This window comes from Vibrio sp. VGrn 2, assembly GCF_009361695.1.
Lineage (GTDB): Bacteria > Pseudomonadota > Gammaproteobacteria > Enterobacterales > Vibrionaceae > Vibrio > Vibrio diabolicus.
The window spans coordinates 115343-230685 of the sequence record NZ_RBWD01000002.1 but is presented as its reverse complement, the minus strand read 5'-3'; the positions used below and the strand labels follow the sequence as shown (position 1 = coordinate 230685).

The window sequence follows — 115343 nt, the reverse complement described above, 5'->3', positions numbered from 1 at the left end:
GTCACAATAGTGCCAATAGGACCACCCGTATCTAACACGATTGCTTCCGTTGAAGCGACGTGTGACATATCGAAGTATTGTGAACCGAATAAACCGCCTTCTTCATACACGGTGAAAGCAAGTTCTAACGTTTTGTGCTCACGGTTTTCCGCTTGAATACAACGAACGGCTTCCATGATGGCAGCAATACCAGATTTATCATCGCCACCAAGAATCGTATTGCCTTCTGAACGGATAACGCCGTCTTCGATGATTGGCTCAATGCCAATACCTGGAGTGACCGTATCCATATGACAGCTCATTAGGATAGAGCCGTCTTTTTTGCCGTCTAAACGGGCGTACACGTTAAAACCGTTAGAAATATGCTCAGGCACTGGAAGCTTGTGCACGGTAAAGCCTAGCTCGCCTAGCTGTTCTGTCAGTGTTTCTGCAATTTGTTTTTCGTTTTTTGATTCGCTGTCGATACGTACTAGTTGGCAAAAGTGTTCAACTAGGCGTTCTTGATTGATGTGTGTCATTAGATGTCTCTTTTTCTGATCGAGCGTGAAGCACTGTGGCTAGGGCTCGATAGGGAACAGAGCACCACTTATGGCACAGTTACTTTTGAATAAAACTGAGGTGAATCAATAAAGGAGTATCCATGACACGATTCTGACCGATGAGCCTTTCGAACTGTATGAAGCGTCACGAAACATTACTTTTGATGTTTTGCAGGATCAAATGAATAAATCGGATAGAGATAGGGTGCAATAGACTTTCCATCCCCTTTTACTTTTTGAGCTACGTTGCCAAGATAAAATGCCAAGGTAACAACTTGTTTACATTTTATGTGTTGGCGTAAAGCCGAAAATATCAATCTAATATATTGAAAATAAGCAGTTTGTTTGATGTTTACGAAAGTGGGTTCGACGCGCCTCCTGTGTGTAACATATATTTTACAATTATGCGTAAAAATCGCCAAGGTAAAGATTTCTCCCCACGTATTCCAATTTCTCAAGACCTGCGCCAAGTTAGAAAAATAAGTCCAAACAAAAGCTACTGAGACAAGGAGAAAGTCATGGTTGATGCATATAACCCACTAGGAACAGACGGATTTGAGTTTGTTGAATATACCGCTGCTGACAACAAAGGCATTCAACAGCTTAAAGATCTGTTTATATCGTTAGGTTTTGCGGAAATTGCAAAGCATCGCTCAAAAGAAGCGTGGTTATATCGACAAGGTGACATTAGCTTTATTGTGAATGCGCAGCCGCATAGCCAAGCTGAGGGATTCGCCAAAGTTCACGGTCCGTCGGTTTGTGGCATGGCATTTCGTGTGAAAGACGCCACCGTTGCTCTGGCGCATGCGTTAGAGAATGGCGGTAAAGAATATAAAACGGAAATTGGGCCGATGGAGCTAAGCATTCCTGCTATTTATGGCATCGGTGAAAGCTTGCTTTATTTTGTCGATCGTTATGGAAAGCAGAGCATTTATGATGTCGATTTTCGTTTTTATGATGATGCTGATGAGCGTTTATCAAAAGCGAATGTTGGTCTTTACGAAATCGACCACTTAACGCACAACGTCAAGCAAGGCAACATGGATGTCTGGTCTGGTTTCTATGAGCGCATTGGTAACTTCCGCGAAATTCGTTATTTCGATATCGAAGGTAAGCTGACTGGTCTTGTCAGCCGTGCGATGACCGCACCTTGCGGCAAAATCCGAATTCCTATCAATGAGTCGTCAGATGATAAATCACAGATTGAAGAGTTTATCCGTGAATACAATGGCGAAGGCATTCAACACATCGCATTGACCACAGACGACATCTACGAAACGGTCAAAACATTGCGTGAGCGAGGCATGGACTTTATGCCAACGCCAGATACTTATTACGAGAAAGTCGATCAGCGTGTTGAAGGCCATGGTGAAGATGTAAGCAAGCTTCGTGATTTGCAGATTCTTATTGATGGTGCGCCAACGAAAGATGGCATCTTGCTACAAATCTTTACTCAAACCGTTATCGGCCCTGTGTTCTTCGAAATCATCCAACGTAAAGGCAATGAAGGCTTTGGCGAGGGTAACTTCAAAGCGTTGTTTGAATCGATAGAAGAAGACCAAATTCGCCGAGGAGTATTGAGCGATGCATAAATGGATCACATTCCCTCACCGGGAGGGAGTGTGCTCTAAACAAGCGCATGCTGACTTCCCGGAAGAGGCAATTTATGAACGTGAGGCAGGTCGAAGTGGTTTCTTTGGCCCCGCAACACATTTTCATCATCAACATGCCCCGACGGGATGGTCTGAGTGGGAGGGCGAGTTACGTCCACGAGCGTTCGATTTTAATCTAGTCGAGAAAGCCAGCCATATTACCCCATGGGCAGTCCCGCATCTATTACACAACGCGAATTGTAAAGTTCGTGTTTGGCGTATGGATGAAAAAATGGACTTCTTGGTGAGAAATGCGGATGGCGACGAACTGCTATTCATCCACCAAGGTACGGCAGATCTGTATTGTGATTATGGTCATTTGAAAGTGAGTGAAGGGGATTATGTCATGATCCCACGCTCGACGAGCTGGCGTTTAGAGCCAAGCGAGCCGATGTTCATTTTGATGATCGAAAACACCGATGCGGCCTATACATTGCCCGAAAAAGGCATGGTTGGAAACCACGCGGTGTTTGATCCAGCGGTTTTGGAAACGCCGTCGATCAACGATCATTTCCGTGCTCAATATTCTGAGAATCAAACACAGGTTCAGGTGAAACGCCACGATAAAGTCAGTGTTATCACTTACCCATTCAACCCGTTGGATGCGATTGGCTGGCATGGTGATTTGGCGGTAGTAAAAGTGAACTGGCGTGATATTCGTCCACTTATGTCACATCGTTACCACTTACCACCTTCTGCACATACTACATTTGTAGGAGCAGGATTTGTGGTGTGTACCTTTGTTCCTCGTCCAATTGAAAGTGATCCTGGAGCGCTCAAAGTACCGTTCTACCACAACAATGACGATTATGACGAAGTCTTGTTCTACCATGCAGGTGACTTCTTTAGTCGTGACAACATTGAAGCGGGTATGGTGACATTCCATCCAGCAGGATTTACACATGGCCCTCACCCGAAAGCTTTCAAAGCAGGGCGAGAGCATAAGAAGACTTTTACCGACGAAGTCGCGGTCATGATTGATACGCGTCACGCACTTCAGTTTTCGGATGAGCTGGAAAAAGTAGAAAACAAAGAATACGTCTATAGCTGGCAAGAGAAGTAAGAGGCAAGGATGAAATTAGCAACCAAGAAAAATGGCACTCGTGACGGTTTGTTGATGGTCGTGAGCAAAGACTTAACGCGCTGCGTACCAGCGACAGAAATTTTCCACCCCATGAACTTAGCACCGACGATGCAGGTGGCGCTTGATAACTGGGATACGCTAGCACCACAACTGGAAGAGCTATACGTTGCACTGAACAATGGCACGGTTGCAGGGTATGAAGAGTTTGAAGCGCACTACTGTGAGTCGCCGCTTCCTCGCGCTTATCAGTGGGCTGATGGCAGTGCTTACGTAAACCACGTTGAGTTGGTTCGAAAAGCTCGCGGCGCTGAAATGCCAGAGAGTTTTTGGACGGACCCGTTGATGTACCAAGGAGGCTCTGATGCCTTTATTGGACCTTGTGACAATATCGAGTTTGCCAGTGATGAATGGGGTATTGATTTCGAAGGTGAAGTTGCTGTGGTAACTGGTGACGTACCAATGGGCGCAAGTGTTGCAGAGGCTCAGGAGTCGATTCGTTTGATCATGCTGGTGAATGATGTGTCGCTGCGTGGCCTAATTCCTGCAGAGTTAGCTAAAGGGTTTGGTTTTTTCCAATCTAAACCTTCTTCTGCGTTTTCTCCTGTGGCAGTAACACCTGACGAACTAGGCGATGCGTGGTACGAAAACAAAGTGCATTTACCACTGGTCTCGACCTACAACCACAAGCCGTTTGGTTGCCCAAATGCGGGTATCGATATGACGTTTGATTTTGCAGACTTAATTGTTCATGCGACTAAAACGCGCCCGCTATCTGCTGGGGCAATTATAGGCTCTGGCACGGTATCTAATAAGCAAGGCACCGAACATGGCACTTCGATTGAGGAGGGTGGTGTTGGTTATTCATGTATCGCGGAAGTTCGCATGATTGAAACCATTCGTGATGGTAAGCCGTCTACTAACTTCATGTCGTTTGGAGATTCAATCAGATTGGAAATGTTCGATGCGGATGGCAACAACATATTCGGTTCGATTGACCAACAAGTTAGCCAATATCTCAAGCATTAAGAGCGCCAGTTGGGAGATGATATGAGCGATGGCATGATTTTATACGGATACTGGCGATCATCGGCGGCGTATCGTGTGCGTATTTGTTTGAATCTTAAAGAGTTATCGTATGATTCAAAATCGGTACACTTGGTGCGCAATGGTGGCGAACAACACAGTGACGAGTACCATGAGTTAAACGCTTCTGAACTGGTTCCTGTGCTGGTGGATGGGGAGGTTCAGTTAACCCAGTCACTGGCCATCATTCAATACTTAGAAGAACACTATCCGGATGTCACTGTGATCCCCGAGCAAACGCCACTTCGATATCAAGCACTGGCTTTGGCTCAGGATATTGCAGTGGAGATTCATCCCCTGAATAACTTAAGAGTTCTGCAGTATTTAGAGGGGGAGTTAGCTTGCGAGCCAGAGCGCAAAGTCGCTTGGATTCATCACTGGATCCACAAAGGTTTTGCAGCATTAGAAGAGAAACTTCAGAAGCATCGTAAACTAAATGGTGATTGTAAGTTTAGCCTGACAAGCTCGCCATCTATTGTCGATATTTGTCTGGTACCACAATTTTATAACGCACAACGCTTTGGTGTAGATACTTCTCTTTATCCAACCATTAACGCGGTTGTGCAGTCATGCAATCAACTGCCTGCTTTTATTGATGCGATGCCAGAGAATCAGCCAGACGCTAATAGTTGATTCTTAGCATCATAATGTATTAACAAAATTTAAACGAGCCAATCCGAGTGTGTGATTGGCTCGTTTTTATTGGGGATCCAAATTTTCTGTTTCTCGCTATCGTCGTGGCTCCTCAAAATTGCGAGGTTTTGTTGCTCTGCATAGCATTTCCATTTACGCTTTGAGCAACGAGTTGTTTTGGATGCACTTTATTTATGACCAACATTTTTATCATTGTTGTTCTTCTGGTTTTATTCTTCTTTGTTATTCAAAAGTACGTGATTAAGCACGACGACACGCGTGATTATCCTTATCGCTCGAAAGGACCGTTACTCAGGGGGCAAGAGAGCGCATTCTATAATGCGTTGAGGGCAGCGGTAGGTGAACATGCGGTGGTATTCGCGAAAGTAAACATGTCCAGTTTGGTTACGCCAAAAGAAATCAAAAATAAGAAGCAGTTTTTTGTCGCGAACAATCGCATATCTCGAAGTTATTTTGATTACGTTATTTGTGATCCTAGGACGCTAGAGCCGCGTGTGATCGTTGAATTGGATAACGGGCAAGAGTTAAGCAAGGGCAAGGTAGAAAGACAAAAGTTACTGATCCATGTTTGTAAGACGGCAAACCTACCTTTAATCGGCGCTTCGATAAAGCACAGTTATCAAGTTGGGCGATTACGTCGTTTGCTTGCAGCACACATTGATTTGATTGAGCCCGATAAAGAAGTGCGCTTTTGTAAAAAATGTGGCAGTCCGATGATCATTAAAACCGCAAGCCAAGGTGAATTCAAAGGTCGACGCTTCTTTACTTGCAGCCGCCAACCAAATTGTACTTACACCGAGAATTACAATGTGGTGTTTGAGTCGGACGACTAAAGACGACAGTTGAACAGCAAAACTGATGAGGCTTTGATTCGAGACAATCAAAGCCTTTTTTGTATCAGTCCTCAAGGCAAGACCTATACTTTGAAAAAGAGTGCAGAATAGGGAAGCCATATGCGATACGGATGGATTTTGTCAGCGTTGTTCATCGCATCTAATGTTAGTGCGATACCTAATTTGAAACCACTGGAGTGTGAGTTAACGGAGACACCCCAAGATCATTTCTTGTTTTACCGAGAGCAAATGGTTTACCACAGTGAGCAGTTTGTCATATTTCAAAACTTCAAAGGCAGGGTGAGCACTCAAGTGGATGTTAAAACAGGAGAGTTGATCCGTACAACCTATATCGGCGAACCATTTAAACCTAAATATCAGATTTTGTTTGGTACTTGCCCCAATGTATCGCAAACCTTACAGATTTGGATGCTCAGTGAAGTGCCTTACGACAATTAAGTGAGATAATAAAAGTTATATAGATCACACTTTTAAACCCTACAGGCCCAGTTCTTGTCGATAAAATCATCTGAAAACGCGTGTTGAGTTTACATTTTCGCCAAACGGTTCAAAGTTGGCAAATTTGTGCTTGCACCGTCGTTCGCTTATAGCTAATATCCTCGTCGTTCCAGAGAAATGCGTCCGTAGCTCAGCTGGTTAGAGTATCGCCTTGACATGGCGGGGGTCGGTGGTTCGAGTCCACTCGGACGCACCATTCTGAATTGAATGGTTAGGAACATAAAATTTGGGTCCGTAGCTCAGTTGGTTAGAGTACTACCTTGACATGGTAGGGGTCGGCGATTCGAGTTCGCCCGGACCCACCAAATTTTAGAAAAAGCCCACCAAACGGTGGGCTTTTTTGTATCCATAATTTGTTGATACTCAGATTTAAACACCTTACTTTTCCTTTGCACACTTTCTACAAATACTCCGCATTGCCATCAGTGTAAATTTGAGTGGTTTTACAAGAATTTAACTCGTTCATCTAAACATTCATTGGAGCCCATTTCGAATTCGCGGCAAATCCAAGGCCTATTTTCGTAAATCGTACACATTAATGTGTCTCTGTCTAAAGCTGCACACCAACCATCATTTAGCCGCATCATGGTTTCGCCTCCATATTGGTCACGCGCAATAAACTCTTCAGGTACGCCAGTATCTGAAATAATCATAACCTCGAGACGGCAACAACAAGCCTTACAGTTAGAGCAAGATACATCAGAGGGCAGGGGAGAGGGAGTCTTAGTTGGTATAATCATGAATAACTACAATTTGGTCAATTGTGCATGGTACCGTAAATTTAGCACGAATGAACTTTATTTCTGAAATAGAACACCCTATGAACGATAAACCTAGTGAACGCATTTTATGCGTTCACTTGCATTTCTTTCCGAGTAAGTCGGTAGAACTGACAGTGATTCACACCAATTAACCTTATAGTCAGTGTAAATTTGAACGCCGATTCTTTGGCATACGTGTACTTTACACAAGATCTGCTTCTGTAAAGTTTGTTTTAAATGTGAAAGCAAATGGCGTATCTCCGTTTTCGCGCAAATGCTGAAGGCGTAACAAGGCTTCTTGTGGTGTTGGTATATAACCGTCTTCTACCCACCACAGAACATAGCTATCCTCCGCTAGACGATGAAACCATTCGCTTTTTTGGCGCATAAAATCTCTATGACCGGTACGAAACATAAAGTTTTTAAGTGAGTCAGTACTTTCCCAAATAGACATGTTTACAATCATGTTCGGGTCATCAAATAATTTAATACTTGTTGCATCACCGGAGTCGTCTTTTAGACGCCAGATAAAGCCTTCACTTTCTTCAGCTATACCATTAATTAAGTCCAAATTGTCTACGAAATCTTTAATTTCTGGTGCATCCAAAGGATATTTAGCAAGCGCAATATTTAATTGAGCTAATTTCATTTCATGACCCTCCCTGGTCGATAAGCCTGTAATGCTGGTAAAAGCTCTAAGTAGCTTTTCCTATTTTATCATGCAGTGTGTTGCTAGTGCCTTCAAAGGTCAATTGGAAAGTTAGTGACTGTGGCGAGTCATTGGATGGCAAAAAAGTCGTTTTATACATTGGTTATGTTGAGCATAAGCCCCTCTTTTCTCGCGATTATCGTCGGTAAGTCTCACTCAAGAGAGTTGCTATCTTGGATATGCAGCAGTACTCTCATTTTCTGTGGCAAGCCTTGCGCTTCTATACTTCTTATTGAGATTCGATCCTCACTTTTTGGTGTGTGAACGTGAGATAGTGTTCATGTCACTCTTTAATTTAAGTTGTTTGGCTGAACGTTAGGAGGAACTTTGATTACAAAGATAACAAGAAATGCCATTTTGCTTGGCCTAGTTCCCATTGCAGTTTTTGTTGTGGCTTTTAATTCAATAGCCAATTTTTACATCAGCTATATCAAAGAGACTAAAATAGACACCTATGTCGATTATTTACACCAACGATCCATGTATTTGGATGAGGCGATTGTAAAGCAGGTTTCGCAGTTAGATTTCACGTGCAGTAATAGTGATGTTAGAACATTACGCGACCCACGTTTTTATAACCATTACATCCGTTTCATTGCGATGGAAACGAGTGACGGTAAAACATGCTCCACGATTGGTCGTGAAGTATCTCATTTATCCAATGCGCAACGATTTCAGCTTGGCGAAAACTTTTTTGCATCACTTATTTTACCGGAACACCAAGATCAAGTTGAGTGGATGGTCATTTATGAAAATGAACATGTTGAAGTTGTCTGGGTTCTCGATAATAGTTGGGTTAAAGAAGTGATAAAAACGCCTTGTGAAGACTGTTTGTTCGTCGAGTTTATATATGATGAGCCTGTATTTGGAGATTTAACAATAAGTCGAGGAAAACCAGCCATTGCAGCAGAAGAAGCGGCAGTTTCAAAGGAGTTATTCTTCTCGGCTGATTCTCAAGCCAATATGCTCATCAAAATACACAGTGGCGAGAAACTGAAGAGCTATGCTCAGGAAAGAGTCTTTCTATGGGGAGGCCTAGTCAGTGTGCTTATGGGGCTGGCTTTTGCGTTTGTATATGTGTCCAGTAAGAGCTTGAGAAAGTCTATCAAAGGCTTGATCCAGAATGGGATTAATAATGCGGAATTTGTCCCTTATTACCAAGCGATTGTCGATAGCCGTGATGGTGCGACAGTGGGGTATGAAGCACTGACTCGGTGGTCTCGTCGTGAGGGTATGGTGTCGCCAAACATGTTCATTGGCGCTGCAGAAGAAAGTGGTCTGATTGTCCCAATGACGAATCAGCTTATTCGTAAAATCATACAAGATCTTAGTGTATTACCTGAGCATGTGTGGGTCAGCATCAATATTGTTTCTTCCCATTTAGAATCAGGTGAACTCACTAAGTTACTGTCAGAACTGAATTGGCCATGTCCGAAGAGAGTGCATTTTGAGTTGACCGAGCGAATTCCTGTAAAAGATACAGAGGCAGCGAAAAAAGAGATTTTGTATCTGGCGAATAAAGGCTACAAGTTCAAAATTGACGATTTTGGGACTGGGTATGGCGGCTTTTCTTATTTGCAAGATCTGGGTATCCGATGCTTAAAAGTGGATAAGATGTTCATCGATCCAATAGGCTCTGATGACCAAAAATTGAAAGTGTTAGATTCTATTGTCTCGGCAGCAAAGAAAGCGGAATGTGAGATGATTGCAGAAGGTGTAGAGAGCGAGGCTCAAGTCGCGTATTTGGCTCAGCATTCTATTTACCTTATTCAAGGGTATGTCTACGCTAAACCAGAGCCTATTAACAACCTTGCGATGACTTAAAGTAAGGCATAATGGGGCGTATTCATTATTAAAGGTGTCTTTCGGCACCTTTTTTATTGCTGAACCTTTTTGGGTTCACTGTTCGATAAAAAACCTGTTGAAGTCTTAGAATTCAAACGGAGTTTACAGAGAATATGAACGCCCGATTTTAGCATCGGGCGTTAGGATTTTACTTAGGAAGAAAGGGCGGCTTTTTTAGTTTTTAATGAAGCGATCAATTGAGGGAGCAATGACATAACAATCATCCCTAGCATCAAGCTGTATTGGAGAGGGGTGAAAGTCTCACCTAATAGCAGCAAACCTGACACAATGCCCGCAACGGGGTTGGCAATGCCACCAAAAGTAAAGTCAACGACCGACATACGCTGCAATAGCCAAACATACATGCCGTAGCCTAATGCAGTGTTCAGAATGATCACCCACAGCAGCCCAAGGGTGTTCGTCATTGATAAGTTTTGAATGGCTGTAACGTATGGCTCTGGATTGTTTATCGCCAGCACGCTTGTTGCGACAGACATAATCACACCACCCAAAATGAGCTGCCATGTTAATACTGTCCACCAATGCATTTTCGTTCCTAGTGATTTCGTTACGCTACTGCCTACCACAATACACATGATGGCGGAGATCATCGCCAGCAAGCCCATAGGGTTGAGCGAAATAGAACTAGGATCAAATAAGAACCAAGCCAAAGCAATCAAAGTCGCTCCACTTATTGCCTGTATTGCGCTTGGCTGGCGCTTATAGACTGCCCAGCCAAACAGCATCGCAAAAACGGGTACTGATACCATACCGACACCTGAGATCGCAGAAGGAAGCGTCAACGCCATGACAAAAATGAGACCAAAGAAGCAAGCGATGTTGATAGTTCCTAAAACAAGCAGCACTTTCCATTCACTCTTTTTCGGGAAAGATGGCTTTATTGCGAGGAGCAAAAGACCCGCAGGCAATGCTCTTAGCGCACCAAGTAAAACGGGAGGCCAGTCCGGAAGCGTAAACTGAGTAACAGCATAAGTTGTCCCCCAAAAAAAAGCCGGGATCATTGCAAGCAAAATATTCATGTTAAATATCTTTACGTTGAGATAATTAATTGTAAAGATATCGGTAAGGTTACTTTTTGTAAAGTATCTTTATGTTAAAATAAAAATTAAATGACGTTTGGAGAGAAACCATGGACGCAATTGATAGAGTGGTAGAGCAGTGGGCTAAGGAGAAACCAGAGCTCGACACTGAACCGATGGCAATTATGGGTCGGCTAATGCGAATTGCTAAGCACATGGAGTGTCGGGTCGCTGACCTACATAAGAAGTACGATCTTAAGATGGGTGAATTTGATGTGTTGGCGACACTTCGCCGAGCAGGTTCACCATACTGCCTTACTCCCTCGGTGCTAATTGATTCGATGATGCTCACTTCGGGCGCGATGACGAACCGATTAGATAAACTCGAGAAGAAAGGCTTTATTACCAGAACACACAGTAAAGAAGATAGACGCAGTGTCACCGTTGAGTTAACTGAAAAGGGCTTAACCTTAATTGACAAGTTGATCTTAGAGCATGTGGACGTTCAGCAATCGCTGCTACATGGTTTAGAAGGCAATGAGAAAGCGCAGGTTAACCAGGCGTTAAGACTACTATTGCCTTTGTTTGAGTAAAAGATACAGGAAGGGTGGGACGGAATGAGAAGCAAAGAGTTAGAAGGTTATTTAAGTACCTTCATGTGTGCAGAGAGTGATTTCCCATTTGGGCCAGAAGCGCTTGTATACAAAATCAAAGGTAAAATGTTTGCGATTATTGCAGAGAGAAACGGTCGGGAGTATGTCAGCGTAAAAGTAAAACCAGAAGATGGAGAAGTCTTAACATCGCAGTTTACGGACATCACTCCTGGTTATCACCTAAATAAGCGTCACTGGATAACGGTTTATTTTAATGGTGATGTGGAAGATGGATTGATTCAGGATTTATGTGAACGCTCTTATACTCTCGTCGTTGCCAAACTACCAAAAGTGCAACGAGCATTGCTTGGTCAGTAATAGCTATTACAGAAAAATTCGCACCTTTTCCATCCTCAAGCTATATAAGAATAAGTAGGCGGAAAAGTAGGAATGATATGCGAGCATTATCTGAATGGCTAAAAGAATATGGGGAGAGCCATCAAAATCCCATCAACCAAAAGATTCACACAATCGCAGTTCCGGGTATTTACCTATCTGTGGTCGGTCTAATTTGGTCAATTCCTCAAATCTCCATCTTGGGTTTCGAGTTTAACTGGGTCTGGATTGCTGTCATACCGGTATGGGTTTTCTATTTTCGTTTGTCTCTCAGCGTCTTTATGATGATGTTAGGGTATACATTAGCGTGCATCGGCCTGATATGGTCTTTGGAGGTATTGGCGCTGCCCGTACTGCATATTTCGATGCTCCTATTCGGTGTCCTGTGGATCTTGCAGTTCATTGGTCACAAAATAGAAGGGAAGAAACCGTCTTTTTTCGAAGATTTGCAGTTTCTTCTGATTGGTCCAATTTGGGTGTTCCGAAAGCATTAACTCACTCCGTAATTAACAAGCTGATATCTCCCTGTATTGCGCGATCATGCTAGTGTTCATAAAGTCGTAAAATGCGCAGCATGATGTGCAGCTTTCTCATTGCCATGACAAGCATTCGCTTCTAATTCACACTATCATTAGAGTGCAGCTAAAGCCTGTTACTTTGCCTGAATGCTTGTGGCTAGTGACATTGTCACTTGGGGGATGAATGTACGACCGACAACATAAATATGCCTATTGGCGAGAAGAGCGTAAAAAAGGCAAATGGCATTACATCATGAAGTCTTTTTTTATGATTTGTTGCGCACTATTGCTTGGTAAAGTCATTGGTTTATTCATTTTTGGTGAGCTGCACTCCCTGAGTGATATTTTGGAGCAGCTGCCCGCGGATCTTTTTATCATGATGCTAGTGGGCTTCCCGGTTAGTGTTATCGGCTGGTATCACGAGGAGTCGAAGTTTTTCCGAGCGTTACGACGTAAAGAAAAGCGCTTGAAAATGAATCGAGATAAACAAAGCTAACTCTGCATCGATCTTTGTGTTATTTAATCGTCTGATTCACATATTTCTTTCAAGTTATTCGGTATTTTGCGTTAGGCCTCGCAAGCATGTCATTAAACTTATTGTAAAAAGCGACATCATGCATTCTGTTAGCCAATCTTGACAGGAACTCGTATTGCGAGGTGTTCCAGCAGCCTGAAGCTACTGGGCAGATAGAACGGAGGATATTATGGATAGTGAATCAATGCTTCATAGTCAGAAAATATATTTTTGTAATGATGAAGCGTTAGTCGAGCAGCAAACACAGTGTTTAGAAGTTCTTTACGATTACAATCAAACTCGGCCTTCTGAATCTGAAAAGCGTACAGAAATATTACGACGCTTGCTCGGCGCCGTTGGTGACAACTGCTATTTTGAGCCGCCGCTTCGGGCGAATTGGGGGAGGCATACATACGTTGGTGATAACGTGTATACAAACTTTAACTTAACCCTAGTCGATGATACGTATATCTACATTGGCAATAGTGTCATGATTGGGCCCAATGTGACACTAGCAACGGCAGGCCATCCGGTTGAACCGGAGCTCAGAAGAGAAGTTGTGCAATTCAATATCCCTATTCATATTGGTGATAATGTATGGATCGGCGCTAACTCAGTGGTATTGCCTGGCGTCAAGATTGGAGAAAACAGCGTAATTGGTGCTGGTAGCGTGGTAACGAAAGATATACCAAGTAATGTTGTTGCGGTAGGGAACCCGTGTCGTGTATTGCGAGAGATAGGCGAACATGACAAAGAATTCTATTACAAAGAGCGTCAAATCACGCACAACATGTATCAACGATAACAAAGGTAAATGCCCACGGTTTATACGGTGTCAGTATAGAAAAGTTAAAAAACGAAATTTAATATCAGGGTGTAAAGGTTGGCGCTGTTATCTTCTGGTATTGATGAAAACGCGCCAGTATCGTTATTGTGGGCGTTAAACTTTTGCCATTCAGCATTCAGTGACACGTTATAATCTAGGTCGTATCTCACTCCAAACAGATAGCTGTCCCCATTCTTTGTATCACTGCTATTAAACTGCTGGCCGTAAACTATGTAGGGGGTCAATTTATTCACGTTGTAACTCGTTGTTGCGTACCAAGAGGAGGAAATGTTGCTGTTTTGTCCTTCAGCCATTATCACAAGGTTATCAAGCTCATACCTTACTCCTAGAGAAAACTGGTCAATCGTGTTGCCTTTTTCTTTTAGAACCAAGCGGTCAATTAACATGGCTCCCCCTTCAGGTGTGGATTGCTTGGTATTGGAGAGAACCGTAGTTTGGTCATAATCGCCATGTAGATAAGAAAAGTTCAAACGGTAGGCATTTCCGCTGAGTGTTAAGTTTATTCCGGCTGTGTTGTCTGATTCGATCTTCAGTTCAGTATCTTCGTTGAGGGTGACATCACTGCTGTCTTTAAACCCTATAAACGGCATTGCAGTAAGCATGATTTGCTCATTGAGGTCGTGATTCCAGCGAATGGATAAACCATTGTAAGCGGTGATGCCTAATATGCTGTCATACACTTCATTTGGTGGTCGAGCTTGGGTAAAAGCGTGACCGACATAATTATACTCAGACATCAAAAACAGCGGCAGCCTCAATCGTCCCCCACGTATCTCTATATTTTTATAGGTATAAGCTAAATATGCCCACTCTAATTGGGGCGAGCTCCAATGATCTTGCGGACGCTTGACTATCTGTGCGGATGCTCGAAATGCCTTGTAAAAGTAATCAAGCTGCAAGCCGAAGGTTGTGTCACAATCGTAGCAGGCTTCATCATGAATAAAGCGGTTGACGAGAACCGTTGTGGAGTTATCCGACTTAGACCAAGATGTCGAACCAAAACCACTCAAAGACAGGTGATCTGATAACTCAATGGTGGCTAAGCTCGGAAAGGCGACAACACTCAGTGATAACATGGTCAAATATTTTTTCATATTAATCCTCCGAGCTCACCACACACAAAATACGAGCATTTCCAGGCACGCTCGAAGCAGGGGCATAACCAATCCGATTGGGCTTTTCTTGCATCCACGTGATCAGCGCATCAATGCTAGAGTTTGCAATCACTTTGGGTGGCCTCGCTTTGCCTGAAAAAGACAAGCTCGCCCAGTGCGCGTTCATTTGCGCCAAGTTTTTATTGAGAAGGTAGCGATAGAACTCCGCTCTCTCCGCTGATGTTGCTGGCCAGTCAGATAGCTCAATTCTCTGCCCTTGTAAGAGTTGCGTTTTTCCTCTGTACAACTTTCGCGCTTTATTGATGGTTAGGGGCGAGAACTCACTATTAAACGAGAAAACGGCGTAGCTCTCTGCAGCAAGTACTTGACTATCTATGGGTAGAAGGAAAACAACAATGAATAGGTAGCGTTTTATGCAGCGCAAAAGAAAACAGAGGAGAGAAATGTCGCCGCTCATCATCGCTACCTATATCGCATTTTCAATCTGGTACAACAGCTTTTCTCTACGAACAGGCTTGGGTACATAAGCGTCCATGCCTGAATCGAAGCAGCGTTGAATGTCATCATCCACAACACTTGCCGTTAGTGCGATGATGGGAGTCTTAGGAAGACCTTTACTTGCTTCATAGGCGCGTATTTGTCGTGAGGCTTCGAACCCATCCATGATCGGCATCATGCAGTCCATCAAAATGATGTCAAACCCACCATCTTTTTGGAACATTTCGACCGCAACCTGTCCGTTTTCGGCCACTTCAAATTGATAACCTGCTTTGGATAAAAGCAGAGAAGCGACTTTTTGATTTACTCTGTTATCTTCGACGAGCAAAATCCGTTCTGAGCGAATAGGCGTCACGGTCGCTTCTGATTGTTCAGCATGCGAGGTTTTTTCAGGAGTGTGAGTGGTGTTTGTTGCCAGTCGCTTTTCATCAGAAACAATATTGGAAATGCGTAGTCCAATGGCTTTATCTAATTTCTCTTTCAACAAACCCGCTTTAAAAGGTTTGGGCACATAATCATCCATTCCAACATCAAAACACTTTTGAATGTCATCATCGACTACACTTGCTGTTAGCGCGATAATTGGGATTCTGATCGTCCGTTTTTCTTTTGCTTCAATTTGACGGATCATTTTGGTTGCTTCAAACCCATCCATCACCGGCATCATGCAATCCATTAAGATTAAGCAGTATTGATTCTGTTGAAACATATCTACGGCTTCTTCTCCGTTTACGGCGATATCAAAGTCGAAGCCCGCTTTTGTGACGTGTAATCCAGCGATTTTTTGATTGACGGTGTTGTCGTCGACCACCAAGATTTTTGGGAAAGTCTTAGCATTGGGTGTGGTCGTGTTCTCTTTGTTTACTTGAGGGAAGTTTGCAGCACAAGTTTCAAGTGCTTTTACTAAGCGCTGTCCTAAGAGGGGTTGAGTGACCAATGCACTAATGCTGTTACCAAAATCACGTTGGGCGCTATGAAGGTGTTTAATAAGACAAACTCGAACATTTTGCATGCAAAGTCTTTTCATTTCACCTAGATGTTTGGCTGTGGTATTTGGAGAAGTTTCTACGTTGATAACAACGATGCGCTCGTTATCAATCCACGTTGGCAGAGCATCCAGTGTATTTACTGATTGCTGAACATTGATGTGGAAAAAGCTCAACTCGTCACGCAGCTTTTGCTCCAAAGTAGGGTTGTTGCAAACTATCCATATATCGTTGTGATTAAGGGAGTGATAGCCATTGAACTCTTGAGTCACAATTGGAGCCGTAAGTTCGAAGAAAAATCGGCTACCTTTGCCTTTCTCGGATTCAAGCTGAATCTCACCGCCCATCAACTCTACCAGCTGCGTGCTAATTGCAAGCCCGAGCCCTGTCCCTCCAAACTGTCGGGTGGTGGAGTTATCTTCTTGGGCGAAAGGAGCAAATATCTTTTTTTGTTGCTGCTCATCAATACCGATCCCTGAGTCTTTGACTGAAAACTCGATGCTCGCTTCACCATTTTTGATTTCTCTAGTGATGACAGAGAGTTCAACGCTACCTTGTTCGGTGAACTTTACGGCATTGGACATGAAGTTCATGATAATTTGGCGTATACGGTGATCATCCAACATAACGTGATAGGGCGTATTGCGGCTGATGCTGACTTGAACGTCGATGCCTTTTTCTTTCGCTTTCGGGGAAATAATAGAAGCAATATCGTAGATGGATTCACGAACACAGGTTGAATGAGGGCTGAGAAGCAACATACCAGATTCAATTTTAGAGAAGTCCAGAACGTCATTTATTAAACTCAACAGTAATTGCGAGGAGGTTTCTATCGTGTCGACATAATCACGCTGTGTCGCCGTTAGCGGCGTGTCTGACAAAACTTCTGAAATGCCAATAACGCCGTTTAAAGGGGTTCGAATCTCATGAGACATATTCGCCAGAAAGCTACTTTTGGCTTTGCTTGCCTCGATGGCATCATCTTTCGCCTTTTCAGCATCTTCTTTGGCTTGGGTTAACTTTTGTCTTGACTGCTCACGTTCATAACTCAGTTTTTTTACCTCTTTAGCAAACTTACTGAGCTCATCTTTCCCTTTGGTCAACTCTGTCAGTGGTGAGTTTTCATTGTTGTCCTCTTCGTAAGTGTCTCGACTTAGGAATTCGAGTACTAAATTCAAGTTGCCAGTGACCTTACGCACTAACCTCAGTGTCAAACTCACAACCAGCAATGTCACGAGGCTCATTAGCGCAATGAAGCCAATGCGGTGCTGTGTTGTTTCACTGATCGTCTTGGATATATCCTTAATAAGTTGCTGTTCCATCTGGTCATCAACGTTACGTAATAAACTTAAGCGTTTATAAAGCGCAGATAACCCGTCATCTACTTGAGTGGGTGTCAATACTCTAAGGTTTGATGGCTGCAACAAATTGGCTCGAAATGCTTGGCTTTTAGCAAAGACATTATCGGTAAAGGTTTCGATGAGGAGGTTGACTTGCTGCTTATTCGCATTAAGTGTGACAAAGCGTTCGAACAGCAGTTGTTGGTTCTGGATTAATGATTGGATACTGGCTTGGATAGCTGGATCGTAAATCTGCCCCTGCTCTGTAGATTCCACTAAGTATTTGCTGAGTCTATGCTCTTCTGTTGACCAAAACATTAACCACTCAAGCTGCATCAATGAGGAGAGGTGAGTATTGGTTTCATAACTTACATGGCTGAAATAGACTCTATCCAAACTCAAAAGAATCTCTTTGAATGTGTCGGCACGCCACTCAGCAGCATCTAACTTATCTTCTGTATTATTGGACGAGAGCATTGACAGTGTTGCTTCTTCGAAATTCGTGAGCTGATTTAATATATCGGCATTGTCGCCAAAAACAGGTGAAGCTGTATCTTGTAAAGTTTGAACGAGCTGGCGGGTTTCTTGAGCGTTATTCGCGACCCTTGGATCGCTCGTCAAATAATACAGTGAGGAAACACGATCTATATATTGGGAGAAGAGTTGTGCTTTTTGAAGTTCTTGAGCTTGGATAGAGAGGTTTTGTACATGTTTACCTGCAAGAAGCAATAACAATAAGATTGGTAGTAGGACCAATCCAAAAAGTTTCTGCTTTACAGACAGGTTGTTCCAAGCAAATATCCCGACCACACGCGTTTCCATATCCAAAGAGTTGATATGAAAAGTGTAGTTTACCTATCTCAAATGTTAGATTTTAAGAGGAAATTCATACTTGTGAGATGGCGAAGTGTGACCAATATTGCAGAACGAATCCCCTTTAATTCAATGAACGCGATAAATTATTCAGTTAAGCGTAGTTGCTGGCGGTTGAATCATCTATTGCTTGACGTTGTTGCTCAAACTCTATGATTTCTTCTGCCGGCACCGGTCTACCCAAGAAAAAGCCTTGAACAACGTCGCAGTGAAGTGATTCCATTCTTGTTAGTTGGGTCTGGGTTTCTATGCCTTCAGCTACCACTCTCATTCTTAGGTTATGAGCCATGGATATAATCGCACGGATTAATGAATCATCTTGTTCATTGTTTTGGATTTGAGCGATAAATGAACGGTCAATTTTAAGCCCATCAAACGACATTTGTTGTAGGTAGGCGAGGGCAGAGTACCCAGTTCCAAAATCATCTAGCCACACTTCTACGCCGTTATCTTTTAGTTTTTTGAGCACGTACTGCGCTTTCTCAATATCATCAATAAACAGAGACTCTGTCACTTCAACATGAATGGTTTGAGGAGGGACTTGATATTGTTGTAAATATTTCGAAAAGAGCTGACTTAAATCTTGGCGGTAGATCTGCCTAGGAGACAAATTTAATGCGATATGAAAATCAGCAGCGAAATGATCCGCCCATTGTGCTCGCTGGCTAATTGCTGTCTCGATGAGGTATTCACCAAGCTCTAAAATTAAGTCACTTTGTTCTGCAATCGGGATAAATAATTCTGGGCTAATATAACCCTTCTCCGGATGATTCCACCTAACCAATGCTTCAACACCAATCAACTGGTAGGTGTTGAGGTCGAACTGGGGTTGATACCAAAGCTCGAACTGAGACAAATCACGTATTGAGCGGCGCAGTTCTTTTTCTATGTATAAGCGCTGCTTCACGGTCTCATCAAACGCGGAATCGTATATCGTCATGATATCTTTGCCGCGTCGTTTAGATTCTTGCGCCGCCAGTGAGGAGAGTTGTAAAAGAGACTCTGCGTTTGAGCCAAATTCCGGATACACCGCGACTCCAAGGCTTGCCGTAATTTGAATATCGTTCTCTTCCAAGTTAAAAGGAGAAAGCAGTTGGCGATGAATATCGTCCGCTTTTTCTCTAGCGTCGAGACTGTCTTTGCATGGAAAGACCAGCACAAATTCGTCAGCGCCGACTCGGCTTACGATGGTTGAAAGACGGTAAAGAGGCTGGAAGTAACTCGGCAAACGACCTTGAAGTTCTGAGGCGAGATGACCTAGCAATTTATCCCCGATGCTATGCCCGTAGTTATCGTTAATATGTTTAAAGTCATCCAGATCAATAAAAACAACCGCGAGTGAGGGTGACTTGCGGTTCGTTATTTGCTTTTGGATATCAATGAGCAACTTTTCTCGGTTAGGCAGGGAGGTAAGAATGTCGTGATACGCCATGAACTCCACCCGGCTTGTGTATCTGTTCACTTTGTTCGACATTTTGTTATACGCCGAAATAAGATCACCCACTTCATCTTTACTTTTTATATCAGTGATTGGCAGTGCTTGAGTATTTGACTCTGTAAATTGTTCTTTAAGTTGTTTGAGTGGTTTTATTAATGAGCGACCCAAAGCATACGCGATGGCACTTCCGAGCAGAACGGATATCGCACTGATCGTGAGCAGCAAGTTAAACATCTTTTGCTTATCGTTTGAGGTAAGCGCTTGTACTTGAGCAATGTTTTGTTCTTTCTCTTCTAATAGATGTGCTAGGTTGAGTTCAAGATACACCGCGCCCAGTGTGATATTCGATTGCTGAATCGGTGCCGCAATTTCTAATTGATGTTTAGAAAAAGAAATGAGAATTCTAGACTCTTCTATTGCTTTCAAAATAAAGCGAGAACGGTAATGACGCTGGGCAAACATACTTAGCTGAGTCGTACCGTCGTGAAAGATTAGTCCTTCATTATCAACAACGTGTATCTTCGAGACATCTGGTTGGCTTAATGTCGCTTTAATTTGCTCGTACGCTTGGCTGATATTATCCGTATAGAGTGGGTCAAAAAGTTGTTTTGATAATAACTCTGCGTAAACCAATCCTTTTTGCTTGACGTAAGACTCTGTTTTTTCTTGTGAGTTCTCGGTGATTTGGCGGGTTAAGTTATTTGAGTACGTATCGTAACCATGCATATATAGTGCGAGGTTTATCACTACGACAAACAGGACAACAAAAATGGTCGAGCAAATGTATTTAGTTTCGAGTGAGAGTTTGTGGAACATCAATCCACCTTCGGTAACAAGTGAATAGATGTTCGAACGGTATTTAAGGACGCGGACATTTCTGGCGTTAGAGCGGTGATCTTTTTCGTGTTTTGGAACTGTTTAAGTGCTAGAGCACCTTGCTGAGATGTCTCCATACCGAGCAATATTGACGTGATTTTATGTTGCTGATCTTGGCTTAAGGTCGGAGAGGCGAGAATTAAGTCTCTAGGTATTTCTACCGAGCGAGCGAAAATCGTTAGTTTGTCTTTCATGCTTTCTGGAAGATCTTTAGGGTTGCTCCAATTGAAATTGCTGAACGCTCCTGCTGCGACTCTCTGCTTATACACCCATACTGAAAGGTTGATTTCATTTGATTGAGCCAAGTGCTCGTCAAGGAATAAATATCCAATACTGTCTTTGGCTGGTTTGTCATCGGAGGAGGGGAGGTATTCTAATTTCTCCCCTTGATTAAGCAGTGTAATAGCAGGTAAGTAATAGCTGCTGGTGGATGTACGCTTTTCAAAAACAAGTGTTTTTCCGCGCAGATCAGAAATCGACTCGATACCGCTCTCTTTGTGGGTAAAGAATACCGTATGATATTTTTGTAAACCTTTTTTCCAGCGTATGGCAATGACTTGGCTGCCAGATTCTGCCTCGAGGGTCATTGCATTGAAGGGGGTGGCTGTTGCAATTTGAACGGTGCCATTTTCAAGTGCCACCGCGAGCTGGCGATAATTTTTAAATACTTTTACAGCCCCCTTGGTGTATCCGTATCCGGCCAAACCATTGGTCACGTGCTGCGTAAAAGGCGTCGACTTTTTGATTTTGCTTTGAGCTTTATTGGAAACAATGCCAAACGTGAATGTTTTTTCAATATTTTCTTGTGCACTGACGACAAAAGGCGAACTCAGCAAAGTGAGTGATAACAGAGTGCAGGCAGGTTTCATCCGGCTTCAACTTCCTTCTGGTGCATGTCAGTAATATTTAGCATTTATCAATGCGCCCCAATCAATAGTAGAAACAGTATGATGTACAAATTTCGTTTTACTAGCGCACTTTTATAATGTGACTTGGTCACTTATTCCGTTCAAATAGTACCGAATTTGAAGTTTATGTACAGGATGAATGTTTCACCGTGGGTTTTAATTCACTGGATTCTTAGTCAAGTTCAGTAGTGTCTGTGAGCGAGTACACCTTCTTTATCATGACGTCGTGTTAAGAAAATCTCTCCAATTGCTTTTGATATTTTTTCTCGAGTGCTTCATTACCTGCTGCACGTTCAAGTTGAATCATGAGCTGTAAAGAGGGTTTCTTAACGCCATACATTTGATTAAATCTCATTAATCGAATTCTGGCTTCAGTGTAATTGCCGCTATCAATTTCTAGCTTGGCTAGCTGCAAAATAGATTTTGGCCTATGAGGGTCATGATCAATAGCTCGGGCGAAGTAGTATTTCGCTTTGTCTTTATCTTGTGACTTCAACGCGCAAAATGCGGCGTTTTCATAACTGGCCGGAATGAGATAGTAATAAGGCTGCTCAATGGCTCGATTAAACATTTGATCGGCTTTCTCGAAGTCACCCCGCTTGCAAAGAAAGGTGCCGTAGTTATTGAGCACGTTACCATTTTTGGTGTGTTGGCGTAGAGAGCGTTTATACATTTGCTCGGCTTTAGCATCTTCGCCAACCGTTTCATAGTAGTGAGCCATCGATAACTGAGCACGATAGTATTGAGGTGCGTGGGTTAAGGCTTGTTGCAAGTTATCATGCGCGCGAATCATATTGCCGCCTTCTAAATAACCTAGGCCAAGTGCGATACGTGATTCTGCCATTGCTACAGGATCGGCTTTAACGACAGGGCTACCATCTTCTTTCACCGTCACGCAGCCCACAAGTGCAAACTGAGAGATTAATAGTAGTGCACCGAGCTTTGTTGTTTTCATTCTTTGTCCCTACATCCCTGAATCTCCCAGCATGATATGAATTACGTAGCAAAAGCCTATTGAGGAAAAAACACTATGCGATCAGGTTTGCAAACTGGTATGAAAAAGCCGCCATATGGCGGCTTGGTTCACATATTACATTTAGGCATCATAAGCGCTTTGTTTACGTGCTTTGAGGTTAATCGTCTTTAGTAAAAGCGTCTTCACTGAAGTGATCAAGATCATAAGGTGTTTGCTGGTAAACGCAGTAGTTCAGCCAGTTTAAAAAGAGGAGATGTCCATGACTTCTCCAACTGGCAATTGGTGGATTATCAGGATTGTTGTTTGGATAGTAGTTGACGGGAATGGCTGGTTCCATGCCTTCGCTTAAATCGCGGATATATTCGTTATGTAAGGTATGCGAATCGTATTCAGGATGCCCAGTAACAAACACATTTCTCTTGTCTTTTGTTGTAGCTAAGTAAACACCTGCAACATCCGACGTGGCTAGGATGTCTAAGTCGGTATGTTCTTCTAAAAAGTGAGGTGAAAAGTCGGCATAGCGTGAATGAGGCGCTAAAAATGTGTCATCAAACCCACGTAACATAGGATGGAATTGATGATGAATCTGGTGATGGTACACGCCTGAAAGTTTTTCTTTACGCGTTTTTTTAGGTAGATCGTAGAGCAACTTCAGCCCTGCTTGTGCTGCCCAGCAGACATAAAGAGTCGATGTCACATGATCTTTTGCCCATTCCATGATGGTTTTTAGGTGGTCCCAATAAATGACATCTTCAAATTGAACCAAACCTAGTGGCGCACCAGTAATGATCATGCCATCGAAATTTTTATCTCTCACCATTTCAAATTGACGATAAAAAGTATCCAAATGTTCGGTTGGCGTATTTTTGCTTGGGCGGTTATCAATGCGCAATAACTCGACATTGACTTGTAATGGGCTGTTTGAGAGTAGACGCAAAAACTGAGTTTCAGTTTCTATTTTTTTGGGCATCAGATTCAGGATCAGCACTCGTAAAGGACGTATTTCCTGACTCGCAGCACGCGTTTCACTCATTACGAAGATGTTCTCTGTCCTTAGCACATCGGTAGCTGGTAATTGATCTGGAATTCTAATTGGCACGACTTTCTCTCCCTAAGTATAGTCAATCTAGACGTCTATACTTCTAAAGCTAACTTAATTAAGTTTAGATGTCGATACGAAATATGACTTTTCAATCTACTCTTTACATTATGGTAAACCGAGCTCGAAGCTGTCACACAATTGTGACTAGAGCGGAGTTTCTGATGAGATATGTTTGAAACGCTGGTCGTACTATTTGCTGGTAATTATGTGATCACGTTAATATGCGAAAGTGACTTCGTTGTAAGGAAGTCTCAGATTAATGAGCCATACTAAAAACAATCAGCTCACCAATATGCATTAAAGTGTGTATTTGGAAACATCGTCAGTGGAGGACATTATGTTCGGTATTTTTAAAAGAAAGACAAAAATTCAGAGCATCGCTCAAGAGGTTCCTAGCGTACTATTGCGCTTGTTTGGCGATAAAGATACTTATACGCCGAAAGAAATTGATCAAGCCCTTCAAGAGCTTGGTCATGATAAGAGCAAGGATCTAAGTCATTATCAGTATGCCTATGGAATGTTTGCCAATGAAGCTTCTTACGAGCAGCTAGGGCTGACGGATGAGTTAGGTAATTATGGTCACTTTCAACGAGAAGTGGGCAAGATGCTACTCAATACACCAGAGCCAATTGATATGCACATCTACTTTGAAATTGCTCGGCAGCACCAAAAAGCAGGCCTGTCGCTTACTCATCAAGAAGTGAGTGAAAGCGATGGCGTGTGAATGTCTCTATATTCAAGTGATCACGCTGTGAATCCTGCATTTTGAAGCTGCTTGAGTAAGAGGTATTCCATCGAGAGATGAGTTGGGTATAATGCGCGACCTAATTATCCGGACGTGTTGTCGGTTACATTTCTGTTGAGCGTTAATGCCTTATGTTCAAAATGCTTGTCTCTATGCCGCCAATGTTGGCGCTGTCGATCGCGATTGTATGTGAAGTGATTGCCACTTCCTATATTCCCAAAACAGAGCAATTTACGAAAATGATGCCGAGTACAGTCGTTCTGATTGGTTACGGCATTGCTTTCTTCTTGCTTTCCGTCACGGTAAAAACGATGCCTGTTGGGGTTGTTTACGCCATATGGAGTGGGGCGGGTATTGTTTTAGTTGCGACGGTTGGCTACTTTGTTTATGGACAGCGACTAGATTTGCCGGCGCTTGTTGGCATTGGGTTTATCCTCACTGGTGTGATGATTGTTAACCTGTTATCCAAGACTGTAGGACACGGATAACTAACACCACTTGTGATGCCAAATAAAAAGCCGTAGCGAGAAATTGCTGCGGCTTTTTAATGTCAATCCAATAGTTAACTTACTAGTACCTCAAGCATTTTGCTTTGTTGACGATGTTTTCGATTGCGATACATCACGGCGGCGAACGCTGGGAGGCTAAATGTGATAAACCCTAATATCAGTGCATATGCCCCAGTTTTTGCGCTAATTCCTGCTGGCACGTCAAAAGATACAACAATCGTCACCAAGCAACTTATCAAGCCTAACCCTGCCACTAAACACATTCCTATTTTTCCGCCCGCAACTCGAAATGGGCGCTCAATATCTGCGTGTTTGTATCGTGAGACCAAAAAGCTAACAAAAATACAGATGTACATCACCATATAGAGCTGAGTCATCAGGATATTCAATAGCCACATGCCTTGATTGACGTTTGGAACAAAAATGAAAACCAAAGAGAGCACGCTAACAATCGCGCCTTGCAAGAGCAATAATGAGACGGGGGCTTGGTTGCGGTTTTCTTTGGCGAGCGACATCGGCATGAAACTATCTTTTGCGGCAACATGTAGACTTTTAGTTGGGGCGATTATCCAGTTATTCAGGCTTGCAAGCGTGCCAAAAACAATAGCAAGGGCAATGACAGGCAGCAGGAATGAGAGGTGCAGATCATCAAAAAAAGCTTTGAAGGCAAGTATCACTCCTTCACTCAAACTAGAATGATCACTTGAGACGACCGAAGAAATAGACAGTGAGCACGCCGTCAGAGAAACCAAGATTAAGGTTGTGGAGATCAGCAGAGCTTTGGGATAGGCTTTTTGCGGATTTTCTACTTCGCTTGCATAAGAGGTCGTGATTTCAAGGCCTGTAAGTGACAGAACTACCGCAGTAAAACCCGCTCCGATCCCATCTTGAGAAAGGTCCGGCAACCAGTCAGATACGTGGCGAAGCGAGATATGAGACTCACCAGGATGGGTATACGCCCAGTACCCGCCTAATCCGATAATCAATAGAATCGGAAATATCAAACCTAGGGTGCCGAATACATTTGTAATCAGGGAAGAGAGGCGCAAGCCAAAGATATTAACTAAAGTTAACGCCCAAAAAATCACATTAATCATCACCAACATAAACATGTTGTTTTGCGCCAGGTCTGGGAAAAAAGGGTAGGCCCCCGTTGCAACAATGAATGAAATTAACGGTGGATAGTAAACAATATTTTCAGCGTATTGATACCACACGGTGGCAAAGCCAAAGTTTGGCCCTAGTGTTTCTTTGCCCCAAAGATATACACCACCTTGCTTTGGATAAGTGGTACTTAGCTCAGCACACACTAGCGCTGTAGGGACAAAAAAACAGAGTCCAGCAAGTAAGAAGAAAGAAATGGCATGGCTACCAAACAAAGCCGCCCCAGGAATGTTCCTTATGCTGTCGACCGAAGTTATGGTGATCATGATGATAGAGAAAACACTCAATTTAACGGCGGATTTAACGATATTGCTCATTCGATACCTTTAATGGATGAGCGCACAACTTCTAGGCTGTAAAAGTAGCGTGCTACAAGTAAGACTCGCGTATTGTAGATTCCTCATAAATAGTGGGTATATAGCGAAAAACGGTATGTATTTATCCGAAAATGAGCTGAAAACAACGCGCTTTATTTCCATGGGATATAAACGAGTGATATGTCGGATAAATAAACACTTATAGCGATAAATTAGAACCTTTAGGTAAAGGTTTGACTTTCCCCTAAGGTCAAGGAGTACATTAACGCCATATCGAAATGAAACGATGGAGAAACATAATGGGATGCTGTAACCAAGCGCCAAAAGGTGGCACCGGAAAGTTGTCTTACTTGTTCAGGGTAATGGTTATCATGTTTATTGTTATTTTCATGATAGCTGCATTATGGGGTTAAAAAAACACCATTATCTAGCGCATTGAAAACACAAAGTTATGTTTGTCCAAACTTTATGAAAGTGCGGTAGATTAATCACTCCAATCGATGTTAACGTGGTGATTCATCTTTGCTGCTTTTTCATCCCCCTACATATTTCTGCAAAGTTCTTATTGTGTAGTGTGTCGAAGAACCATAGAATCCGCGCGCTTTAATTTATGTTATTAGCGCTATCAATGATAAAAGTGCAGTCCATTATCATTGTTTTTATCACTTATAGATGGGCACATCTGACAATACTCACATGAATAAATACCAAAAGCCTGAATTCAAGGCTGAATTTCTTTTGCCTCGTTACTGGGGAACCTTAATTATCATCAGCGTAATGTACTTACTCAGTCTCCTTCCTTTCAAAGTTCAGTTAGCATTAGGACGTGGCATTGGCCGTTTAGCCATGCGAATCATGAAAAAACGTCAAGTTACGATTAGACGCAATCTTGAGCTTTGCTTTCCTCAGATGGAAGAATGCCAACGCGAAGCAATTTTAAAAGACAATATCGACAATACAGGTATTGCGCTATTTGAGACCGCGATGGCATGGTTTTGGTCTGATAAACGGGTAAACAAACACGTTACGATAAAAGGAATGGAGCACCTCGAGGCTTTAGAAAAATCAGGCAAAGGGGCATTAATGTTGGCCGTACACTCGATGAACTTAGAGTTAGGTGCTCGTGCTTTTGGCATTAAAAAGTCTGGAACTGGTGTTTATCGCCCAAACAACAATCCGTGTTTTGATTACTTTCAATACAAGGGGCGTTCTCGCTCTAATCGTACGCTTATTGATCGCAAGAACGTTAAAGCCATGCTTGAAGCGCTTAGAACGGGTGAGCGGGTCTGGTATGCACCGGATCATGATTATGGAAACCGACGCTCAACGTTTGCGCCATTATTTGCCGTTAAAAATGCTTGCACGACGACAGGTACAAGTCTGCTGGTTGATTCGACAGATTGTGCCATCGTGCCTTTTACGATGGTAAGAGGAAAAGACGGACACTATACTTTGACGATTAGTGCGCCAGTTGACGGTTTCCCGAAAGAAGATCCTCAAGGTGCGGCAGTTTTCGTGAATAAGATAGTTGAAACGTCAATCATGGCAAGTCCGAGCCAATATATGTGGCTTCACCGTCGGTTTAAAACCAGACCTGAAGGCGAGGATTGTTTGTACAAGCCCAGACTTATCCCTAGCTTGGCATAGCATAGAAAGAGCTTAAAAAAGCCCAAGGAACATACGAACCTTGGGCTTTTACGTTCTATTCTTTTTCTATTTACAGGTAGCGGCCTTTTAGGTGCGCTTGGAAGTGCTTAGCATTTAGTGTTTCACCCGTTGCTTCTCTTACGAGATCATCCGTTGTTAATAAGCTGCCTTTACTCCAGATGTTCTTCGACAGCCAATCGAATATCGGCGTCAGATCGCCAGAGCGAATAACCGCGTCCACATCTACCGTTTGCTTCATTGCGGCCATGAACTGGGCTGCATACATCGCACCGAGAGTGTAGGACGGGAAATATCCAAAACTTCCATCCGTCCAATGAATGTCCTGCATACAACCGTTTTTGAAATTCCCTTCCGTTGAGAGTCCCAAATACGCTTTCATTTTTTCGTTCCAGAGCTCTGGTACGTCTGTATGCTTGATGGCACCGTTCATAAGATCACGTTCAATCTCATATCGAAGAATAACGTGGGCAGGGTATGTTAATTCGTCCGCATCTACGCGAATAAAGCCTTTCTCTACGCGAGTGTAGATTTTGGCTAGATTGTCTTTTTCAAATTCATCCCCAGAAAAATGCTTGGAAGCCATGTGAGCAAGGTGGTCGATAAATGCGTTGTTTCGTCCTATTTGCATTTCAAAGAAGAGCGACTGTGACTCATGAATTCCCATAGAGCGGGCTTGACCAGCTGGTGTTCCTGCTAAATCTTTTGGTAGCCCTTGCTCGTATCGGGCATGGCCAGTTTCGTGGACGATCCCCATCAATGATTGGACAAACTCGCTTTCATCATAACGTGTTGTAATACGCACATCTGTTGGCACACCGCCACAAAATGGGTGGACACTTTCATCAAGCCGACCGTGTTCAAAATCGAATTGAAGTAGCTTCATGACTTCCAGTCCCAGCGCTTTTTGTTTTTCCGCAGGGTAGTGCGCAGTTGGCAATAAGATGTTGTCTGATTGCTGTTTTTCAAGCGCTTCGTCTATCAAGGAAGGTAGCCACGTTTTTACGTCAGCAAAAAGCGCGTCTAACGATGCAGACGTTGTGCCTGGTTCATAAATATCAAGCATGGCATCGTAAGGCGTTGTGCCGTTTGCTTCGGCTCTAATTTGCGCTTCTTCTTGCGATAGCTTGACGACTTCTGCCCAGTTTTTTTCAAAGCCAGACCAGTCATTTTCTCCTCGTTGCGTACGCCATGCATGTTCACATTTGGAGCCAGCAAGAGATTGAGCTTGAACTAATGATTCTGGTAGCAAGTTAGCTTGTTGCCATTCACGTTTCATTTCTCGTAGGATGGACTTTTCACTCGCAGATAGCGTCTCTTCTTCTGCCTGAGCGAAAAGCTCGCCCAAGTGTGGCTGAGTCATCAATGAGTGGATGTGTACATCAAGCTCTGCCATAGCATTGGAGCGTGCTTCAGCGCCACCAGATGGCATGACCGCTGCTTGGTCCCAACCTATGATGGCAGAGAGGTGCTCAAAGTTTGCCACTTTTTTGGAATGTTCAATGAGTTTTGTAAATGCTTTCATGTGACTACTCTTATTCTTTTGTTCTTTCCCTAAACACCCGATAACGGGTCCTTTACGTCGAGTTGCACGAAACAACCTGCGTTAATTTACTAATAATTAACAATTAATCGTCACTCATTGTCCATAAATTCACCCAGTTGTATAGCTCTCTTAAAAAAGAAGCTTGCGAATCTCGTGGATTGACGGTATTGATGACGGATTAACAATTAATTATCACGATAATATGGATATCTTGAATTTTGAGGCATTTATTATTGCCATCACTATTTTAACGCTAACGCCGGGTTTAGATACGGCCCTTGTTATCCGTAATACCAGTCGCGCGGGTTTAAAAGACGGATGTACAACCAGTTTAGGGATTTGCTTTGGCTTATTTGTGCATGCTTTCTTTTCAGCGGTTGGAATTTCGGCCATTCTGGCGCAATCTGCAGAGTTGTTCCAAATCGTAAAAATGATTGGTGCAGCTTATCTTATTTGGCTTGGTTTGAGCAGTTTAAAAGCCCTGATGTCGTCGAAGAATGGTTTGTCAGTGACTGAGCAGGTTCATGAAGTGTTTAATGGCAAACGCTCTTTTAGAGAGGGCTTTCTTTCTAACGTCTTGAACCCAAAAACGGCAGTTTTTTACTTGGCGTTCTTGCCACAGTTTGTGAATCCAGAAGGTTCTCCTTTGCTTCAATCAATGATGATGGCATCCGTGCACTTTATTATTGCGATGGTTTGGCAGTGTGGTTTGGCTGGCGCACTTAACTCAGCTAAGAGCCTGTTAAAGAATGCAAGCTTTATGAAGTGGATGGAAGGGGCGACGGGCGCTGTCTTAGTCGCACTTGGCGTAAAGTTATTGATTGAAAAGCCCGTGTAATGCGCAATATTTACCACCTTTTGATATTGCTCGTTGTGTTTATTACTGGCGTGGTTGGTGCCATTGTTTGGCAGACATGGCCACAGGTACAGTTTGCGCAACGTGGCATGACCTGGTCTTGGCACTGGGGCTATTTCGAGCCATTTTCCAATGGAATACAACAGACGCGAACTCAAGATACGAAACAGCTATTACTTCGACGTGTGTATATGAATGACGGTATTGTCGTTTTTGTCTCGACAACAATGGACAATAAATTTGAAGTTGATGTTGTAAAAGAGCAAAGTTGCGAACCTAAAACGACAACTTGGGCTTCAGTATCCGTCAACCATCAACGCATGAGACATGTGCCGATGGTTTGTGATGCACTGGGGCAGAGCTACTTTTATCGCTACATCGGGAAGCATCTTGAATCGATTGAAGTTGGGGTTGGAGATTCGTTCGTAACAGAGGCGTTTTCAGACTGGCCGCTATCAGAGCTGAAGTCGGATCAATTCAAGCAAAAAAATGCGAAGTTTTTTCAAGAACGTGGAGAAAAGGTTGAGCATCAATGGTTGAGAGATTAACCGCTTAACTTAAGATAAAATAAAGCCCGCTGAATACCAGCGGGCTTTATGTTTTTACCATTTCCAATTTACTTTCAGCGATTGACGGTTCATTACTGAACACTTGTCATGTCACTAAGCTTTTACTGCTTCAATTTGATCAGATTGCGATGCTGAGCTAAAGAACAGCTTGGTTTCTGCCAGCACGACGTGACGCAGTGCGATCAAACCGATTAGGTTAGGAATCGCCATCAGACCATTTACGATATCGGCGAGTAGCCAAATCATGTCTAGATGGAGGAACGCGCCTGATGCCACCAAAGCAACGAAAATCAGCTTATAAGGAAGCACCGCTTTTGTACCAAAGAGGAACACAACGCAACGCTCACCGTAGTAGTTCCATCCAAGAATGGTTGTGAATGCAAAAAACATCAAACCAATTGAAACCAGCATTGGGCCAAATGTATCCGCATTTAAACCTACCGCAAAGGCATGAGTCGTCATTGCTGCACCAGAAAAGTCGCTTTGCCATGCGCCAGTAAGGATCAAGGCTAGGCCCGTCATGGTACAAATAATGATGGTATCAAAGAAGGTACCTGTCATTGAAATCAGGCCTTGTTTCACACAAGAGTCTGTTTTCGCTGCCGCTGCTGCCATAGGCGCGCTACCCAAACCAGATTCGTTTGAGAATACGCCACGAGCGATACCTGATTGGATTGCCAGCATGATACTTGCACCTAAGAAACCGCCAGTCGCTGCTGTTGATGTAAATGCTGATACCAACACTAATTCAACGGCATTGAACAATTGGTCTGCATTCATGATGATCACGCTTAAACACGCCAACACGTAAAATACAGCCATGGTAGGAACCACTTTTCCTGCAACGTTAGCAATGGATTTGATACCACCTAAAGTCACGAAAGCAACCAAAAGAGTCAGTACAAAGGCAGAGAGCTCACGGTCAACACCGAGAGATATCTCACTTGCATCCAGAATCGCGTTTACTTGTGGAAACGTACCAATACCAAAACAAGCAACACCCAAAGCAAACACTGCAAACATGATCGCGAGGGCTTTTGAGCCAACACCGTATTGCAGATAGTACATCGGGCCACCAATCATTTGGCCTTTATCATCTACTCTTCGGTATTTAACCGCTAACAAACATTCGGCGTATTTAGTCGCCATTCCGAAAAGGGCGGCGAGCCACATCCAGAATAGGGCACCTGGTCCACCAAGTTTGATCGCGGTGGCAACACCAACAATGTTACCAGTACCAATCGTTGCTGAGAGCGCAGTACAAAGTGCTGCAAAGCTAGAAACGTCACCTTGTTTATCAGATGACTTATCTTTACTGAATACCATCGCTAGCGCTGTTGGGAGATGTTTAAACTGGATCAAGCCGAGGCTAAAAGTGAAGTAAACACCGGTACCCACTAGCAAAATAAGCAGTGGTGGACCCCAGACAAAATTATCGATGGTTTGTAGTAAAGATTGTAGGTCGTTCATGATTTCCCCTTAATAAAACAACTAATAAGGAGAAGAGGGAAAGGACGAGATCAACGATCTCTAAAAGAACTAAGCTATTGGTTGTAGGCGGGAAGGCCAAGCAAAATAGTTAGGTTGTAACTTTCCACTCCTCTGTCCTTTTGCCTGAGAGTTTCACCTTGCGTGAGTGCAAGACTTGCTCCTTCGGCGACCGATTTAACGGTTCTCTCCAGAGGTTCCTCCAACGACAGTCCCCGCTACCTAGGTAGCACCTGAAATAGTTAATTCTTCGGCGAGTTATGCTAATCAAATGTTACAATTTGATTAATAACCACTCTCCTGCAGTCTTCATCGGAACAATTACTCAATTAAATGAGTAAAGGTTAGTTAATGATGCTGGTCATCATTAACGTGTGAACTCTATCATGTTTTTGGTCCATTTCAACACCCTATATCAATTTATTTTCAACGAAATAACCCCACTTATTTTCACGAAGCTATGTTTACCAAGTTTTTTGTGTGAGCAACTGCATAAACAAAACTCATTGGGCTAGGGAATAGAACCAAGAACACACTTCAGAACGATAAATATGTTTCGATTATTACGGTATAAGTTATTCAATTGAGAACACAAGTTTGATTAAAATCGAAGCACTTATTTTAAAATCTACGCTAAGTTGACCTTATGGGGCGTATAAATGAGTTACAATAAATCTTTGTGAAACCGTCTATGGACCTAGGCAGTTTTTCATGAGTGGACAAGGAGGCGGTATGACCAGATTATTAGCCATTGCGGTGTTGATTGCAGTAGCATTTGTGCTGTTTCGTTATCGAACCAATGAAAAAGTCCAAAAAGCGACCGTTATAACATTAATTGGCGCCTTTCTGATTTATACAGCATCGATTATGTTTGCGGAATTGATCCGCTAGCAAAGTAAAAGAGTCCTTGGAGTAGTATACGGTGAGTTCTCAGAACAAGATGGAAGAACAAGACGACGTTGTTGTCATTGAAGAGCGTGACAAACGTACTCATATCTATATCGCGATTGCTGCGGTATTAGGCTTGGCATTTGGTGGCCTTGTTGGATCGATTGTCACTGCGAACAAGTGGGAATCGACTTATCATGTGCTAGAAGAAAAATACCAAGCGTTGACGCAAGATAAAACGCAGTTGGTGTCTCAAGTAAAAGTGCGCGAAGAAGCGCTCGACCAAGAAATACAAGATAAAGTCACTGAACTGCTCGTTGCGAAAGATGAAGCGCACGAGAAAGCGCTTAAGAAGTTACAAAAGCAATTGACTGAGGTCGAGAAAGTTAACTTGTCGCTAGAGTCTCAATTGAAACAACAGGCAGATAAGATCAATACGACGAAGTCGGAAAATGAGAAGTTGAGTCGTCAAGCGGATATGCAAGCGACTATCTTTGAACGATCGCGCGAGGTGTTTCAAAAAGAGCTGAAAATTTCGCAAGAATTGGAGTCTCTAGAGAAAGAAAGGGCGAAATTATTGCCTAAGATCGAGAAACTCAAAAAAGAGTGTGATGTATTTTTGGAAGGTAAATCTTGGGACGTGAAATCGGACGCGTGTGATAAACACGATGAAGCCAATTCACGACTAAGTCAGGTCGATCAAATGATTGAAGTTTATAAAATGGATCTCAAGCAAATCAAAGCAATAACTGAAGATATCGGCCTCTAGATCTTTTATACCTGATTTGGGAAAGTAAAAGGAGCTCTTTAAGAGCTCCTTTTTCGTTGCTAGCTTTAAACTCGGGAGCTAGCGTTTATTCTTAGATACGCGAGGCGTCATAGCCTGAAGCAAGCAGCAATTCTTGCTCATGTTTAATCAGTTGGGCGCGATCTTCAATCAGTTCATTGAGAGCTAGTGAGGGCTTGCCTGCTAAAGCCTTGAACGACTCAAAAGATTCCGCGGTGTCGATTTTTTCAATCATCTGACTGATGACATTACGAGCCGCACACGGGTTACTCGTAGTGGTAAAGTATTCCACTTGCTTTGCTGCCGATTTCATCTCTATCAACAGCTCAAGTGGGCTGCTCTCTTTTGCTACCGCCATGTAGTTATCCAGCACGCGCTTTGCATAAAGCAGTTCTTTGAGGGGGATATCTCTTCCACTCTCGATTAGAGATTCGCTAAGGATCATACTTGAGCTCATGGGCATTCCTTCTTATATACTACGAAGCTTTTGATGTTTCCCTGAGTCTAATTTATTGAAGTCACATTGGGAATGGGTAAAAAGCATTTTTAACGCATTTTTATTCACTAATAAAAACGCGAATGCGATGTTTATCCGGATCGGTAGCCACAAAATTTAAGCCATACACCGAAGTCATTGGTGGTTGAGCAAACTCAACGCCCATGTTTTTCCAACTGTTGTAAACGTGCTCTAACGTATGGCGGTTGCGCACTGCAAATGATAACTCGGTGCCACCACCTTTGATGTCGCTGGAAGGGGAAAGAACATCACTTTGCTTGAGTGTCAGTTTTAAGCCATTTGCGAGTGGCATAGAAGCAAATGTTGGAGACAAAAACGTGACCTCACAATCAAACAGTTTCGAGTAAAAAGCTTGGCTTACGTGGATGTCCTCAACATAGAGGACGAATGAATTGATAGTTAGCATGGTCTGTTTCTCAATTTACTAGAAGTATGAGGTTGAATCTAACGGAAGGGTAAGACAGGCTTTGTCAGTAGACCAAGTTAAAGTACCTTGTTTGAAATAGTGAGAAGTATCACTTTCAATTTTATTGGCTCAGGATCGAGCATATGAACATATCGTTTGCTTTGTATTTGATTCCATTTATCTTCTCGACATTTCCTTGTCAAAAGCAATCCCGTTCATATGTGTAAAACGATTAGTTCACTGTTAATTATTATTTTTTGTGTTACATGTTCATTAAGTATTTCAGCAAAAAATATAGAAAAGAAAGAAAGTCAAATTTTAACTATCAATGAAATTAATAATAAAGAAAAAATTCGTGATCTTACAGAAATAGAAAGAGTGAGCCTTTCAACTATCTATCTTCTTTACAAAAATGGAGTGATAACGGAGAGTGAAGCAAACCAAGAGTTTGGACACTTTCTCGAAAATGAAGACAGAAAAAATGCCTTATTGAAACTCGCTCACATTGATGACGCTCAAAAAGAGCTGCAGCAAGCCGAAGAAAGCAGTGACTGGGTGAAACTATTTAACTTAGTTAACCTGATGAAACTATGTGGAGTGTTGCTTCTTATCGCTGCTGTTGCTTATTTTATCGCTCAAACCTACGAACTTCTTCAAGATATCGGTAGGGTATTTTGGCGACTTATTTGCACATTACCCGCGATTTGTTACCAGATTCTATTTGTTATCATTGGCTTAACCCTAGCCTTAGTTCCAATGATTATCAGTATCTCAGAAGCGCAATATGTTGTCATTTTTGGTGTGTTGCTCGCTTATGTCGCACTAGTATGGTGGACTATTCATTACGAAGAGCAGTCAGAAATTCTCCTAGAAAAACTCTCCTTGGGTTTACCAATTGGTATGGTTTGGTCTTTTTATCATGCTATTTACTTTGGCTTTTTTGCCATCCGCGAAGAGATCGCATTTTTACAGCTAGTGACATTTGCATGGGTTGTTCTTGGTATTGCAGTGGGAATTTTTAAGTTATTTAACTTTGAAGACAAACCTTACAAAGGGACAAAGTGTTTTTCTTTAGCGTTATCATCGACCATTGTTACTTGCATAATACTATTCTTAAACCAGAGTTCAGATTGGATTACGCCATATTACAAATTTACTTATTATGGGTTAGTGCCATTGCTGTTGTTGTCCTTTTCTATTTCGGGTTTTTATCTACAAAAACCAAGTTGGGTTAAAAAAATTTCAAATATTATGATGTTTTCACTCCTATTTATTAGCGCACCCTTACCAAGTTTTGGTCTGGATAATTTGTACGCTATGATTAATAGTGGTGTATTTGCCTATGGTTTTATCACGATAACAACGATGGTATTTCGGGTCAGTTTTTTGTTTGGCTTGATATCAACAAGCCTCGTTGTTTACGTGTTGGCCTTAGTTATCGAACACAATCCTGAAAAGTTCATTCTCTACATATGAACTATGATTTTCTAGATACAAAGTGTGCGTTCCTCCATGTACTCTAAGAGTGAAGAGCCTTACAGAATAAAGAAAAGGAGCCAGTTGGCTCCCTTTTAACTGAATCAGCGGATATTAGTTGGTACGTTTCGAAGCGTACCAGTTGTTTTGATACGCCTTAGATGCAAACAATGCGTTTGCTTTTGCGCGTTCAATAACGGATTCATCGACTTCTAGCGGTTTCATGGTTTGGCTTTCAAAGTCGTACGCCAGGGTCGATACTTTTTCACCAGGAGAAAGCACAACTAGGTTGTCACGCGTTAAATAACCAAAGTTTTTGTCGTATTGCATCATTGCGCGTTCATCTTCGCGAGCCAGTGGTTTCGTTAAATCACGACCAATCATCGGCGTTTTGGCGTCTACGCCAATAAGAGACAACAGCGTAGGCGGCATATCTATGTTGTTTGCGATACGGTCATCTTTACGTGGTTGAATGTCTTTACCAATGATCAATGCAGGAATGTGGAAGTGCTTAACTGGAACCAAGTTAGCGCCAGACACGCGGGCATCGTGGTCTGCAATGACAATGAAAATAGTATCATCCCAGTAGGATGAGTTTTTCGCCTTTTCAAAGAACGTACCCAAAGCGTAATCTGAATATTTTACCGCGTTATTACGCGTCATGTGTTCGGAATCGTATGGCTCAATTTTACCTTTCGGATACTCATAAGGACTGTGATTGCTTGACGTAAAAACTAAGCTGAAAAAAGGTTTGTCGCTTTTTGAAAGACGTTCAAACTCTTCGTCTGCTTTGTTGTATAAGTCTTCATCACTGACCCCCCAAGAGCCAACAAAGCTTGGGTTATTGTAATTATCTTCTTCGACGATTTTATCAAAACCATTACCGTAGAAGAAGGTTTTCATGTTATCGAAGTTTGCTTCACCGCCATAAATAAATTGCGTGTGATAGCCTTGTGCTTTGAGTAAGTCTGCGATGGTAAAGAAGCCTGTTTGGCTTTTGCTTAGTTTCACCACTGCGCGAGAAGGGGATGGTGGAAAACCCGTGGTTACGGCTTCGATACCACGAACAGAACGAGTACCCGTTGCGTACATTTGTGTGAACTGCCAGCCTTCTTGCATCAGTTCATCAAGGTTTGGTGTAAGAGGCAGACCACCCAAAGAGCCCACAAACTGTGCGCCCAAGCTCTCTTGTAACAAGATAACCAAGTTTTTACGCTTTCCTTGGTACGTCGCTGGGTTGCTGTTCATGGTTGGTAGCAATGTAGGATCAAAGTCGATCTTCGTTGATGAAGCGCGAACGAGATCCAACATCTTTTGATTGTCCATCTTGCCGTAGAACTGCTCAGCGCTCTTTTCTGACTTCATATTGTTGACAGCAAATAGCAATGAGTAAGACGAATTCAGTGCTAAGTCGTTAAGCAGTGGATCGTTCGAAAACGCCACCATAGCAGGGTTGAGCGGACGGTGACCCAAAGACGAACGAGCGCCTGCAACACAAAGAAGCACAACGAAAATCGCCAAAAGAGGGCGCCATTTCCAATTGATTTGTTGCGCGCTATCGGTCAGTTTTTTGCTCCATTTCCAGCCTAAAACTAGCGTCAAAGCTGTGCCGATTGCACCAATAAACAGTTCTAGTTTGTAGCCAGTCCAAAGCATGCTCATCACTTCTTTCGGGTAGATGAGGTATTCAACAAACAGGCGGTTTGGACGTAGGTCATATTCTTGAATGAATGGCGCCGTTGCCAGTTCCATGTACACGAGAATCCAAAGCCCTAAAACCATCCATATGCGCAATATCCATTTCCAGCATTGCCCAATCTTGCCGTTTAATGGCATTAGGGCTGAAAGCAGTGCAGGGAGGATGAATAACCAGCACAGTGTTGCAATGTCTACGCGTAAGCCTTGGCCTAGGATGTAAATTAAGTCGTTGAAAGAGTCAATTCGATCAAGTTGCCAAAAGGCGAGCAAAACGCGTGAGATAGACAAAAATATAAGTGAAAACAAAGAAAAAGCAGCAATTGGCTGCAAAGGCCCCCACACAGAGCCCTTAGATAAGTTTTTCATATTTATTCGAATAGTTTAATTGTTATGTTGTGTTGTTTTTAACAAAGCAAGCGTGAAATAAACGTGAATTATAATGTGGGTTTATGGTCGAGTATTGTAAGTGTTGGTATGTCTATGTAAGTGTGGAATGAAGCTCATGTTCGGCTGGAACATAAATTAAACAGGTTATGGCCTGTATCGCTTTTGTTAGCACTTTGGGAAAGTGACGACAAACGTATTCCTACTATTTTCTCTGGGAATGAGCTCCAGTGTTGCACGGTGTAGTGCTGTAATGTCTTTGCAAATTGACATCCCTAAACCCGCACCGTCGCCATGTTCGGAATGACCCCGATAAAACTGTTCGAAGATTCTTTCACGAGTTTCTTTCGGGATTTCTGGACCAGTATCGGAAATTAAGACTTTGATTGTATTATTGTTCTCTGTGACGCTGACTTGTATGTCACTGTGCTCGCCGGAGTAACGAATCGCATTATCGACGAGGTTACGAAATAACACCTCTAACAACATTCGATCACCGGATATAGCGATGTTGGAAGATGATAAACTGATGTCTTGCTTATGCTTCAATGCTAACGGTGCCAAATCAGCAACAACGGTTTGCAACAAAGGGGTTAGCTCAACGGTGTCGAATATCCGTTCTGATAAGCTATCTACTTTAGCTAAAGTCAGTAGCTGATGGATAAGGCGGTCAGTGCGTTCAATGCCTTGCAGAATGTTGTGTAAATCTCCTCTCAGTTGCTCCGGATCATTACTTTCAAGTGCATTTTCTACGTTAAGACGAAGGATTGTTAGTGGGGTTTTTAGTTCATGCGCTGCAGCACGTGTAAAGCGTCTCTCTCTTTGCCAGGCTAACTCTAGTTCAGAGAGGAGAGAGTTGAGCGAATCGACAAGTGGTGCGAGTTCAACGGTGTTGTCTTTTACATGAATGCGATCTAATCGGTGTACGTTTCTTTGTGTGATGGCGGTGCGCAGGTCGTTAATCGGTCGGAAATGTTTATCGATCAACCAAAACAGCAAAAGCAACAAAGTTGGTAGTATCAGCAATTGTTCTATTGATGTGGATAGGGCAATTTCGTGGATGATCTCTTTACGTATCTTGTATTTTTCTGCAACCACGACGTATTCATTATCATGTTTTGTTTGTGGCAGTGAAATCTGAAATGTACGCCATTGTGTCCCGTCTTTTACGATATCAGCGTAGCCGTTATTATCAAAGGACGTAGAGAGTGCGTGCAAGGTTTGATCAGAGCTCCAGAGCAGTGTGTTGTCTCGATAGAATTGAAAAACCAAGTTTTGTTCATAAGGGTGGCCGAACGTTGTGACATTGTCGTCGTCAGACTTTGACATTGACTCAATGTTTTCCATCCACTCATTAAATAATTCTCGATGGTTAGCGAGAGTCCTCTCTTCCGTTGAAATTGAGAGCGTCAGCAACATTAATTTTGCGGATTGTCCAAGCCTAGCGTCATAAACTTCTTCGACCTCGTGCTTCGCAGATTGGAAACTGAAATAAAGTGAGATGAGTAAGAGAACACTTACCAACACGCCTACTGATAGAGTTAACTGACGTTTGATCGAGTACGATTTCTTATCTTTCAAGAATGTACCCCACACCGCGAATATTTTTAATGACCACTTTGGGCGCTTTTTTACGCAAATTGTGAATATGAACTTCGATAGCGTTGTCGCTTGAACCTTCATCCCAGCCGTGTAGTGATTGTTGCAATTGCTCCTTACTTTGCACGCGTCCGGCGTTCGTCATCAAGCTGGTGAGGATTTTAAATTCATTGCGTGTGAGTTTAAGCGGAGCGTCATCGTAGCGAATGCTTTGTTCCGATAAGGATAAAGATAACTGCCCAACTTGAATGATTTCTTCTGCACTACCGGATTGACGGCGAATCAACACACGCAAGCGAGCGAGCAACTCTTCGAGTGCAAACGGTTTTCCGAGGTAATCATCTGCGCCGCCATCAAGGCCTTGAACGCGATCGCGAATGTCGTCTCGTGCGGTAAGTATCATCACTGGGAGCTTAAATCCGCCTTTGCGAATATTACGCAGAACTTCCAATCCATCGATATCGGGGAGAGTGAGATCCAATATTACGGCGGTGAACGCTTCTGTTTTGAGTGCGCTAGTCACGCCAGAGCCTTTTTCCACCCAATCCACGGTGTACCCATGGCGACTTAATGAAGTCACCATGGATTGACCGAGTAGTTTGTCATCTTCTACGAGTAATAAGCGCATGGATTATTTCAAACTCCCAAGAGTCGCTTCAATTTCCAGTTTTCGACCTTTATCAGCCAAAGGTCGGTCAGGGCGAGGTGACGCCTGCATTGCGCGAGTCAAATACACTTTCGCTTCCTTGTCTCGACCTTCTTCTGCAAGGAAGTCTCCATAAAAATAGTTCGGATCGATGCCTTTTGGATTGATCTCTAACGCTTTTTTCAACATTTCTTCGGCTTTATCGTCATCACCAAAGCCAATTGGCCAGCCCGGAACTTTGTAATACAGAGAACCTAAACTGGTGTATGCAGATCCATCAAGCGCTTGCGGTGACGTTGCGATTACCCCTTCGAGTAAAGATTTGGCTTCTTTGGCGAGTGATAGTGCACCCAAGCCACCTTGAGCACCAGCCAGCGATGCTTTATTGATTGCCAGCCAAACAGTGAGTTCGGGATTGCCCGGTTCTCTGTCGAGATAAATACTGGTTTTGGCAATCGCGCGATGGAAGCATTGTTCCTTTTCGTCTCCATCGGGTGTGCTGTACTGACATTCCGCCCATTTCTTTTGAACCTGTTGCAGTGGAGTATTACTTGCCAACGCAGCGGTCGAAGCTAACGTTGAACAAACCGTCAAAGCGCAAAATAGTTGTTTGGTATTCATCGTCTATGTCCTCTTCAGTGACTGACTCGGTTTACGTATTGGTGAATGGTTTCTTGCTGCTTACGAATCGCAGAAGAAACCACGCTTGGAAGCAGTTGATTGATGCGCGCAAAAAGCTTTTCTGGCCAACCAATCCATTTCGCGGAAATTTCTTTTTCCAACATGGTGACAACGTGATCGGCTACAACTTGCGGCGAGTCCGTTTTGTTACCCAGTTGTCGATTCATTTCATTGACGGCATCGCTATTGAGCGAGGTTTCTGTCGCTCTTGGTGCCAAATACAGCGCACGGATTCCGGTTGCGAACAGCTCTCTGTCGAGCGATTCGGTAAAACGGTGCAACCCCGCTTTTGCCGCGCAATAGGAGGTATAGCCTGGGTAGCCAATTGAGCCGAATGTGGAACCTATATTGAGAATCACCCCAGGCTGCTTTAACCACGTTAACGCCGATTGGCACAGCAGCATCGGCGCAACGAGATTGAGTTGGATTTCGTCTGCAATCTGCGTTGGTCGTTTGTGACTTAACAACGAGAAATCGTTGCTGCCCGCATTGTTAATCAGTGCGTCCACTTTTTGATGTTGACGCGCTCGATCTTTTATCGCAGTTAATCCTTCTGGTGAGGCGATGTCTGCAACGACTACGTCATGACGTTCTGGATTCGACAGTTCACGCTGTAGTGTTTGCAAGCTCTCTTCGTTTCGCCCAACAAGAATGAGGCTGGCACCGCGTTTGGCTAACTCTTGCGCGATGGCTTGCCCAATTCCGCCCGTTGCGCCTGTCAGGAGAATGGTGCTGTTGTTAATGATCATGCTTCACCTCACGCCGCTTGTTGGGTTGAGAAAGAAGGCAAAGAGCGCAGCATTTGTCCGTAAAGGTCAAACACCATGTTTGCTGAGTCGATGATGATTTGTTGATCTTCCGCTTTGGTGATCTTGTTCATCAATGATTCAAAAAATTGCAGATGATCTTGGTCTAACACGCTATGTGAAACTAGGTAAGTCATTGCTGAAGAGGGCAGGTTGAGGGTTGACTGAATTTTTTCTGCCATTTGGCCACCAATGCCGACGCTGGTGCCTTCTAATACCCACACCATGCCAAACAGCGCGAGTGGGTTGTGGCGGTCAATGTTGTGGTAAAGGTAGGAAACCATCAGTTCAATCGGTGCACCTACTTGACCTACATCTTTGTTATTGCGCACTGCTTCGGCATCGCCGCCGCACGCTTTGATGTCATTTAAAATCCATTTTTGATGGCCTTTCTCTTCCTCGATGTACTCGGCAATGGCATCTCGTACCCATTCGTATTCGCCAGATAGGCGGCCTCCACACGCCATCAGCAAGGGAACAGTGTGCTTAACGTGATGGTAAGCTTGGGTTAGAAAGGCGATATACATATCTTTGGAAATGTTGCCTTGTTGAACGTCTGCGATGACTGGCGCAGTTAACATTGCTTGTTGAGCAGCGGTAGTGCTTTGTTTGAGTTGTTCGAAAAATAAAGTCATAACCTTCTCCTTAAGAAGCCGTTAACTAAGATGCAGTTTGGAAAGACGTAATGTGTTGCTGGAAGGGCAAATCGATGCGTTGGATCTTTTGCGCTTGCAGCGTTAATTCAGGCGTTGTGCTCGCTAATAACTGAGCCACATCATGTTCGATTTGATTTCGTTTGAGCTTGCCGTTATCCGTGTACCAACCAGAGATGGCTGGTGGGTTGTCCAGCAGCAATAAGGTTCGGATCTGAGCGTAATCGGGTAGGGTTCGGTTTAATGCATGAACCTTTGCTTCGACGTCTTCGCTATTGGCAATGACAGCGCATAATGTTTGTTGGCTATCGCCTGTAACGATCAGTGGCGTCATCGGCAAAAACGCCAACGCTTCTGATTCAATCCATTCCGGTGAGACATTTCTGCCGTATGCGGTGACGATAAGGTTCTTCTTGCGCCCCGAGAGAGTGACAAAGCCTTGCGCGTCAATTTGGGCTAAGTCGCCAGTCGCTAACCATTCTTGAGTAAACGGCTCATTCAAATAACCAAGAGCAACGTTGCCTTTGACGAGCAGTTCACCATCTTCCGCGATACGAATCTGAGTGTGCGGAAGCGGTTTGCCACACGTTCCTGCTTTAAATGCGGCTGGTGTATTCAAACAAACAACAGAGCCACATTCAGACAAGCCATAGCCTTCAAACGCAGGGATGTTCAGCGCATGCGCGGTGTTAATCAGTTGCGACGACACTCTTGCGCCGCCAACGGCGACAAATTTTAGAGAATCCACAAGAGAGGGCTGCTGTTTCGCGATGTGAATGAGCGCAAGCAATAAAGCTGGTGTTAGCACTAAGCTTTCTGGTTTGATGGTCACTAATGCTTGTGCAAACAAACGCGGTTCGAATTGGCTTGAACCGAGTAGGCCGGTTTGCTCTCCGGGTAAAATATATGACGTCACGCCCAACATGAGTGGTACATAAACACCGGTTATGTTTTCGAGAAGCGTCGATAACGGAAGCAGCACTAAGTGCGAGTGCGCCGCGCTGTTTACTGCATCGGCGAGCGACTTCGCCACCAAACACAAATGATCATTGCTTAAACACACGCCTTTAGGCTGACCAGTCGAGCCAGACGTAAATGTGATTTTTCCGGTTTCTGGTAGATAAGCTACCTGTGTACCTTCATCTCCCAACTGGTTACGACGCAGCAAAGGCAAATTTGCAATGGAAAACGGATGGTCTTGCTGGTTAAAGCTTTGCTTAGGATGAGAAGCCAACCATGCTTGCCAATCGCCAACTAAAGCATCGACGCCTGATTGCTCTAACGTATGTTCAACTTGTGCATCAGAGAAAAAAGTCGGAATAGGTACGACGACTATGTCTGCCGCCATCGCCGCCAAATCAACAATGGCCCAATCGATGCTGTTTTCTGCGCGTAGCGCGAGTGCTTTGATGTTCTGTGCAATAAGCTCGGCGGCAACGAGTTCGATCTTGTTTAACAATTCAGAGTAAGTCAGTTCAACCGTTTGATTCGCTTCGTAGCCGACAAGTGCTACTCGATCTGGTGTCGTTTTTGCCCATTTTGTAATGGCATCGAGGAGAATATTCATACATCACCTATATTCTGGCGTGGTGTTTAATCAAGTTGTTCTGGTTGTGTTTGCGGTTTTAACGACGTTTACTTTTCTATCTAGGCTTGTTTACGTTTTTTTTCTTGGACTAATCGAAGGCGCTCTAGTCCTTTTTGCAAATTGCCAGCTAACACACGCGGTTGATGTTCGTAGTACGAACCCCAAGTGGACTTGGCATAGGGGACTTTATTTTGATCGGCCTGCGCGATGATATGAGGCTCCAATCCTAGACGCGCCATCATTGCGTGAAGAGGGTCTGTCGCGGTGAAGATGCACCATTCAAAACCGAGATTGACCAGCATTTCTGCGATCAGGTAGAAGTGCAGAGATGACATGCCCTTAGCGAAAGATGCCAAGTGACCAAACTCCACTAAGTTCGAACGTTTTACGTCGCAGCTAAATACGTTAGAAACCAGCTTTTGGGCGTCGTCTTCTAAATACTGTTCAAGGAACAAAGGTTCATCTTCGGCGATGCGAAAGCCGCATACGGAAATAATTTGACCGCCGTCAATGAGGGTTAAATACGCCGGCATAAACTGTTTGAGCTCGGCAAAGAATGCTTCTTGATAACGCTGAGAAACATGCTCGATAACTTGGCTCCAAAGCGGATGCATTGGATAGACAATGTCTAAAGTAAAGCCATCTACAGAAATTTGTGCATGGTGTTTCATGAGCGCTTCCTTTGTTTGATTGGTTATCAACAAAATAAAACGCGAAACTTAAGAAACTCTTAAGGAATGAAATTAAGTAGAAACTTTAAGAAAATACTGAGGAGCAAGGCTCAGTATTGTTGCAATCCTTTTTACTAATGTGAATAAAATAAGAGCCAACCGATGTGATCGGTTGGCTCTAAAGTTAGGTGTCACGTATTTTAATGGTCGTGCCGGTTACATGGCTGCTTTTTTAGCTTCGTCTACCCATGCGTCGAACTTTTTCTGGTTCGCTTTAATCCAGCCATTTACATGAGACTCGATGTCTGCTGAGCTGTTCTTACCTTGGCTCATCATCATATTCTGCGCACTAACATCATTGATGTTTAGCTTGATGATTTCAAACAGCTTCGCTGCTGCTGGGTTCTTTTCAGTAAACTCTTTGTTCGCAACGATGCGCATAGAGTTCATCTCGAAGCCGTAGTTCTTACCGTTCTCTAGTGTGGTGTCGATGTCCTTACGCTCACCAGGAAGTGAAGAGAATGGCACTTCTAACCAAACAACATCTTTACCCGGAACTAAGACGCCGCTTACCCAGTAAGGTGTCCAAGTGTAGTAAAGAATCGGATCGCCTTTTTTGTAACGAGAAATCGTGTCAGCGATAATCGCAGCGTAGTTACCTTGGTTGTGCGTTACTGTGTCACGAAGCTTGAATGCATCCAACTGATGCTCAACGACCATTTCACAACCCCAACCTGGGTTACAACCTGTTAAGTCCGCTTTACCGTCACCGTTGGCATCGAAAAGCTTGGCCAGTTTTGGATCTTTTAATTGACCAATATTTGTGATGCCATATTTTTCAGCGGTTTTTTTATCGATCAAGTAACCTTGTGCAGCACCACTTACATATTGACCTTTGCGGAAAAACTTATCATCACCGCCAGACATTGTGTACTTATCGGCGTGAAGAGGGAACCAACCTACTGCTAAGAAAGTAGCGTCGCCTTTAGCAATAGAGGTATAGCCTACGTTGTAATCCACTTCTTTAGTTGGTTTTACATCGTAACCAAGCTCTTCAAGTGCACGGTTTACGATCAATGTTTGAAACGTTTCCTCTGCAACGGTTGATTGAACTGGTTGAACAGTCACACCTTCACCCGGTAGTTCGCTTGCCACACCATAAGTTGAAAATGCGATAGTACTTAGAGCTCCAACAGAGAGCGCTTTCTTCCATGAATTATTCATTGATGTTTCTCCTAAGTTTTAGATCGTCTTGGTTCGTCTTTGTTTTCAGTTTTAATAGGTATGAAACAGGACCTGTGTGATACCAGCGAAGCTTGGTGTTACCCGCATTAACCCCTAATACTTGGGTAATACGGTCTAATAAAATGGCAAGAATTACGATGCCTAAGCCACCGACGGCAGCAAGACCCATATCAAGTCGGCCGATACCACGAAGTACCATTTGGCCCAAGCCGCCAACCGCAATCATTGAAGCGATCACGACCATAGAAAGTGAAAGCATCAAGGTTTGGTTTACCCCTGCCATAATCGTTGGTAACGCCAATGGCAATTGGATGCGGTAAAGCATCTGTTTTTTGTTTGCCCCGAAAGAGTGGCCCGCTTCGATCAGCTCTTCAGGTACTTGCTGAATCCCTAAAATAGTTAGGCGCACAACGGGAGGCAGTGCGAAAATGATGGTTACTACAACGCCAGGAACGTTACCAATACCGAATAGCATAACGATTGGCACTAGATAAACGAACGCGGGAGTCGTTTGCATTGCATCGAGTACTGGTCTAACAAATTTGGCTGCGGTTTGGCTTCTCGCCAACCATATCCCCATCGGTAGCCCGATAAGCAAACAGAAGAAGACGGCGGTTAAAACTAGTGCGAGCGTTGTCATCGCCTGTGACCACGCACCAATTAGGCCGATAAAAACAAGGGATACAAGCGTTGAAAAACCGAGTTTTACATTGGAAAACTGCCACGCCAGCAAAAATAAAATGAGTACCATGATGGGCGCAGGTGTGGACACCAAAGCAGTTTCAAACGAGGTAAGAATAAAGTCGATTGGAACTCGAATTGCTTGGAAAACAGGGCGACCATGTTCCACCAACCAGTTCAACCCCGATTCTACCCAGCTATCAAGTGGTAGAACCGCATCTTGGAATGGGTTCATAATATCGAATGGCGCTTGCTCTACAGTTTCTGAGCTTAACCAGTCATTACTTGGAGCAGCGTCAGTACCTGCACCTTGTGACCAAGGATCATCTTGTGCAGGAGCGGGATTCGACCAGGGATCATTGTTAGTTTGCTCTGAAGACATCGTGTTAATCCTTATCTAGTGTTTGTAGAAGACGTGATTTAGTCACGACACCAAAGTAAGTACCTTGCTCATCAACGACAGGTACGGCATAAGGAACGCCTGCAACTAGCCCCAAAATGTCATTGATTGACTGCTCTGGCTGAAGAGTGACTTCATCCGTCAATTGAGCACTGGCTAGAGAGCGGTTTTCTTTGTGAGCCAAACGTAGTGAGTCAAGAGACACGATGCCGGAATATCGGCTAGATTTATCGACGACAATGCCGTAATCACGGTCATGATCCATCAGAATCTGCATCGCAGAGCCCGGGCCATCATTTTCCGATTTCTTAAAGACGGCGGCTGGCTTCTTGCGAGCGATATCTTTTGCTGTCAAGACACTTGCGATGTTTACGCCGCGGAAAAATGCTTCAACATAATCATTTGCTGGGCTGTGCAATATTTCATCAGGTGTGCCAACCTGAACAACCTCACCGTTTTGCATGATGGCGATACGATCACCAATACGCATTGCTTCGTCCAAATCATGAGATATGAAGACAATTGTGCGTTTATCATCGTTTTGTAGACGAATAAGCTCATCCTGCATCTCAGAACGGATTAATGGGTCTAAAGCGGAAAACGCCTCGTCCATTAATAGAATGTCTGGGTCACAAGCCAATGCCCTTGCTAAACCCACGCGCTGTTTCATACCACCGGATAATTCGTCAGGGAAAGATTCTGCATAAGGGTCTAAGCCAACTCTTTCCAAGGCGGAAAGGGCACTTTTCTGACGTTCATTAACATCAATGCCAGCAAGTTCTAAACCGAATGCAGCGTTTTCGATCACCGTCATGTGAGGCATAAGCGCGAAACTTTGAAAAACCATTGAGATATTGTTGCGACGAACTTCTCGAAGTTCGTCTTCAGAGATATGGGCAATATCTTTCCCTTTGAGATAAACACTGCCTTTCGTTGGCTCAATGAGTCGGTTTAGGAGTCGAACGAGAGTAGATTTTCCCGAACCAGAAAGCCCCATGATTACGAAAATTTCACCTTCGTTAATGGTGAGAGATACATCGTTTACGCCGACTGTTAAACCTGTCTGTTCAAAAATACCATCCTTATCGATACCTTTTTCGATAAGCGAGAAGGCTCTTTCTGGGTCTTCTCCAAACACTTTATACAGTCCCTTAACTTCCAGTATGGGATCCATGTTATCTGTCCTTTTTTGTGTGTTTATAACTGTTTAACGATTTGTACTCTAATTAATTTTAGTTCAACTTTCAACGAATGGGGTTCGGTTAACTGGATTTTATGTGCATACAATGAACAATGAAGGCGGTGTGGTTAAATAGTGTTTTTATTAACAAAAACAGATGCTTGTGGTTGGTTTTGTCTTTGCTTAACTTTTCCATGACATTGGTTTGAATTTATTTTGAAGTTTTTAGTACATTTTAACTCAGCCCATCTGCATAGCTATAAGGAGAAATAGATTAGAGGTCTATATTTAAAAACATTAGAGCTCTAATTTTTGGTTGGAGTTTTATTCTGCGAACTAGGTTAGGTGTTGTTATTCTTAGATTTATTCATTGATTGATTTCAATCTTGGTGATATTTATCGCTGTAGTTTAGGCAACGTATGGAATAAAAGATGGAAGCCGAACAGTTAGAGGTGCTCAACTTCATTAGCCAGTACCCACCTTTCGATGATCTACCCGAAGAGCAGTTAAAAAAGATCGCTCTAAATGCCGAGGTTGCATACTTTCGGCAAGGCACAGAGATACTCAATTTTGGAGACACGATCCGCGACTTATATATGGTGAGAAGCGGCGCTGTGGAGATCTACCGACGTAAAGGCGAACTCTATAACAGGATTGACGCTGGTGGACTGTTTGGACAGATGGGGTTGTTAATGAACAACCGTGTGCGTATGCCTGCCAAAGCGATAGAAGACACCTTGGTTTACTGTATTCCGGAGGATATTTTCAACGAGCTTTGTGATGAGTTTGAAAACTTTGCTGACTACATGGAACTGGAAGACAGCGCGCGTTTGCGAAGCGCAATATCCAGCCGCTCAGAAAGCAATGACTTTACCACTGCCAAGGCACGTAAAATCTTAGCGAGAGATCCGGTAACGTTGGAGGCGACGGCATCGATTCAAGAAGCCGCGATACTGATGGCGGAGGAAAATGTCACCTCTTTGCTTATTGTTCGCCCAGCAGAAGAACTCACAGAAGAAGATGATGAACAACTACTTGGAATATTGACTGATCGCGATCTATGTATTCGCGTATTAGCTCAGGGCATTGATACCAATATCCCCGTGAGTGAGGTCATGAGTTATGACGTGGTGTCTCTGGATTACAACGCTTATGTCTTTGAAGCCATGTTAACCATGTTGCGCTACAACGTGCACCATCTCCCAATTTTAAAAGATAAAAAGCCGATAGGAATTATTGGCATGACGGATATCGTCCGTTATGAATCTCAAAACAGCTTGCTGCTCGTTAGCTCTATCTTCCAACAAACCAGCGTTGAAGATCTCAAGCAAGTTTCTGAACAAGTGAAAAACTGTTTTGTGCGAATGGTGAATGAAGATGCCAACGCTCATATGATTGGTCGAGCCATGTCGGTCATTGGTAGTAGCTTTAAACAGCGTTTGGCTGAATTAGCAGAGCAAGAGCTTGGCCCTGCGCCAATTCCGTATTGTTTGGTCGCTATGGGATCGATGGCCAGGGATGAGCAGTTAATTGTAACGGACCAAGACAACGCCCTTATTCTCGACAACAGTTATGATGTTGAGATGCACGGGGAGTACTTTGAAAAGTTTGCCAAATTTGTTTGTGATGGTTTAGCAGCATGCGGCTATGCTTACTGTACTGGCGACATTATGGCAACCAATCCAGAGTGGCGAAAAACCCGAGCGGAGTGGGAGGAGTGCTTTGGCAACTGGATAGATAACCCAACTCCTGAAAGGTTGTTAAACAGTAATATCTTTTTTGATTTATTAGGTGTTCATGGGCGAGTGAAGTGGGCGGAACAATTAAGCAGCTTTATTGTTAGGCGCGCGAAAAGAAACAACCGCTTCCTTGCATGTATGGCTTACAACGCGATACGTCGTACACCGCCATTGGGCTTCTTCAAAGATTTTGTTATGGAGAAAGATGGTCGTCACCGCAATTCTATTAACTTGAAAAGAAGAGGTACTGCGCCATTGGCAGATTTGATTCGAGTGCATTCATTGGCAATTGGTTCCCGTTCGCAAAACTCGTTTGACCGTTTAGACGATATCAATGATGCGGGCATTTTACCTAAAGGTCGAGGAATGGACTTGAGGGATGCAATGGAATTGATTTACATGGTTCGAATTCGTCATCAAGCACTCGATATCGAAAATGGAGATGAACCAGATAACAACATTGAGCCAGAGAACATGTCAGAGTTTGAGCGCCGAAACTTAAAAGCTGCTTTCCAAATCCTTAGTAATGCACAGAACTTCATCAAGTTCCGATACCAGAGAAGTAGCAAATAATGTGGTTCTCAAAAAAGGCAGCAAAAGATCAGCCGTTGTTGGATACGTCTCGGACGCCAGAGTGGTCAACGTTATTCAAACAGCTCGCGAAAGAAGCAAGAGACGAGAGACTCAAACGTTATTACTCGACACCGATGGTTAATGGGGAAACACCAATTGAGGAAGTGCCATTTGTCTCGGTAGATTTTGAAACGACAGGTTTGAATGCGGAAGAGGATGCAATTCTCACGATTGGACTTGTGCCGTTTACCATTGATCGTGTTCAATGTAGTGGCTCTGCGCATTGGGTTGTTAACCCTAATCGTGAGTTAAACGAAGAGTCAGTCGTGATTCATGGCATCACTGATTCTGAAGTCAAAAACGCGCCCCAATTAACCCACATTTTAGGGGAAATATTGGATGCGCTGTCAGGCAAAGTTGTGCTTGTTCATTATAAAAATATCGAAAGGCAGTTTTTTAATAACGCGTTGCTGAATAGCATTGGGGAGGGGATACAGTTTCCCGTTGTCGATACGCTAGACATTGAACATGCGATACAGCGCCGTGAATGCAGTGGCCTATTCAATAAGTTAAAAGGTAAGAAGCCAGGCTCTGTCAGGCTGGGGCATGCTCGTGAAAGGTATCGCCTTCCTGCTTATCAACCTCATCATGCTTTGACCGATGCGCTGGCAACTGCTGAACTGTTTCAAGCACAGTTGCAATATCATTTTAATCGAAGCATGCCAATCTCTTCGATTTGGCAATAAGCGTTGTTTATGATGAAGACAATAAAATGCAATGAAAGGTAGGGGGCTTTGCGATTATTATGGCGGACTGAGTAACCGCTTATAAGAACTATGTTTTTTGAACATGTGCTTGGTAGTGATGGGAGGTTTCATCACTCAAACTCCGACGAAAGTAATTTAAATTTGGTCACGTATTTTTAAGGAGATTATCCGTGAGCACCGATAATAACGGTGGCATTCAACGCCCCGATGGAAAGGTAAACGCGATAGACACTGACTATCAAATTGGTCAGGATAACGTCGCGTTAAAAGTAGGCCCGTTTGGCCTTGATATTCATAACCGTGTTTTTGCAATTTCTGGTTTAGCAATCATCCTATTTGTTGTAGTAACACTATTATTTCGAGAACAGGTAGAGCCGTTTTTCGCAGATCTAAGAGCGGGTTTGTTACACCATTTGGATTGGTTCTTCCTCGCATCTGGTAATATTTTTGTCATTGTCTGTGTTGGGTTGATTTTTACACCGCTAGGTCGGGTACGAATCGGCGGTACAGAAGCGACGCCAGATTATTCCTATGCGGGTTGGCTGGCAATGCTCTTTGCAGCAGGTATGGGTATCGGTCTGGTGTTCTTTGGTGTATCAGAACCTATGTCTCATTTTAGTTCTGCTATTGGTGGCGTGAACGTTGAGAACGGTGTTCGTACTGACTGGGCCCCTCTAGGTGGTGCAGAAGGCGATGCAAGTGCTGCATCTGCACTAGGCATGGCGGCGACGATTTACCACTGGGCGCTTCATCCGTGGTCAATCTATGCGCTATTGGCTCTTGGTTTGGCGATTTTCTCGTTTAACAAAGGCTTACCACTTACCATGCGATCCATTTTTTACCCACTGTTTGGTGAGCGTGTATGGGGTTGGACTGGTCACATTATCGACATTCTTGCCGTTGTCGCGACAGTTTTTGGTTTGGCAACGTCTCTAGGTTACGGTGCGTCTCAAGCCGCAACGGGTTTGAACTTCCTGTTTGATGTTCCAATGACGAATACTACGCAGGTACTATTGATTATTGGCATCACCGCACTCGCTTTAATCTCAGTTGTTGCGGGACTAGACAAAGGCGTGAAAATCTTATCTGAGATCAACATGGGTCTCGCTGCGCTTTTACTGCTTTTTGTTATTGTTGTCGGCCCGACGATCGCGATTTTAACGGGCTTCTTCGAAAATATAGTGTCATATGTGGCTAATATTCCTGCCCTATCAATGCCATTTGGACGAGAAGACGTAAACTATTCTCAAGGTTGGACAGCATTCTACTGGGCTTGGTGGATTTCTTGGTCACCATTTGTAGGTATGTTCATTGCGCGTGTATCTCGTGGTCGTTCCGTTCGTGAGTTCATTATTTGCGTTATCCTTATCCCTTCTTCTGTTTGTGTGTTATGGATGACCGCTTTTGGTGGTAACGCTATAAGCCAATACGTGAGCGATGGTTATGAAGCCGTGTTCAACGCGGAATTACCGTTAAAACTATTTGCCATGTTAGATGTGATGCCTCTAGCTGAAATTACATCTTTCGTCGGTATTATTTTGGTGGTGGTATTCTTCATTACCTCTTCAGACTCTGGTTCACTGGTTATTGATACTATTGCTGCGGGCGGTAAGGTCGATGCGCCAACGCCTCAACGCGTGTTCTGGTGTACGTTTGAAGGCTTAGTTGCGATTGCATTGATGCTTGGTGGTGGCCTAGCGGCAGCTCAAGCAATGGCCGTGACCACAGGCCTACCATTTACGATTGTTCTGCTTGTTGCAACGGTTTCTCTAGTAAAAGGCTTGATGGATGAACCTCGTCCGAAAGCGGTTTCTAAGAAGAAATCGAAATAACCAACATCAGCAGTTAAATATTTGAATAAAGCGGCATGCGAAAGCATGCCGCTTTTTTTTGATTTTTGAATTTTTTGCAGAGAAATGAAGACCATGGAGGACTGTTTTTTCTGTTCGTTTTTTATACTTATTCTTTAAGTGATTTTTTAATAAATTAGACCTCGAACTATTTTAAGATTTGGTTAAATGGCTTATTTTTGTGATGCTTGTCACAAAAGTACCGATAAAAAGGCGGATTATTTGATTTTTAGTCGCGAGGAATGCCCATAATAAAAAGGAAATTTAATTAGACCTCAAAGGATATGTATTTCCACATGATCACATCAGCACCTTGGGTTCTTTATCCAGAGATTGGAGAAGACTCAAGTAAAAAATGGATTTTTCGTGAGCCTAAAATCTCTGATGGTGACGACATTTACAGCTTAATTGCAGACTGTCCTCCATTGGACATGAACTCATCTTATTGCAATTTCCTACAGTCTACGCATTTCAGCAAAACCAGTATTTTGGTTGAGCAAAAAGGCGAAATCGCAGGTTTCATTTCCGGTTATCAGAAACCAGACGAGCAAGACGTTTTATTTGTCTGGCAAGTTGCAGTCTCACCTCGCTTTAGAGGTCACGGTTTAGCATTCCGCATGTTGAAAGAACTTCTCACCCGAGAGGAATTGGGCGGTGTTAAATCGGTAGAAACTACCATCACGGAAGATAATAAAGCCTCTTGGGCATTGTTCAAAAAGTTAGATGCGATGAACGGCAACTCTGGCCAAGTAAGCACATTTTTGGATGAAGAAGCCCACTTTAAAGGCAAACACGATACAGAATATTTGTATCGCATTCCTCTCAAATAATCCTCAAACAATAGGAATTAAAAACGGTCTCATCATGGATATTTTCAAAAAGCAGGAATCCAACGTACGCTCATATTCAAACAATTTCCCAGTCGTTTTTCGTAAAGCGAAAGGCTGCTGGCTGGAAACAGAACAAGGTGAACGATACTTAGACTTCCTTGCTGGAGCGGGATCTCTAAATTACGGCCATAACAACCCAGTACTTAAGCAAGCATTGCTTGAGTACATTGAGATGGACGGTATTACTCACGGTTTGGATATGCACTCAGAAGCGAAAGCATCGTTTCTTGAAGCGTTGGATACTTACATCCTTAAACCAAGAAACTTGGACTACAAAGTTCAGTTTACTGGCCCAACTGGTACTAACGCCGTTGAGGCAGCACTTAAGTTAGCGAAAAAAGTAAAAGGTCGCGACAGCGTCGTTGCATTTACCAACGGTTTCCACGGTTGTACAGCTGGCGCACTGGCTGCAACGGGTAACCAGCATCACAGACAAGGTAACGGTTCTAGCTTAAGTAACGTCACTCGTATTCCATTTGAAGGTTACGCTGGCGTTGATGGTCTAGCATTGTTCGAAACCATGCTAAACGACAACTCTGCAGGTATGGATAAACCAGCCGCTGTACTTCTTGAAACTGTGCAGGGCGAGGGTGGTTTAAATGCTGCTTCAAACGAGTGGTTACAACGTTTGAGCAAAATCTGTAAAGCCAACGACATTCTTGTGATTGTCGATGACATTCAGGCTGGCTGTGGACGTACAGGTACTTTCTTTAGCTTTGAGCCGTCAGGTATTCAACCAGATATCGTGACGCTATCGAAATCGATCGGTGGTTACGGTTTGCCAATGGCCGTCGTTCTACTTAAACCAGAGCTAGACCAGTGGAAGCCAGGTGAGCATAACGGCACGTTCCGTGGCAACAACCATGCATTTATTACCGCGGCGAAAGCATTAGAAATTTATTGGGCAAATGATGACTTTGAAACACACATCAAGCAGTGTTCAGACAAAGTAAGTGCTGTTATTGATCGCTGCGTTCGTCGCTTCCCACAAATGTTTGTGCAGAAAAAAGGTCGCGGCATGATGGTTGGTATTGAGTGTATCAACGGTGATATGGCATCTGAAATCGCGAAAAACTGTTTCGAAAACGGAATGGTAATTGAGACAGCTGGCCCTGACGACGAAGTCGTTAAGTTCTTCTGCCCACTTACGATTAGCGAGTCAGAACTAGACCAAGGACTAAGCATCTTTGAAAGTGCAGTGGAAACCATTGCTGCGAAACATTTCAAACAAGCATCTTAATAAGGATTATTAATTATGATCGTCAGAACACTCGATGAGTGTCGCAACAGTGAGCGACGTGTGGTTTCAGATAACTGGGAAAGTGTCCGTATGTTGTTGAAAGATGACAACATGGGTTTTTCTTTCCACATCACTACGATTTATGAAGGTACTGAAACACACATTCACTATCAAAATCACCTAGAATCGGTTTTTTGTATGAGCGGTGAAGGTGAAATTGAAGTCGTTGGTGGAGAAACTTATCCGATTAAACCGGGTACGTTATACATCCTTGATAAACACGATGAGCACTACTTGAGAGCTTATAAGAATAAAGAAATGGTAATGGCGTGTGTATTCAACCCACCAATTACCGGCGCAGAAGTGCACGATGAAAACGGTGTTTATCCTCTCGTTGACTAAAAGATAGAGGTGGGGTGCTTGTCGCCCCACGATCAACTATCTCTTCTTTTTTCTTTTAAAGTTACCAATCAAAAAAGGCTTATCATGACATTTACCGTAGAAAAAATCGGCGGTACATCAATGACAGCATTTGATGCTGTTCTCGACAACATTATTCTTCGTCCTAAATCGCCATACAATCGTATCTTTGTCGTCTCTGCATACGGCGGTATGACCGACGCGCTACTCGAATGTAAAAAAACCAGTAAGCCAGGTGTTTATCAGCTTATCGCGAAACGTGATGACAAATGGGAAGAAGCGTTAGCATACGTTGAAAGCCGTATGCTGCTCACAAATGAAAATATTTTCGCGGACCCAATGAATCGTATCCGTGCAGATAAATTCATTCGCTCACGTATTGCTGAAGCGAAAAACTGTATTGCGAACATTTTAGAAACTTGTCAGTACGGTCAGTTTTCGCTACGTCAGTATTTGCCTCAAATTCGAGAGTTTCTGTCGTCTATCGGTGAGGCGCACAGTGCTTACAACACGGCACTGAAACTAAAAAATATGGGTATTAACGCTAAGTTCGTTGACCTGTCCGGTTGGGACAATCAAGCGCCAAGAAGCCTTGATGAATCGATCAGTGATGCGTTTGCTGATATCGATGTGTCAAAAGAACTGCCAATCGTTACAGGTTATGCTTACTGTAAGGAAGGCCTAATGCACACTTATGACCGAGGTTATAGTGAGATGACATTTAGCCGAATTGCAGCGATCACAAAAGCGGATTTAGCGGTAATTCACAAAGAATATCACTTGAGCTCTGCAGACCCGCGTGTTGTTGGTCCTGAAAAAGTTTTGCCAATTGGTAGTACAAACTATGACGTAGCAGACCAACTTGCTAACCTTGGCATGGAAGCGATTCACCCAAATGCAGCCGCAGGTTTACGTGAGAGTGGTATTGAGCTACAGATTAAAAATACATTTGAACCTGAACACGAAGGCACTTTGATCTCTTCAAGCTACCGCCCAGAAGAAGACAAAGTCGAAATTATCGCAGGTAAAGAAAAGGTGTTCGCACTGCATTTGTTTGACCAAGCGATGGTGGGAAAAGCCGATAACGTTAGCTACGAATTAATGGAAATTATCTCTGATGCTCGCGTAAGTTTAGTTGGTAAAGAGATGAACGCGAACTCTATTACTTACTATCTAGGTGGCAGTACTGATAGCTTGAACAAAGTATTGTATAAAGCTGAAAAACGCTATCCGAATGCGTCGATTAAAGGCCGTATGGTCGCGCTGATTTCAGCCATCGGTTCTCAAATTGACACTAACAAGACACTAGCGAAAGGTGTACTTTCTTTGATGAACAATGGCGTAACGCCAGTTGCACTTCACTCATCAATGAGAAATGTAAACGTTCAGTTCGTCGTGGGTGATAAAGAATATCAGCGTGCGATTTGCGCGTTGCATGATGAATTCTTTCAGAGCAATAGTTTAACTAAATCGGTTAACGTAGCTTAGTTTATTCACGGTTAAAATACAAAGGAGAGCAGGTTTGCTCTCCTTTTTTGTTTTTCTGTGTTCTCAATATGGGCCCGCTTTGCATGGAGTAAACTACCGAGCTAAGTGTGTTCCCATTCCGAGATACAGATAAGCCAGCAGAACTCTGCTGGCTCAGTAACGCAATCTAGAGTGATTAATTAGATTACTTAACTTTATTCACTTCCTGTTTAAGCATTTCTAACTGCTGCATCTTTTCTTGCATCTGCAAAGAGTCGTAATTTAAAGAAGCAGGGTTCATAGTTGTACCGCGTTGCATTGGGTATTCAGGTAACGTTTTAAAGAAGTCGCCAACAACGTCTTGAATTGGTACAAACAACCACATGTTGTCTGCCATCCAACGTAGGTACATTTGTGACTCGCTAGGACCTTTTTCAAATGGGTCAGCACGTAAGTGAATGATCTTAGGCCAGTTTGGTACAGATCGCACGGCGTCGCTTAGGTTTCCTTCCAGAGTTGCAAAGTGAAGTTTCCAGTCATTCCAGCGTACTGCGTTTAGTTCACCATTTGAGGTGAAGTAGAGCAGAGACTCACGTGGTCCTTTGTCTTCTTTGCCCTCGAAGTATGGCATGAAGTTGTAGCCGTCTATATTGACACGCCAGTCTTTACCATTTGCTTTGTAACCTTCAGCAAGCTTTTCTTTCACGTCAGGAACGCCAGCTGCCGCCAACAATGTTGGCAACCAGTCTTGATGAGCCATCATTTCGTTGATTTTCGTTCCTGGCTTAATGACACCAGGCCAACGCACAAGTTGAGGCACACGCATACCGCCTTCCCAAGTCGTGCCTTTCTCACCGTGGAATGGGGTTGCGCCCCCATCAGGCCAAGTCATGGTCTCTGCGCCGTTATCTGTTGTATAAATAACGATGGTGTTGTCAGCAACGCCTAACTCATCGAGTTTGTCGAGCAATACGCCGACTTGATCGTCATGCTCTAACATGCCATCAGCGTAAATGCTAACACCGGATTTACCTCGGTACTTCTCTTGTAATCGGGTCCACACGTGCATGCGCGTAGAGTTATGCCAGATGAAGAAAGGCTTATCTGCTTTAACAGCTTTCTCCATAAACGACAAAGTGCTTTCGAGGAACTCTTCGTCCGCGTGTTCCATGCGTTTACGCGTCATTGGGCCAGTATCTTCAATCTTACCGTCGGCATAAGATTTAATTACACCACGAGGACCATAGTTTTTACGGAACTCTGGGTCTTTAGGGTAATAGTAGGTTTCGGGCTCTTCTTCTGCATTAAGGTGGTACAAGTTACCAAAGAATTCATCAAAACCATGATTGGTAGGTAGGTGCTTATCTTGATCGCCCAAGTGGTTTTTACCGAACTGAGCTGTCATATAACCTTGGTCTTTTAGTAAGTCAGCAATAGTTGGTGCCCAATCTGGAATCCCATGGTCGGAACCCGGCATACCAATCGTCAGCAAGCCAGTGCGAAATGGTTCTTCGCCAGTAATGAATGCTGCTCGACCCGCAGTACAAGATTGTTGGCCGTAATGGTCTGTAAACAAAGCACCTTCGTTCGCGATACGATCGATGTTAGGGGTTTTGTAACGCATCATACCTTGGTTATATGCGCTGATGTTCCAGTAACCGACATCGTCACCGAAAATTGCGAGTATGTTGGGTTTGTCTGCCGCCATCGCTGCGCTGGACGTTGCTAACAGTCCGACGCCTACTGCGATTTTTCTCAATTGGTTTGCCATAAAAAACTCCAGATGGTTGAGAGTAACGAGAAGCACAAGTAAACCTTGTGCTTAGGTGCTGCATAAGTTAATGATGTGTATAGAAAAATCCTCTTATACTCTTTATAACCATAAGTTATTGAGGGTATTAAACTATTTGTTTCTAAAGAAAAATACTTGACATTCTGATGGTTTGGGGAGGTTTTAAAAATAGAGATGGGTCACTAATGAATACCAGAGCAGGTTGCTGGTGAGACGAATAAAGTTTCAGCAAAAACACCGAGATACTCCCTAATCGGGGGACGAAGAATGGAGCACTCATTTTGAAGGCCTTTCACTTCTAATTATTTGTATAACCAAGGGGTTAGCGACTATATTGATTCAAGTTGCACCATCTAAATACTAAGGATAGTTATGAGTCAGTGGGCAGTTCGGTTTCGGTGTCTATTTCTGGGTATCGTCATGGTGAGTGGTTCGTTTTTTTCCCAGGCATCAGTGATAGAGAGTTCCCAAAATACCACGAAGCTTGGGTTGGAATATGTCGGCACGCAAACGTGCGCGGAATGTCACCAACGAGAGGTGGAGGCTTGGAAGGGCTCTCATCACGATATGGCAATGAAACACGCAAACTCAGAATCTGTTCAAGGTGATTTTGATAACCGCACAGTGACGCATGATGGGCAACCCAACCGTTTTTTTAGACAAGGCGAGGAGTATTGGGTCAATATTCAAGGCCCTGATGGTCAATGGCATGATTATAAAATTAGCTACACATTTGGCTGGGAACCGTTACAGCAATATATGGTGGAGTTTGAAGATGGTCGTGTACAGCTCATTCCTTTTGCGTGGGATTCAAGGACGAAATCGGAAGGTGGTCAGCGCTGGTTTCACCTTTATCCAGAGACAACAACGACAGATGAGTTTTACTGGACTAACACTGGGCAAAATTGGAATTTCATGTGTGCAGACTGTCATTCGACCAATGTAAAGAAGAACTATGACGCAATCAAAAATACCTACAACACGTCTTGGTCCGAGAGCAATGTTGGTTGTGAAGCGTGTCATGGCCCTGCAAGTGGACACATCGAGTTGGCGAAAAAGTCCGCATCTACAGGAGGCTCTTTCGATACAGATAGTCACTATGGTTTTGACCGAAATTTATCTAAAGCGGTAACCGAGTGGGTATTTGAGAAGGGCCACAGAACGTTACAACCAAAAGCAATCGCAGAAACAAATCAAGTTCAGACGTGCGCACAATGTCACAGCCGTCGAACGCAGTTAAATGAGACTGGTGATCACATTCAAGGCTCATTTTTAGATAAATATCGGTTAAGCCTGATCACTCCAGAACTCTACTACCACGATGGCCAAATTTACGATGAAGACTATGTTTACGGTTCATTTCTTCAGTCTGAAATGGCTGAAAAAGGCGTAACATGCACCAATTGCCACGATCCTCATTCGGCAAAACTAAACATCCCAGAAGAGGCAGTATGTTCACAATGTCATATTGCGTCAGAATATACCCCAGAAAACCACACCTTCCATGAAGCAGGATCCAAAGCGTCACAATGTACGACTTGTCACATGCCAGAAACGACATATATGCAAGTCGATCCTCGTAGAGACCACAGTTGGCACGTACCTAGACCTGACTTGAGCAAACACATCGATACGCCCAATGTATGTACGTCTTGTCATGAGGATAAGAGTAACCAGTGGGCGGATGCGCAGATAGCCGAATGGTTTCCTCACTCTCAATACCGCAATCAACAACACTTTGCTGTCGCGTTTTATGCCGATGCAATTGGGCACAAAGGGGCGGCGAATGCTCTGGCTTACTCTGCTCAGGATTCATCATTAAAAGACATCATACGAGCTTCTGCATTAGAGCGAATGGGCGGCAATACTGACCAAAATACGACTGTTTCGCTCGCAAGGGCCGTTAAAAATGAGAATGAAATGATTAGACTCGGCGCAGTCGCGGGCTCGTCTGGTTATGAGTTTCATGATCGATGGCGAATTTTAGAGCCACTGCTAGATGATCCCGTACTTTCAGTGAGGGCGGAGGCGGCTTCGGTATTAGTGACCAGCTATGCGCAAATGACGCCGTTACAAAAAGATAGGATTCAACCACCGCTTGAAGAGTACATGGACATTCAAAAGTTTAACGCCGATCGTGGTTTCGGCAGAACCAATTTGGCAAATGTATACCGCAGCTTAGGCGAAATCGATAAGGCAATTGCGTTATACCAAGAAGCGATAAGTATCGAGCCTTATTTCGAAAATAGTTACGTGAATTTATCGGACCTGTATAGACGCCTTGGGAAAGAAAAAGCTGCGCTCTCGGTGTTACAACAAGGAATGAAAGCTCAGCCTAAATCCAGCTCATTACCTTACAGTGCTGGTCTTTCTTTGTTACGCCAAGGCAAGGAAGATGAGGCCAAAGCTCTACTTAAACATGCCGCAGAACTAGGAAAGACTAACGCTCACTACTGGTATGTTTATGGTCTAGCTTTAGAAAAAAGTGAAGTTCTGGAAGCCAGTAAGGCATTGCAGACTGCGTTTAAAGTTGGTGGGAACCCTCAACATTTATATGCTCAATGCGAAGTTCTAGCGAGAAATCATAAAAAAGGTGCTGTCGCTTTTGCTTTCGATAGGTGTCTAAAAGAGCTGAGTAATTATGCTCCTAAGCAGGCTATTGATCAGCTGAAAGCATCTATTGCGAATCTGTAGAGATTAAACACCAATAGTAAAAAGTGGAGCCTTTATCGCGCCACTTTCTCTACTTAGTTTAGTCTACGTCTTTCGCTAGTCTAAGGCCCATGTCAGACATAATGACGGATTGGCTGGCAAAATCGCGGCGATAGTTTTCAGATTCGTCTGCGCCATAAGCAAAGCTGCCGCCACGTACAGACTTGTGTGCAAGGCTTTCTTTTTCCTCTTTTGCGTTTACCGGATTATCACTGGGCGCTGTTTTGTAATAACCTTCGTCAAAAGCATCAATCACAAACTCGCCTACGTTACCTGTCATATCGTACAACCCGAGCTCGTTTGGTTGCTTTTGACCTACCTTATGAGCCTTATTGTGCGAGTTATTCGCATACCAAGCCACATCGTCAATATTGTTTGATCCAGAAAAAGTGAAGCCTTTACTTAAAATTCCGCCTTTAGCGGCAAACTCCCATTCAGCTTCTGTTGGTAGACGGTAATGCTCTCCCGTTTTTTCATTCAATTTCTTAATGAAATAATTGGCTTGTTGCCAACTAATATTATTGACGGGTGTATTTGGATCTCGAAAGTAGCTCAGAGAGGAGCCAGTGACAGCTTCAAAGACCGATTGAGTTACCTCGAATTTTGACAAATAGAATCCATCAACGTTAACAGTGCGAGCTGGGCGCTCTGACTTTTTGGCTGATGGACTATCTGCGCCCATCGTAAACTGCCCACCTTCGACAAGAACCATATCTTGATCGATTTTCTGAGCGAGAGAGTGTGGTGGGGTTGTTGCACACCCATTAATTATCAGCGTGACCGACATGGTTGAGACAAAGGAAATAATCTTACTTTTGGGATGCTTCATTCGGCGACTCCGTCAACGACTTTGGTCAGAAAGTCTAGCAAGCAAAACCATAACAAACGGTTATACGCACTATAACAAGCGCCGAGAATAATTGAACATTATCATCACCCTAGGCGATTAACTCGATGATTAGGTTTGACATCATTGGGGACAGGTTAGCAACTAAGAAGGTGATGAATGCACATAACTCAAGGGCCGCAGTTCAACGGAAAAGCATCTAAGCGTTTACATGTGATGGCAAAGCCCATTGGTGCTGCTTGCAACATCGATTGCACTTATTGTTATTACTTAAGCAAACAAGATTTGTTGGAATATAAGCAAGGGTGCTCGCCAATAATGGATGACGAAACCTTAGAGAGCTATATCCGCCAATACATAGAAGGGCAGAACACACCTGAAATTATCTTCTCTTGGCAAGGTGGAGAGCCAACCATGCTGGGGTTGGATTACTTCAAAAGAATTGTTGAATTACAAGATAAATACCGCCCTCATGGTATTACGATCTCTAATGATCTTCAGACTAATGGCACGCTTCTTAATGATGAGTGGTGCGAGTTTCTAAAAGCGAACCACTTTCTCGTCGGTTTAAGCATCGATGGCCCTGAGATGATGCACAACGCTTACCGAACAAACCGAGCGGGAAGAGGTACATTTAAACAAGTGATGAACGCCGTTGAGCTATTGCATAAGCATGAAGTGAAGTTTGCAACGCTCACGTGTGTGAACAACTTGACTAGTCGTAACCCTTTGGAAGTGTATCGCTTCTTACGAGATGAAGTATGTTCCCCTCAAATGCAGTTTATTCCGATTGTTGAGCAGAAAACTTTCAGAACAACAGCGCCACAAACTTGGAAGCCCAATGAGCAACTGATGCAAGGTGATAAACGTCTGATTCCCGGTCACAAGGATTCGGTTGTCGAGCCATTTTGTGTGGCGGATGAAGCATGGGGTAACTTTCTTATCGCGATATTCAATGAGTGGGTCGTGCATGATATTGGTAACGTTTTTGTACAGTATTTTGAAGCAAGTTTGGAAACATGGATGGGAAGCAAAAACCCACTATGCACGCTAGGTGAAATCTGTGGCAAAGGTTTAGCAATGGAACCAAACGGTGATGTCTTTGCGTGTGACCACTATGTTTACCCGGAATACAAGATCGGAAATATTCACCGCGAAAAACTCGATACTCTCGCTTATAGCCCTGACCAGCAGAAATTCGGGTTTGCTAAAAGTCGTACACTGCCTCAGCAGTGTGTTCATTGCGATTATCAGTTTGCATGCTTTGGAGAATGCCCTAAAAACCGCTTTATTCGCACCAGAGAAGGTGAGCCCGGCCTTAACTATCTATGTGCAGGTTGGAAGAAGTTTTTTGCGCATGTCGACAAATCAATGGCGTACATTTTACGAGCGATGGGCAACCCTGTGGTACACGGCAAATACAGTGATAAGGCTTTGCACCTGAAAGCGTCTAATCGACCTGTTTTTGACATTAAGTTCTAAGATTCAACTGGTCCAGTTTTATAAAAGTAAGGTCTCATCAATGCACAAGATAACGCGTTTTACGAAGTCACTTTTAACGTTCACGATGAGTGTAGCGTTAAGCCAAGGCGCTTGGGCTCAAGATAAACCTCTGCTCAATTCAGATAAAGTTCCACCCGTTGAGATAGCATCTCAAGAAGAACCAATGACGCTAGCACAACAAGTCGAAAAGTTGTCTTATGATGCACAAAACAAAAAGTTGTCTTCAGAAAAGCGTATTGATGCTTTACGTGAACTGGCCAACTACCCCAGCCAAAACGCTTTGGTTGCCGTCGCTCGTGGTTTGAAAGATGCAGATGCTGGAATTCGTGAAGCGGCAATTGTAGGAGCTCAACCCTATATGATAGAGCATCGCTGGCGTCTGGTTTCCCCGTTGCTAAGTGATGATGATGCAATGGTTCGAATTACCGCAGCGATAAACTTGGTTCGAGATTACGCTAGTTTAAGTTCAGAGCAGCAACAGTCACTTGAAAGCGCGGTGACTGAGCTAACATCCTACTTGTCGCAGAAAACTGACAATGTTTCTAAATTACTCCTTGCCGATGTATATCGTTGGCATCGAGAGTGGGACAGAGCGGCATTGATTTATTCAGAGCTAACCAAGCTGATGCCAAGTAACCCGCAAGTCTGGTTAAGCTATGCGGACAATTTTCGAGCGCAACAAAAAGATCGGCAAGCTATCCAAGTACTTGATGAAGCAATCACACTTTTTCCTGATAACGCTGCTTTGCATTACTCGAAGTCATTGGCGCTAGCAAGACTTGGTGAGAAGCATGATGCCGCTAGCGAAATTGAAAAGGCCGCTAACATGGCAAAGAACAACAGTTATTTTTGGTACTTGAATGGTGTTCTGCAAGAAGAGTTAGATCTTAAAAAATCTGTGGACGCTTTTGAAAAAGCTTATTTGATCTCTGGCGCGCCGGAGCAGCTTTATGCAGTGTGTGATATCTACATTCGTTACGACAACCCCAAGTCTGATCAGTGTTTAGCGGAACTTAAGAAAGTGGCTCCGGATTACGTGATTGATGAGCTTAATCAGAAAAAGGGACGTCAAAGTACTTCAGAGCAGGTTGACGCCAGCTAACTCAACACTTTATCAGTAAGCTTCTTTAATTAAAGCGTGTTTCTAGTTACAAGGTCACTTTCTGGTGTCGTTGCATATGTTGCTCTGAATTGCGCTTGTTAATCGTGAACTATACTTTCATTTGGATTTGCATCCCGTACCTCAATATAAGGAATTAAAATGGCTATAAAGTTAAAGGTGATTGTCCTTGCGACAAGTTTTGCTCTGTCTAGCTATAGCATTTCTGCTGATGTGCAAGATCCTCTGCCGTCATGGAACAACACCGGTGCGAAGCAAGCTATTATGGCGTTTGTTACTAAAACGACGACTCAAGGCTCGGACGCTTATATTCCTGAAAGCCAAAGGATCGCTACGTTTGATAATGACGGGACGCTGTGGGCAGAAAAACCCGTTTATCTACAGCTGTTTTTTGCGATCGATAAAGTGAAAGGGATGGCCTCTGAGCATCCTGATTGGAAAACAACAGAACCTTTTGCTTCGGCAATAAAAGGTGACTTGGAGGGGGTTGGCAAGCAAGGCCTTGAAGGTGTGATGCAGCTTGTTATGGCGACTCACTCCGGAATGTCGACTGATCAGTTCCATCAAGAAGTGAAGGAGTGGATGAAAACGGCCGTTCATCCTACGACGGGAAAGCCATACACTGAAATGGTTTATCAACCGATGCTTGAGTTACTCGACTATTTGAGAGTAAATGACTACCAGACCTATATAATTTCTGGAGGTGGCATTGATTTCATGCGTGTTTGGGCACCAGAAGTATACGGGATCCCAACGCAAAATATCGTTGGGACGACATTAAAAGCGGAGTATCAGGTCGTTGATGGACAGCCGACTATTCAGCGCTTGCCAGAAATTGATTTTGTGAATGATAAAGCGGTGAAGCCTGTCACGATCCAGAACTTCATTGGTAAGCGCCCGGTGATGGCATTTGGTAATTCTGACGGTGACTTACAAATGCTAGAGTGGACTAAAGCGGGGTCTGGCCCACGATTTTCAGCGGTTATCCATCACACGGATGACAAGCGTGAATGGGCGTATGATAAAGACTCTCACGTGGGGAAATTAGACAAATCATTTAAAGTGGGTGAAGAGCAAGGTTGGTTGTTTGTCGATATGAAACAAGATTGGAATCAAGTTTTTAAAGAAGCCATGAAAAAGTAGCGACCCAGCCAACGTAAACATTACACCAAAAATTTTTTGATAGGGGGGTGATGAGCAAAACGCTCTTCATCTCCTCAACTTAACAATTCTGTTTGGTATCAGCATAAGCAAATATTGCGTGCGTCCGTATTGGTTATTTGATTGCTGTGTGGCATTATTGCTTAAAACCACTTAAGTAAATTTAAGTAATGACGCAAGAAGAGCGATTGATAGAGCTTAGAGCCAAGCTAGAGCTACAAAACAAAATAACGTTATCGGAAGTTTGCGAGTATTTTGGCATATCGCGAGATTCAGCGCGTCGAGACTTAGTTAAGTTGAGCCAACTACCGGGATTACAAAGAATCCGAGGTGGCGTCATGCTTGCCCCAATATCTTCCTCTACAGAGGCGTACTCTAATCGACCAATTAGTGACACTAAACATCGCCTCGCTCAAGCGGCCGCTAAGCTTTTGGATGAGCGTGACCACCTTGTTATTGATACCAGTACTATCTTATCTCTGCTCCCACTTTACGTAGAAAAAGCACGCTGTGAAGAAGATAAGCTCAACGTGGTCACCAACAGTACTGACGTACTGCTCGCTGCTGAAAAAAGTGAATCAATGGACGTCCATTTCTTAGGTGGACACTTTGACCCCTACGCCAGAGCGATCTTGGGTGCACAAGCTGAACAGCAAATGAAGCAATATCATGTGAATAAGGCGTTTATTGGTGTGTGCGCGTTGTCATCCCGAGGGTTGACGACAAATAATGAGCTAGAAGCAACCATGAAACAAACCATGATAGAGCAAGCTCAACAAGTCATTGTCGTTTGTGAATCCCGCAAAATTGGAAGCGACAATTTTCACCATGTATGTGATTTGTCAAAGATCGACATCGTTATTACCGATCATGCTCCTCAATCAGATTTTCAACAACTTCTCGACCACAATGATATTGAATGTATTGTTGTTTCACCGAAATAAGGAATCTTAGTATGGCTTACGATCCCGTAAAGACCGCCGTGATTGGTTACGGATATTCAGCAAAAACTTTCCACTTACCCTTCATTAAAGCACTGCCAAACTTGACGTTGAGCGCAATAAGTTCTCGTCAACATGAAGCGGTCCAAAATGATTGGCCAGATGCTCAGTGGTTTGCTGATGCCAATACTTTACTCGATGACAGTGACGCTGAGCTTGTGATCATCACTGCGCCAAATGATGTGCACTACGAGCTCGCAAAGCGCGCGTTGAACAATGGGAAACATGTCATTGTCGAAAAACCGTTTGTAACGCGCATAGAAGATGGGAATGAGTTGATCGCCTTAGCAGAAGAAAAAGGATTGGTTCTGAGCGTTTTTCATAATAGGCGTTGGGATGGCGACTTTCTCACCGTTAAATCGCTTATCGAACAAGGTAAGTTAGGTGATGTGAGGCTGTTTGAGTCGCACTTTGATCGCTACCGTCCTGAAGTTCGTCAACGCTGGCGAGAGCAGGCTCAAGATGGCGGTGGTATTTTATTCGATCTTGCTCCCCATCTTCTCGATCAGGCCTTGGTGTTATTTGGTTTGCCAGATGCGATAGACGCACAGTGTCGAATGATGCGTCCGGGCGCGACGACGATTGATTACTACAACTTAGTGCTTCATTACCCAGACCATATTGTGCATTTACATTCAAACTTATACAGCCCAGAACCAAACCTGCGTTATAAAGTATTGGGTACTGAGGCTAAATATGAAAAATACGGATTAGATCCTCAAGAAGGCTACTTAAAAGAAGGCCGATTATCGGAAAACGATGCTTGGTCGGAAGAGGACGAGGCGTTATACGGTGTCCGCTACGACGAAGACGGTGCGCAAACTATCAAAACGGAGAGAGGTGCGTATCAAGCTTATTTTGTTGGTGTAGCAGATGCCATTCGTTTGGGTACTGATAACCCGGTTCCTGCCGTTCAAGCAGTACAGAATATCGCTCTGATTGAGATGGCATTGGAAAGCAGTAAAACGGGTAAAACGATTCAGGTGAAATCATGAGCTTAACGCTTGAGCTCGTCGCTCAACAAGAGCATGAGCTTCAATTGAAAGAGTTTAACCACCAAGTAGCGTGGTCTATTGGTTTGGCTTTAAAAGAAGCGGCGGAAGCCTGTGACGCGGCTGTGGCTATTGAGGTCTACGGTTTTGGACAAACGCTATTTCAATACGCGATGACAGGAACGTGCGCTGACCATTTGGATTGGGTTCGTAGAAAGCGAAACTCAGTATTGAGATATGGTCACAGCTCTTACTACCTCTCGCTATACAATAAGCAAAAGCAACGTGATTTTGAAAATCAGCCACATCTCGATGCGCGTGAGTATTGTGCTCATGGCGGCGCGTTCCCAATTCGAATCTTGGGTTCTGGTTTAATTGGGGTTGTGACGGTATCGGGTTTACCGCAGTTAGATGATCATCAGCTTGTTGTCGATGTATTAAAGGCAATGGTAATGACCAGCACAGAGCTTGCTTAAAGTTGTGCGATATTACAGTGGCACGGCATTTATTTTGTGTCACTGAATTCTCTTATTAGCTCATTTTGCGTCCTATTATGTGAGAAAATATTTAATATTGCTCCCAACTTCCTACCTGAAAATTAAATCGATTTCATATAACCTATACGCTCATTCATACAAAAAGCCATCGAAGCTGGCAGTTGGCAAATGTCCTTTAGAAGAAAAGAAAAACTTAATCTTAGAAACCTTATTGTAATCTTGTGTGTTTTCAGTGTGCTTGTCACTTTGATCAATGCGTTTTATTCGATCTATCGAGTGCAACGAGATCTCATTATCAATAACACGTTAGAGTCCAACCGCGTTTATGCGCAAAAAATGTCAGAAATGACGGACTCTTTCATAGAAAGCTCAATGTCGCAGCTAAAATACAGTGCGAACTTGCTAAAAGATAAGATGCACGATGCTCAGTTTCTTGACGAAGAGGCGGAGAGGCTGAGAAAGCAAACCAAATCATTCAACTCTGTGGTTGTCGTTAATGCGAAAGGCGTCATTATTTCTGTATCACCAGAGACACTTCAGGTTAAAGGTGTAAAGCTCGTTGGTGAAAGAAAACGTCAATCTTTAAATGCTCAAGCGCCCGTTGTCACTGAGCCATTCATCTCACCCGCAGGAAATTATCTGTTAACGATCTCATACCCTATATTTTCTCAGTCCAATGAATATTTAGGCTATATCGGCGGTACTATCTATTTAGAGAAGGACAATATTCTTGCGGAATTACTTAGCCAGCATGCTTACAAAGATGGCTCTTTCCTTTACGTTGTGGACGAAAGCAATACGCTGATCTACCACCCAGATAAATCGCGGGTTGGTGAAGTGATCAACGATAATATTGCAATTAACGCCGTGACAATGGGTCAGCGTGGTAACAAAGAAATTGTGAACTCTCGTGGTGTTGAAATGCTAGCAGGGTATGCACCAGTTGAATCATCAGGGTGGGGAATTGTCGCTCAGCGCCCGAAATCAATGACGTTAATGGTGCTAGATGAGCAGATGTGGAGTGTATTTTTCAAATCGATTCCAATTGGTTTATTAACTCTGCTGTTGATCTGGTTCTTCTCTCTACTTATTTCAAGACCATTATGGCAATTGGCTGGCGCTGTTCGAGGAGTAGAAGAGCACTCCTCATCCATCGATGATTTGAAGCTGGTTAAGTCTTGGTATTTTGAGGCTTCACATTTGAAGCTCAGTTTCCTCAAAGCGTTTGGTATCGTTTCAAAAACCATTGATAAGCTGCAACTGGATACGCTAACAGACGCGATGACTGGGTTGTTAAATCGACGCGGCTTAGACAAAGTTCTAGGCTTGTTTAAGCAAGAAAACACCGCTTTTTCTATTTTAGCTTTGGATATTGATCATTTTAAGAGCGTCAATGATAACTATGGTCATGATGTGGGTGACAATCTACTCAAAGAATTCGCTCAGTTGATGAAAGAGCAAGCCCGAACGAATGATCATCTTTGCCGTTCCGGTGGGGAAGAGTTCATGATGTTCCTTGAAGCGACGGATGTTCATCACGCGGTTGATGTCGCTGAGCGGATTAGGCATAACGTAGAAAAACACGATTTCATGGTCGTTGGTAAGGTAACGGTATCACTTGGTGTTTCTCACTGGAAAGGCAACGATATGCCAATTGAAGCGGTAATAAAAGACGCTGACAACGCTCTGTATAAAGCAAAGCGCAACGGAAGAAACAGAACCGAGTTGGGTGAAGACGCACAATAGGTATAGTGCTATGCGCTGAACGTAAAACGCGCCAGTTACCAAGCTTTTGTTTTACTCGTTGGCGTAGCCGCTACCAATTGCTCTAAATGGCAAGTCGAGTTCTAACTCCGGAATTTGCTTGCCCACCCAAGCCGGGAACGTGTTGCTATTTGGCCCTGGAAATAACGTGTATTCTTCAGCCCAAGGGTATTGGTTGATAACGCTTTGTATTTTTGGGATAAGTTTATCGGCCTTTTCACCTTGTATTGAGAGTATTTTTTCTGGCTTCGCACCATACCAGTAGCGATCTGGTGTGCCCGTTTGGTATTGATACAGAGCGGGTTGTCCACGATTCACGCGCCACCCGACCACTTCATACACGGTATATTCGTTCGCATTTTCAGGCTTTATCGCAAACCAAGTGTGCACCGCAAACCAGCCTCGCCAACCAAATGCATCTGCGGCATAAAACTCAATTACGGCATGTTTTACATTGGAAGGGTCGGGCGCGATACCGGCAGGCTCTCTGCTTGCGGTACGCCAATCTCCTTGAGTGCATCCACCCATCAAAGCTGCGATTGATATCAAGCCAACTTTTAACAGATGAGTAAAACTGAGAGAGTTTTTCATTGATCGCTCCTAGACCAACCGATGTTGGAAATGCTTTATTGATTTTAGCTATAAAATAGGTGCAAGCCTTATTGTCAAATCTTCCCTTCGTTAAAAAGAAGGGAAGGCTAGCGCCACAATATCGGATCATACGTGATAATGAGATGAGTAGATTTGTAACATGTGGCATAGAAAATATTGTCTTTCTCTATTAACTCGCTTAGTTGCGTATGAAAAAGTAAGAGCTTGTACGTATATTGCTTACACTATTTGTTTCTTTTAAATTCAATAAAAACAACTGCTTGGGTGTTGTTGGGGGCGATTAAATAGGCTGGTTTATCCTCAGCTGCATTGTGATTTCCCCATTTTTAGCGGAATTTCATCGTACATCCTTTTACTGTATTTAGAGACTTGCGTACACCTGTGGCACAATGGGCGATTATTGAAGGAGTGCTGTTTGGTAATGCAAATGGCAGAAAAATAACTAGAAATTGAATAACCAATGTTTAAATCAAAAAGTATACTTGCATTATGCACGTTCGCATTTGGCTGTTTTGCCAATCAAGATAGTGAACCAACGTCCGTTGTACTGAACTATGGTGACTCTTCACTCAGTGCTGATATTCAAGCAAATCGAAAATTTCATGTGGTCCAAGATAATGAAAATGAGCATGTGGAGTTTTCTGGAGGAGTCACGAAAGAATATTCCGATTACATTGTGAATATACATATCATCAGAAAAAGCAAAATACGCAGATCAAGTCGAGAGCTGAATACCACCGTATTGATGAACAGCGATCAGCTTGAAAAGCCTTTAGTGGTTGGTATTGAAAATGATGAGTTCACCAGTATTACTTTGCGTTAATACTTGGTATTTATCGAATAGGAATGGTTGAACCGATGCTCTCAATACGTCGCTATCGCACAGAGGATGCTCCAATATTGTGGACACTTTTTTACCACACTGTACGAGTCATTAATCGTCGCGATTATACCGAATCACAAGTTTCAGCTTGGGCCCCATCAGATTTTGATCTCAACTCATGGCAACGCACAATGGATGCTATTCAACCCTATATTGCGGAAATAGAAGGGCAGGTCGTTGGCTATTGTGATTTGCAAAGTGACGGCTTGATTGACCATTTCTTTTGTCATCATGAATATCAAGGCCAAGGTATTGGTCGTGATTTGATGTCTTTTCTATTTTCACAGGCGAAAGTACAGGGGATAGAGCGACTGTACTCTGAGGTGAGTATCACTGCACGACCTTTCTACGAGAAAATGGGGTTCACAGTTAAGGTTCAGCAACGTGCTGAAGTTAGGGGAGAAACCTTAACTAACTTTATGATGGAAAAGTATATTTCACTGAAATCGTGAGCATTTAGTGAGCTTGAACACAGATATAAAATGTTTTCCAATGTGAAAACAAGTTCATTGATCTCGCACCAAAGTTTTGTTTGAAAACAGTGTGCATAATCTTCTCTGGAACAAGCCATTACTGCATTTTTCGTCTCTGAAGGCTTAGTCAGAGCCTAAAAGCCTCGGTATTGCGGTGGGTAATGGCGTTCCAAACGCCAAACGTGTCTGGCTAACCATCTCAGGAAGAGAAGTAGTACTATGCGCCCTTATCTCAAATACATTATTCCAACATTGATACCATTGCTTATTTGGTTAATGCCCCTCTCTGCATTCCCATTTGATGGCATTACTATCGTCCAGCAGAGAGTGATCGCAATCTTCTTGCTTGCTGCACTCTGCTGGGTGTTTGAACCTATTCCAATCTACGCGACTTCGGTCGTTATCATTGTGCTCGAATTATTGCTTGTTTCGAATAAGAGCATCGTGCTTTTTCGCTTGCAAGAAGGGCAGCCACATTTTGGTGAGCTGTTGCAATATAACGAGATAATGGCGACTTTCGCTAGCCCGATTATTATGCTGTTCCTCGGCGGGTTCTTCTTAGCTATGGCGGCGACAAAGTACAGGCTGGATGTCAACTTAGCGCGCGTGTTGCTAAAACCATTTGGGCAAAACCCAAAGTTCGTTATGTTGGGTTTGATGTTGATCACCGCTGTCTTTTCCATGTTTATGTCAAACACCGCAACAACAGCGATGATGTTGTCGATTCTAACCCCTGTGATTGCGGTATTTGGGCCTAAAGATCCCGGTCGAATTGCGTTTGCCTTGTGTATTCCTGTTGCCGCCAACATTGGTGGTATTGGTACACCAATAGGCACGCCCCCGAATGCTATCGCGCTGAAATATTTGGTTGGTGACAACTTAATTACCTTTGGTGAATGGATGGTATTTGGCGTGCCATTCGTCATTGTAATGATGGCACTAGCGTGGTTTCTGATTGGCTTTTTGTATAAAGCCGAGCAAACCACCATCGATCTGAACATTAAGAGCAAGTTTTTGAAAACACCAAAAGCGATGATTGTCTATGTCACCTTCGCAGGTACGATTATTCTCTGGTTGATGGGTTCTGCACATGGGATGAACTCTTACACAGTGGCATTAATTCCGGTCGCGGTATTCTCATTGACGGGCATTATCAACAAGGAAGATTTGAAGAAAATTTCTTGGGACGTGCTTTGGTTGGTGTCAGGTGGTATCGCTCTGGGTCTTGCTCTGGATAAAACAGGGCTTGCGAAGCTGGTGGTACACAGTATTCCGTTTGATCAGTTCTCGCCATATGTGGTCTTGTTTGGTGCGGCTTTCATGTGCTTGCTAATGGCAAACTTTATGTCGCATACGGCCACTGCAAACTTGCTTATGCCGATTATGGCTGCGCTAGGTACCTCGATGACTTCGTTAACGCCATTGGGTGGAGAAGTGACGCTGATCTTAGTCGTGACATTTGCCGCGTCACTCGGTATGTCGTTACCAATCAGTACGCCACCAAACGCGTTAGCTCATGCTACTGGGCATGTCGAAAGCAGCCAAATGGCTCGTATCGGTGCAGTGCTGGGCGTGATTGGTGTATTACTTAGTTTTGTTATGGTTTGGATTTTACATACCGTTGGGCATATTGGGTAACCCATGTACGAAACGAAACTAGATGCGTTAGTACAACGCTATTTTAACCATCTTGAACGCCGATTAACGGTCTTATCCGGATCGGTGCTTATTGAGCAAGCTGGCTACAACGATCGGTTGTACTACGTGCTTTCAGGAGAGTTGGCTGGCTATTATGCGGAAGATGATAAGAAGCCAATTCAGGTATTTTCTGCGTCTCAAGGTGCGTTTATTGGCGTACATAGTTTCTTTTCTGGTACATGGACGGCCTCTTCGACAGTTATTGCTCAAACCGATGTTGAACTGGCTTGGATACAGCGTGATACGCCCGCGGTGGAAGAGGCGACATACGGACCATTGACGACACAATTTATGCCTGTGATGGTGAACGAATTATCTCGGCGTCAACGGCGTGCAATGCAAGAGGCCTTAGCTAAAGAAAAAGCGTTGCAAAAGCTTCATACCGCAGAGCAAATGACAACGTTAGGGCAGCTTGCCGCGGGTATTGCTCATGAGTTGAACAATGCTATTGGTGTGGTAAGCAGTAAATCTGAGCGACTCGAGTCGGTCATCATGGAATTGCTTGAAGAAGTTCATCCGGAAGCGAGTCAGTTTTTTGATTTTGGTTTGATGCAAGGACAGAAAGTCTCTTCCAGCGAAGCGAGAAAGCGGGGGCGTCACTTCGAAAAATATTACGGCTTACCCAAGGATCTCGCGCGTGATCTCGCTCGTGCCGTTCCAAATAATTTCCTGTCGGAGCATTGGTTAAAAAGACCCGAAGAAGCGATACGTTTCTGGCAAATGGGGCGAGACCTTCATGATTTGCGTATTGCCTCTAAACATACTGTTGGCATTGTACGTTCAGTGAAACAATTGGGGCGTACGGATATCGACTTGGATGAAGCTTTTAATATTAATGACTCAATCAATCGAGCGCTGGCCCTATTGCAAAGTGACTTAAGACGCGTGAGCGTACGTTTTAGCCCAGCGGAGTTGCCGGACTTTGTCGGCTCTCAAACCGAACTCGTCCAAGTTTGGGTCAATATTTTAAAGAATGCGTGTGATGCACTTGGTCAAACCGAAGATCCGGGGATCGAAATACATACTCGAGAGAGTAAGGGGAAAATTTTGGTCACGATTGCTAACAACGGACCAGAAATCGATGAAGCGACACGCAGAAAAATTTTCCGGCCAAACTTCACCACTAAAAAGGGTGGGTTGTCGTTTGGTTTAGGATTAGGGCTGTCGATTGTGAAACGCATTATCGCCGGATATAACGGCTCTATTGTGGTAAAGAGCGACAGTGAAAAAACAATTTTTAGAATCAAGTTACCAGTAGAGGGTGAACATGGAGAAGCTTAATGTAATTTGCGTTGATGACCAACGAGAGGTATTAAGCGCGGTTCTACAAGATTTAGAGCCGTTACATCAGTGGTTGAATATCGAAGACTGCGAATCCGCAGGTGAGGTTCTAGAACTGATGGATGAGCTTGATGCAGAAGGCGAGATGATCGCATTAATAATTTCCGATCATGTCATGCCAGGTAAAACAGGAGTGGAACTACTGACAGAGGTATCAAAAGACAGTCGTTTTGTTCGCACACGTAAAGTGCTTCTGACGGGGCAGGCGACGCACACGGATACCATTAATGCGATTAACTCCGCAGGTATTGATCGCTACTTTGAGAAGCCATGGCAAGCGAGCCAATTGATTGAGTGCGTTAGAAACTTGGTGACTCAATATATCTTTGATATGGGCTTAGATTACACTCAATATCACGAACACTTAGATCAGAGTGTTGTTTTTGAGCGCCTACGTTAATCAAGGCTCTCTAAGGTTGTTTTCGTCACGGCCAGTTAGTGTCTGAAATTTACTGTGAGTAGTTCAGCATGCTTAACGTGGCCGTGCGGAATATCGTTAATTCTGGGATTATTTCGCCGAAGAACGGTTTAGCTCAATGAATAGCGACTGGCACTGGCAACAGAGAGTGGTTTAGAGAACCAATAACCTTGCAAATAATCGACGCCCATCTCGGAAAAGAAGTCACACATTTTTGCGTCTTCGATGCCTTCTATCACCACTTCAATATTATTTTCCTGACACATAGTGATAAGAAACTTCAAATACTCTTGAGAAGAGCGATTGGTCAGTGTCTTCCATGCCATCGACTTATCAATTTTGATTTGTGTCATCGGCAAGTCGAAGAAGCTATTTAATGAACTGTAACCAGAGCCAAAGTCATCGAGCGAGAGTGCAAAACCTAACTCCCTGAGCGTGCTTAGGGGGGCAATAGCCGTCTGGTTATTATCCAAAATAAACGTTTCTGTCAGTTCCAAAACAATAGACTCGGGGTCAACGCCTGCTTCATCCGCCATGGCTTTAATTCGCGTAGGGAATTCGCTGTTCATCAACTGAAGTACAGAAACGTTCACGTTAACACGAACTTGGTTTTGGTAACGTTCACGGTAGTTTTTGATGAATTCACACGCTTTGGCAAATACTTGATATCCCAGTTCGACGATCAATCCTTTGTTCTCCGCTACAGGGATAAACTCGTCGGGATAAATTTCGCCAAACTCTTTGCTACGCCAGCGCACTAGTGATTCGAAGCTCACCACTTTTGAGCTTTTGGCGTCAATAATTGGCTGGAACTTAACACTTAATGTCTGTTTTTCTAGCGCACTTTTAAGACCTTGCTCAATAAAGAAGTAGCGATCAACGGCATGCTGCGTCTTCTCACTGTAGACCGCGACGCGGTCTCTATTTTGTTCGCTCGCGTACTGACAAGTTCTTGCCGCTTTACGTAAAATTTCCTCTGCGGAGTGACTAGGGTCAATACAAGGATACAAACCAATGCTAATGTTGCTACCTAGGTATTGGCCTTCTTCAATCACCGCTTCATGGTAGGTTTGTTTTAAACTTTCGGCGTAACTCTGTAGCGCTTCTATTGAGCACTCATCGTGAATCAAAATCGCAAAGTCATCATCATGCACGCGATACACCGAGCTGTTTGGAGAGGGCAAGTGACTGAGAGTTTGTAGCAACTTCTCTACTAATCCATCGACCAGTTCGCTGCCATATTGATTCAAGTAAGATTTGATGTCTTCGATCTGAATATAACAAATAGACGCGCAAGAATCGGTGGTACGTACACTGTCCTCGATATCCAGCAAGAGATGGGCGCGGTTAGCCATGCCTGATGCGTTGTCATGAAATGCGACTTGATGGATGTAACTTTCCATCAGCTTACGCTCAGAAATATCGCGATGGCTGCCAACCATGTAATGGCCATGTTCTGTTTCTTTGGTCATGGCTACGCCTTCTATCCAGACGTATTGTCCATTGGGTTTACGCACTCGGTAAGTGGTTGTAACCCTCTTATTGTTGGTCGTGATGTGCGCATCGACCCTTGTGGACAGCCTTTCTCGATCAAGAGGATGAACAAGCTCTAACCACTGCTCTAAACTGATTCGGCCAGCGTTAATACCGAGCTGTTCATAGAAGCCTTTGTTGTAAAATACCATGGTACCAAACTCATCCATGTAGAAGAGGCCTTCGTTAAATACGTCGAAGATATGAATGAATCGTTCTTCAACGATTTTCAGGAACTCTCGGTCACTATCTGAGGCTTGTTGGTCAAATATGGTGGTCAAGATATTTCCTCCTCGAGCGTGTTAGCATCAGAGATGAGTGTGTGGGGGTGATAACATAGAGTTGATCTGTTGGCGTACATTACAATCACAAAAGTATCAGTTCAAATTGTTTGGCTATCATTTTATGCGCTACTAGGTTAATAACATACTAAGATTAGGCGGCTAATCATCGACATTTATAAAAAATAGTCAACAGTAAAAATCATTTATAAAATACAGTTATTGATGCTGTCCGCAATCTATAAATATTTATGAATAATTATCCTCAAGTTATTTTAAGACGTGTCGGTTAGAGGTTCTGCTCTTGAGTGTCATATCTGTATATTTGCTAGGCTAAAGACCATAATAACAAAAAGGGCTTAGTGATCGCGATGGGTTATTAATTGACAGGATGCTCATTAATAGTAATCAATTCTAATTTATTATCACGCCAATTAATCAAATCTCTTATAATACTGCCGTTAATATCGAGTAAGCTTTCTTTTTATGCAGTACGATCCAAAAAATTCAATCAAAATTGCGCTCGCTGATGTCGGCGTTGGTATGTTTGTTACCGCGATAGAGCACAACAAGCGCGTAAATTTAGCCAATGCAGGGCGGATATCTAGCCCAGAGGGCATTAAGAAGCTTACCGCGAGCGGCGTGAAGTATGTTTGGGTAGATCAAACATTATCTTCTCAGAAGTGTGTCTTTAAGCCTGTGGATGAATCCATTGTTGCCGTAGAAGAGGAGCGAGAGCCCAAGTCCTCTGACTTTTCGAAGGTTCAACGCGCTTATCGCTCGAGAGATGTTCAACATAAACGAGCCAAAAAGCTAATTGCGGAAGCAAAAGATCTGGCGCAGAAACTATTGAATCAAACTTTTGAAGGCAAAATCATTGAAGTTGATGAGGTAGAAGCTTGGGCAGATGATGTCATTGAAAGCGTTTTTATCGACTCAGATGCGTTGCAATGTGTTTCTGCACTCCGAAAAAAAGACTCCTACTTGTTGGAACACTCCGTCAATGTGGCTTGCCTTTTAGTATCATTTGGTAAGTACTTGGGGTTAGATAAGCAGACATTAAAGCAGCTCGCTATTGGTGGCATCATTCATGATGTAGGTAAAATTAAAGTTGATGACAAGATTTTGCATAAACCAGCAAAGCTAACACCTGAAGAGTTTGAACACATGAAGCTACATCAAGTGTTCGCTGGTGAGATTATTCTCCATGTCAAGGGCCTTAGTGATGTGAGTCGCGATGTCTGTTTGATGCATCATGAGAAGTTAGATGGCAATGGCTACCCTAGAGGCTTGAAGGGCGATGAGATTCCGATTCACGGCCGCATGAGTTGTATTGTTGATATTTACGATGCATTGACGGCCGATCGTTGCTACAAAAAAGGCATGAGCTCAGCAGAAGCGTTTAAAATCTTGTTGAGTTTAACGCCATTTCATTTAGATGCAGACCTAGTCTACAAGTTCATTAATTGCGTTGGGATGTACCCAGTGGGCTCTATTGTTGAGTTGAGTGATGGGCGTGTTGGTATTGTTTGGTCCTCAAATGACTCTCAAGCTTTAAAGCCAGAAGTGAAGTGTTTTTACTCACGCAAATATCAGCGTTATATCGATGTGGCGATGGTCGATTTGAAAAATAGCCTACACAAAATAGAAAGAGCAGTCGCTCCGTCATCGTTAGAAATCGATCCCAAGCCTTTTTATGATTAAGAAAAATAAACATGCTTTACAACCTTGCATGCAGAGCGTATTTTGATTGCATAACTATCTATTAATGGTTTCTAAATTATGTAGGGACTAGGTGGTTATTAAAGAATCGAGTTTCATGGATGGAAACTGAGCTAGGAATATCTCAATAAAGATTGAGGTATAACCCTCTACTTTTTGCGGGAAGGGATGCCAATGCAAATTGATACATGGATTTTTTACACTCTGGCCGTTTTGGTGCTTACTGCATCGCCTGGGCCAAGCTCGTTGCTGTGTTTAAGTAAAGGTGTGAGCAGTGGGTTTCGTATTGCCCTCATGACTGCGCTAGGCAGTTTATCAGCGATCACTATTATACTAACGCTTTCTTTTACCGGGTTAGGGGTTGTGATTGCCTCATCTGAGCTGGTCTTCAATATCATCAAATGGTGTGGTGCCGCTTATTTAATCTGGTTAGGCATTCAAGCGCTGCGCTCTTCTCAAACGGATTTTGACAAAACGGCAGCCGTCCAAAGCTCCTCGAATGCGCTCAGCGCGTTCACCAGTGGTTTTATTGTTGGCGCTAGTAACCCGAAAGCGATTGTCTTTTTTACCGCTTTGTTTCCTCAGTTCATTGATCCCTCTGCGCCTTTGTTGGCTCAATACGCGATTTTTGCATCTACATTTGTGGTGTTTGAGCTAAGTTGGCTAACATTTTATGCATTATTAGGTGTAAAAGCTTCAAACTGGCTGTTAGTCGCTGGAAGAGCCAAGTTGTTCAATCGCCTGACTGGCGGAGTATTTATTAGCGCGGGCGTCATGTTGTCGACGGCAAACCGATGAGAAAGCACGTGTTCGGTGCATGGTTGGGTTATTTCAATAGCGTAAGTTGCAATAACCTAATTTAGCGTTAGCTTATTTCCATTATGGAAATAGACGTTTTGTTTATTTTCATTAGTGGCAACAGGTAAGCCGGAGTAAAATCACGTTACTCTTTAGGGGTAGAATCCATGTTTTAGCTTGTGGGTTTGTGGTTACTTTTTCAGGGACATCTCAGATGAAAAGCCTTTCTGAACTACAACAACGTTTTCTAGACATTGCGACTGATGTTCGTCTTTCTCCAAAACAAAAGTCGAACTTTTTGGCCTTGGAGGCGGAAGCATGTATTCCTTACATGTCGATTTCCCCATCGCTAAGACAAACAATGGATGAAGGAATCATCTGTGATATGTTTGAAGGCCATGCACCTTTCAAACCACGCTATGTGCTGCCTGATTACGCTAAGTTCCTATCGCAAGGCTCTGAGTATCTAGAGTTGCTTCCAGCTGCCGATTTCGATGATGCGCTGAATATGCTCACCATCATTTACCATCATGTTCCATCGGTAACGAATATTCCGGTGTATTTAGGTCAGTTGGATGATGTCTTATTGCCTTACATAGGCGACCTGACAGAGAATCAAATTTACAAAAAGTTAAAACATTTTTGGATCATGTTGGATCGCACATTGCCAGATGCGTTTATGCACGTGAATGTCGGACCGACAGACAACATTATTTGTCGCACTATTTTAAAGGTGGACGCCGAGCTCAAGCAGATTGCGCCAAATCTTACTTTCATGTACGACGAGTCGGTCACGCCTGATGATTTACTTCGTCAAGCGACGCAGAATATTTGCGAGTGTAGCAAGCCTCATATTGCCAATTACCCTGTGCACTCGAAAGCCTACAGCGGTTCACGTTTTGGTATTGTAAGTTGCTACAATTCGCTGCCACTGGCTGGTGGTTCAAACACGCTGGTGCGCATGAACCTAAAAGAAGTCGCAGAACGAGCATCGGATTGTAACGACTTCTTAAACAGTGTTTTACCTCTATACCATCAATTAATGGTTGAGTTGATGGACGCTAGAAGTACGCACTTGCATGAAAAGTCCAATTTCTTTCAAGGATTTTTGACGCAAGAAGGGTTGATTGAAGAGTCCCGTTTCGCACCAATGTATGGCATTTATGGTATGGCAGAAGCGGTTAATCTTCTGTTCGAAAAAGAAGGCCAAACGGGGCAGTACGGACAAGATGAGCGTGCGAATGCCTTTGCTCATGATGTTTCAGCCACACTGGCGAAACTAGTGGAGTCAACCCCAGTGAAATATGGTTTGGATGGCAAAGCGCTCTTACATGCTCAAGGTGGTATTAGCTTAGATCTTGGCGTTACGCCAGGTGTGCGTCTTCCTTATGGCACGGAGCCAGACCCTGTCACTTATGTACAAGCAACAGCTGAGCATCACCAGTATTATCGTGCAGGTATCAGCGATATTTTGACGATTGATGAAACGGTGAAATCAAACCCAGAAGCGATGTTCAATTTGTGCAAAGGGGCGTTAAATGCTGGTTATCGTGAGTTTACCGCGAATGTGGCCTCAAATGATTTGATTCGCGTTACGGGATACATGGTTAAACTTTCTGATATCGCAAAATATGATGCAGAAGGTTCGAGAACCAATACGACGTTTCTGGGAGCAGAGGCGGCAAAAAATACTGGGATTTTAGATCGCTCACCACGTGTGGTGAGTCATGAAATGACACCGACCTACACGCAGGCGTAAAGGTCGGTTTAGGAAAGAACAAGATGTCTAGACGAAGTGGAAGCCTTTTGGCAAAAGTCACTCGTATCCTTCCTTTCTCTTGTGTTGATGGGCCAGGAAATCGTCTAGTCATCTTTCTACAGGGTTGTAACTATCAGTGTTTGAACTGTCATAACCCTCATACAATAAACCATTGTAATCACTGTGGTGATTGTGTGAGTGAGTGCCCGGCAGAAGCACTGAAGTTCGACGAAAACAACAACGTTGTTTGGCTTAAAGAGGAGTGCACCCACTGCGATCATTGTATAGAGATATGTCAGAACCAATCTAATCCAAAAATTACTGACTACTCTGTGGTAACAATGCTCGATTTGATACGCAAGCATCGCTTTTTCATCAGTGGTGTTACAGTATCCGGTGGGGAATCTACCTTACAACTTCCTTTCATTATTGAGCTGTTTAAAGGGATGAAGCAAGATCCTGAGCTACAGCACCTTTCTTGTTTCATCGACAGCAATGGCTCTTTATCAGTGACAGGTTGGCAGCGTGTGCTTCCTTTTCTGGACGGTGCGATGATCGATTTGAAATCGTGGCAGACAGAGACGCACCAGTGGCTAACTGGGCGTGATAATCACCGTGTATTCAAAACGCTTCAGTATCTTGCAAAGCATGAAAAATTGTATGAAGTTCGGTTACTGCATATTCCAGGGAAAAGTGATTTGGATATAGAAATCGTAGCGATTGGGCGCTATTTGAGTACTTTGCCTGAATCGGTGCTTATCCGTTTAAATGCATTTCAACATCACGGAGTCATGGGGGAGGCGCTAACTTGGGATGTCTGCTCGCGCCATGATATCGAACGCTTAAAATCAGAACTTTTACGTTACGTGAGTAACCCCATCGCAGTGCCGGCTGTACTCACGTAATGCAGTTTTGATTCGTTATCTTACTCACGTATCGCACGCGTCTAGCATGGCACAGGCATCGAGCAATTGTTTTTGTAGCCATTTTAAAGCCGGATCGTTCAAGCTCGCTTTGTTCCAGACGAGGCTGTAGGCTACCTGTCCATAATCGAATGGAAGGGATTGTTCAACCAAGCCTTTTGCTTGCATGGCCGCCCTTGCCCAAAGTTTGGAACAGGTGAACAAGTAATCTGAGTGCTGACACATCACCGCAGCTGAACCAAAATCCGCTACACGCATAGCCATATTTCGCTTCGAGTGCCTTTGTGTGAGGTTCTGCTCGAAATAAGGTTGTGAGAGATCTTTATCATGAATCCCAATGTGTCTTGCACAGAGGTAGCTTTCAACAGACAAAGGCTGTTTAGAGAGTGGATTTGATGGTCCCATTAAACAAACCATTTCGTCTTTCAGAATGGCTTGCCATACTAAGTCTTTGTTTTGCGTGGGCGGCTGACTAAGATCGTGTGGAAGCAGCAAAAAGTCCACTTGGCCTCTTACCAACGCATCGAAACTCATTTCCTCTTTTGCATGCACATTCAAATGTGCGTGATTACCGAGTTGCTGAGATAAATGTTGTAGAACTGGCGCAAAAAGCTCAAACGAACTTTCGCGCATAGCTAATGAGAAACTGCCCTGATAGTAAGCTGGATTAAATGAGCCCTGATGTAATAATCCATTCATGCTAGAGAGTATGCCATGGATCGAGGGGCCAATGTGCAGCGCAAATGCCGTTGGTACCAAGCGAGTACCATCGCGATAGAAAAGGTCATCTTTCAGCGTTTCACGTAATTGCCCAAGTGTTTTACTGACGCTCGAAGGTGTCACACACAGGCGCTCTGCGGCAAGCGTAACACTGTGAGTGGTTAACAACATATGCAATACAGTGAGATGTTTTAGGCTAATGCGTGAAAGAGCAATGTAGTCCATAAATAGCATGGTTTCTTATGATTTTTGGCAGTATATCAGGATGAAACAAATTTTTACTATTGTTTATCTCGTAAATGAGCATCTTTCGCTTTGAGCTCAATGTATTTAACGTGTTGCGTAAAAATAATTTGAGCTTTGTAAGATTAAAGAACTCTCTTGGATTTGTTAGGTCTTTGGCGTTTTTCTTTCTTCAATTTTAGAATTTCTATTTTATTTATCTTTCTAGTGCGAGGGCTGAATAGTTTGTGTACGAATGAAAAGCCGTCATTACCTATTAAAAATAGCCATTGTGTTGTTGATTGTTTGGTGATTTACTCAAGATCCTTAAGTAACAGAGGTATAAATAATTAATGGACGACCCCTTTAGTCGACAGAACCCTTCACCGTATGTCTTCCCATCACTGGAGGCGTACTCATGTTAGAACTTTTCATGCAACCAGAGGCTTGGGCGATTTTTGCCACTTTGTTTGCGCTTGAAGTTGTCTTAGGCGTTGATAACGTCGTTTTTATCTCCGTCCTATGTGAAAGATTGCCACTGCATCAACGTAAACTGGCAAGAAACCTTGGTATCGGCCTTGCTGTTATTGCTCGTATTGCATTGGTTTTTTCTATCTCTTGGATTATGCAGTTGACTCAACCACTGTTTTCCGTCGTAAACCAAGCGTTTACCGGAAGAGACGTGATCATGATCGCGGGTGGTGCATTCTTATTGGCAAAAAGCCTGAAAGAGTTGTGGAGCTGGCTAAATCACAATGAATCTGGCCACTCGACTCATGCTCGTACTGGATTAGCGGTAGTACTGCTGCAGATTGTTGCTGTGGATGCGGTATTCTCAATGGACTCGGTGATAACCGCCGTCGGTTTGACAAGTGATGTCCCGCTTATGGTCGCGGCGATTGTCTCGTCTGCAATCGTGATGGTAATGACTGCTGAAAAAATCAATAATCTGGTGACGCGCTATCCCGGCTTTAAAACGTTGGCATTGCTGTTCCTCGTTTTATTGGGTGGCTTATTGATGGCAGAAGGCTTCGCAATTCATATCAATAAAGGTTATGTGTACTTTGCGATGGCATTTGGTTTGATTCTGGAACTTTGTCATATCCAGCTAAAAAACAAACAGCGTCCTAGCATTAAGCGTCTTCGTCCGTTGCGAATTAGAGCAACGAGATTAGAAGCTCGTCAATAACAAACGACATTGCCGCTCACATGAGCGGCATTTTTGTATCTTGTATCGTCTATTTTAATTCTCGTTTTGCTTCGTTGTCGTCTCGATAAAAAATCGCATTTGTTGTTGTGTCGCAGATTTTTTATATAGAGCGCCCAACTAACACGAGTGAACGAAAATAATGAATAAAATGATCGATGCGTTAGCAACCAATGGCTACTACATCTGGGATGACTTTCTTTCTGAACAAGAGGTGGCTCAACTGCGAGATTGCATTCCAAGCAACTGGAAAAAAGCACGTATTGGTCGTAACGATGATGTTACTCGTATTGAATCTATTCGTAGTGACAAGATTCAATGGTTATCGCCAAATATGGGGCATGCTGTTACTTCTTACTTGGATAAAATGGAAGAGATCCGCCAAGAAGTGAACCGTCACTTGTTTCTTGGACTTTTTGAGTACGAAGCTCATTTTGCCAAGTACGAGAAAGGGGACTTCTACCAAAAACATTTAGATTGCTTCAAAGGTAACGAAAACCGTCGATTGACGACCGTTTTTTATATGAACGAATCCTGGACGGAAGAAGACGCGGGTGAATTAGTAGTATACGATTTGAATGACAATAAAATTGCAACCATTCCCCCACGCTCAGGGCGTTTGTTCGTATTCTTATCAGAGCAGTTCCCACATGAGGTGTTACCAACCAATGCCGAGCGTTTTAGTATCGCTGGTTGGTTCAGAATCAATGGTGTGCGAGATAATTTACTTGATATTGCTAGGTAGCTATTTGTCGGCCTAGTCTTATCATCCTAAAAAAGGGGGGCGTGTGTTCGCCCCTGTTTTGATTAAACGTCGGTTGAGAGTTCGTAACACTCTGTCATGTTTCGTTCTAATACCGCATAAACGTCAGAGCAGAGCTCCTCTTTGGCTATTTGCTCACCCATAATGTCGGCGATCTGTGTTTGAGTCATTCGTCCTCGATAGGGGCGATCTTGAGACAGGGCTTGGAAGACATCCGCGACAGCAATAATACGCGATGGTACATCGAGCTCGTCGCCTGTTTTGTGATATGGATAGCCCGACCCGTCTAAACGTTCATGATGATTGGAAGCCCACTCCGCTATTTTCGCGTTAGGGAAGACCTTATGCAATGCGAGCTGAGTATCAATGGTATGGCGTTTAATGCGTGTGTACTCTTGTTTGTTTAGAGAGCCTTCTTTGTGAAGGATTTCATCTGGTGTTTTTAACTTTCCAATATCATGCACCAGCCCTGCAATATATAACATTTCTTGGTCGTGCTCGTTTAGCCCAAGCTTAATTGCTAGATAACGAGATAATTCCGCTACTTTTTGTGAATGTTGATAAGTGAACGGGCTCTTTGCATCGACAATTTGAGCGATAAACATTCCCAAACTGTTCATATCTTGGATGGTTAATTGTTTTTGAAGCCAATCAATGCTTTTAAAATTTAGGCCTATGGTTTCAATATTTTCCGACTCCATCGCGAACCAAAACGCGTCGGTCATGACGAGTTTAACCATTGCTTCGGCCATGCTTGGATTAAACAAGGTTCCAACGTTTGCCATGATGCACTCAGCAATCAACTCTTCATGAAGCGTGACAATGTCACAGTGGCAGTTCATGACGTATTTTGAGCGCATAAAATCAAGGCGGTCCGATAAGTAGAGCAGGGCGGCCACCTCTTTTTCAAAAGGCGGTAAATCGAGCTCTTTTAGTTCGCTCCAATGTGTATGGTGGTAAAGAACTGGTGTCGCAAATTGGCGCAACAAACGACACTGCTTGAGGCTTCGGTACCCTCTTAAGCAGTGTGTTTTCACGTCTTGTGGCACGAGCTCTTCAAGTAACATTTTATGTTCTTGTGTTTCGGAGACTCCACAGTCGTGGATCATACCTGCGAAGTAACAAAACTCCGCTTTTTCTGGCTCCCAACCCATGACGCGAGCACATTGGTAAGCGATATAAGCGACACGATGGCTGTGGTGAGTATCGTCAACACCGACATAATCGAGTGCTCGAGCAACCCAGATAAGTGCTTGTTTTAGATCGACTTCAAAGCCCGTGTCCGTATGGGAATGGCAAGAATGATTCATGGTTTATACCGACATTGCTAATTAGCCCACGCGAAACCCAAATCAGAAGGTGATAGGAAAATTGGGTACGACAGCGAATAGACCCCAAAAAGGTGGGCGTTTAGACGTAGTTTTAATTATGGGGCGGATAATAATCCTAGTTGCATAACAATATCACCTGAAGCTCATGATTAAGAGTCAGTTATTTGAACTAAGTATTAGTTTTGAAAGATTATTGTTGCTTTTATTGACTTATTTAAAAACGACAATAAATCATGATGTAACGCATTCTTATTTGTATTTTTATAAGTGATGTTCGGATTAGATTACTGATATACCGTACCGTTATGTGATTAAGCAGAATTCATATTTTTGAGTTTGTATGAATGATAAGGCACCTTCAATAACCACTTTATGATCGGCAAAGCCGAAGAGGGGTGAGTTATTAAGGTAACGCTAATGGAAAGTCATAAAAAATAATTTTCTCTACAGCTCATGTGGTGTGGGGAGATCAAGATAACGGTATTGCTCCCTCAGCAGCATTTATGTGTTGATGGAATGACTTAATTAAAAAATGTGTGATTGCAAAGTAAGCATAGGTGATAAAAGTAGCTAGAATGATAGCTCTAAATGAAAAGGATTTCGTATGTTGAAGCATCGCTTATATCGGACTTACACCGCAGGGCTAAAAATAGCAGCTCTTATCCTTCCTATGCCGAGACCAACCTTGTTTTCCGGCCCTGGTTCGATGAATGAGCTATTAGAATCGATGACCGAATTGGGATTTAAACGCGTCTTATTAGTTACCGACGAAGGGTTAGTCCAAGTCGGTATTGTCGATAAGGTGCTCAAGGCGGCAGCACAACTCGATTTACAGTTAGATGTTTTCTCGAAAGTGCAGCCCGATCCTACCTATGATCAGGTAGAAAGCGGTCTAGAGGCTTACCATCGTTTTCATTGTGAGGGCATATTAGCTTTGGGTGGTGGCTCGGCAATGGACTGCGCAAAGGTCATTGCTGCGAAAGTTACCAATAAACGGCCAATAAAAAAGTTAGCTGGACTATTGAAAGTATGGCGAATGCCAGCGCCTCTGTTTGCTATTCCAACGACCGCAGGAACAGGAAGTGAGGTCACCATCGCCGCGGTCGTATCAGATCCCTCCTCACACATTAAAACCCCTTTGATGGATCCAAAGTTGGTGCCACTAATGGCAGCTTTAGATGCGAATTTAATGATTGGTTTGCCTCCTAAGATCACGGCTGATACTGGCGTTGATGCATTAACTCACGCTATTGAGGCGTATGTGTCGAGAAATGCTACTCAAGAAACTAGGGGTTATTCTGTTGCCGCCATTAAGTTAATTTTTAAGCATCTTCCTCGGGTCGTAGCACAAGGGGATGATGTTGAAGCTCGACATAAAATGGCCATGGCATCCTATTACGCAGGTTTAGCATTTACGAAAGCGAGTTTGGGTTATGTTCATGCGTTTGCTCACACATTCGGTGCGAAATATGGAATACCTCATGGCATGGCAAACGGATTAGCCTTGTTACCTGTGCTGCGCTTTTCATTATCAGAGATAGAGCCTCAACTAAGAAAACTCGATGCGTTGACGGCCGAAGGGCAGTCAGGTGAGGCGAGTGCTCAACACTTTTTGACGCACGTGGAGTCTTTGTTTGCAAGCATTGATATTAAGCAGAAAAGTGCACTCATTAAGCGCGAAGATGCTGATGCGCTTGTAGATTTAATTCTGAAAGAGGCGCACTGGAATTACCCTGTCCCTAAGTTCATGAGCAGGGAAGAATGTACTCAGCTATTGTTGGATATTAGTAATGTGTAAATTTTAATTTACATTCGTGGTTTTTTATCCTTACACTTTGCTTGATCTTCTGCTGAAGATCCTACAATATCGACAGCATTACAAATATGGTGTTGGTTTCGGTACGCCGTTGCCCGATCTAATACCGATAATTCCTAATAAAGTGTAAAGATAAATATACAATGAGTCGTTCTAAAGTATTCGGTAGTACTCTAATTATCGCGGGAACTACAATAGGTGCTGGCATGCTAGCCCTTCCACTTGCCTCTGCCGGCATTGGTTTTTCAACTTCAATCATCATCATGCTCAGTTTATGGGCTCTGATGGCTTTCACTGCCTTACTCATGCTTGAGCTTCATCAGCATGCAGAAAGTAGTGCAACTCTTCATACTTTAGCGAAACAGATCCTGGGCCAAAAAGGCAAGTGGGTGGCAAGTTTTGCGATGTTGTTTCTGTTCTACTCATTGTGTGCAGCGTACATCGCTGGCGGTGGTGCTCAGTTCGGAGATCGCCTCGCACAATGGTTTGACCTTGATATTTCAGGGTCTACATCAACGATAATCTTTACCTTGATTGTGACTTTAGTTGTGACAGTTGGTACCGGTACGGTCGATAAAGTTAACCGCGTGTTGTTCGCGATGAAACTTGTTGCGATGGTTGCTGTGCTTTCTTTTCTTGCTCCAAACGTTACGGAATCTTACTTATTGAGTATGCCGATTGAGCAAGGTCTTATTGTAGCGGCGATTCCTGTTATCTTTACTTCGTTTGGTTTTCACGGAAGTATTCCGGCAATTGTGAATTACTTAGATGGCGATACTTCTTCTTTGCGCAAAGCTGTTATTATTGGCTCGACGATCCCGCTCGTGATTTACATCTTTTGGCAGATCGTGACATTGGGTGTGGTTAGCCAAAGTACGCTTATTGAAAACGGCGGGTTGAGCGCCCTTATTGGTCAACTATCGCAGACGGTGCACCAATCAAACTTAGGCAACATTGTCGGTGTATTTGCTGATTTGGCACTGTTAACGTCATTTCTTGGTGTGAGTTTGGGTCTATTCGAATTTTTGGGTGATACCATCAAAGGGAGCAACGATAAGCCTAATCGCTTGGTTGCGGCACTCGTGACGTTTACCCCACCGCTGGGCTTCGCACTTTTTTACCCTCAAGGCTTTATTATGGCTTTGGGCTATGCAGCGATTGCCTTAGCGATTTTAGCCATCTTTTTACCTCTGGTTATGGTGATCAAGGTTCGTAAATCGGATGATTTTACAGGAGAGTACCGAGTAGCTGGTGGCCAAGGCGCATTAGTGATAACGGGTATCGCTGGCACAGGTATCGTATTAGCTCAGCTGTTAATTACGCTGGGTGTGCTTCCTGCTCTGGGCTAGTTGTTTAGAACGTTCTCTGAATAACCTCTAGTTACTGAATCCATCGTAATCAATCAGTATTGTTAAGCCAACGAGTTTCGCTCGTTGGCTTTTTTAATCTGGATCAAATTACCGTAAGATATTCGGTGAAAGAATTGGTAGAAATGTGCTTTTATTTCGTACACTTAAGTTGTGGTATATCGATAATTTAAGTGGAGAAAACCGCTCAAAATACCATTGAATTTACAACACAATGAGCTTCTCTTGTTTCTCTGCTTGGGTGTGGAGGTGAAGTATGGCGCACCGGAGTTTTTACCCGTTTGCAAAACCGCTTAATGAGCAACTGCAAACGCTAAAGGGCAGGATGCAGGCGCACTTGCCGTGTATTGATAGGGTGTCATTTGCTAAATATCACCCAGACCAAGATGTGCTCAAATCATTTGCAGAAAGTGAGTTCGACACTTGGTGTTTAGCCCACCATGAGTCAGCATTCCGTAAACTCCACCACCTCAATATTGCCTCCAAAAACGCGATTCCTCGCATCGTCGAAGACCTTCACGATATTAATCATTGTCCTCGGGTTCAAACCTTACTCAAACACGGATACCAGTCGTCGGTTGCGATTCCTTGTTACGACAATAAAGCATTTACAGGCTTTGTGTTTTTAAATTCCACTCAGCCCAATGCGTTTAGCTTAGAAGCGTTGAATAGTCTCAAACCTTATTTCGAAATGATTCAATTTGCGGTTGAATCAGAAGACCACGTCGTTAGCGCGATAGAAACGTTGGCGAACCGAATGCAATGTATGATGCCAGGCTACTCCCCTGAGTTTTACGCGCATACCAAACGAATGAAGTACTACAGCCAAGTCATCGCAACGCAGTTAGCGGATCGTTATCACCTGAATGATGAAATGGTCGAAGATATTGGTATTTTTGCTCAATTCCATGCGCTCAGTGATATTCAGCTGCCAGTTGAAATTGCTAGTCGCCGAACAAATTATACTCAAGAACAAGAGGCGATATTGATTCAACATATTGAGCGTTGCATCGACTCGGCCGATGACATAGTGGCTCGTATCGGAAATCCGGTTCACCCGAGTGTGACTTTGTTTTTGCAGATGGTTACTTATCAATACGAAAACTTAAATGGTACTGGTTATCCGTATGGTTTAACCAGTGGCGATATACCAATCGCCGCGCAAATTACGGCTGTCGCGAATGCCTTTGATTTTATGACGACGCACCATCCGTACAGACAAGCGTGGTCCATCCCATACGCATTGTTAGAACTTGAAAAATGGGTATATCAGGGATGGTTATCTCGAGAATGTGTTAATGCTCTGCGAGAGCATCAAGGTTATATAAAGCAAATCATCCACAAATATCCGGAGCACTATACAGGCTTGGGGTTAATGTGAAGAGCAGTAACGAAGTTGAAATGTTGACGAGGAGGAATATTTAAACAATACTGTTTTTATATACAGTAATAAGTTTGGAGGTGAAGTATGTTGTGGGAAACCCTTGAAAGAGTAAACCGCTTACGCCAACAAGCACTTGCAAATCCTGAGTTTGTTGAGTCAGCAAAAGAGCACGAACAAGCACTTCAGGAGCAAGAATACCATTATCAAACGAAGAAAAAGCGTTCAGCCAAAGACAAACAAGGTAAAAAGTCGCTGGCCGATATCTATAAAGAAGTAGAGTTTGGCGCTGACGCTCGTCATTAATTTATTCACTGCGGCATTTCTCATTTCTTCATGCGCCGCAGTATTCATTCAAATTTATGCGAGGGCAGTGGTAGACCGCTGCTCTCGTTGACCTGCGACAATCCACTAATGAAGTCATCCGCAACAAATAATCATTAACGCTTAGTAATTATCTCAATGATCTTGTTGATGTAATGATAATGACAACGGTTTGCATTTGTATCTTTGTTGTTATATAAAACCTCCCTTATTAATCGTTCTGTTGAATAAGAACGGCAAACGTGATGAACGAATGAAAGCGATTGATTAGCTTTCATTTGTGAATGGCTATTAGGTGAAGTAGGGATGTTGGAAGCTAAAGCACTCCAGTTTGAGATTGAAGGCAAGTCATTGCTAAAAGCGTTTGATGTGACATTTGAACCTGGGAAAACATACGCTCTTGTTGGGCACAATGGTTCAGGAAAATCCACATTGTTAAAGTTGCTGGCACAGCAACAGCCATACACCGCTGGTGACGTGGTTCTGCATGGAACGAGCATTAACGATCTCTCAGCGAAAAAATTCGCCCAACACATTGCCTACTTGCCTCAGCATCTTCCGGTGACCGACAGTATTTTAGGTCGAGATTTAGTCGGTTTTGGTCGTTACCCATGGCATGGTTTACTTGGTCGTTTGAGCAAGAAAGATCATGACATTGTTGAAGAATCAATGGCGATGACAGGAACACTAAAATACGCAGATCGCTTAGTTGATACGCTATCTGGAGGGGAGCGCCAACGAGTGTGGCTAGCCATGCTATTAGCGCAAAAAACCGAGTATTTGCTTCTTGATGAGCCTTTGTCTGCGTTAGATATTAGCCATCAAGTCGATATGTTGAGGCTCATCTCTAAACTCAGTAAAGAGTTGGGTTTGGGCGTTATTATCGTATTGCACGACATCAACTTAGCGGCGCGCTTTTGCGATCATATCGTTGCATTACATCAAGGTGATTTGATTGCACAAGGCAATGTTGAACAGGTGTTTACTGAACCTAAGCTGAGGGACATATACGGGATAGAGATGAAGATCTCTGACCACCCTGCGGGTTATCCGGTGGCGATGCCAAGCTAGAGGTTGAATAATGAGCAGTACAAACACTCGACTTAAGCATTTCTCTTTCGCTCTCTCACTTAGTGCGCTTTTGGTCAGTTCCTTTCAAGCAGTAGCTGAGGCGTCACCTCGGGTGATGTCGGTTGATTGGACACAAACTGAAACGATGTTGGCGTTAGGGGTCGTGCCCGTAGGCGTCGCTCAAGGGCAAGATTACGATGCTTGGGTAAAATCGCCACCGTTACCACCTCAAACTAAGGATGTAGGGTTAAGAACTCAACCCAATATAGAGCGTATTTACGAGCTCAGACCTGACCGTATTTTTATTGCCCCGTACTTCTCCTCAATGAAGCATCGCTTAGTCGATATCGCCCCCGTTACCACGATTGACTTATATGAAAGCGGGATTACAGATTGGTCGGTACTTACTCGTTTCACTCGGAGGTTTGGTGAAGAGCTAGGAAGAGAAGCGGAAGCTGAGGCACTTATACAACAATATGAAGAACGTTTCTCTTTACTAAAACAGCGCATAAACAAAGGCCAGCCGCCGCTTTTAATGATTCAGTTTATGGATACGAAGCACGTTCGTGTTTTTGGTCAGAATAGTCTTTACTCTCAGGCTATCAAAAAGATTGGGCTGAGTAATGCGTGGAACGAAGAGACAAATAGCTGGGGCTTCAGCTTAGTCGGCATCGATAAGTTAGCAGGTATAAGAGCCCAAATTGTTATCGTTGAGCCATTGCCTCACGGTGGCGAAAAGCAGCTCTCTCAAGATCCGTTTTGGCAATACGTTGTTCAACAGTCTGGTGAGAAAGTCATGCAAGTCGCACCTGTTTGGAGTTTTGGTTCTATGCCTTCAGCGCTTCGGTTCGCGGAGTTAGTTACGGCGAGTAAGATCGAGGAGTTAGAACAATGAAAGCCATGCCTTTAAGCCTTGTGGTGTTACTTTCGGCATTTACCTTTTCTATTGGTGCTTTCCAATTGTATCAAGCAAGTTCATTCTCACTGGCTCTTAGCAGTTTATGGAAACCTAACTTTCAATCTATCGATTCCGTCTTACTTCACTTTAGCTGGTGGCCTCGAGTCTTCACCACGATTATATCTGGCGCCGGATTAGCGGTTGCTGGGGTATTAATGCAACAAGTTCTGCGCAATCCTCTTGCTTCGCCAACAACATTAGGTGTGGCGAGCGGTTCAAGTTTTGCTTTGATGTTAGCTACGCTATTTGCCCCTTGGATGTTGGATATAGCACCTAATTTGGTTGCTCTCATCGGCGGTGTGACATCGATGGGGTTGGTGATGCTGTTGTCATGGCGACGAGCGTTATCTCCAACGGTTGTCGTCGTTTCTGGGTTAGTGATAAACCTGTACTTTGCATCATTAAGTACGGTTATTCTGATGATGAATACCGAAAAGCTGAATGGATTAATGATATGGGGAGCGGGCTCGCTTGTTCAGAGCGGATGGGGTGATTTCTCGTATCTTGCACCTCGAATCGCACTTGCTACGGTTATCGCATTTGTGTTTGCAAAGCCGTTAAGTCTGTTAGAACTCTCCGAGCAAGGTGCCAAGAGTTTAGGTGTCTCGCTAGCCAAACTGCGCTTTGTCTGTCTTGGGCTTGCGGTGTTAATCACTTCTTGGGTCGTTTCTGCAGTAGGAATCATCGGTTTCATCGGATTAGCAGCGCCAGCGATTACTCGATTGATAGGTATCAATAAAATCCAGCATAAGCTTTGGGTATCGATGCTGATTGGTGCCATGTTATTGACTTTAACCGATTTGGTTATTCAGCAACTGCCAGGGCTAATGGCGAGTTTTATACCAACGGGAGCAGCAACCGCTGCACTGGGCGCTCCGCTACTGTTATGGCTGCTACCTCGCTTATCACAAAAGACGCAGGGTCATACTCAAACGGTGTTAACTCGACATCGTCAACATGTTTACAAGCTAAACCCTAAAGCGATCTCATTGGCGTTGATCGGCACATTAATTTCCGTTGTTCTTTTTGCCACGGTTGCTGTGCAAAATGAAGGGTGGACAAACTTGTTTGCTAGCCAAAATTGGATTTTTTTGGAATGGCGCGCACCTAGATTATTTGCAGCAGCAATTGCGGGGGCAATGTTAGCGATTGCTGGCACCATGATTCAACGCCTAAGTGGAAACCCAATGGCAAGTCCTGAAGTGATCGGTATCAGTTCAGGGACAGCGATGGGATTGATCATCGCGATGTTTACTGGGTTTGGTTCGTCAATTTTCACTCTTTCTCTAGGCGGGCTCGTAGGCGCATTAGCGACGGTATTAGTCATTGTGCTGCTAAACCGTAAGTCAGGCTTTCAGCCGGAGCGTATTTTGTTGACTGGTATTGCTATTACCGCACTGATGAATGCAATACAGAGCTTTATTCTAGCCACTGGTGACCCAAGAAGTTATCAAGCATTGGCTTGGTTGTCTGGGTCTACCTACTATGTTTCGGTTGAAACGTTACTCCCATTGTCTTTATCTGCGCTTGTCTTTATAGGGTTGAGTTTTCTCTGCGTAAGATGGCTAGATATTCTTCCTGTTGGCGCCGCTTCCTCTAAAGCACTTGGGATTCGCGTTGATCGTTCGCGCGCGATACTGCTGCTTTTAGTTGCTTGTCTCACGGTCAGTGCGACATTGGTTGTTGGTCCTATTAGCTTTGTTGGGTTACTGGCTCCGCATTTAGCTCGCTTATTTGGCTTTAACAAAGCGTCACAACACATGTTATGCGCCGCGATATTGGGTTCCGGCGTGATGTTGTTGGCCGATTGGTTGGGACGACAAGTTCTTTACCCGCAAGAAGTACCAACAGGGCTTATGGCGTCTCTCATTGGCGGTTTGTATCTGATGTGGGGATTACGTCGTTTGTAGATACGAGCTACGCCTCAACCAAGAAAGTAATTATACAAACAAGCTCTCGCAGTGGCATTCGCAACCTATGCGAGTGCTTTATGCAAAACCTCTGGTTTGTCTTTTATGGAAACAACTGGCGATGCCGTAACTCGCTTTTCTTTCAGCGATCGCTGAAGTCATGAAGGGTTGGTTTGGCTGCCGACAAAAAAGGAGAATAATATGACTCGGCAGTTTATGCTGACACCAACGTCAATGGCGGTTGTATTAGCGTTATCAACGCCAAATGTCTTGGCTCAGGAAGATGAAAATATAGTTGTGATTGGACAGCAGCAAGACAGTGCAGTTGGTCCTGATTTTAGTTATCTTGGAGCGAAGAGTCGGGCAGCGACGAAAACTGATATTGCCATCAATGAAACCCCAAGAGCGGTATCTGTTGTTACGCGAGAACAAATGGATGATCGTGCCTCTATTAGCATTTCTGACGCGCTACAGTACACACCAAGTATTCAAACTAATTATTTCGGCGAAGATAACAAGCAAGATTGGTTTATTATTCGTGGTTTTAAACAGGCGAACAGCGGGCTGTATCAAGATGGTACCCGTTTATATTCTTCTGGTTTCTATAGTTGGCAAATAGATCCGTTTACGTTAGAAAGGGTTGAAGTGTTACGTGGTGCAGCGTCTGTTCTTTATGGGCAAAACCCTCCTGGTGGGGTTATCAATGTCGTCAGTAAGCGACCTCAATTTGATGGAGGCTCAGGGCTTGTATCTTTGGAGTACGGTTCTGAAGACCGTAAACAACTTTCTCTTGACGTAAACTCTGAGGTGAGTGAGCAGTTAGCTTTCCGCTTTCAAGGGTTAGCGAGAAAAAATGGGACGAGAATTAGTGGGGTAGAAGCAGAGCGCATTCTTCTCTCTCCATCAATGACGTACAAATTTAATGAGACGTCTGAAATTACCTTTCTAACGAGCTATCAAAAAGACGACTCAGATCCTTATCTGCAATTTTTGCCAGTTGAAGGAACGTTAACGCCAAACAAAAATGGAAAGATCAGTGATAGTTTAGCGATAGGCAATCCCAACTGGGAGACGTTTGAGCGTGAGCAGGTGTCTTTAGGCTATGAGTTTTCTCATGCGTTTAATGATACCACTTCGTTTGTTCAAGCTGCTCGTTACAGTGAAATGGATGTTAAGTTGAGACAAATGTATTCGTACGTTTACTCGGCTGATGTACCTGGATTGGGGCCGATTTTAGATCCATCAAATGAACGCAAGACCATACTTCGGGGCGCTTCAACAGAAGATGGATCATCCGATGCTTTTAATATTGATAATCGTTTGATGCACCAAGTAAATTGGGGAAGCGCTGAGCATAACTTGATGTTGGGTTTAGATTTTCAAATGATCAGTATCGATGGTAAGGACTTTGCGAATGATCCTATCGTTGCTGATGGTAATGCGCTCTTAAACACACCAATGGGAGCTTTGCCTGACCCTAGGTTTAATGTATTTAATCCTACTTATTCGGATAATATAACGTTACTCGATCCGAATACGCTACAGCCATTGAGCGAAACCGATAAGCAAAGAACGAAAGTTGAGAACCGACAGCTCGGTGTCTATTTTCAAGATCATATGCTGATTAACGATAAATGGACAATGTTATTGGGTGCGCGTTACGACGATACAAGTAATGAAGTACATAATGTTACCACGGGTGCTCGCACGAAAGTCGATAATGGAGAGTGGACGTTTAGCGTGGGAACGGCTTATATTTCTGATTCTGGCTTCACGCCATATTTTAGTTACTCTCAGTACTTTGATCCAATTATTCAAGAAGACAGCAATGGTAAGCCAGCGAAGCCGGAAAGCGGTGATCAATTTGAAATCGGTGTAAAATACCAACCGGATTCATTCGATGGCTATTTCAATATTGCAACGTATCGGGCAACAAAAGAAAACTTGGCTCGTATCTACTTGAGTGAATTGACGCAAATAGGAAAAATAGAAAATAACGGCGTTGAGTTTGAAGCTGTAGCCAATGTGACACCCTCTTTAACATTAATCGGAAACATAGCCTATGTTGATGCAGAGATAAAAGAAGACGTCAATAAGACATGGGTTGGCAAAACACCTTCTCAAGTCGCGAATACCGTATCATCAGCTTGGGCACATTATCGTTTCTTTGATGGACCTCTTGATGGCGTTGCTGTTGGCTTAGGTGCGCGCTATACAGGTGAGTCATACGGAGATAATGAAGAGAGACTAAAAGTACCAAGTTACTTTTTAATGGATGCGACGGTCAGCTATCGCATTGGAGATTACAAGCTACAAGTCGCAGCCAAAAATATCACTGATAAAGAGTACATAGCGACATGTGATGGTTTTTGTTGGTATGGCGATCGACAAAATATTATTGCCAGTTTAACTTACGATTGGTGATTTAACGGATAAATAAACACCCCTAGTGTAGGGGTGTTTATTTAGAAATCGGCTTTGCGGACAAAGTGTGGGTTTTTGTACTTTTTCTGCGGACCAAACGATGATACGACGAGCTTGTTCCATAACGTTTTGTCAAACTCACCCTTTGGAATCGAAGGGTAGAGGGTTTCCTCTTCTTCTCTTGCAAAGTTCATGTACTGTTTCTTCTTAATTTGATTGTACTTTTTGGCGATCTGGTTATGTTTCCTTACCCACTCCAGTTTGTAATTGTGGAGCACTTTTTCACCTTCTTCCGCACTCATTCGAGATAGGAATAATCGCTTGTACGAGACCTTTCTGTCCAACATTGTGCGCATGACGGTTTGGATATATTTACCGTGGTGCGTGACAGTAATATCTTTTTCGTCAATAGGAGTGACGCACCAGCCTTTAGGTAAAAAGTCTGGCTTCTTAAATTGCTTATTACGCTCCATTAGCGCCTGATGTAAAACTAAATCAGAGGTGCCGCGGAACGTTTTTTGCCATTTACCGATACGAATTTGAATCGAACCAGGCAAGCGATAGATGTTAGTAAACTTATCTTTGTCCATGGACTTGTGTCATGAGATTAATATGCATTATTAGAAAGTGAAAACAGTCTAGTGCAAAGGGCACCAGACTGAAGTACCGTACGATTTTACAACGACCTTGCGTGATATAGCGAGGGGTTATGTCAATAATAGGTAAGAAATAGAAAATTAGTTCACATTATGAAGAAATTGGAAGCTAATCAGGCTAACTTTTGAAGTTGGGCCGATTATGCCCATGCCTACCAAATAAAAAGAAGGCATGGGTATAAAAATCACACCGCTTCTTCGAGTTGCTTGGTTTCTTCTTCAATCTGCTGTAAATGTCGGTTTGCTTGCTGTAACTGATACATTTGGGCATAACGACCATTTTGTTTCAACAGTGTTTTGTGTGTGCCTTTCTCTACTAACTCCCCATGATGAAGAACAATGATTTGGTTCGCATCCAAAATAGTTGAAAGTCGATGAGCGATAACGACTAGTGTCATGTCTTGTCTGAGTACCGCTAAACTCTTTTGTATTAAAGCTTCTGTTCCTGAGTCAATATTGGCCGTTGCTTCATCTAATATCAATATTTTAGGTTTTACCACAAGCACACGTGCTAACGCTAAGAGCTGTTTTTGTCCAGCAGATAGATTGGTTTCACCTTGACCTAACTGCGTGTCTAGCCCATTAGGATAACGGTGAATTTGCTCTGCCAAACCTACCTTGTCTAACGCATCCCATATTTGAGTATCGTCAACCTCTCGACTAAGAGAGATGTTTTCTCTGACTGAAGCAGGGAGAATGTGCGGATCTTGCTGAACCATTGCCACATCTTTACGAAGGACGTCTTTCCCTAGTGTTTTAAGTGGACGACTATCGATGAGCAGTTCACCACATTGCGTTGGATAAAAGCCCATTAACAGCGACGCTAATGTGCTTTTACCGCTTCCGGTATGCCCGACAAGCGCGATAAAGTCTTGGTGGTTGGCCTTCAACGAAATGTCTTTTAGGACGTCCTGTTTACCATCGTAGCTAAATGTGAGGTCTTTAAGTTCGATAGCACCTGACCTTAATGGCTGATGGTCGTCCCCATAAGTTTGTTCTTTCGCATCAATCAATTCAAACACACGTTCGCTTGATACTAACGCTTGCTGAAGTAGAGCAAGCTGCTGAGTCATTTCAATTAATGGCTCAGTAACGCGCGCAAGATAACTGATAAACGCATACAGTACCCCCACACCAATCAACTCAATACCGTTAAAGCCAAAGATCGCAACCAAGCAAAGTAACGCGAGGCCAGCGAGCAAGTCCATCAATGGTCTTAGCAGATAGCCGTTTAGCCGAATCACTCGTTTAGATGCCACCAAATGCTCTGCGGTTAGCTCGTTGAACTGTTTATTAAAACGCTCTTCTTGTTGCATTAATTGAATGACACTCATCCCTTGAATGGATTCACTCAGATTCGCATTTATATCAGTCAATAGGTCACGCATCTTTCGGTAGCTTTCTGTACTTAGCTGCTTAAACAAGTACATAAAGCCGATGACGATCGGTAGCAATACAAGCACAACAAGTGTGAGTTTCCAGCTCATGAAAAACATAACGCCAAGCATCACCACAATCATGACCACGTTTTTCACCACGGTCGCGATCAAGAGCTCATAAAATTGCTGTAGAGATTCCGTATCGTTGGTGATTCGCGATACCAATTTTCCAGCAGGAGTGTAATCAAACGCAGATAACGGCTGCTTAATCACGCCAGAAAATACTTGCTTACGAATCGTTTTTATCGTGTTAGCCGCGACAATGCTAAATTGCAATGACTGAAAATACTGAAATGTTGCCGATACCATCTGAAGAGCGATATAACCTACTGCTAGCGAAATCAGAACATTCTGTGAATAGTCACCTTTAGCGATGTGCTCATCAATGAAATATTGAATCAACCAAGGGCCGCCAGCGCTGGCTAACGCTGCGATAAACAGCAAAGCAAGTCCTTTAATCATTGGCTTTGGTTGAGATAATGGGTAAGACATCAACCGTTTAAACGTACTGGTCTGGTTCATTCATTATTCCTCCATCGCCTGTTCTAGTTTTTGGTACTCGAACATTTCGGCGTACCATCCTTTATGCGCTAATAAAGCGCTATGTTGCCCACGTTCAGTAATGTGTCCGTGATTCAATACAATGATCTCGTCTGCTGCTTCCAATGCGGTGAGGCGGTGCGCAATAACGATTAGGGCTTGATCACGGTAGTGCGTTTCCAAATTCTTAAGGATTTGATGTTCGGTCCGTCCATCAACAGCGGAAAGTGCATCGTCCAAAACCAACACTTGGGCATTCAACAGCATAGCGCGTGCTATCGCAATACGTTGTTTTTGCCCGCCGGAGAGTGTAATGCCTTTTTCACCGACTTCTGTTTGGTAGCCTTCAGGAAACTTCTCAATATCGTCATGTATACAGGCTAACTTTGCTGCTCTGTAGACTTCTTCCTTTCCCGCGTTAGGGCTTCCTAAGGCAATATTGTCAAAGATAGACTTGGAGAATAGAAACGGGCTTTGATTAACCACGGCAAAGCGGTTGCGCCACTGAGGAAGTAGGGCATCTTTAATCTCAACATCCCCGAATGTAATTGAACCGTTTGTTAGGTCGTGCTGACGCAAAAGCAGCGTTAGCAGGGTTGATTTTCCGCTTCCGACAGGGCCAGCTACTCCCAACATTTTACCGGGTTCAAGTTCGATTTTTATTTCGGCTAAAGCTGGTGGTAAATCACTGGACCAGTGGAAAGCATCGATATCAATTTTTAATGGCAGTGGTTTATCTTCTAATGGTTTATTTCCACTGACAATCTCTGGTGTTTCATCAAAGATCTCTTGTAGGCGATTCCATGCTGCGGAGCCTCGCTCTAAAATATTAAATAAGAAAGCGAAGGCCAGCATAGGCCATATCATTAACCCTAAATACATCGTAAAGGCTGTTAGATCACCAAGCGTGATCTCTCCCTTATCGACAAGGTAAGCACCAGCAGCGACACTGAGAAGGAAAGAGAGGCCGATGGTGAGTTGGATAGCTGGATCAAATCTCGCGTCGACTCTAGCGACGGCGATATTTTTCTGACCGGTATCATCGACTACATCGTCAAAGCGCTGTTGTTCTTGATTCTCTAACCCAAAAGCTCGCAACATTCGCACGCCGTTAAGTGACTCTTGCGTCATGTCTGACATGGTAGAAAAGGCTTCCTGAGCAATGCGGAAACGTTGATGCAGTATACGGACAATAAAAAAGATGATGATTGCAAGAAACGGCATTGGAAGAAGTGCCATAACGGTGAGCTTCCAGCTAACTTGCGTTACCATGATGATTAAAACTGCAATACCCGTGATCAAGGAATCGGCTGCCGTTAAAACCCCTTCGCCGGCTGTCATTACGATGTTACGTACATCATTAGTACCACGCGCCATCAGATCACCGGTCTTATAACGTTCGAAAAATCGGGGTGGTTGTGTCGATAAGTGCCTATAGAGACGATTACGTAGAATGGTTCCGAGTTCCCAGCTTGCGCCGAAAAGCCAAATTCGCCATAAGATACGGCATCCATAAATGGCAAAGATCAGTGCAGTGAGTCCCAAGAGCCACAGAATCAGCGTATTTGTATCTAACGTGTTATCTACGACCCCATCAACGATGATACCGACCGCTTTAGGAGGAACAAGTTGTAGAGTTGATATCACAGCGAAAAGCAAAATCGATCCGACATAATGCTTCCACTTTTGTTGGAAATACCAACGTAACTGCCAGAATATTCTCATCACGCATCCCGCTTTAAATTATTGAATTTGTTATAGAACTATTATTGAGCGAAATGATGAGTTTACAAGCACAAATTATTGGCGGTCGGAAAACGATAGATTGTTTCGATTACGGGCGCGTGCGGTCGCTAATTACTTGTTTTCTCGCTGCAAGCTAACTATGAAACAACATTATGTGAAATAGTTGTTAATAATGGGTTTTAGGGCCAGTATTCTGCTAAAAGCGATGAAAGCACCAAAAGTGCAACTGTTACTTTCACTCACTAGGGGAACTAGCAGTCGTCAGTTTGTATTTTGTAGCTGACTTGGCCTCCTGGAGTTTCTGGGTAGTAAACTTCGACATAACACATATGGTCTGGACCAACAGGTTTGTTTGCAAAGCCGATAAGGAAATAGGGTTCGTCTGGGCTGTCTACCCCGTACCAAGTATTGATAGTGAGTTGAGGGTCGAAACCTGCCAGCTCTTTTGCGGGAATGACATTCTTAATGAATCCAAAGTAACCAATTAGGTCGTTATTGCCGTCATTATCTAGATCAATGTTATATTGTTTGTCGCCATCTACCGTCTCTTGAGATTGAATAACGGCTTTGGTGTACACAAAGTTGTTTGCAGTCATGAGCGCTTCCCTCGCGCCATATAGAACCGCCACTCGAGCATCTTTTTGCAGACCAAGAAATTTAGGAAGGGCAATAACACTAACGACACCAAGGATAATGATGCACACAATGAGTTCAATGAGGGTAAATCCTTGAGAGCGATGCACTGCCTTTTCTCCATGAGTCATGAATAGTTTGGCGGCTATTTTGATATAAAAATGCGCAGGTCAAGTATTAAAAAAGGATGGGAAGGAGTGACCAAGCTTGCAGATCTTAAATATAAAACAAGTTGCTTATTTGTTACATGCTGGTGGGAGGCGGCTATCGAATAAGGGGAGAGAGTTAAATTCGGGAGGATAAAATACCTCCCGAAATGATCAATTAAGACTCGTTTGCGACGGCTTGACCGCTGCGCTTAAATACAAATCGCCAAATGAATAAGACAACGGCAATATAGGTTAGACCAACACCTAACGCTTGCCAGTGCATGCCGTTATACATTGCGATTGGCATAAGCGAGATGATGAAAATGTCCGTAATTGAGCCTGGAACATAAGCGATAGCATAGTCGTCTAACACTTTACTGCGCATTTTGGGGTCGACAATGCGTAATAACGCGATACCCATAGCGACTGTACCTGTTAACCATCCCCAAGAGAAAATGCCTTTCTCAAACCAGTCATCTCCCATGATGCGAGGTGCAACCCAAAAGATAAGCCATAGCGTGAACGCGATACCACCAATTGCGAGCACTACCATTGGCATTAAATACTGCGCTAGAACCGTGATCTTAATCGCTGAAATACCAAAGATGATCAGGTAATCCGTACTAATACCCGCTGCGTGTTTGAATGCGCCGTCACATAGGTAATGAGATGCCTTGGTTTGCTTAGCGATAATTCGAACTAACATACCGCCCAGAAAGCCAGTAACGAAAGTCGGAATTTGTACCTTATCGTGGAAAGAAGATAAGTAGTTGGCTGCTACATAAGAGAAAGCCGTTACCACTACAACCAGCGCCGCGTGAATCGCGAAAGAATCGACTGACAATGATGACATCGTATCTTTCATCACAGGTTCTTGATCGTCAGGCTTCACTAAGCCTTTGCGTTCGTGTTCGTCCATGCTGTCGAATGTCGTAAAGCTACGAATCCAGCCCATTTTCAACGCAAACTGAAGCATTAACATGCCCACAGAGATTGAAATAAAGATCCCAACTGTGGCGAACGTTAAACCGAGCGTGAAGCCATCTTCCCAACCAAGTCCCGTGAAGATTTCACCGACTACAGATGCTGAACCATGTCCGCCCATGAATCCAGCGGACATGGTTACGCCAAATCCAGGATTAATCTCAGGCCAAAAGAAGGTGGTAAGTACTAAACCAAACATTGCTGCAAACAGCCATTGCGACACGGATGCAATTTGGTTAAACGCCCACAATGAGCCTGCTCGTTGAGCAACCACTTTTGGTGACGGGACATCTGTTGCTAAACCCAACGCAGAAAAAAGTGCAGCAGTTAAGAGGCTTGCGTTTGCGGTAAAAGTATCTGTCCAAGGTAATACGTTAAGCAGAGCTGGGCCAAAAATAAGACCAAATAACCCAGCCAATACAGCTGATGGAATGTACATGCGTTGTAGTAAAGGCATATGTACACGAATTACTTTTGCTGCAATTAATAGTAAGCCAGCGATGGCTAAGTCAGTCAGCATTAGACCTTTTGGCATTTCTTGTCCTCCAGTAAATGCGTTCAAGGGGCTCATCCTTTTAACCAGCCTTGATGTAATAAATAACTTCCAGCACAAAACCACGAAAATAGTCACTCATGTGACATCGCGTCATGGTTGTTCTAGTCAGCACTCTATTGCGCTGTCGAATTTGTATTAACGGATCTGTTGATCCTTAAATCTATAAAGTGAGTGCAATTGTTGTGAGTGCTCACGAAGTGTTGAGAAATTTGAATAAATTCCTCGATCAAGTTTCTGATAGTTCACTCAGGAAGGGCGTGTATCCTAGTCAGTTTGTCAGCGCAATGCAATTGAGCGTCATCAATATTTAGTGCCTAAAAACTGGGCACTTGTAATTAAATATTTGATAAATAAAAATATTGAACAAGAAAAATAATTTGTCGATATGATAACTTTTTGTGATTTGAATGGGGATTTTGCCACTTTAAGGAGGGATTTTTTGGAGGAATCGAGAAAGTAGTAATATCAGTAAGAGCTAAAGTAGAGTGATTCGCGCAAATATCATGCGTTATGGGGGGGCCGGAATTTCGCCCCCAGAGCTACAAAGTGCTTGTTTAAATTCGATTGTCACCAGTACTAAACGCGATAATTTGACTGATTTCGGTCAAGCTTCTTCCACTTTCTTGCTGCCACTGAATAAAGGCTTTATTAGCAGAGTCCAAGGACTTTTTCGTGTCTTTGCCGCCTTCAATGATCTTGCAGTTGCGTAAATAAGCTTCGACATCGTTAGACAGAATAAAAGTGTCCACGCCCATTTGGCGTAAAGTGTAAGGGCCTGTATTTCCACCCAAACGACTACCATGCTTCTTCAAGTAGCCCCATAGATCCGTGATCTTTTCCCGAGGCCATTCAGCAATCATGTTACTGAACGAGCCATATTCGATTCTTGCTTCATGGATCATGCGAGCGTTGGCCGGAATTGACATGACTTTAGTGAGGTGGCGAATGATGCGTTTGTCGGTCGCTTTGGTTTCCCATTGTTCGTCTGACAGCATCAACAACGGCTCAATCTTAAATCCGAAGAACACTTCTTCGAAGTTCGGCCACTTGTTGCGAACCACGCTCCACGAAATCCCACTTTGGAATACCTTCATCGAAAAAGCGGCCAGCCAACGGTCATCGGGAATCGCTGCTAATTCCTCTTTACTTAATGGGTGAGACAATAGCGCTTCAAGCTGATCTTCTCCGCCTTTTCGCTTAGCAGCACGTTGATAAATCGCGTCAAATTTTTCGATACTCATAAAAGAAGTTAGTCCTAGTTTATGTCGATATTTGCGAAACATACTACGCTTAAGTGGCTGAATCGTAAATTGATGGAGTGTCACAAATGAAGAAGGTCACATTAACGTTTGTCGGGGAAGGTTCGGAGCGTATCGCGGATAAATTTTATACTTGGCTGGCTGATGGCGGATTAGAAGACAGCTTAATTGAAACTCTATCGGACAGAGAAGTGTCGGTGGTCGGTATTAGCGATATGGATAACGAAACGCGCGATGTAGTGATTACGACAGAAATGAATTAGCGCGTTGTACACGACCAAAACCAAAAGAATGCGATACAACAAAGCCCTTCGTCGGAAGGGCTTTGTACGTCTAACTCGTGTTCTTGTGTAGAGTGGATTTAATGATGAACTAGCGTTAAACCGCTTGGTAAAGCATCACCGAAGACGCGTTTTGATTCGCTTTCTGAAAGCTCTTTCACTTCTTTAACTAGTGATACCCAAGATTCGGGCACTTTACTTTGTTTCAGCTTCGTTAGAACTTGCTCTCGGTAGTCGTCAGAGATATCGAATAGTCGGTCGCCCGTCTTACGACAAATCATTACGGCTGCGAAAGCGATCATTGGCTCTTTCTGCCAGTTCTGCTCTAACAGCTTAGGCAACCACTGTTCTGCTTGTTCACGAGGAATGACGTTGTGCTGGCTGCCATAAAGTGGTGTGCGAGAAGCCAAACGTCCCATCGCCCACCAGTGCGCTTGTTCAAACTGGTTTTGGTTGATCGCTTTACTCAAGAACCACGTTGCCAATAGAACTTTATCTTCCACTTCTAGATGCTCCAGAGAGGCTGAAAGACGCACCATGGATTCGTAACCCATGTCTTGTGCCGCTTTGGCGGATTGTGGGTTTTTCATCGCACCAGGGTGTAAGTATTTCGCGATGTCTGCCAAAATGGTTTCTTGTTGTTCTTGGCTTAGACCGCCCGCGATACGTCGCCAGAATACCCACCAGTCTGTCCAGCCTTGATGGTTTTTGAACTGAATATTTTGTTGATACAGTCCCCAAACTTGCTCGATGCGCCATGAGTCGGTTGGATCGCCAAAGCCCGGACGCAATGCAAAGCCCGCCAAACGAAGCCAGTTTTTCTCGTGCTGTTCAGAACGACGGCGACGCTTACGACCTTGTGCAAAAGTATCGAAAAGTTGACGGAGTGTGGTGAAGTCCCATTCGTCACGTTTGCCGAGCTTCTTCTCAAGGTCTTTGGCTAAGGTTTTGATCTCTTTGCCTTCTGCGCTTTTCTTATTACCGCTGTAAAGGCGAGCGATCAGCTCCTTACATTCGTTCAGTTTAGGGTGAAGCTTAACTTGCTCGCTGTCATCGGTTTGCTTGTTACGGACTTCAAATTCGAGTTCCCAACGTTTGTTGTCGTCTTCTGCGCTGACACACTCCATCTTAAGAGTGCCAACTTCTGTTAGTTGACAAGCCAATTGCACTTCGACACGTTCTTTCTGGTTAGCTTGTAACTCTGCGCCTTCACCTTCAAGTGTCGTGATGTAAGGCGGTAGCGGAGCAAACAAGTCTGGGTCAACATCAACCATCACGCCATTTTGAATGGCGGTGTTATTGGTTAAGGTATCGTGGGTAGAAGTCAGCAGGTTAAAGCGAACGGGTTCACCTAGGGTAAGCGAGAAACGACGACCGCTTAAACGGATCTCATGGCCTTCTTCTGTTCCTTTTGCAAGTAAACAGAGGGCTTTACCCATTTTGTTTTTTTCTTGAAGATGCAAGAAGTAAGAACGCGCTGCACCACCACCAATTTTAAGCTGTGCACCACGACGTGCTTTACCAAATGCTACAGCACCTAATGCAACAGACCAATCTGGATGTGGGTTATCTAATACCGTAACTGGTGCGCCGCGCCAGTCAGAAAGTAGGGCGGTGACACGTTCAGTCACCAGATCACTGTTAAACACGCCTCCGTTCAACAACACGCCAACTGGAATCGCGTTTTGTTTATCGTTTTCAATGCCAAGAGCGGCACGAGCGACTTGCTGGTGCTGAGTTAAGAACTCGGCAACGTGCTTGCTCACCGCTGGGTCAGCAACGTATGGAAGGCCAAACTCGACAACCGCGCTGCGGCGTTTGTCTGGTACTTCACTGAAATCAGAAAGCGGGAAGAAGCCATCTAATGCGATTTGGTGCACTTCTTGTTTGCTTAGAGCAATACTCTTTGTGCCCCCAAGTAGCTTAGAGCCGCTACCTAACATGGTGATTTTCACTTCTTCAGGTGCACTCGCTGAAAGTAGGTTTTCTTTCGCCTTGCGAGTTTGCTGAATTAGCTTTGTTAGGCTTGCTGCAGTGAGCTTCTTACTTTGATTGAAGCGGCTTTCTGCAAGGTGTGCTAATGCTAAGTCGAGGTTATCACCACCCAGCATCAAGTGTTCGCCAACGCCAATACGATCAAGGGCTAGCTCATCTTGAGTAGAGAAACTTGCTTCAATCAAGCTTAAGTCGGTGGTACCACCGCCCACATCGCACACCAGAATCAGCGGTAACTCTTTGAGCTCATCAGCTGCGGTTTTCTGATGGCGTGCGTACCAGTCGTAACATACGGCTTGTGGCTCTTCGAGCAGGACGATTTTCTTTAAACCTGCCAACTCTGCGGCTTCAAGCGTGAGCTTACGAGCCGTCTCATCGAATGATGCTGGAACAGTCACAATTACATCTTGGTCTTCTAGCTTGTTGCTAGGATGACGGTAGTTCCATGCTTGACGAATGTGGTTGAGGTAGCTTGCGCTGGCAATGACGGGTGAAACTTTATCCACGTCTTGCGCACCAGCCCAAGGAAGAGTGTCTGAGCTACGATCAACTGCTTGGTGCGATAGCCAGCTTTTTGCACTGGATACCTGACGTCCTTCCACCTTCGCGCCTAATTCACGAGCCCATTCACCAACGATGACATTGTTAATGTCGCCAGCAACAGGTTCGTTGTCCCAAGGAAGAGTGAGGTCAGAATGGGAGATTTGACCTACAGCTGGATGATAGCGGAAAGAGGGCAGAAGTGGTTTACGAACGACTTCGCCCGGACCAATCAGTTGGTCGATGTCAAATAGGGATACTTCGGATTGTTCAAGGTTGTCGGTGATTTCACAGTAGGCCACCACAGTGTTTGTGGTGCCAAGGTCAATACCAACAAGGAAACGAGGAGATGCCATACAAAACCAAACCTTCGTGTATTTAAAAACGGCACCCGATTGGATGCCGTTTGACTTCTAATTATTGTTCTTCGTTTGAGTCACTTTTCGCGTCTTCGCGCACATCGAACTCAACATGCCATTTTTGCCCGTTATCAGCGGCAATGGCTTCTAAGTAAAGCGTACCAAGCTCTGTGACGCGAGAGGCTAGGGTAACTGGAACCACTTCACCTTCACGACGACCTTCAGATACAGGCAGCGTTACTTGAATTTCTGGAAGCTCTTCAAGCTCTTCTGGTGCCCAGTAGTCAAGGTGAGTACCTGCTAGGTCGTCACGACGAACGGTTGAACCGAAGAATTGGAAGTTAACTGGCTGGCCGATGATCAAACCAAACTCTTGGCTTGGTACGTCAACGCTTGAGCCTTCTTCCATACCAAATGGTGCTACACACAGTGCTTCCATTGGAGGCGCCATACCCGGAATCGCAGGCATCGCACTTTCGATACCCACGTAGTACGCCGAAGCAATACCGCCGCGGATACGAACGCCTTGACCACGACGCACAGAGCCGTAGTAAGCCGCACCGCTAGCAACCGCAAGGTCTAGATCCACACCTGTTAGGCGTTTCGCCATTTCTGCGTCTGCTTCAATTAGCCATTCGTTAATCGTGTCTTCTAGACGAGTGGCTAGAAGTTTTGATTTCAGCACACCACCGTTGAATAGGATTGCCGTTGGTTTGATGAAGTCAGCCGATTGCGCTGCATCCGCGCCTGGCATACCTGGCATGTTTGCAAATGGGTTGAAATCTTGAGCTTGCGCTGATTCACCACCGCTTTGCGCGTGTGCTTGCTTAGACAAGAACGCTGCAATGTGGCGAGTAATACCCGCATCTTGTGCGTAAGGCAGACCCATTTGCGTTAGTGCGCCACGGTTACGTTGAACAGGGTGGTCCGTAATCGCAACTTGAGGGAAGAAGCCGTCAACCAATGTTTGTTGTACTTCTTCTTGAGTCAGTTCTGTCTTCAACGTTGCGCCAAGCAGTTTAGAACCGCGGCTTGGTACTACGATTGGTACTGACTGAAGTTCGCTGTCGTTCAATAGCGCTTCTTTCGCGTCACGACATGCGTGCGTCATCGCCTGAACTTGCCACGGCTGTAGCTCTTTGCCTTCTTGCGCTAGCTTCATCTTCAAGCGGTACGCAAGTGCAAGGTCCATGTTGTCACCGCCAAGTAGGATGTGTTCACCTACCGCGATACGGTTCAAAGTTAGGTTGCCGTCGTCTTCAGTTACTTCAACCAAAGAAAGGTCGGTTGTACCACCACCGATATCGACCACAAGCACAATGTCGCCAACTTCAACTTCGTCGCGCCATTTGTCGTTGCTGTTATCAATCCAGTTGTAAAGTGCAGCTTGTGGCTCTTCTAGAAGCGTTAGGTGCACAAAACCAACGTTGCGTGCTGCTTCTGCTGTTAGATCGCGAGCAGCAGGATCAAAAGAAGCAGGAACCGTAATGATAACGTCTTGATCGGCAAGGTTGTGATTTGGGTTTGCGTGATTCCAAGCATCTTTTAAGTGCTCAAGGTATAGCTCGGTTGCGCGAAGAGGGGATACTTTTTCCACTTCTTCTGGGCTACCCGCTGGTAGAAATGCGTCACGACGGTTTACACCACCGTGGCAAAGCCAAGATTTCGCACTTGCAACAAGACGAATTGGTGTTTTTGAACCTAGGTTACGTGCAATTGCACCAACTAAAGCTTTTGGCTCACTTGACCACGGAAGAACACGTGATTGCGGGTTCATTTCGTGTTCGTGTGGTTGATAAAGGAAAGAGCCAAGTTGGCTACGAGTCTCTACCGTACCCGGCGCAGTCAGCTGTGGGATAGGCATTACTTCAACGCGAGCATCTTCGTCGTGCGTATCAACAAAAGACATCACGCAGTGTGTGGTACCTAAGTCGATACCGACGCTGAATTTAGGCGTCTGTTGTTCTTGAGCAAACGCTTGGTTATTCGTTTCTTGAGAATGATTTTCTTGGTTCATGTGTTCCATTACAGCTCAACCTCGGCTGGAGCAATCACAGATGCATCGTAGTTTTCAGCCAGTTTAGGCAGGTTCATAGACGTTGCCTTCCAACCTTTGTGAACTAGAGTGCCGTGGAACGGCGCGCTGCCTGTCACGTTACCAGTTAGGCGGATTTCTTGTGGGTTGAAGCCTTCTTCAACCGTAATACGAGTTTCTTCGTCTTCGTTGCGAACGTGCGCAAGTGTCACGTAATCGTTCAATACTTTCTGCCCACCAGTATGAATTACGCGAGCTGCTGCGCCTACTTCTTCATCAGAGAACGAAGTTAGGTCTTCTTGTAGGAAGTCGATCAGACGAGCTTCTTGTTGCATGATAGAGAGTAGCTGCATTGCAGAATCAGTAGAAGCTGTTGCGAGTTTCGATTCAACTTCAACGACTTTTTCTACGACTTTCTCAACTTCAACGACTTTTTCTACTTCGACGATCTTCTCAACTGGCTTCTCAACTTCGACGATTTTCTCGACCGGTTTTTCTACGACTTTCTCAACCACTTTTGATTTGCGAGAGACCGCGACTAAAAGAAGCAAAACGCTCGATGCGGTTAGGCCAGCGTGAAGCATATCGAACGTTTGAGGAATTAGGTTCAAATCAATGTTCATGACGTTTTTTCTCTTTCTATTGATTATTGGTGCTCAGTATTGGCTCATATGTGTTCACTAAAACGATCGTCTTTGCGATCTTGCACCAAGTTTAGACATTAAAATGATGACGGATGGTAGCATATTCAAGGCTTAAGGCTGTAATAATTCGTGACTATACCGTACGAACAGCGTGAAAAATCGACGATCGGACTGCCCAGCATAGGTTGTTGCTTGATGTTTGTGCGTTGCTAACGCAGTATTTCAATAGATCCCGAAGTTTAACTTACGGAAGTATCAAAATTACGATATGACACAAAGCACCGCTCACAAGAGCGTTATCAAACGACATTCAGACTCTATTCTAGCTTTTGCAGCGACGTTGTGTGTCACTGCTGGTGTGGTCGGTGCTGCTTATACGATGCAGCAACGGTATACGCAGACGACGTTTGATACTTTAGCTGACCGACAAGCAGAATCACTGAAAGCAAACGTCGAAAATGATTTAAAGTTCATTGGTGCAGGTGCAAACTTTTTTCATTCGATTGAACGCACCTATTGGTCTTCGTTCCCAATGTATGCGGAACAAGTAATCAATAGCTCGCGAAGTCTAATTGGACTTCAATGGATGCAAAAGGTCGAATTCGAAGACCTTGATGAGCATATTTTAAAGACCCGTCAAACATTTCCTAATTTCCAACCGTTTACCGTTCCTAAAGATGGCCCCAAAACCTACGGGTACATTTTTGAACACAAAGAGCCAATTTTTATCGCATCGGATATTTATCCAAGAACACCAGAAAACCTTTCTCTATTAGGTTTCTATTTTTCACGTAAACGCTTCGATCTCATCTTGGATGATATATCCACAAATGGGCGAGCAAATGTCTCGGATAAAGTTCGCTTACTGCAAGATGGGTATGACAAGTCCATTCCTAAAACTGGGCTGCTAGTGTTCCATCCAGTGTTTGACTTCGAGAACAAACATTTATTAGGTGTAGTGACAGGGGTGATTCGAAGTACGGTTTACTTTGAGGATTTGATCACGAAAACCGCGACTGAGCTAGATATGTCGGTGCGCGTAGAAGATTTAGGCTTTGACGCAGCAGATGACCCCGTTCTCTTCCAAAGTTCAAACTGGGATAACATTCGAGGAACGGTTATAAGCCGTACTATTCAACTGCCTAATCGTGAGTGGCGGATTGATTTTAAACTTTCTGATGCCGTCTCTGCTTGGGAGCGTTCTATTTTAGCGGGCACGACATTAGCCGGGTTGGTAATCGCCTTTTTGATTAGTTGGATTGTGAATTTACAGTCGCGAGAAAAAGAGCGCTTGGCGGTCATGTTAGAGCTTAAAACCGTCGAATTAAAAAGGATGGCTGAGCGTGACCCTCTAACTCAGTTACTCAATCGCCGAGCGTTTAACGATCATTTGCTTAGCCAGATAAACAAAGGTGTTAGCTTCGCATTGGTTGGTTTTGATATCGACCACTTCAAAGTTATCAATGACAAGCACGGTCATTTAGGGGGAGATGAAGCATTGCAGCATGTGACTAAGCTAGTCAGTGCGAATCTAAAGCCTGGAGACCGATTTTATCGTGCTGGTGGTGATGAGTTCTGTATTATTTCTAAAGTCATTGATAAAGAAGTACTGGAAGCTTATCTGGAAAAGTTGCGGAGCATCGTGGCAAATACGGCTTTTGACTATGGCGATGCTTCAATCATTTGCACGTTAAGTATCGGCGCGGCTGTCCATAAAGATGAAGATCCTGAAAGCTTGTATCACAAAATGGATAATCAACTTTATTTGAGTAAAAAAAACGGTCGTAATAATGTGTCGATTGGCGATTAAATGGGCGCGCAAATTCGAGTTTTACACCGTGTTACGGTAGAATCCCACGCTTTAAAATTTTATGTTAGGAATCAAGACAAACTATGAACCATAACCGTATTGTATGCTTCGATTTAGAAATGTGTTGCTGGAACGAAAATGGTGTCGGCAGCACGGGTGAAATTATCGAAGTTGGGTTGGCTGAAATAGATTTGTCTAGAGGCGAGATAGTCAAGCGAGCTCAATACTACGTAAAACCTGAACATGATGAAGTTTCGCTGTTTTGTGCCGAGCTAACAGGTATTACGCCACGTAAAATTGAAAAACAAGGACGCCCATTAGAAGAAGTGCTTAAATCCATGGTTAAGAACTTCGGTGGTCGAAACAAGATTTATGCATCATGGGGCCGAGATGACCTCATCCTGCTTGAAGAGTGTAAGCAAAAAGGTATTGAAGCGCCATTTACGGAGTTCATCAACTTAGCGACGCTTTATCGCATTCAAAATCGTCTTAAGGATAAGCGTATTGGTCACCGAGCCGCTCAAGAAGCAAAAGGCATTGATTGGGAAGGGCGCCAACATTCTGGTTATGTGGATGCGTACA

The 115343-nt window shown here is 43.7% G+C and carries 99 protein-coding genes, 2 tRNA genes and 1 riboswitch (2 of these 102 running past the window's edge); of the genes, 59 read left to right on the top strand and 42 right to left on the bottom strand.

The features are described from left to right. Positions 1–518: the 5' end (the start) of a M20/M25/M40 family metallo-hydrolase gene (locus D8S93_RS04950; protein ID WP_152812267.1), read on the bottom strand. It extends 589 nt beyond the left edge of the window; the window shows 518 of its 1107 coding nt (coding positions 1–518); its start codon is at positions 516–518; the stop codon falls past the left edge of the window. Between the two features lie 539 nt (positions 519–1057). Between D8S93_RS04950 and hppD the strand changes: the two genes are divergently transcribed. From hppD to D8S93_RS04910, 8 genes are all read left to right on the top strand, one after another. Beyond that, positions 1058–2131 carry a 4-hydroxyphenylpyruvate dioxygenase gene (gene hppD / locus D8S93_RS04945; RefSeq protein WP_005377835.1) on the top strand — a complete coding sequence of 358 codons (1074 nt, stop codon included), beginning with the start codon at positions 1058–1060 and terminating at the stop codon, positions 2129–2131. After that, positions 2124–3254, top strand: coding sequence for a homogentisate 1,2-dioxygenase (locus D8S93_RS04940; RefSeq protein WP_046874871.1), 1131 nt, complete (start codon positions 2124–2126; stop codon positions 3252–3254). The genes hppD and D8S93_RS04940 overlap by 8 nt, the downstream gene beginning before the upstream one ends. A 9-nt stretch (positions 3255–3263) precedes the next feature. Beyond that, the gene (locus D8S93_RS04935) at positions 3264–4301 is read left to right on the top strand and encodes a fumarylacetoacetate hydrolase family protein (RefSeq protein WP_152812265.1); all 1038 of its coding nucleotides are present in this window, start codon (positions 3264–3266) and stop codon (positions 4299–4301) included. A gap of 21 nt (positions 4302–4322) precedes the next feature. After that, on the top strand, positions 4323–4991 hold the full coding sequence (maiA, locus tag D8S93_RS04930; RefSeq protein WP_152812263.1) for a maleylacetoacetate isomerase: 669 nt from the start codon (positions 4323–4325) through the stop codon (positions 4989–4991). A 194-nt stretch (positions 4992–5185) separates the two neighbouring features. After that, positions 5186–5845 (top strand): DUF2726 domain-containing protein, encoded by a 660-nt coding sequence (locus D8S93_RS04925; RefSeq protein ID WP_006741618.1) that lies wholly within the window; start codon positions 5186–5188, stop codon positions 5843–5845. A 120-nt stretch (positions 5846–5965) separates the two neighbouring features. Further along, positions 5966–6304 (top strand): hypothetical protein, encoded by a 339-nt coding sequence (locus tag D8S93_RS04920; protein ID WP_046874875.1) that lies wholly within the window; start codon positions 5966–5968, stop codon positions 6302–6304. Between the two features lie 179 nt (positions 6305–6483). After that, positions 6484–6560, top strand: a tRNA-Val gene (locus D8S93_RS04915). Positions 6561–6592: 32 nt separating this feature from the next. Beyond that, positions 6593–6669, top strand: a tRNA-Val gene (locus D8S93_RS04910). Positions 6670–6807: 138 nt separating this feature from the next. Here D8S93_RS04910 and D8S93_RS04905 read toward each other — a convergent pair. Both D8S93_RS04905 and D8S93_RS04900 read right to left on the bottom strand, forming a co-directional pair. Next, positions 6808–7104: a YkgJ family cysteine cluster protein gene (locus D8S93_RS04905; protein WP_074191235.1), complete on the bottom strand. Its 297-nt coding sequence runs from the start codon at positions 7102–7104 to the stop codon at positions 6808–6810. 223 nt (positions 7105–7327) lie between these two features. Beyond that, positions 7328–7774 (bottom strand): DUF3291 domain-containing protein, encoded by a 447-nt coding sequence (locus D8S93_RS04900; protein ID WP_152812261.1) that lies wholly within the window; start codon positions 7772–7774, stop codon positions 7328–7330. Positions 7775–8161: 387 nt separating this feature from the next. Here D8S93_RS04900 and D8S93_RS04895 point away from each other — a divergent pair, with 387 nt between their 5' ends. After that, positions 8162–9658, top strand: coding sequence for an EAL domain-containing protein (locus D8S93_RS04895; RefSeq protein WP_152812258.1), 1497 nt, complete (start codon positions 8162–8164; stop codon positions 9656–9658). Between the two features lie 173 nt (positions 9659–9831). Here the strand turns inward: D8S93_RS04895 and D8S93_RS04890 are convergent, their stop codons facing one another. Continuing rightward, entirely contained in the window at positions 9832–10719 is an 888-nt protein-coding gene (locus D8S93_RS04890) for a DMT family transporter (RefSeq protein ID WP_005393452.1), read from the bottom strand. Positions 10720–10829: 110 nt separating this feature from the next. On the opposite strand from D8S93_RS04890, the gene D8S93_RS04885 reads away from it, so the two are divergent. The 5 genes from D8S93_RS04885 to D8S93_RS04865 all read left to right on the top strand — a co-directional run bounded on the left by D8S93_RS04885 (position 10830) and on the right by D8S93_RS04865 (position 13545). After that, positions 10830–11312: a MarR family winged helix-turn-helix transcriptional regulator gene (locus tag D8S93_RS04885; protein WP_152812256.1), complete on the top strand. Its 483-nt coding sequence runs from the start codon at positions 10830–10832 to the stop codon at positions 11310–11312. Between the two features lie 24 nt (positions 11313–11336). Beyond that, entirely contained in the window at positions 11337–11690 is a 354-nt protein-coding gene (locus D8S93_RS04880; protein WP_005393450.1) for an MmcQ/YjbR family DNA-binding protein, read from the top strand. A 77-nt stretch (positions 11691–11767) separates the two neighbouring features. Further along, positions 11768–12202 carry a DUF962 domain-containing protein gene (locus D8S93_RS04875; RefSeq protein ID WP_012841889.1) on the top strand — a complete coding sequence of 145 codons (435 nt, stop codon included), beginning with the start codon at positions 11768–11770 and terminating at the stop codon, positions 12200–12202. A 208-nt stretch (positions 12203–12410) separates the two neighbouring features. Continuing rightward, positions 12411–12722, top strand: coding sequence for a hypothetical protein (locus D8S93_RS04870; RefSeq protein WP_005393448.1), 312 nt, complete (start codon positions 12411–12413; stop codon positions 12720–12722). A 208-nt stretch (positions 12723–12930) separates the two neighbouring features. Beyond that, on the top strand, positions 12931–13545 hold the full coding sequence (locus tag D8S93_RS04865; RefSeq protein ID WP_152812254.1) for a sugar O-acetyltransferase: 615 nt from the start codon (positions 12931–12933) through the stop codon (positions 13543–13545). Between the two features lie 44 nt (positions 13546–13589). Here D8S93_RS04865 and D8S93_RS04860 read toward each other — a convergent pair whose 3' ends face one another. From D8S93_RS04860 to metA, 7 genes are all read right to left on the bottom strand, one after another. Further along, positions 13590–14681, bottom strand: coding sequence for an outer membrane protein (locus tag D8S93_RS04860; RefSeq protein WP_152812252.1), 1092 nt, complete (start codon positions 14679–14681; stop codon positions 13590–13592). Between the two features lies 1 nt (position 14682). Then, the gene (locus D8S93_RS04855; protein ID WP_005393443.1) at positions 14683–15159 is read right to left on the bottom strand and encodes a hypothetical protein; all 477 of its coding nucleotides are present in this window, start codon (positions 15157–15159) and stop codon (positions 14683–14685) included. Between the two features lie 9 nt (positions 15160–15168). Beyond that, positions 15169–18336: a response regulator gene (locus D8S93_RS04850; RefSeq protein ID WP_413743271.1), complete on the bottom strand. Its 3168-nt coding sequence runs from the start codon at positions 18334–18336 to the stop codon at positions 15169–15171. A gap of 157 nt (positions 18337–18493) precedes the next feature. Then, positions 18494–20653, bottom strand: coding sequence for a GGDEF domain-containing phosphodiesterase (locus tag D8S93_RS04845; protein ID WP_152812248.1), 2160 nt, complete (start codon positions 20651–20653; stop codon positions 18494–18496). Beyond that, a complete protein-coding gene (locus D8S93_RS04840; RefSeq protein WP_150918590.1) occupies positions 20653–21582 on the bottom strand; it encodes a phosphate/phosphite/phosphonate ABC transporter substrate-binding protein in 930 nt (309 codons plus the stop codon). Before D8S93_RS04840 ends, D8S93_RS04845 begins: the two co-directional genes overlap by 1 nt. Before the next feature lie 268 nt (positions 21583–21850). Next, complete coding sequence (pilW, locus tag D8S93_RS04835) at positions 21851–22576, bottom strand: type IV pilus biogenesis/stability protein PilW (RefSeq protein ID WP_053807335.1); 726 nt, start codon at positions 22574–22576, stop codon at positions 21851–21853. 178 nt (positions 22577–22754) lie between these two features. Continuing rightward, on the bottom strand, positions 22755–23696 hold the full coding sequence (gene metA, locus D8S93_RS04830; RefSeq protein WP_006741610.1) for a homoserine O-acetyltransferase MetA: 942 nt from the start codon (positions 23694–23696) through the stop codon (positions 22755–22757). A gap of 340 nt (positions 23697–24036) precedes the next feature. On the opposite strand from metA, the gene D8S93_RS04825 reads away from it, so the two are divergent. Both D8S93_RS04825 and D8S93_RS04820 read left to right on the top strand, forming a co-directional pair. Further along, complete coding sequence (locus tag D8S93_RS04825) at positions 24037–24423, top strand: DUF6559 family protein (protein ID WP_012841885.1); 387 nt, start codon at positions 24037–24039, stop codon at positions 24421–24423. Between the two features lie 173 nt (positions 24424–24596). Beyond that, on the top strand, positions 24597–24932 hold the full coding sequence (locus D8S93_RS04820) for a DMT family transporter (RefSeq protein ID WP_065646842.1): 336 nt from the start codon (positions 24597–24599) through the stop codon (positions 24930–24932). A gap of 74 nt (positions 24933–25006) precedes the next feature. Here the strand turns inward: D8S93_RS04820 and D8S93_RS04815 are convergent, their stop codons facing one another. Further along, positions 25007–26434, bottom strand: coding sequence for an APC family permease (locus D8S93_RS04815; protein ID WP_152812246.1), 1428 nt, complete (start codon positions 26432–26434; stop codon positions 25007–25009). Positions 26435–27130: 696 nt separating this feature from the next. Here D8S93_RS04815 and D8S93_RS04810 point away from each other — a divergent pair. Next, complete coding sequence (locus tag D8S93_RS04810; protein WP_041853039.1) at positions 27131–28081, top strand: LpxL/LpxP family Kdo(2)-lipid IV(A) lauroyl/palmitoleoyl acyltransferase; 951 nt, start codon at positions 27131–27133, stop codon at positions 28079–28081. 70 nt (positions 28082–28151) lie between these two features. Here D8S93_RS04810 and D8S93_RS04805 read toward each other — a convergent pair whose 3' ends face one another. Then, the gene (locus tag D8S93_RS04805) at positions 28152–29624 is read right to left on the bottom strand and encodes a carboxypeptidase M32 (protein WP_152812244.1); all 1473 of its coding nucleotides are present in this window, start codon (positions 29622–29624) and stop codon (positions 28152–28154) included. 223 nt (positions 29625–29847) lie between these two features. On the opposite strand from D8S93_RS04805, the gene D8S93_RS04800 reads away from it, so the two are divergent. Together D8S93_RS04800 and D8S93_RS04795 are read left to right on the top strand one after the other, a co-directional pair. After that, positions 29848–30483, top strand: a complete 636-nt coding sequence (locus D8S93_RS04800) for a LysE family translocator (protein WP_005393419.1) — start codon at positions 29848–29850, stop codon at positions 30481–30483. After that, on the top strand, positions 30483–31049 hold the full coding sequence (locus tag D8S93_RS04795; RefSeq protein WP_005393418.1) for a hypothetical protein: 567 nt from the start codon (positions 30483–30485) through the stop codon (positions 31047–31049). Before D8S93_RS04800 ends, D8S93_RS04795 begins: the two co-directional genes overlap by 1 nt. 114 nt (positions 31050–31163) lie before the next feature. Here D8S93_RS04795 and D8S93_RS04790 read toward each other — a convergent pair whose 3' ends face one another. Beyond that, positions 31164–32540, bottom strand: a complete 1377-nt coding sequence (locus D8S93_RS04790; protein WP_005393417.1) for an alanine/glycine:cation symporter family protein — start codon at positions 32538–32540, stop codon at positions 31164–31166. 122 nt (positions 32541–32662) lie between these two features. Continuing rightward, positions 32663–32762: riboswitch (glycine riboswitch) on the bottom strand. Between the two features lie 528 nt (positions 32763–33290). Between D8S93_RS04790 and D8S93_RS04785 the strand changes: the two genes are divergently transcribed. After that, the gene (locus tag D8S93_RS04785) at positions 33291–33449 is read left to right on the top strand and encodes a hypothetical protein (RefSeq protein ID WP_005377784.1); all 159 of its coding nucleotides are present in this window, start codon (positions 33291–33293) and stop codon (positions 33447–33449) included. A 31-nt stretch (positions 33450–33480) separates the two neighbouring features. Then, positions 33481–34215 carry a hypothetical protein gene (locus D8S93_RS04780; RefSeq protein WP_012841883.1) on the top strand — a complete coding sequence of 245 codons (735 nt, stop codon included), beginning with the start codon at positions 33481–33483 and terminating at the stop codon, positions 34213–34215. A 91-nt stretch (positions 34216–34306) separates the two neighbouring features. Here the strand turns inward: D8S93_RS04780 and D8S93_RS04775 are convergent, their stop codons facing one another. Together D8S93_RS04775 and D8S93_RS04770 are read right to left on the bottom strand one after the other, a co-directional pair. Continuing rightward, the gene (locus tag D8S93_RS04775) at positions 34307–34690 is read right to left on the bottom strand and encodes a hypothetical protein (protein WP_152812242.1); all 384 of its coding nucleotides are present in this window, start codon (positions 34688–34690) and stop codon (positions 34307–34309) included. Between the two features lie 100 nt (positions 34691–34790). Next, the gene (locus D8S93_RS04770) at positions 34791–35156 is read right to left on the bottom strand and encodes a VOC family protein (RefSeq protein ID WP_005393412.1); all 366 of its coding nucleotides are present in this window, start codon (positions 35154–35156) and stop codon (positions 34791–34793) included. Between the two features lie 219 nt (positions 35157–35375). Here D8S93_RS04770 and D8S93_RS04765 point away from each other — a divergent pair, with 219 nt between their 5' ends. Further along, positions 35376–36632 carry an MFS transporter permease gene (locus D8S93_RS04765; protein ID WP_152812240.1) on the top strand — a complete coding sequence of 419 codons (1257 nt, stop codon included), beginning with the start codon at positions 35376–35378 and terminating at the stop codon, positions 36630–36632. Between the two features lie 114 nt (positions 36633–36746). On the opposite strand, the gene D8S93_RS04760 is transcribed toward D8S93_RS04765, so the two are convergent. The 11 genes from D8S93_RS04760 to proV all read right to left on the bottom strand — a co-directional run bounded on the left by D8S93_RS04760 (position 36747) and on the right by proV (position 48858). Then, a complete protein-coding gene (locus D8S93_RS04760) occupies positions 36747–38696 on the bottom strand; it encodes an LTA synthase family protein (protein ID WP_152812238.1) in 1950 nt (649 codons plus the stop codon). Between the two features lie 186 nt (positions 38697–38882). Then, positions 38883–40295 carry a sensor histidine kinase gene (locus D8S93_RS04755; protein WP_152812236.1) on the bottom strand — a complete coding sequence of 471 codons (1413 nt, stop codon included), beginning with the start codon at positions 40293–40295 and terminating at the stop codon, positions 38883–38885. Next, on the bottom strand, positions 40285–40941 hold the full coding sequence (locus tag D8S93_RS04750; protein ID WP_005393404.1) for a response regulator: 657 nt from the start codon (positions 40939–40941) through the stop codon (positions 40285–40287). The genes D8S93_RS04755 and D8S93_RS04750 overlap by 11 nt, the downstream gene beginning before the upstream one ends. A 3-nt stretch (positions 40942–40944) precedes the next feature. Beyond that, positions 40945–41580 carry a tetratricopeptide repeat protein gene (locus D8S93_RS04745; protein ID WP_152812234.1) on the bottom strand — a complete coding sequence of 212 codons (636 nt, stop codon included), beginning with the start codon at positions 41578–41580 and terminating at the stop codon, positions 40945–40947. Between the two features lie 14 nt (positions 41581–41594). Next, positions 41595–42389: an SDR family oxidoreductase gene (locus tag D8S93_RS04740; RefSeq protein WP_152812232.1), complete on the bottom strand. Its 795-nt coding sequence runs from the start codon at positions 42387–42389 to the stop codon at positions 41595–41597. Between the two features lie 8 nt (positions 42390–42397). Further along, positions 42398–43081, bottom strand: coding sequence for a TenA family transcriptional regulator (locus D8S93_RS04735; protein ID WP_152812230.1), 684 nt, complete (start codon positions 43079–43081; stop codon positions 42398–42400). Between the two features lie 25 nt (positions 43082–43106). Beyond that, complete coding sequence (locus tag D8S93_RS04730) at positions 43107–44666, bottom strand: AMP-binding protein (protein ID WP_152812228.1); 1560 nt, start codon at positions 44664–44666, stop codon at positions 43107–43109. 80 nt (positions 44667–44746) lie between these two features. After that, complete coding sequence (locus D8S93_RS04725; RefSeq protein ID WP_152812226.1) at positions 44747–45358, bottom strand: thermostable hemolysin; 612 nt, start codon at positions 45356–45358, stop codon at positions 44747–44749. Between the two features lie 216 nt (positions 45359–45574). Beyond that, a complete protein-coding gene (gene proX / locus D8S93_RS04720) occupies positions 45575–46582 on the bottom strand; it encodes a glycine betaine/L-proline ABC transporter substrate-binding protein ProX (protein ID WP_005393392.1) in 1008 nt (335 codons plus the stop codon). Further along, entirely contained in the window at positions 46575–47666 is a 1092-nt protein-coding gene (proW, locus tag D8S93_RS04715; protein ID WP_152812225.1) for a glycine betaine/L-proline ABC transporter permease ProW, read from the bottom strand. The genes proX and proW overlap by 8 nt, the downstream gene beginning before the upstream one ends. Positions 47667–47670: 4 nt before the next feature. Then, entirely contained in the window at positions 47671–48858 is a 1188-nt protein-coding gene (gene proV, locus D8S93_RS04710) for a glycine betaine/L-proline ABC transporter ATP-binding protein ProV (RefSeq protein ID WP_005393388.1), read from the bottom strand. A 438-nt stretch (positions 48859–49296) separates the two neighbouring features. Here proV and D8S93_RS04705 point away from each other — a divergent pair, with 438 nt between their 5' ends. The 7 genes from D8S93_RS04705 to D8S93_RS04675 all read left to right on the top strand — a co-directional run bounded on the left by D8S93_RS04705 (position 49297) and on the right by D8S93_RS04675 (position 57832). Then, positions 49297–51177, top strand: a complete 1881-nt coding sequence (locus tag D8S93_RS04705) for a DUF294 nucleotidyltransferase-like domain-containing protein (RefSeq protein ID WP_152812223.1) — start codon at positions 49297–49299, stop codon at positions 51175–51177. Further along, entirely contained in the window at positions 51177–51923 is a 747-nt protein-coding gene (locus tag D8S93_RS04700; RefSeq protein ID WP_101911959.1) for a 3'-5' exonuclease, read from the top strand. Before D8S93_RS04705 ends, D8S93_RS04700 begins: the two co-directional genes overlap by 1 nt. A gap of 191 nt (positions 51924–52114) precedes the next feature. After that, positions 52115–53776 carry a BCCT family transporter gene (locus D8S93_RS04695; RefSeq protein ID WP_005393381.1) on the top strand — a complete coding sequence of 554 codons (1662 nt, stop codon included), beginning with the start codon at positions 52115–52117 and terminating at the stop codon, positions 53774–53776. Between the two features lie 314 nt (positions 53777–54090). Continuing rightward, entirely contained in the window at positions 54091–54624 is a 534-nt protein-coding gene (gene ectA, locus D8S93_RS04690) for a diaminobutyrate acetyltransferase (protein WP_005393379.1), read from the top strand. 34 nt (positions 54625–54658) lie between these two features. After that, positions 54659–55924 (top strand): diaminobutyrate--2-oxoglutarate transaminase, encoded by a 1266-nt coding sequence (gene ectB / locus D8S93_RS04685; RefSeq protein WP_005393371.1) that lies wholly within the window; start codon positions 54659–54661, stop codon positions 55922–55924. Positions 55925–55939: 15 nt separating this feature from the next. Then, positions 55940–56326: an ectoine synthase gene (locus tag D8S93_RS04680; protein ID WP_005393369.1), complete on the top strand. Its 387-nt coding sequence runs from the start codon at positions 55940–55942 to the stop codon at positions 56324–56326. Between the two features lie 84 nt (positions 56327–56410). After that, entirely contained in the window at positions 56411–57832 is a 1422-nt protein-coding gene (locus tag D8S93_RS04675; protein ID WP_005393366.1) for an aspartate kinase, read from the top strand. Between the two features lie 184 nt (positions 57833–58016). Here the strand turns inward: D8S93_RS04675 and D8S93_RS04670 are convergent, their stop codons facing one another. Then, positions 58017–59582 carry an arylsulfatase gene (locus tag D8S93_RS04670; RefSeq protein WP_152812220.1) on the bottom strand — a complete coding sequence of 522 codons (1566 nt, stop codon included), beginning with the start codon at positions 59580–59582 and terminating at the stop codon, positions 58017–58019. A gap of 393 nt (positions 59583–59975) precedes the next feature. Between D8S93_RS04670 and D8S93_RS04665 the strand changes: the two genes are divergently transcribed. Continuing rightward, entirely contained in the window at positions 59976–62297 is a 2322-nt protein-coding gene (locus D8S93_RS04665) for a multiheme c-type cytochrome (RefSeq protein ID WP_152812218.1), read from the top strand. 58 nt (positions 62298–62355) lie between these two features. Here the strand turns inward: D8S93_RS04665 and D8S93_RS04660 are convergent, their stop codons facing one another. Beyond that, positions 62356–63144, bottom strand: coding sequence for a formylglycine-generating enzyme family protein (locus tag D8S93_RS04660; protein ID WP_152812216.1), 789 nt, complete (start codon positions 63142–63144; stop codon positions 62356–62358). Between the two features lie 177 nt (positions 63145–63321). Here D8S93_RS04660 and D8S93_RS04655 point away from each other — a divergent pair, with 177 nt between their 5' ends. The 7 genes from D8S93_RS04655 (at position 63322) to D8S93_RS04625 (ending at position 71182) form a co-directional block, all read left to right on the top strand. Continuing rightward, positions 63322–64644 (top strand): anaerobic sulfatase maturase, encoded by a 1323-nt coding sequence (locus D8S93_RS04655; RefSeq protein ID WP_152812214.1) that lies wholly within the window; start codon positions 63322–63324, stop codon positions 64642–64644. A gap of 40 nt (positions 64645–64684) precedes the next feature. Next, complete coding sequence (locus D8S93_RS04650) at positions 64685–65767, top strand: tetratricopeptide repeat protein (protein ID WP_152812212.1); 1083 nt, start codon at positions 64685–64687, stop codon at positions 65765–65767. Between the two features lie 159 nt (positions 65768–65926). After that, positions 65927–66928: an HAD family hydrolase gene (locus D8S93_RS04645; RefSeq protein ID WP_152812210.1), complete on the top strand. Its 1002-nt coding sequence runs from the start codon at positions 65927–65929 to the stop codon at positions 66926–66928. A gap of 188 nt (positions 66929–67116) precedes the next feature. After that, positions 67117–67890, top strand: a complete 774-nt coding sequence (locus D8S93_RS04640; protein ID WP_152812208.1) for a DeoR/GlpR family DNA-binding transcription regulator — start codon at positions 67117–67119, stop codon at positions 67888–67890. Between the two features lie 11 nt (positions 67891–67901). Further along, the gene (locus tag D8S93_RS04635) at positions 67902–68942 is read left to right on the top strand and encodes an oxidoreductase (RefSeq protein WP_152812206.1); all 1041 of its coding nucleotides are present in this window, start codon (positions 67902–67904) and stop codon (positions 68940–68942) included. Continuing rightward, positions 68939–69415: a heme-degrading domain-containing protein gene (locus D8S93_RS04630; protein WP_150918628.1), complete on the top strand. Its 477-nt coding sequence runs from the start codon at positions 68939–68941 to the stop codon at positions 69413–69415. The genes D8S93_RS04635 and D8S93_RS04630 overlap by 4 nt, the downstream gene beginning before the upstream one ends. Positions 69416–69604: 189 nt before the next feature. Continuing rightward, positions 69605–71182 carry a sensor domain-containing diguanylate cyclase gene (locus D8S93_RS04625; protein ID WP_152812204.1) on the top strand — a complete coding sequence of 526 codons (1578 nt, stop codon included), beginning with the start codon at positions 69605–69607 and terminating at the stop codon, positions 71180–71182. Positions 71183–71233: 51 nt separating this feature from the next. Here D8S93_RS04625 and D8S93_RS04620 read toward each other — a convergent pair whose 3' ends face one another. Further along, positions 71234–71791 carry a DUF3750 domain-containing protein gene (locus D8S93_RS04620; protein ID WP_012841873.1) on the bottom strand — a complete coding sequence of 186 codons (558 nt, stop codon included), beginning with the start codon at positions 71789–71791 and terminating at the stop codon, positions 71234–71236. Between the two features lie 481 nt (positions 71792–72272). Between D8S93_RS04620 and D8S93_RS04615 the strand changes: the two genes are divergently transcribed. The 5 genes from D8S93_RS04615 (at position 72273) to D8S93_RS04595 (ending at position 76607) form a co-directional block, all read left to right on the top strand. Beyond that, the gene (locus tag D8S93_RS04615) at positions 72273–72635 is read left to right on the top strand and encodes a hypothetical protein (protein WP_012841872.1); all 363 of its coding nucleotides are present in this window, start codon (positions 72273–72275) and stop codon (positions 72633–72635) included. Between the two features lie 35 nt (positions 72636–72670). Next, positions 72671–73147 carry a GNAT family N-acetyltransferase gene (locus D8S93_RS04610; RefSeq protein WP_048626344.1) on the top strand — a complete coding sequence of 159 codons (477 nt, stop codon included), beginning with the start codon at positions 72671–72673 and terminating at the stop codon, positions 73145–73147. A gap of 240 nt (positions 73148–73387) precedes the next feature. Next, positions 73388–74806, top strand: coding sequence for an SLC13 family permease (locus D8S93_RS04605; protein ID WP_047008727.1), 1419 nt, complete (start codon positions 73388–73390; stop codon positions 74804–74806). A gap of 3 nt (positions 74807–74809) precedes the next feature. Next, positions 74810–76147 (top strand): sensor histidine kinase, encoded by a 1338-nt coding sequence (locus tag D8S93_RS04600; RefSeq protein ID WP_005394159.1) that lies wholly within the window; start codon positions 74810–74812, stop codon positions 76145–76147. After that, positions 76134–76607: a response regulator gene (locus tag D8S93_RS04595; RefSeq protein ID WP_012841869.1), complete on the top strand. Its 474-nt coding sequence runs from the start codon at positions 76134–76136 to the stop codon at positions 76605–76607. Before D8S93_RS04600 ends, D8S93_RS04595 begins: the two co-directional genes overlap by 14 nt. A 128-nt stretch (positions 76608–76735) precedes the next feature. On the opposite strand, the gene D8S93_RS04590 is transcribed toward D8S93_RS04595, so the two are convergent. Next, positions 76736–78439, bottom strand: a complete 1704-nt coding sequence (locus D8S93_RS04590; protein ID WP_104974149.1) for a putative bifunctional diguanylate cyclase/phosphodiesterase — start codon at positions 78437–78439, stop codon at positions 76736–76738. 486 nt (positions 78440–78925) lie between these two features. Between D8S93_RS04590 and D8S93_RS04585 the strand changes: the two genes are divergently transcribed. The 4 genes from D8S93_RS04585 (at position 78926) to D8S93_RS04570 (ending at position 83623) form a co-directional block, all read left to right on the top strand. Further along, positions 78926–80143 carry an HD-GYP domain-containing protein gene (locus D8S93_RS04585; protein WP_005394162.1) on the top strand — a complete coding sequence of 406 codons (1218 nt, stop codon included), beginning with the start codon at positions 78926–78928 and terminating at the stop codon, positions 80141–80143. A gap of 192 nt (positions 80144–80335) precedes the next feature. Further along, the gene (locus D8S93_RS04580) at positions 80336–80959 is read left to right on the top strand and encodes a LysE family translocator (protein WP_152812203.1); all 624 of its coding nucleotides are present in this window, start codon (positions 80336–80338) and stop codon (positions 80957–80959) included. A gap of 214 nt (positions 80960–81173) precedes the next feature. Next, on the top strand, positions 81174–82718 hold the full coding sequence (locus tag D8S93_RS04575; RefSeq protein ID WP_152812201.1) for a YjjI family glycine radical enzyme: 1545 nt from the start codon (positions 81174–81176) through the stop codon (positions 82716–82718). 23 nt (positions 82719–82741) lie between these two features. Then, positions 82742–83623 carry a YjjW family glycine radical enzyme activase gene (locus D8S93_RS04570; RefSeq protein ID WP_047008734.1) on the top strand — a complete coding sequence of 294 codons (882 nt, stop codon included), beginning with the start codon at positions 82742–82744 and terminating at the stop codon, positions 83621–83623. 24 nt (positions 83624–83647) lie between these two features. Here the strand turns inward: D8S93_RS04570 and D8S93_RS04565 are convergent, their stop codons facing one another. Beyond that, the gene (locus tag D8S93_RS04565) at positions 83648–84586 is read right to left on the bottom strand and encodes a LysR family transcriptional regulator (RefSeq protein ID WP_193621578.1); all 939 of its coding nucleotides are present in this window, start codon (positions 84584–84586) and stop codon (positions 83648–83650) included. 415 nt (positions 84587–85001) lie between these two features. On the opposite strand from D8S93_RS04565, the gene D8S93_RS04560 reads away from it, so the two are divergent. After that, positions 85002–85772 carry a TerC family protein gene (locus D8S93_RS04560; protein ID WP_047008736.1) on the top strand — a complete coding sequence of 257 codons (771 nt, stop codon included), beginning with the start codon at positions 85002–85004 and terminating at the stop codon, positions 85770–85772. 160 nt (positions 85773–85932) lie between these two features. Next, the gene (locus D8S93_RS04555) at positions 85933–86535 is read left to right on the top strand and encodes a 2OG-Fe(II) oxygenase (RefSeq protein WP_047008737.1); all 603 of its coding nucleotides are present in this window, start codon (positions 85933–85935) and stop codon (positions 86533–86535) included. A 62-nt stretch (positions 86536–86597) separates the two neighbouring features. On the opposite strand, the gene D8S93_RS04550 is transcribed toward D8S93_RS04555, so the two are convergent. Next, entirely contained in the window at positions 86598–87863 is a 1266-nt protein-coding gene (locus D8S93_RS04550) for an HD domain-containing phosphohydrolase (RefSeq protein WP_085343870.1), read from the bottom strand. Between the two features lie 625 nt (positions 87864–88488). On the opposite strand from D8S93_RS04550, the gene D8S93_RS04545 reads away from it, so the two are divergent. From D8S93_RS04545 to D8S93_RS04510, 8 genes are all read left to right on the top strand, one after another. Continuing rightward, a complete protein-coding gene (locus D8S93_RS04545) occupies positions 88489–89682 on the top strand; it encodes an iron-containing alcohol dehydrogenase (protein ID WP_152812197.1) in 1194 nt (397 codons plus the stop codon). Between the two features lie 161 nt (positions 89683–89843). Then, on the top strand, positions 89844–91049 hold the full coding sequence (locus tag D8S93_RS04540; protein ID WP_006741572.1) for an aromatic amino acid transport family protein: 1206 nt from the start codon (positions 89844–89846) through the stop codon (positions 91047–91049). 274 nt (positions 91050–91323) lie between these two features. Then, a complete protein-coding gene (locus D8S93_RS04535; RefSeq protein WP_104971656.1) occupies positions 91324–92448 on the top strand; it encodes an HD-GYP domain-containing protein in 1125 nt (374 codons plus the stop codon). An 87-nt stretch (positions 92449–92535) separates the two neighbouring features. Further along, the gene (locus D8S93_RS04530; RefSeq protein WP_005377723.1) at positions 92536–92754 is read left to right on the top strand and encodes a hypothetical protein; all 219 of its coding nucleotides are present in this window, start codon (positions 92536–92538) and stop codon (positions 92752–92754) included. Positions 92755–93078: 324 nt separating this feature from the next. Then, positions 93079–93843 (top strand): ABC transporter ATP-binding protein, encoded by a 765-nt coding sequence (locus D8S93_RS04525; protein ID WP_152812195.1) that lies wholly within the window; start codon positions 93079–93081, stop codon positions 93841–93843. 10 nt (positions 93844–93853) lie between these two features. Next, the gene (locus D8S93_RS04520; protein WP_145474056.1) at positions 93854–94738 is read left to right on the top strand and encodes an ABC transporter substrate-binding protein; all 885 of its coding nucleotides are present in this window, start codon (positions 93854–93856) and stop codon (positions 94736–94738) included. Continuing rightward, positions 94735–96711, top strand: a complete 1977-nt coding sequence (fhuB, locus tag D8S93_RS04515) for a Fe(3+)-hydroxamate ABC transporter permease FhuB (RefSeq protein ID WP_053807372.1) — start codon at positions 94735–94737, stop codon at positions 96709–96711. The genes D8S93_RS04520 and fhuB overlap by 4 nt, the downstream gene beginning before the upstream one ends. A gap of 201 nt (positions 96712–96912) precedes the next feature. Then, positions 96913–99135, top strand: coding sequence for a TonB-dependent siderophore receptor (locus D8S93_RS04510; RefSeq protein WP_152812193.1), 2223 nt, complete (start codon positions 96913–96915; stop codon positions 99133–99135). Between the two features lie 41 nt (positions 99136–99176). Here D8S93_RS04510 and D8S93_RS04505 read toward each other — a convergent pair whose 3' ends face one another. From D8S93_RS04505 to D8S93_RS04480, 6 genes are all read right to left on the bottom strand, one after another. Further along, a complete protein-coding gene (locus tag D8S93_RS04505) occupies positions 99177–99725 on the bottom strand; it encodes a hypothetical protein (RefSeq protein WP_005394187.1) in 549 nt (182 codons plus the stop codon). A 251-nt stretch (positions 99726–99976) separates the two neighbouring features. Next, positions 99977–101752 (bottom strand): ABC transporter transmembrane domain-containing protein, encoded by a 1776-nt coding sequence (locus tag D8S93_RS04500; RefSeq protein WP_152812191.1) that lies wholly within the window; start codon positions 101750–101752, stop codon positions 99977–99979. A 3-nt stretch (positions 101753–101755) separates the two neighbouring features. Further along, positions 101756–103495 carry an ABC transporter transmembrane domain-containing protein gene (locus D8S93_RS04495; protein ID WP_152812189.1) on the bottom strand — a complete coding sequence of 580 codons (1740 nt, stop codon included), beginning with the start codon at positions 103493–103495 and terminating at the stop codon, positions 101756–101758. Positions 103496–103767: 272 nt separating this feature from the next. Further along, positions 103768–104280, bottom strand: coding sequence for a type II secretion system protein (locus D8S93_RS04490; RefSeq protein ID WP_065646754.1), 513 nt, complete (start codon positions 104278–104280; stop codon positions 103768–103770). A 193-nt stretch (positions 104281–104473) separates the two neighbouring features. Then, complete coding sequence (locus D8S93_RS04485) at positions 104474–105817, bottom strand: sodium/glutamate symporter (protein WP_047008748.1); 1344 nt, start codon at positions 105815–105817, stop codon at positions 104474–104476. A 575-nt stretch (positions 105818–106392) separates the two neighbouring features. Further along, complete coding sequence (locus D8S93_RS04480; protein WP_053807378.1) at positions 106393–107079, bottom strand: DNA-3-methyladenine glycosylase I; 687 nt, start codon at positions 107077–107079, stop codon at positions 106393–106395. Between the two features lie 86 nt (positions 107080–107165). Between D8S93_RS04480 and D8S93_RS04475 the strand changes: the two genes are divergently transcribed. Beyond that, positions 107166–107360, top strand: a complete 195-nt coding sequence (locus D8S93_RS04475) for a hypothetical protein (RefSeq protein WP_005394200.1) — start codon at positions 107166–107168, stop codon at positions 107358–107360. A gap of 98 nt (positions 107361–107458) precedes the next feature. Here D8S93_RS04475 and D8S93_RS04470 read toward each other — a convergent pair whose 3' ends face one another. The 3 genes from D8S93_RS04470 to D8S93_RS04460 all read right to left on the bottom strand — a co-directional run bounded on the left by D8S93_RS04470 (position 107459) and on the right by D8S93_RS04460 (position 112930). Further along, positions 107459–110269, bottom strand: a complete 2811-nt coding sequence (locus tag D8S93_RS04470) for an Hsp70 family protein (protein WP_152812187.1) — start codon at positions 110267–110269, stop codon at positions 107459–107461. A gap of 61 nt (positions 110270–110330) precedes the next feature. Continuing rightward, positions 110331–112298, bottom strand: coding sequence for an Hsp70 family protein (locus tag D8S93_RS04465; RefSeq protein ID WP_193621577.1), 1968 nt, complete (start codon positions 112296–112298; stop codon positions 110331–110333). Next, entirely contained in the window at positions 112298–112930 is a 633-nt protein-coding gene (locus D8S93_RS04460) for a DUF2760 domain-containing protein (protein WP_152812185.1), read from the bottom strand. Before D8S93_RS04460 ends, D8S93_RS04465 begins: the two co-directional genes overlap by 1 nt. A gap of 289 nt (positions 112931–113219) precedes the next feature. On the opposite strand from D8S93_RS04460, the gene D8S93_RS04455 reads away from it, so the two are divergent. Next, on the top strand, positions 113220–114761 hold the full coding sequence (locus D8S93_RS04455; protein ID WP_152812183.1) for a sensor domain-containing diguanylate cyclase: 1542 nt from the start codon (positions 113220–113222) through the stop codon (positions 114759–114761). Between the two features lie 83 nt (positions 114762–114844). Further along, positions 114845–115343, top strand: partial view of a 3'-5' exonuclease gene (locus D8S93_RS04450; RefSeq protein ID WP_005394213.1) — the 5' portion only. It continues 32 nt past the right edge of the window; only the first 499 of its 531 coding nucleotides appear in the window; the start codon lies at positions 114845–114847; its stop codon lies beyond the right edge, outside the window.

Bases quoted from the DNA above. Each gene is read 5' to 3' on its own strand.
- hppD (WP_005377835.1), top strand. From the start codon at position 1,058: ATGGTTGATGCATATAACCCACTAGGAACAGACGGATTTGAGTTTGTT.
- D8S93_RS04940 (WP_046874871.1), top strand. From the start codon at position 2,124: ATGCATAAATGGATCACATTCCCTCACCGGGAGGGAGTGTGCTCTAAA.
- D8S93_RS04935 (WP_152812265.1), top strand. From the start codon at position 3,264: ATGAAATTAGCAACCAAGAAAAATGGCACTCGTGACGGTTTGTTGATG.
- maiA (WP_152812263.1), top strand. From the start codon at position 4,323: ATGAGCGATGGCATGATTTTATACGGATACTGGCGATCATCGGCGGCG.
- D8S93_RS04925 (WP_006741618.1), top strand. From the start codon at position 5,186: ATGACCAACATTTTTATCATTGTTGTTCTTCTGGTTTTATTCTTCTTT.
- D8S93_RS04920 (WP_046874875.1), top strand. From the start codon at position 5,966: ATGCGATACGGATGGATTTTGTCAGCGTTGTTCATCGCATCTAATGTT.
- D8S93_RS04905 (WP_074191235.1), bottom strand. From the start codon at position 7,104: ATGATTATACCAACTAAGACTCCCTCTCCCCTGCCCTCTGATGTATCT.
- D8S93_RS04900 (WP_152812261.1), bottom strand. From the start codon at position 7,774: ATGAAATTAGCTCAATTAAATATTGCGCTTGCTAAATATCCTTTGGAT.
- D8S93_RS04890 (WP_005393452.1), bottom strand. From the start codon at position 10,719: ATGAATATTTTGCTTGCAATGATCCCGGCTTTTTTTTGGGGGACAACT.
- D8S93_RS04885 (WP_152812256.1), top strand. From the start codon at position 10,830: ATGGACGCAATTGATAGAGTGGTAGAGCAGTGGGCTAAGGAGAAACCA.
- D8S93_RS04880 (WP_005393450.1), top strand. From the start codon at position 11,337: ATGAGAAGCAAAGAGTTAGAAGGTTATTTAAGTACCTTCATGTGTGCA.
- D8S93_RS04875 (WP_012841889.1), top strand. From the start codon at position 11,768: ATGCGAGCATTATCTGAATGGCTAAAAGAATATGGGGAGAGCCATCAA.
- D8S93_RS04870 (WP_005393448.1), top strand. From the start codon at position 12,411: ATGTACGACCGACAACATAAATATGCCTATTGGCGAGAAGAGCGTAAA.
- D8S93_RS04865 (WP_152812254.1), top strand. From the start codon at position 12,931: ATGGATAGTGAATCAATGCTTCATAGTCAGAAAATATATTTTTGTAAT.
- D8S93_RS04860 (WP_152812252.1), bottom strand. From the start codon at position 14,681: ATGAAAAAATATTTGACCATGTTATCACTGAGTGTTGTCGCCTTTCCG.
- D8S93_RS04855 (WP_005393443.1), bottom strand. From the start codon at position 15,159: ATGAGCGGCGACATTTCTCTCCTCTGTTTTCTTTTGCGCTGCATAAAA.
- D8S93_RS04845 (WP_152812248.1), bottom strand. From the start codon at position 20,653: ATGTTCCACAAACTCTCACTCGAAACTAAATACATTTGCTCGACCATT.
- D8S93_RS04840 (WP_150918590.1), bottom strand. From the start codon at position 21,582: ATGAAACCTGCCTGCACTCTGTTATCACTCACTTTGCTGAGTTCGCCT.
- pilW (WP_053807335.1), bottom strand. From the start codon at position 22,576: ATGAAAACAACAAAGCTCGGTGCACTACTATTAATCTCTCAGTTTGCA.
- D8S93_RS04825 (WP_012841885.1), top strand. From the start codon at position 24,037: ATGTTCGGTATTTTTAAAAGAAAGACAAAAATTCAGAGCATCGCTCAA.
- D8S93_RS04820 (WP_065646842.1), top strand. From the start codon at position 24,597: ATGCCGCCAATGTTGGCGCTGTCGATCGCGATTGTATGTGAAGTGATT.
- D8S93_RS04815 (WP_152812246.1), bottom strand. From the start codon at position 26,434: ATGAGCAATATCGTTAAATCCGCCGTTAAATTGAGTGTTTTCTCTATC.
- D8S93_RS04810 (WP_041853039.1), top strand. From the start codon at position 27,131: ATGAATAAATACCAAAAGCCTGAATTCAAGGCTGAATTTCTTTTGCCT.
- D8S93_RS04805 (WP_152812244.1), bottom strand. From the start codon at position 29,624: ATGAAAGCATTTACAAAACTCATTGAACATTCCAAAAAAGTGGCAAAC.
- D8S93_RS04800 (WP_005393419.1), top strand. From the start codon at position 29,848: ATGGATATCTTGAATTTTGAGGCATTTATTATTGCCATCACTATTTTA.
- D8S93_RS04795 (WP_005393418.1), top strand. From the start codon at position 30,483: ATGCGCAATATTTACCACCTTTTGATATTGCTCGTTGTGTTTATTACT.
- D8S93_RS04790 (WP_005393417.1), bottom strand. From the start codon at position 32,540: ATGAACGACCTACAATCTTTACTACAAACCATCGATAATTTTGTCTGG.
- D8S93_RS04785 (WP_005377784.1), top strand. From the start codon at position 33,291: ATGACCAGATTATTAGCCATTGCGGTGTTGATTGCAGTAGCATTTGTG.
- D8S93_RS04775 (WP_152812242.1), bottom strand. From the start codon at position 34,690: ATGAGCTCAAGTATGATCCTTAGCGAATCTCTAATCGAGAGTGGAAGA.
- D8S93_RS04770 (WP_005393412.1), bottom strand. From the start codon at position 35,156: ATGCTAACTATCAATTCATTCGTCCTCTATGTTGAGGACATCCACGTA.
- D8S93_RS04765 (WP_152812240.1), top strand. From the start codon at position 35,376: ATGTGTAAAACGATTAGTTCACTGTTAATTATTATTTTTTGTGTTACA.
- D8S93_RS04760 (WP_152812238.1), bottom strand. From the start codon at position 38,696: ATGAAAAACTTATCTAAGGGCTCTGTGTGGGGGCCTTTGCAGCCAATT.
- D8S93_RS04750 (WP_005393404.1), bottom strand. From the start codon at position 40,941: ATGCGCTTATTACTCGTAGAAGATGACAAACTACTCGGTCAATCCATG.
- D8S93_RS04745 (WP_152812234.1), bottom strand. From the start codon at position 41,580: ATGAATACCAAACAACTATTTTGCGCTTTGACGGTTTGTTCAACGTTA.
- D8S93_RS04740 (WP_152812232.1), bottom strand. From the start codon at position 42,389: ATGATCATTAACAACAGCACCATTCTCCTGACAGGCGCAACGGGCGGA.
- D8S93_RS04735 (WP_152812230.1), bottom strand. From the start codon at position 43,081: ATGACTTTATTTTTCGAACAACTCAAACAAAGCACTACCGCTGCTCAA.
- D8S93_RS04730 (WP_152812228.1), bottom strand. From the start codon at position 44,666: ATGAATATTCTCCTCGATGCCATTACAAAATGGGCAAAAACGACACCA.
- D8S93_RS04725 (WP_152812226.1), bottom strand. From the start codon at position 45,358: ATGAAACACCATGCACAAATTTCTGTAGATGGCTTTACTTTAGACATT.
- proX (WP_005393392.1), bottom strand. From the start codon at position 46,582: ATGAATAATTCATGGAAGAAAGCGCTCTCTGTTGGAGCTCTAAGTACT.
- proW (WP_152812225.1), bottom strand. From the start codon at position 47,666: ATGTCTTCAGAGCAAACTAACAATGATCCCTGGTCGAATCCCGCTCCT.
- proV (WP_005393388.1), bottom strand. From the start codon at position 48,858: ATGGATCCCATACTGGAAGTTAAGGGACTGTATAAAGTGTTTGGAGAA.
- D8S93_RS04705 (WP_152812223.1), top strand. From the start codon at position 49,297: ATGGAAGCCGAACAGTTAGAGGTGCTCAACTTCATTAGCCAGTACCCA.
- D8S93_RS04700 (WP_101911959.1), top strand. From the start codon at position 51,177: ATGTGGTTCTCAAAAAAGGCAGCAAAAGATCAGCCGTTGTTGGATACG.
- ectA (WP_005393379.1), top strand. From the start codon at position 54,091: ATGATCACATCAGCACCTTGGGTTCTTTATCCAGAGATTGGAGAAGAC.
- ectB (WP_005393371.1), top strand. From the start codon at position 54,659: ATGGATATTTTCAAAAAGCAGGAATCCAACGTACGCTCATATTCAAAC.
- D8S93_RS04680 (WP_005393369.1), top strand. From the start codon at position 55,940: ATGATCGTCAGAACACTCGATGAGTGTCGCAACAGTGAGCGACGTGTG.
- D8S93_RS04675 (WP_005393366.1), top strand. From the start codon at position 56,411: ATGACATTTACCGTAGAAAAAATCGGCGGTACATCAATGACAGCATTT.
- D8S93_RS04670 (WP_152812220.1), bottom strand. From the start codon at position 59,582: ATGGCAAACCAATTGAGAAAAATCGCAGTAGGCGTCGGACTGTTAGCA.
- D8S93_RS04665 (WP_152812218.1), top strand. From the start codon at position 59,976: ATGAGTCAGTGGGCAGTTCGGTTTCGGTGTCTATTTCTGGGTATCGTC.
- D8S93_RS04660 (WP_152812216.1), bottom strand. From the start codon at position 63,144: ATGAAGCATCCCAAAAGTAAGATTATTTCCTTTGTCTCAACCATGTCG.
- D8S93_RS04655 (WP_152812214.1), top strand. From the start codon at position 63,322: ATGCACATAACTCAAGGGCCGCAGTTCAACGGAAAAGCATCTAAGCGT.
- D8S93_RS04650 (WP_152812212.1), top strand. From the start codon at position 64,685: ATGCACAAGATAACGCGTTTTACGAAGTCACTTTTAACGTTCACGATG.
- D8S93_RS04645 (WP_152812210.1), top strand. From the start codon at position 65,927: ATGGCTATAAAGTTAAAGGTGATTGTCCTTGCGACAAGTTTTGCTCTG.
- D8S93_RS04640 (WP_152812208.1), top strand. From the start codon at position 67,117: ATGACGCAAGAAGAGCGATTGATAGAGCTTAGAGCCAAGCTAGAGCTA.
- D8S93_RS04635 (WP_152812206.1), top strand. From the start codon at position 67,902: ATGGCTTACGATCCCGTAAAGACCGCCGTGATTGGTTACGGATATTCA.
- D8S93_RS04630 (WP_150918628.1), top strand. From the start codon at position 68,939: ATGAGCTTAACGCTTGAGCTCGTCGCTCAACAAGAGCATGAGCTTCAA.
- D8S93_RS04625 (WP_152812204.1), top strand. From the start codon at position 69,605: ATGTCCTTTAGAAGAAAAGAAAAACTTAATCTTAGAAACCTTATTGTA.
- D8S93_RS04620 (WP_012841873.1), bottom strand. From the start codon at position 71,791: ATGAAAAACTCTCTCAGTTTTACTCATCTGTTAAAAGTTGGCTTGATA.
- D8S93_RS04615 (WP_012841872.1), top strand. From the start codon at position 72,273: ATGTTTAAATCAAAAAGTATACTTGCATTATGCACGTTCGCATTTGGC.
- D8S93_RS04610 (WP_048626344.1), top strand. From the start codon at position 72,671: ATGCTCTCAATACGTCGCTATCGCACAGAGGATGCTCCAATATTGTGG.
- D8S93_RS04605 (WP_047008727.1), top strand. From the start codon at position 73,388: ATGCGCCCTTATCTCAAATACATTATTCCAACATTGATACCATTGCTT.
- D8S93_RS04600 (WP_005394159.1), top strand. From the start codon at position 74,810: ATGTACGAAACGAAACTAGATGCGTTAGTACAACGCTATTTTAACCAT.
- D8S93_RS04595 (WP_012841869.1), top strand. From the start codon at position 76,134: ATGGAGAAGCTTAATGTAATTTGCGTTGATGACCAACGAGAGGTATTA.
- D8S93_RS04585 (WP_005394162.1), top strand. From the start codon at position 78,926: ATGCAGTACGATCCAAAAAATTCAATCAAAATTGCGCTCGCTGATGTC.
- D8S93_RS04580 (WP_152812203.1), top strand. From the start codon at position 80,336: ATGCAAATTGATACATGGATTTTTTACACTCTGGCCGTTTTGGTGCTT.
- D8S93_RS04575 (WP_152812201.1), top strand. From the start codon at position 81,174: ATGAAAAGCCTTTCTGAACTACAACAACGTTTTCTAGACATTGCGACT.
- D8S93_RS04570 (WP_047008734.1), top strand. From the start codon at position 82,742: ATGTCTAGACGAAGTGGAAGCCTTTTGGCAAAAGTCACTCGTATCCTT.
- D8S93_RS04565 (WP_193621578.1), bottom strand. From the start codon at position 84,586: ATGGACTACATTGCTCTTTCACGCATTAGCCTAAAACATCTCACTGTA.
- D8S93_RS04560 (WP_047008736.1), top strand. From the start codon at position 85,002: ATGTTAGAACTTTTCATGCAACCAGAGGCTTGGGCGATTTTTGCCACT.
- D8S93_RS04555 (WP_047008737.1), top strand. From the start codon at position 85,933: ATGAATAAAATGATCGATGCGTTAGCAACCAATGGCTACTACATCTGG.
- D8S93_RS04550 (WP_085343870.1), bottom strand. From the start codon at position 87,863: ATGAATCATTCTTGCCATTCCCATACGGACACGGGCTTTGAAGTCGAT.
- D8S93_RS04545 (WP_152812197.1), top strand. From the start codon at position 88,489: ATGTTGAAGCATCGCTTATATCGGACTTACACCGCAGGGCTAAAAATA.
- D8S93_RS04540 (WP_006741572.1), top strand. From the start codon at position 89,844: ATGAGTCGTTCTAAAGTATTCGGTAGTACTCTAATTATCGCGGGAACT.
- D8S93_RS04535 (WP_104971656.1), top strand. From the start codon at position 91,324: ATGGCGCACCGGAGTTTTTACCCGTTTGCAAAACCGCTTAATGAGCAA.
- D8S93_RS04530 (WP_005377723.1), top strand. From the start codon at position 92,536: ATGTTGTGGGAAACCCTTGAAAGAGTAAACCGCTTACGCCAACAAGCA.
- D8S93_RS04525 (WP_152812195.1), top strand. From the start codon at position 93,079: ATGTTGGAAGCTAAAGCACTCCAGTTTGAGATTGAAGGCAAGTCATTG.
- D8S93_RS04520 (WP_145474056.1), top strand. From the start codon at position 93,854: ATGAGCAGTACAAACACTCGACTTAAGCATTTCTCTTTCGCTCTCTCA.
- fhuB (WP_053807372.1), top strand. From the start codon at position 94,735: ATGAAAGCCATGCCTTTAAGCCTTGTGGTGTTACTTTCGGCATTTACC.
- D8S93_RS04510 (WP_152812193.1), top strand. From the start codon at position 96,913: ATGACTCGGCAGTTTATGCTGACACCAACGTCAATGGCGGTTGTATTA.
- D8S93_RS04505 (WP_005394187.1), bottom strand. From the start codon at position 99,725: ATGGACAAAGATAAGTTTACTAACATCTATCGCTTGCCTGGTTCGATT.
- D8S93_RS04500 (WP_152812191.1), bottom strand. From the start codon at position 101,752: ATGAACCAGACCAGTACGTTTAAACGGTTGATGTCTTACCCATTATCT.
- D8S93_RS04495 (WP_152812189.1), bottom strand. From the start codon at position 103,495: ATGAGAATATTCTGGCAGTTACGTTGGTATTTCCAACAAAAGTGGAAG.
- D8S93_RS04490 (WP_065646754.1), bottom strand. From the start codon at position 104,280: ATGACTCATGGAGAAAAGGCAGTGCATCGCTCTCAAGGATTTACCCTC.
- D8S93_RS04485 (WP_047008748.1), bottom strand. From the start codon at position 105,817: ATGCCAAAAGGTCTAATGCTGACTGACTTAGCCATCGCTGGCTTACTA.
- D8S93_RS04480 (WP_053807378.1), bottom strand. From the start codon at position 107,079: ATGAGTATCGAAAAATTTGACGCGATTTATCAACGTGCTGCTAAGCGA.
- D8S93_RS04475 (WP_005394200.1), top strand. From the start codon at position 107,166: ATGAAGAAGGTCACATTAACGTTTGTCGGGGAAGGTTCGGAGCGTATC.
- D8S93_RS04470 (WP_152812187.1), bottom strand. From the start codon at position 110,269: ATGGCATCTCCTCGTTTCCTTGTTGGTATTGACCTTGGCACCACAAAC.
- D8S93_RS04465 (WP_193621577.1), bottom strand. From the start codon at position 112,298: ATGGAACACATGAACCAAGAAAATCATTCTCAAGAAACGAATAACCAA.
- D8S93_RS04460 (WP_152812185.1), bottom strand. From the start codon at position 112,930: ATGAACATTGATTTGAACCTAATTCCTCAAACGTTCGATATGCTTCAC.
- D8S93_RS04455 (WP_152812183.1), top strand. From the start codon at position 113,220: ATGACACAAAGCACCGCTCACAAGAGCGTTATCAAACGACATTCAGAC.